The sequence below is a fragment of the Pseudomonas fluorescens genome, assembly GCF_902497745.1.
GTDB classification, from domain to species: domain Bacteria; phylum Pseudomonadota; class Gammaproteobacteria; order Pseudomonadales; family Pseudomonadaceae; genus Aquipseudomonas; species Aquipseudomonas fluorescens_BM.
Genome location: NZ_CABVHJ010000003.1, coordinates 334,662 through 420,421, shown reverse-complemented (window position 1 = coordinate 420,421; position 85,760 = coordinate 334,662). Strand labels below are relative to the sequence as shown.

The window sequence follows — 85,760 nt, the reverse complement described above, 5'->3', positions numbered from 1 at the left end:
GCCCCGTACTGATTCTTCGCCTCTGCACAGGGAATGGCATACGGTAGATCATTCATGGTTTGTTCATTGGGCAACATGGGTGGATACATGTACCCATAGTCGACCTCTGCTTGCGCGTTTATCGATAGGGCGAGCACCGCGCAGCCTGCCGTGTTGAGTAGGGCTGATTTTAAGTTCATGGTTTCAACTCGGTAATGGTCTGAGATACAACGATTGATTGTGTCGTCTGCTATTTCTTGTAAATGACTTTCAGTTTTTTATTGACGTAGTCTTTGATGATTTCGTAATCGGGGTTGTAAGTCGCCAACGTATGGCCCGCACTGACCACGGTTGCAGCGGCGGCTAAGACGACACTTGCCGGTAACGACGCCGCACCCATAAGGGCACCCAACACACCGCCCTGTGCGAGCGCTCCTTTTGCATCGACTTTTACTCGGCATGTCAGTCCGAGGTGTTCAATGTACGTTTCTATATACTTTATGCCGGCATTAAAACCTCCTCTTAGTCCTATAACGTCGAACGAGGACTTGCTTAATAAAAGCTTGGTTATTTCGGTTTTATTGAGCCCCGTTATGACTGGCAGTGTCATATTTTTCTCCTTGTCTTGTTCAGATTTACCATTTCAATGTTCATCCCATACGGACTCTAAAAAGCCAATTCCTACTTTCTAAGCGGACTGACGTCGGCTCAGAGGATTCGTGCACCAAGCGACAATTTCGATCTGGTCTTGCTGTGTCTGTTGATTTCATACCAACCCTCGGGTGGAAGCGGTTGACACCAAAAAACTAATACTACCAAAACGGTAGTATTTAGCTAGCAATTGCCATGCACGATTATTTTTTTTGGTCGGGCCATGTTGATGTCAGTACTTGCAAAACGAATCAAGCAAGCGCGTATTCGTGCTGGTATGTCGCAGGAACGCTTGGGTTTAGATGCTGGGCTTGATGAGATGTCTGCGAGTACTCGCATGAACCGCTACGAGCTGGGAAAGCGGGTTCCAGCTCCTGACTTTGTCGAGCGTTTGAGCAAGGTGCTCAACGTACCGGCAGCATTTTTTTATGCTGTTGAGGATGATGAGGCGGAGTTGTTGGTCAAGTTTCATAAGCTTGATACGCGGGAACGCATGGAGCTCATGAGTCGGTTGGATGAAATGCTCGTCGTTGAGCCCTCAGGTTGACTTTGCTGGCGTCTCGATCCCGTGCTTCCTGGCGATGACTTCAAATATCAGGCATGAGAGCACTACAGCGATCAGCAATGGCCAAAAGCGCGCCAGGATGAACACAAGCAAAACGACCAAGACACAGCTGGCCAGTATTCCGAAAAACAGAAAAAGTAGACCAATAAAGCGTATTACATTCATCGCGATTTCCTTCAGGCATTAAGCTGCTTGAGCGGAGAGTGCTCAAGCAGTAGTGGTGGGGAACAGCGTTAGGCTACTAATCGAAGAGCAGAGTCGAGTGCACGTTGTTTGAGGACCGCGCCTTGACCAAACCAAGCCGCGTCCATGCGGTACTCATTGCTACGCGCCCGTCGCTCGTGGTCCACGTACTCGGTGACGGCGTTGAGCAGCCCCCACGCGGTGCCTTGTGCTGCTTCCAGTTCAGCCCCTCGGCCATGCCCTTCATACAGGCTCAGGACTTTGGTCAAGGCGCGTTCATTGGAAACACCGCTGTGCTCCGGCTTGCCGGTCGGCACCTCACACAACACGCTGCGCAGGTAGTCTTTGGCTTCACGCCCTTTAACAGGACGTGCGGCGAGTGTGCGCATGCGGTACATGAAGTCATCCCACTGCGACACCGTGATGCCCAGCTGCTGTTTGACAGCGCGTGGATCGAAGCGGGTGCTGTGCGGCACCTTGATCGCCTGGCTGGCGCCGTTGATGGCAATCGTCAGGGTGTTGTTGCAGACCACACGAATGGTGGTGGGCGTTGCGGTGGTGGCCAGTGTGCCGTCGCAGGAGGTGGCCAGCAGTAAGTAGCCATTCACCACGTCATTGCCTTTGAGCGCGGTCGATTGCCCGGTGCGCGCCAGCGCCCAGAACTTGCGTCCGCCTTTCAGCACACCAGCGGTTTCTAGCTCATAGCCGGAGCGTTCGGTGAGGTCCCGGTAAAATTCCAGCACGGCACGCGGTTGGACTACCTGATAACGTTGCGAGACCACCGACAGTGGCGCTTTGCTGTCGGAGCGGTACAGCACCTTCTGCTCCGGGAACGAGTGGATGCTGCCCAGATGACCGATAGCGTCGGCTTTAAAGTGCACTGGGCTTTCTTGGATCTGCCAGTCCATGCCCGCTTCACGCTGCCATATTTCCAGCGGTTGTTTGGGGGAAAGTTGACTGCCCAGGCCGTGCCACGGAGTAGCGCCGACGTAAGCCATTTGTTCGAGTTGATGAGCCATGTTGAGGTTTCCTTTGAGCACAGGGCGGCATAAGTGCTGCGCAACGCGCAGCACTGACCGGAGAAGGGATGGGAAGGTGTTAAGTCAGGCGGGTAAGTTGAAGCGATGACCGCAGATCAGGCAGAGGTTGTTCGCCAAGACATGGCGATCCAGTTTGTCGCCGAGTTGAGCACCTAAGGCACAACCACCCACGCCCCCAACCAAGCCGCCGAGGATGGCACCGGAAACGGCGCCGAGCGTGACGCCAATGGGGCCGCCCAGAGCGCCGACAGTGGCACCGGCTTGACCGCCTGCTAGGGCCGCACTGACGCCGCGGGCGACACCGCCCGCTGTACCGAGAGCGGCTGCGACTTTCATGGCTTGGTGGAGCGAGGCGATTTTGGGTGAGTGACAGCGAGGGCACTGCAATGACATGGTGTAAAGCTCCAGGGTGGGGATGTCATAGCAGTGATGTAGGACTGAATGTTTTTGCAATTGAATGGAATGGACGAGGTGCCTTTCATGGCGCTCCAAAGAGCCAGAGGTTACTCAGACATGGCGGCCTTATTCACTTTGAGGGTTACAAAGTCGGCCCAGTCAGCCATCAGCGTACGGCGCTTTTCGAGTAAGTCACTGCGCCAGTAGGCGGCTTCCGCCCCGTTGGCTACCACGTGAGCCAATGACATCTCGCAAACCTCGCGCGCGTAGTGTGTGCATTCAGCCGCCCAATCCCGAAACGTACTGCGAAAGCCATGTGCGGTAATGACTTTGTCATTGCTATCACGCCAGCCTTTACCTTGATCGTCTAGATCCTTTTGATCCATGCGGCGCAACGTCATCAGCATGGCCATATTGCTAATCGGTCGACCTTTACGTGCTCCTGGAAACAGCATGGAGCTGCCTTTGATCCGTGGGAGCCCTTCCAGTAAAGCTATCAGCGCATCGGAGAGTGGCACGGTGTGGACTTTGCCCGCTTTCATTCGCGCAGCAGGAATCGTCCAAAGTTTGGATTTCAAATCAACCTCACTCCAGTCGGCCCCAAGAACCTCACTGGTTCGGCAGGCCGTAAGGATGGTCATTTTGAGTGCGCAGGCAGAGAGTCCTTCGACACTATTAAGTGCCTGCATAAAGCGAGACAGCTCCGAGTAGGGCAATGCCGGGTGGTTTTGGGTGCGTTTAGCCTTGGAGCTGGGCGGTAACAGTTTGTCCAGGTGTCCACGCCAGCGGGCTGGATTTTCACCGTCTCGTAATCCACGTGCTTTAGCGGCATCGAGGACCAGTTCGATCCTGTTACGCACCCGGCTCGCCGTCTCGGCTTTGCTGGCCCAAATAGGTTTGAGGATTTCGAGAAGGTGTTCGGTGGTGATCTGGCTCGTCGCGAGGTCGCCAATGACGGGGGCAGCGTAAGTCGCCAGCGTGTTCGTCCACTGCTGGGCATGCTTGACGTTTTTCCAACCGGCACGATGGGCCTCTATGTAATCGTTGGACACGTCTTGGAACGTTACGGATTTCCTTATGCGTTGGTGCTCAGCAACCTGCTGTGCGGTGCGCTCATCATCACGCGCCTGCAATGGGTCAATACCGTCCCGCAGCAGACGTCGCTGATCACTGCTTTTTTGTCTAGCCTCCTTAAGGCCGATGGCGGGATAGGTGCCTAACCCCATTTCCCTGCGCTTTCCAGCAAGCTGAAAACGCAGTACCCAATATTTCTTCCCGTTAGGTTTAATAAATAGGCGCAGGCCATCCCCGTCTTCATACGTGCCGGGGGCCGCCAGGTTCTCGATTTGTTTCGCCGTCAACTTACCCAAGTTATGCCCTTACGTACCGTTAAGTTCCCCCATCTGTCCCCCCACTAACAGGCGGAATGTGATGGGTTCTAGTGGATATCATGAGACGATGATAGGCTTGCAGCGCCTTTAAAATAAAGGGCTAGAGAATTATATCGGTCGTTGACGGATATTAAGTTGGCGGACTATCTCTCCGCCATTACATAGAAAAAGCCCCGTAGATGAAAATCTGCGGGGCTTTTTTGTTTTCGCGAAAGCCAGAAGATGCGCAACCCAGTGTCATCCTCGGGAATCAACCCCGTCTCACCCTGCATAGAAAAAGCCCCGCTGAATCAAACCAGTGGGGCTTTCTCATTTCTGCAGATGCAAATTACCCCTGCATTGGACATATGCGACGGCAAATGTCCAACCAGACTATTGCGGTCAAATCTCCTTAACCGGCGTCTCCCCCTGCACAGCCTTGATCAATCCGATCACATGCAAACAATCCGCTTTATTCACGTACGACTCGCCACTGGCGATGGTCTCGTGGTTGCCCGCCCTCAGTCTCCAGCGCCACTGCCCTTTGCCGGTGCTCGGGGTGCCTCTGGATTGCCTGTAAATCTCGAAATACATTCAGTTCGCTCCATGCGATTGATTTTGTGCCACAGCCTGTGTGGCGCATGCTCGCAAGCCTAGCGCAGACGGTTTTTTTGGCTATCGGACATTTGTTTCCAATCGTTCGCGGATGTTTCTGAAGGGCGCGGGCTAGAGCGGGTGGATAGGCCTCTGGATTGGCCAATATGACGCCGTCTGCTCCTTGCAACGTTGTCGACGCTGCTGCTTAATACGGGACGGCTCATGGCGTCGAATCTCGTTCGGCGACCGACAAACACTATAAAAAGAGCATTCCTTTGACTGAGCACGGAACGCAACAGGCCGGGCAGGTGACGTTATCGCTGGTGGTCCCCGTATTTAACGAAGAGGACAGCCTCGACACCTTTCTGCGGCGCATCAATGAAGTCTTTCAGATGCAGGCGTCAATCGATCTTGAGCTGGTGTTCGTCAACGACGGCAGCACCGATAGCACGCTCGAACGCCTGCTAGAACATCAGCGTCAGGATGTGCGCCTGCGAATCGTCGACCTGAGCCGCAACTTCGGCAAAGAGGCGGCGCTATCCGCCGGTCTGCAGATCGCGACCGGGCAGATCGTAGTGCCGATCGATGCTGACTTGCAGGATCCTCCGGAAGTCATTCTGCAAATGATCGAGCGCTGGCGTGAAGGCTTTGAAGTTGTGCTCGGGCACCGCATCAGCCGTCGCAGCGACACCTGGGCCAAGCAGACCTCGGCTCACTGGTTCTACCGCCTGCACAATAAAATTGCCGAACAGCCTTTACCCGAAAACGTCGGTGATTTTCGCCTGATGGACCGCTGCGTGGTCGATGCCTTGCTGACGTTGCCCGAATCCCGGCGTTTCATGAAAGGTCTGTTCGCCTGGGTCGGCTTTCGTACTACCCACGTCGATTACGAGCGCCCGGAGCGCGCAGCGGGGCAGAGCAAGTTCAATGGCTGGCGGCTGTGGAATTTCGCGCTGGAGGGCATCACCAGTTTCAGTACCGAGCCGCTGCGAGTCTGGACATACGTAGGCGCTCTGGTGTCGCTGGTGTCTTTTGCCTTCGCCATTTTCATTGTCGTGCGCACTTTGATTCATGGTGTCGACTTGCCCGGTTATGCCTCGCTGATGGTGGCCGTGACCTTTCTCGGCGGACTGCAATTGATCGGCATCGGGGTGCTCGGCGAGTACCTGGGCCGCACCTATATCGAATCCAAACGCCGGCCGGTTTTTCTGGTGCGTCGCGTCTACGACCCCAAGGACTGACACATGGATCTCAAGGAAACCGACATCCTCGGCGACAGCATCGGCGAGCATTGGTATTACTGCTCGAAAGCCGCAGCCACCAGGCGATTGCTGGGCGATGCCCGCATCAGTCGAATACTCGATGTCGGCGCTGGCTCGGGATTTTTCTCCCATCATTTGCTGACGCATACCGATGCCCGCGAAGCGTGGTGCGTGGATATCAGTTATCCCGCCGACTCCAGCGCGACCACCGCCGGCAAACCGGTGCATTACCGTCGCGCAATTGAAACCATCGATGCCGATCTGGTGCTGTTGATGGACGTGCTGGAGCATGTCGATGACGACCTCGGCTTGCTCAAGATGTACGTCGATAAAGTGCCATCGGGCAGTCGCTTCCTGATGACGGTGCCGGCCTTCCAGTTCCTGTGGAGCGGCCACGATGACTTTCTTGAACACAAACGGCGCTACACCCTGGCGCAGTTCGAAACACTGGCGTGCGATGCCGGTTTGACGGTGCAGCGCGGTGCCTATTATTTCGGTGCGGTGTTCCCGATTGCGGCGGCGTTGCGTTTGCTGCCGCAAAGCGCCCAAACCCGGCCGGCGCGTTCGCAACTCAAACGCCATCATCCGTTGGTGAACGGCATGCTCAAGACCTTGTGCAGCCTTGAATTGCCGTTAATGGGCATGAACCGCCTCGCCGGTTTGAGTGTTTTTGTGTTGGCGCAAAAGCCGTGACTTCAGGCGAAAAATCAGCGCTGATTCAGCGCGGTTTGCGCTTCGCCGTGACCGGTCTGTTCGTCACCGCACTGCATGCGTTAGTGGCGGTGCTGTTCATCAACTTCATCGCCGCGCAACCGCCACTTGCCAACGGTGTGGCGTTTGCGGTGGCGACGGTGGTGTCCTACGTAATCAACACCACCTGGAGTTTTTCTGCCCGTCTGCACGGGCGAACGCTGCGGCGCTTTCTGCTGGTTTCCACGGGTGGTTTTTTCCTCGCGATGTTCGTTGCCTGGGCGGCGCAGATTGCCGGGTTGCCCTACTTGCTGGGCATCGTCGCGGTAGCGCTGACGATTCCGGCATTCACCTTTGTCTTGCACAATTTCTGGACGTATCGATGAAGGATTCAGCAAAGCATTCGGCGTTGGGCGTTTTGCCGTTGTTGCTCGGCGTGTTGGCGTTCTTCTGCGTGATCGGGCCACAAGCGCTGGATCCGCAAAATATTGCCTGGCTGGAGCAGGGCGACCCGGCGACGCATTATCTGGGGTGGGCGTATTTCCGGCATTCCCCGTGGACCTTTCCGCTCGGGCTCAACCCGTTCTATGGTCTGGAGTTGGGCAGCTCGATCATTTTTTCCGACTCCAATCCGCTGCTGGCGCTACTGTTCAAACCGTTCAATGCCTGGTTGCCGGCGACCTTCCAGTACTTCGGTTTATGGCTGTTGGCGTGTTTCGTTCTGCAAGCCTGGTTTGCCTGGAAACTGCTGGGGCTGATGACAACGAATCCGCTGGTACGGCTGTTAGGAACAGGATTACTGGTGTTTTCGCCGCCAATGTTTCTGCGCATGGGCGGCCACCTTTCACTGGCCGGACATTTTCTGATTCTTGCCGCGTTGTACCTGGCGTTGTTGCCGAAGCTGCATCGACGGCGCCTGGCCTGGGGCACGTTGTTGGCTGTGACGGCGATGGTGCATGCGTACCTGCTCGCAATGGTTGCGTTGATCTGGGTCGCTGATCTGCTCGGCAAGACCTTCAGCCAACAATTGACTCGGCGTCAGAGCCTGCTCGAAGGCATGTTGCTGTTCGCTGTGGTGAGCCTGTGTTGCTGGCAGGCGGGTTACTTCGCCATCGCCGACGGCGTGAAGTCCGGCGGTTTCGGTTTATACCGGATGAATCTTCTGTCGCCATTCGATCCGGCAGGCTGGTCGTTGATTTTGCCGAATCTGCCAAAGGCCAGTGGCGATTACGAGGGCTTCAACTATCTGGGGCTGGGGGTGTTGTTGCTGGTGCCTGTAGCGATTATCGCCTGGCTGAGAAACCGCCAGCCGTTGCAGATCCAGTGGCGCGCGCGGCCATGGTTGCTGGCGGCGTTGATCGCGCTGTGGGTGTTCGCGTTATCGAATCAGATCGGCGTCGGTGCACAGACTTTCAGCTATCCATTGCCGAAAATTGTGATCGGCCTGGCCAATATTTTTCGCGCCTCGGGCCGGATGTTCTGGCCGGTGTTGTATGTGCTTACCCTGCTGGTGATTTTTCTGCTGGTACGCGGTTTCCGTCCGCGTACGGTCATTGCTCTGCTGGCGTTGGCGCTGGCGGTTCAGATCGTCGACACACGTAATGGCTGGATGGGGCTGCGCCAAAGCAAAATGCTCGCACCGTCCGCCGAATGGGCAACGCCGATGCGTGATCCGTTCTGGGCAAATGCAGCGGCGCATTACCCGAAAGTTCGCAGCCTGATGCCGCAGAATCAGTCGGAACGCTGGCAGGATATCGCCGCTTTTGCCGCAAATCATGGCATGAAAACCGACGCTGTTTATATGGGGCGGATGAGTTCGAAAGCGCTGGAGCAGGCTCGGCAAAAAACACAGCGCATGCTTGAGTCGGGGCAATACGACACTGACTCGCTGTACATCCTTGACGATTCCGTATTGGTCGACGCCGCGAAAAACGTCGACAGTGAAACCGATCTGCTGACCAGAGTGGATGGCCTGGTGGTGCTGGCGCCGGGCTGGAAGCGCTGTTCGCAATGCTTGAGCATGCCGGATGAAGGCCGGCGAATGTCATGGCTGGCGCTGTCGCGCCCCGGTCAGGTCATGACGTTCAACCACACCACCCGGCAGCTCACCAGCGGCTGGTCGACTCCGGAAAGCTGGGGGACATGGTCGGCGGGGCAGCGGGCGCAGATTGACTTGCGGCTGACACCCGAGGCGCGCTCGATCGTCCTCGATGCCTTGGCTTTCGTTTACCCGCAACACCCGGCGCAGCGAGTGATCGTCAGTTTGAACGGTGAGCAGGTGCTGACCACGCGGCTGACGCAACTTCAGGATAATCATCTGGAAATCCCGATCCCTGCGACGATCCGCCAGCAGTTGGCGGACAACGATCGCCTGACGATCGAGCTGCAATTACCCGACGCCATCAGCCCGGAACAAATGGGATTGAACGACGATTCACGGGTCATGGGCCTGGGCTTGAAGCACTTGACGGTGAACTGACGCACTGTGGCGATGGACGCCGGGGCCTGCGCCTTTCTACACTGCCGGTATTCCGGGGGGCAGGGGGCAATGGATGAACCGCAATGAACTACGCAAAGCCGACATCAATCTGATGGTGGTGTTCGAGACCTTGATGCTCGAACGCAATGTGACCCGGGCCGCCGAGAAACTGTTTCTCGGCCAGCCGACCATCAGTTCGGCGCTTAACCGCTTGCGCACGATGCTTAACGATCCGCTGTTCATCCGCGTCGGTCACCGCATGGAGCCGACCGCCCGCGCCGAAGATATTTTCCGCCATCTAAAGCCTGCGCTGGATTCGCTGTCGGTGGCGCTGAGCCTGACCCGCGATTTTGATCCGGCCGTTAGCACCATGACTTTCCGCATCGGCCTGTCCGATGACGTCGAATTCGGTCTGCTGCCGCCACTGTTGCGTGCGCTGCGTCAGGAAGCGCCGAACGTGGTGTTTGTCGTGCAACACGTCGACTACTGGCGCATTCCCGATCTGCTGGCGGCGGGCGACATCACGGTCGGCATCAGCCAGACCCGTGGCCTGCCGGCCAATGCCAAGCGCAAACTGCTAAGGCATATCCAGCCGAGCATCCTGCGCGCGGACGCCAGCGATACACCGCTGACGCTGGATGAATATTGCGCGCGTCCGCACGTGCTGGTTTCGCACACGGCCAACGTCAGTGGTTTCGCTGATGAGTGGCTGGCGGAGCTGGGGCGCACGCGCCAAGTGGTTCTGTCGGTGCCGCAATACAGCGCTTTACCAGCGCTGCTGGCCGGTACTGATCTGATCGCCAGTCTTCCGGATTACACCGCAGCGGCCATGGCCACTTCGGGGCTGCTGTTCAAGGAACCGTTTCCGTTCAAGACGCCGACGCTGGATCTGTCGATGGTCTGGCTCAGCCATGTGGACAGCGACCCGGCCGAGCGCTGGTTGCGCTCAAGGCTGGAGCAATTCATGAGCGAACGGCCATTGACCCCATCCTGAGCCATAACACCGTGTAGGAGCTGCGGCACGCTGCGATCTTTTGATCTTCAAATCTCAAGATCAAAAGATCGCAGCCTCGTTTCACTCGACAGCTCCTACAGGGATTAGTGATGAGCTGCATGTGCTATATGTACGACCTTTCTGCCAACTCACCGGGGATCTGCAATGCCACATCTGCACATGGAATACACCGCCAACCTGCCGCAGTTGAACGCCGACGTTGCATTGATCCGGCTCAACAACACCCTGGTGGGGTCCGGTCAGTTCGCGGCGGAGTTCGATATCAAAAGTCGTGCGATTAAAGTCGAGACGTTCAAGGTCGGCACCGCCATGGCCGAGCGCGCCTTCGTCTATGTGAAGCTGGCGCTGCTCAGCGGGCGTTCGCCGCAGATCAAGAAGCAGTTGTCAGAAAGCCTGTTGGCGGTCTTGCAGGACCTGTGCGAATGGCCGGCCGGCGTCGAAGTGCAGCTGTGTGTCGAGCTGGTCGACATCGATCGCGAGTCCTACAGCAAAACCGCGATTGGCGTGTAGGATTCAGGCCGCTTCGAGCTCGTTGCACACATTGACCACCTGCTCGCGCAACCACAGATTGGCGCTGTCCTGATCAACGCTCTGGCACCACTGCATGTCGAGGGTAAAGCCAGGCAAGCCGTTCGGCGCTTCACAGTGATTGAACACCGCTTCGTTGGTCAGCAAACGCTGAATACGGCGGGGCAGGGTGAGGATGAAGTCTGTCCCGGTGATCATTTTCAGCGCGGCGCTGTAGCTGTTCGAGCGCGCGACGATCTGGCGCTTCTGCGCCTGTCGCGCCAGCCAGCCATCGACCATGTTGGTGGTTGACGTCCACGGCGTCGGGAACACATGCCGGCGTTCGGTGAAGGCTTGCAGGCTCAGGCGCGGTTCCAGTGGCGTGGCGCGCTTGTCGAAGACGCAGACCAGATCATCCTCCAGCAACATCCGTGATTTCAGGTCAGTGTGATGACGGTGGAAGTTGGGGCCGAAACTGATCACCAGATCGAGGCTGCCGTCGCGCAGTTCATCCGCCGGGACGTCGGTCTCGAATTTGTGCATGTTGACCATCACCGGTAAATCATCGAAATCGAAACGTTTCAACAGGCGCGGCAGAATCAGTTGCTCGAAGTATTCCGGGGCGCAGATGTTGAAGGTGACGGCTTGCTGGGTCGGGTCGAACGTTGGGGCGCCGGCGTGGCACAGGTTGATGCTTTCGAGGATCTTCTGCACATGGCCGTACATGCTGCTGGCCTTGTAGGTCGGACGCATACCGGTGCGGGTGTTGATGAACAGTTCGTCTTCGAAACTGATGCGCAGTTTTTTCAGACAGTAACTGACGGTGGACTGGCTGACGAACAGGGTTTCCGACACATCGGTGACGCTGCTTTGCTCATAAACAGCGATAAACACCATGAGATCCTGCATGTCGAGCTTTCGAAGCAAGTTACTGTTCAGCATCCGTTCTGTCTCGCTGTGCTCCTTGCGCTGAATCCGCGCAAACGTGTGCGAATGATCCTAACGGAACGATGGTGCCAGGACAAAGCCCTGTAGGACGTTTCACGGTCAGTTGTGGGACAGAAAGTTTTAGTAACACGACGTCGCCGATCAAAGCGCGGAAAGATGGCCAGAGGCCTTTAGCTTTATCCCCGAAAGTGCCGCAAGTAATGCCGAGGATCGAAGCGCCACACCATCAGCAACATCAAACCCATCACTGCCGTCAGCGACCACCAGGCCCATTCGAAGCTGCCGAGTCGATCGCGGATCATTCCGGCCAACAGCGGCGAAAGGCCGGCGATCAGGTAACCGATGCCCTGCACGAAAGCGGTCAGCGCTCCGGCACGTTGCGGGTTGTCGAGGTGATCAAGCGAGACGATAAGGCTCATCGGAAACAGACCGCCAATGCCCAGCCCCAACAGGCAGGGCCACAGCAGGCTGAACTGTTGCGGGCTGAGGATCAGGCCGCAAAATCCGACGATGATCAGCGCCAGCAGCGCCATCAGAACTGCGCGCCGATCACGGCTGCGATTGGCAATAGCGGGAACTACAAGACCGGAAATCACCTCCATGGCCGTCAGAAAACCTAACAGCAGCCCGGCGTTTTGTTCGCTCCAGCCTTTTTCCACGTAGTAAGGGGCAAGCCAGGCGAGCACACAGGTGTAGGACGCCGTCCCCAAACCAAAGAAGATCGCCAGTAACCAGGCGCGGGAATTGGCGAAGAACGAATCTTTCCTGGTTGCCGCCATCACCGTGGATGACAGTTGACTGCGTTGCGACCACCAGAACAGCAGTGCGAGCAATGCCAGAATCGCCCAGATGGCCAAACCGCTGCGCCAGCTTCCGGTTTGCACCATCACCAGCGGTGCGAATGAGGCCGCGATGGCGGCGCCGCCCATGATCGACGTGACATACAAGCCCATGCACAGAGCGACATTGTCGGCGAAGCGCGATTTGATCAGCGCCGGCATCAATGCCTGAATCAGCGCAATGCCGATGCCGGCGAGCACGGCGCTGGCGATCAGTTCGGCTGCCGATTCGATAAACAGCCGCGACAGCGTCGCCAGGCCAATGATCAGCAGTGACAGGAAAACCGTCCGTTGCTCGCCCAGCCGCTGACTGATGCCAATGCCGAAAAACATCGCCAGCCCCATGGCCATCACTGGCAGCATGGTCAGCAGTGAAGCGACCGTGAAGCTCAGCGGGATGTCACCGCGAATGGCCGACAGTAACGGACCGACTGCCGCCATCGACGGACGCAGATTGAGGGCTACGAGAATAATGGCGAGCATCAACCAGGCGGCGGGGCGAGCGGTGGCGCGAACGTTTTCCATCATCAGACCTTTGGGCGGGGTGGATGATTAAGCGCGGAGCCGTCTAGTCCGGGCAAACCAGAAAATCCTGAGCAGTATTTAAAAACTCGATACCCCGCCACCCTCGGTGGGAGCGAGCCTGCTCGCGAAAGCGGATTGTCTGTCACCCACAGTGTTCAATGTGCCGGCCTCTTCGCGAGCAGGCTAGCTCCCACAATGGGCTGCTGTGTTGTTTTTACTGAATAAAAGCTGAACCATTCTCAAATACTTCGCAAGTTTCATCACATCACCAAAAGCCAACTATTCGTTGGCGTCTTTTTCACAAAAAATTGATGGTTGCCTGCTTAAAGTTTGTTATGCCTTGGTTAATGAAATTTTCACAATCGAATTTTCTTTCAAGAACCGAGGCTCTTCTTTTCAGGAATCGCCCTTTCTATGTTGAAGTTAAAAGCCGTGCGCCCGGAATGGGTGACGTTGATTGCCAGTGCCTTTCTTTTAATCGGCTGCAATGTTGTTCTCTGGCAACACCTGTTCGAGATCACCACCGCCGATGGCAAGGGCATCGCCATGCGCGTGGCGTTCGGGGTGATGATCCTCGCGGCATTCAACCTTGTGCTGACGGTTCTGGCATTCCGTCCAGTGCTCAAACCACTGTTGACCGTGATATTTCTGATCAGCGCCGGTGTGGCTTATTTCATGAGTCAATATGGCGTCATGATCGATGCCGGTATGTTTCGCAACTTTGCCGAAACCAATGCGACAGAAGTGCGTGATCTGCTCTCATTGAAGTTGTTTGCTTATATTATTTTGCTCGGTGTCTTGCCGTCCTGGCTGTTGTGGAAGTTGCCGGTTAATTATCGTCGCTGGCATCGTGAGTTGTTCAGCAAAGTTGTTGTCAGTGTCGCCTCGGTGGCGGTAATCGGTGGTGTTGCCCTGGCCAACTATCAGGGCTTGTCATCGCTGTTTCGCAATCACCACGAAATTCGCCTGATGCTGGTGCCCAGTAATTACATCGGTGCTTCGGCGGGTTATCTACGTGAGCAAGTGGTCTCGGCGCGGCAGCCATTCATCAAGATCGGCGAGGACGCCGAGCGCAATCCGGATGTGCAGCTTCAACCGCGTAAATCCCTGACGGTGCTGGTGGTGGGGGAAAGTGCCCGGGCGGAGAACTTCGGCATCCTCGGTTACCACCGTGACACCACGCCGACACTCGACAAGGAAGCCGGACTGATCGCCTTCACTGATGTGCATTCCTGCGGGACAGAAACGGCCGTATCGGTGCCGTGCATGTTCTCCAACATGGGCCGCAAGGATTACGACGCGAGCAAAGCCAAGAATGAAGAAGGCCTGCTCGATGTGCTCAAGCGTGCCGGTATCGACGTGATCTGGCGCGACAACCAGTCCGGCTGCAAAGGTACCTGCGATCGGGTCACTTTGCAGGATGTCAGCAACCTGAAAGACCCGGTGCTGTGCGCCAACAGCGAGTGCCGCGACGAAATCCTCCTGCAAGGCCTGCAAGGTTTTATCGACCATTTGGACAAGGACACCGTTTTAGTCCTGCACCAGATGGGCAGCCATGGCCCGGAGTACTTCAAGCGTTATCCGAAGGAATACGAGCACTTCACTCCAGTGTGTGAAAGTAACGCGCTGAACAATTGCAGTCGCGAAAGTATCGTCAACGGTTACGACAACACGCTGGTGTACACCGACCATGTGCTGTCGAGCCTGATCGATGTATTGCGCAGCAATCAGGACAAAGTCGACACCGCCATGTTGTACCTGTCGGACCACGGCGAGTCGCTGGGCGAATACAACCTGTTCCTGCATGGCACGCCTTACATGTTGGCGCCAGAGCAACAAAAACATGTCGCCATGCTCGCGTGGTTCTCCGACAACTATCAGAAGGCTTATTCGGTCGACACCCATTGCCTGCAGATGAGCCGCGACAAACCGCTGAGTCAGGACAACCTGTTCCACTCGATGCTCGGTCTGCTCGAGGTCAAGAGCAAGGTCTATCAGCCGGATCTGGACATGTTCGCCGGTTGCCGTGGCGCGGTGATCGACGGCGTGTTGGCCAAGGACTGAGCCGATTCGGGCCTGTCATCCTGACCTGACGGGCCTGTCTGTTTTCTCTGTCAGACTATTCTTGCTCTTTGGCAGGACATTTCGTTACAGCTCTTGCCCTTCACAGGCGCGTAAATCGCCGGTGGCGATATATACTGCGCGCCATTCTTCAAGGGAGAGCCGTGTGGCCATCGATATTCACTGGATTCGCGACAACGAAAGCCTCGCGCAGTTTTGCGCCGAGTGGCAGCAGCTGCCGTTCGTTGCCCTCGACACCGAATTCATGCGGGTCGACACCTTCTACCCGATTGCCGGCCTGCTGCAGGTGGGCGACGGCAAACGCGCCTACCTGATCGACCCGCTGACCATCAACGCCTGGCAACCGCTGGCCGCTCTGCTGGAAAACCCGGCAGTGCTCAAAGTCCTGCACGCCTGCAGCGAAGACCTCGAAGTGCTGTTGCGCCTGACCGGTAGCCTGCCGGCGCCGATGTTCGATACGCAACTGGCCGCCGCTTACCTGAACCTCGGTTTCTCGATGGGCTATTCGCGGCTGGTACAGGAAGTGCTCGGCATCGAGCTACCGAAGGGCGAAACCCGTTCGGACTGGTTGCAGCGTCCGTTGTCCGACACGCAAATCAGCTACGCCGCCGAAGATGCCGTGCATCTGGCCGAGGTTTTCGTACAGCTACGGCCGAAACTGTCCGACGACAAATTCGCCTGGGTGCTGGAGGACGGCGCCGAACTGGTTGCCAACCTGCGCCGCGAAACCGATCCGTACGAGGTCTACCGCGAGGCCAAATTGGCGTGGAAGCTTTCGCGCGCACAACTGGCGGTACTGCGTGAGCTGTGCGCCTGGCGCGAAAAAGAAGCCCGTGCCCGCGATCTGCCGCGCAACCGCATCGTCCGCGAGCATTCGCTGTGGCCGCTGGCCCGCACGCAACCGGACAACCTCGCAGCGCTGGGCAAGATCGAAGACATGCACCCGCGTACCGTGCGTCAGGACGGCCAGTTTCTGCTTGATCTGATCAAGCGCTCTGGCAGTGTGGGGCCTGATCAATGGCCGCCCGCCGTAGCGGAGCCATTGCCGATCGAAGCGGCTGCGTTGATCAAACAACTGCGCGCATTGGGCCAGGCTGAGGCCGAGCGTCTGGGCATTGCCCCGGAACTGATGCTGCGCAAGAAAACCCTCGAAGCCCTGGTCAAAAGTGGCTACCCCGAGGGTCCTTACCAATTGCCTGAGTCGCTGCGTGGCTGGCGCCGCGAACTCATGGGTCAGAAGCTGCTCGACAGCCTGGCCACCGCCGGAGAACAGCCTTGAAACGTATTTGTTCCATCTACCAAAGCTCCAAGCGCAGCGGCATGTACCTTTATGTGCTCAAAAGTGACGCGCTCGAGCGTGTACCGGAAGCGCTGATGCTGGCCTTCGGCAAGCCGAAGCATTCCTTCGATCTGGTGCTGTCGCCCGAGCGCAAACTCGCCAGCGAGGACATCGTCGTGGTCCTGGAAAACCTCGACAAGCAGGGTTACCACCTGCAAATGCCGCCGGCCGAGGACGAGTACATCGAGCACCTGCCCGAAGAGTTGCTGCGACGCAACGATCCGGTCTGATCTGCGAGGCTCTGTTCTGAGTCTCGGTTTACCCTGGAACTGTTTTTACCGCGATGGCCGGCCGAATCCGGCGGCCGTCTGCACGGTTTGCGAAAGGTTTGAAGATGCGCGTTCTGATTGCTGAACACGACCACGCGATTTACGCCCGGCTGCTGCGTCAGGCAGCGCCGGAGCTTGAAGTACTGACCAGTGGCGACTCCGCCGAGCTGGCCCGTCAGGCCGCCGATTGCCCGGTGTGGCTGGGCCAGCCGGACCTGCTGGCGACACTGCTGCGCCAAGGCCATCAACCACAGTGGCTGCAATCGACCTGGGCCGGCATCACGCCGCTGCTTGCCGATGGCTTGCGTCGCGATTATCGCTTGACCCGCGCGGTGGGAATTTTTGGTCAGGTGATGGCTGAATACGTGCTGACTTACATTCTTGGCCATGAGCGCGAAGTGTTGGCGCGACTGGTCAGCCAGGTCGAGCGCAAGTGGGACAACCGCAGCGGCCAGAGTCTGGTTGGACGCAAGGTGCTGATTGTAGGCACCGGTGACATTGGCCAGAGCGTGGCGCAGTTCCTGCTGCCGTTCGGCATCGAGTTGTACGGCATCGCCAGCAGCGCCCGTGAGCAGGCGCCGTTTGTCGAAGTCGGTTCGATGGCCGATCTGCCACGCCTGGTGGGCGAGGTCGATTACGTGGTCAATCTGCTGCCGAACACCGAGCACACCCACGATATCTACGATGCGGCGCTGTTCAAGCAATTCAAGCCGACCGGGTTGTTTATCAATGCCGGGCGCGGGGTCGCGGTAGTTGATGCGGACTTGGTGGAAGCATTGAAGGAAGGGCATCTGGCGGGAGCGGTGATCGACGTTTGCCGTCAGGAGCCGCTGCCGCAACGGCATCCGTTCTGGACCGCCTGGGGCTTGCTGCTGACCGGGCACAGCTCGGCGCCGACGTCGCCGGCGCTGATGGTGCAGCTGTTTGTCGAGAACCTGAAGGCGTATCAGGCGAGTGAGGCGTTGCGCGGGGAAGTGGATTTCAACCGCGGATATTGAGTGTTCGCCGAATAAAATGTGGGAGCGAGCCTGCTCGCGAAGGGGGAGTGTCAGCCAACATCATCGTTGTCTGACACACCACTTTCGCGAGCAGGCTCGCTCCCACATTTGTTTTTGTGCTGGCTTAGAGGGTGAAGTCGCCTTCCGCCGCCAGTTCGTTCAGCGGACGACGTGGGCTCGGCTCTTCGCGGGCTTGCAGGTATTCAGCCAGCGTTGCCTTGTCACCGAGTTTGCCGACCGCCACCGCCGCGTGCAGCGCATAACCTTCAGGAATATTCAGCACTTTGCGCGTCAGCTCCTGATCGAAACCCGCCATGCCGTGGGTGTGCCAGCCGCTGATGCTTGCTTGCAGCGCCAGATGGCCCCACGCCGAACCCGTGTCGAAGGTGTGCCACAACGCCGGGGTTTCTTCGCTGGCGCCCGGTGCGGTGAAAGTAGTTTTCGAAGTCACGATCACCAAGGCCGATGCATGCTGCGCCCAGCTGCGGTTGAACTCGTTGAGCAGACCCAGATAACGCTCCCAGTTCGGCGTATCGCGACGCGCATAGAGGAAGCGCCAAGGCTGCGAGTTGTACGCCGAGGGGGCCCAGCGTGCGGCTTCGAAGAAGCTCAGCAGGGTTTCTTCCGGGATCGCTTCGCCGGTGAAGGCGCGCGGCGACCAGCGGTCGGTGAATTGCGGGTGAATGGCGTAATCGGCAACGCGAGGGTTGGCACTCATCGAGAGATTCCTTGCTACGTTTGAGTCAGGGATTTGAATGAAAACCCGGCGGGATCAGTTGCGCTGAACGATGGGGTTTTCCGAGCCTGAGGGTTCGCCGCAATGCAACGCGGTCGAGCGTTAATGGCTTGCGGGCAAGGCTCCTTGCGACTGGCAAAGCTACGCGTCGCCACAAAAACTGACAAGTGCCGCACAACCGGCAGTCGCCAGCGCTTGGCCCGCCGGGCCTTGGGCACTAGACTGGCGGCCTTTTCACCACCTGATGTTGATGCTTGAGCCATGGCCGCCAAAGTCGAACCGTTCTGGATACGCAAAACCCTCGATCAACTGGATCACGAGGAATGGGAATCGCTGTGCGACGGCTGTGGTCTGTGCTGCCTGCAGAAACTCGAGGATGAAGAGGACAACAGCGTTTATTACACACGCATCGCCTGCAAACTGCTGGACCTGAAGACCTGCCAGTGCAGCGATTACCCGAACCGCCTCAAGTTTGTCCCGGATTGCATCCAGCTCACCCCGGGCCAGGCCGAAGAATTCAAATGGCTGCCGCCGACCTGCGGGTATCGACTGGTCAGCGAGGGCAAGGATTTGCCGTTGTGGCACCACCTGGTGTGTGGTGATCGCGACGCGGTGCACCACGAGCGGATTTCCCAGTCCGGGCGCATGCTTGCCGAAGGCAGCGTGCCGGAGGATGACTGGGAAGATCACCTGATTTTCCGCGCAGGTTAAATACCTGCTGTTCCAAGCGTTACCAAGGAGTGCGTATGGCTGTCGGATTGCCGCAGGCGTTGATGGTTGCGCTGCTGGCGTTGAGCGCGCCGGTCTGGGCGGCGAAGAAAGTCGATCTGGATTATCACGTGCGCCTGTTGCCACAGAGCGATCAGGCCGAAGTACGTCTGACCCTGGCCAAAGGCGAGGCGGTGCGCAGCCTGGATTTCGACCTTGGCGATGGCAGCCATTACTCTGATTTCAAGGCCGACGGCCAATGGCTGCTGACCCCGGGCAAAAACGCACGGGGCGTCTGGCGCCCGACCAGTGACAAGGCCAGCCTGACTTACCGCGTGCGCATCAGCCACGGGCGCAAGAACGGCAGCTTCGACACGCGCATGACCCCGACTTGGGCGTTGATGCGTGGCGATGAACTGGTGCCGCCGGCCAAACTCGATCAGCAGGACGGCACTGAACTGGTCGCGCGCCTGCAATTCGAGTTGCCCGACGGCTGGAAAAGTATCGAGACCGCTTGGCCACGCATCGGCAAAAACAAATTCCGCATCGACAACCCATCACGCCTGTTCGACCGCCCGACGGGTTGGATGCTCGCTGGACACCTCGGTAGCCGCCGCACGCGTTTGGGCGAAACCGAAGTCACCGTCGCCTCGCCGCAGGGGCAAGGCATGCGCCGAATGGATGTGCTGACCTTGCTGACGTTTGTCTGGCCGCAGGTGCAGGCCGTTTATCCACGCCATCCGGCCAAACTGTTGATCGTCGGCGCCAACGACCCGATGTGGCGCGGCAGCCTCGGTGCGCATGAGTCCATCTACGTGAACACGCGATTGCCGCTGGTCAGCGAAAGTGGCAGCAGCGCGCTGGTGCGTGAGCTGGCGCAGGTGTTCGGGCGGATCAACGACGAGCAGCGCAGTGACTGGATCAGCGAGGGGTTTGCCGAGTATTACGCCATTGAACTGGTGCGCCGTGCCGGTGGCATGAGTGATGAGCGGTATCAAGCACTACAGGCGAAACTGGCCAGGGACAGCCAGAAAGTCACGACCTTGCGCGGCGAGCAGATCAGCCCGGCGCAGGTGGCGAAAGCGGTGGTGTTATTGCAGGAACTGGATCGCGAGATTCGTCTTAAAACGCGTAACAAGCGCTCGCTGGACGACGTGTTGCGGGGGGCGATGCATTTGGGGACGGTGAGTACTAAAGAGTTTGTGCGACTGGCTGAGAGTGTGCTCGGCGAGTCTTCCAAAGTCCTTGATACCGCGTTGCTACAGTAAAGATCAAAAGATCGCAGCCTGCGGCAGCTCCTACCTGTGGAATGCGTTTTCCCTGTAGGAGCTGCCGCAGGCTGCGATCTTTTGCTTTTAAGCTATCAAACCCCGGCTTTCGGCGATTTCACCGAATCGTTGCCGGTCACGGTAGCGGTGCTGGTCGCCGCTTCGGCATTGGCCTTGAGCTTGCTCAACTCTTCCCCGGCACGCTCGATCTTTGCTCGCACGTTGTTCATGTCCTGACGACTCTTCTCGAACAGGCTCTTGACCGAACTGTGCCCGGTGATCCCGCGCGCCATGGCCACGCCGCCAATGGCCACCTGAATCAAACCGAATACGCCGCCACGGCGCAGGCCTTTACCAACCATGATCACGCCGCCCGCGAGTGAGCCGATGCGCTCCCAGCCTTCGACGTTCTGCTCGGAATGGCTCTGGAACGGGGTGGATTCGATGCGTTCGACACGTTTGAGCTCGGTCATGATCTTTCTCCAGGCAATGAGTAATCGATAAACAAGCTGACTGCCTGAGCGGTCAGCTCGTTCCATCGAATGTGCGGCGTTTCAGCGGAATTTCGGCCCGGAGCGGGTGTTCAGACCCTTGGCCATGCGGTCGTAGAGCACGACGTTGACTGTCGCGGCGAGGTTCATGCAGCCAGTGGTCGGGATGTACACGACGTCTTCGCACCAGTCGCGGATCTCTTTATCCAGCGAGCCGTCTTCCGGGCCGAAGATGTACAGGGCGCGATCCGGGTGTGTGTATTCCGGCAACGGGCGGGCGCCTTCGACCAGTTCCACGGCGACCGGCACGCAGTTGAGCGGAAGGATTTTTTTCAGATCGTCGATGCCGATCAGCGGGATGTCGTAGTGCACGCGCTTGGTGTCGGTGACGAAGTCGGCGGCACGTTCATAACGCTTGCCGGTGTAGAACACCGACGCCACGCCATAGCAGCCTGCGGCGCGCATCACCGAACCGACATTCTCCGGTGATTTGGGGTTATACAAACCAATGCAGCTGTACCGTTTGTCTGCCACGAGCGGGTGCCTTCGGGAAAAAGAGGGCGATTATACGGGGATTGGGGGAGGGCGGGCAGATTCGAGATCTGTGGTGTCTGGCCGGCCGCCTTCGCGAGCAGGCTCGCTCCCACATTGATTTTGTGTACACCACCGATCAAATGTGGGAGCGAGCCTGCTCGCGAAGGGGCCAGTCAGGCCGATGAAGAACTTTAATCTTCTTTTTTCATGAGACCGGCCAATGCGGCAAACGGGTTATGCGTTGCCTTGGCGATCTTCGGCGTGCTCAGCGAGCCTTCGCTGAAATACTGCTGATCGGTATAGCGCGAGTGTTCGTTGTCATGGCAATACAGGCACAACAATTCCCAGTTCGAGCCGTCCTGCGGGTTGTTGTCGTGATTGTGGTCGCGGTGGTGCACGGTCAGTTCGCTCAGGCGCTTGCCGGAAAACTCACGGGTGCAGCGGCCACAGACGTGCGGGTACATCTTCAGGGCCTTGTCGCGGTAGCCCATTTCCTTGTCGCGCTGGTTGTCGGCGAGGATGCGATCCAGCTTCGACGTGTTGGTTGGGGTGGACGAACTCATGGGTTCACCTTTGTAAAAGACTAATGACGGTTATGAGCAGAGTTTAGCTCAGCCCTTGAGCTTCTCGGCAATCCAGATCGTATGGCGCGTGCCCTTGTTGCCGTGAGCGAAGACCTGGACTTCTTCGGCCTTGAAACCGGCCTTCTTCAATTTGTCGGAAAACAGCCGGTCGGCGCTGGCTGACCACACGGCGAGCACGCCTTTGGGGCGCAGGGCCTTGGCGCAGGCATTCAGACCGGCGGCGGAGTACAGCCAGCTGTTGGCCTTCTGCGTCAGGCCTTCGGGGCCGTTGTCGACGTCGAGCATGATCGCGTCGAAGCCGTTCGGCTCGCTTTGCAGCACCTTGGCCACGTCTTCCTGACGGATCACCGTGCGCGGATCGAGCAGCGGCCGGCCGGACTTCTCGCCGAGCGGGCCACGGTTCCACTCGACCACCCCCGGCACCAACTCAGCGACCACCACTTCGGCAGTCTTGCCCAGATGCTTGAGCGCCGAGGCGAGGGTGAAACCCATGCCCAAACCGCCGATCAGCACCCGCGAATCCGGCCGGCCAGCGACCTTGCGGCAAGGAATCTCGGCCAGAGCATCTTCGGAACCGTGCATGCGCGTGTTCATCAATTGCCCGCCGTCGCCGCCCTGGATCTTGATGACGAAATCCTCGCCATATTCGAACAGGCACAGGGCACCGCCGCTTTCAGGGATCGGGGTGGTGTCGAGCAGAACGAAACGTTTCATGGAAATCTCTACAAGGGGGAAGGCAAGCAGGCCCGTTGGGAGTAGCCTGAGCGCAGACTAGAGGCCAAACGGAGCCATTGATGAAGCGCACCATTCTAACGGTCATTGCCCTGGCCGCGCTCTCGATTACTGCAGTGCAGGCGCAGCAGACCATTCCGCTCACCCCGGCGCCGCAGCCCGGCTCGCCCGGCACCGCGACGCCGACGCCGTATCCGCAGATCACGCCGATCAACATTCCCAAGTCGGGTGCCGGCAGTGGCAGCCCGCCGCTGGTGCCGATTGAAATGCCCAGCCCGCCGAGCAAGGATCAACCGGTGCCGGGCATTGAGCCGAGTGGTACCAAGGCGAAATCCCCCGGCGGTTAAACCTGTTGCGCGGCCAGTTGGCCGTCGGCCATGCGCAGGCGTTTCGACAGCGAGACGGCGAGGGCGCGGATGATCTTCGCGGCGATCTTCGGCGCGTCGTTGAGCATTTTTTCCAGTGAGTCCTTACCGAGGTTCAGCAGTTGGCAGTTCGTCGCTGCCACGCAGGTGGCCGAGCGACGTTCACCATCGAGCACCGCCATTTCGCCGAACGCCCGACCGCTGCGCAAGGTGGCCATGGTGATGACCTGACCGTCGGGCCCGGTTTTCTGCACGGCGACCTGGCCGGTGTGGAGGATGCACATGAAACTGCCGGCATCGCCCTCGCGGAAAATCGCCTCGCCTTCCGCCACAGTGCTGATGCTGAAGTAGCCGGAAGCGGCCGCAAAGTCGGCCAGTTGCAATTGATCGAACAGGCCGCAGTCCATCAGCCAGTCGCGGATTTCGTTGTTCAGGAAGGTCGGTTCTGACATGTCGTCACGGTCTTTTTGTTTTCACTGTTTCAGGCTTCACACGGTCTCCGTGTAGGAGCTGCCGAAGGCTGCGATCTTTTGATCTTGCCTTTGAAAAAATCAAAATCAAAAGATCGCAGCCTTCGGCAGCTCCTACAGGGGATCTGTGGCGTATCGGCCTCTCGGGTCTGGAATTAAGACCCAAGTGACCGACGGAGTTCCTCAGGCCAGGCCCAAAACCTTGAAAACAAATGCGTATTCGAGTGCTACGTCACGTAATCCCTGATAACGCCCGCTCATCCCGCCATGCCCGGCGCCCAATTCAGTCTTGAGCAACAGCACGTTGTCGTCGGTCTTGGTGGCGCGCAATTTCGCCACCCACTTGGCCGCTTCCCAATATTGCACGCGGCTGTCGTTGTAGCCGGCAATCACCAACGTCGCAGGATAATCCTGCGCACTGACGTTTTCGTACGGCGCGTAAGCCTTGATCCGCTCGTAAACCTGCGGCTCTTCGGGATTGCCCCACTCGTCGTATTCGGTGACGGTCAGCGGCAGATCCGGATCGAGCATGGTGTTCAACACGTCGACAAACGGCACTTCGGCAATCGCCACGCCGAACAGATCCGGACGCTGGTTAAGTACTGCACCGATCAACAAACCACCGGCGCTGCCACCGCTGATCGCCAGTTTATCGGCGCTGGTAATGCCATTGAGGATGAGAAACTCGGCGCAGGCAATGAAGTCGCTGAAGGTGTTGTGCTTGTGTTCCTGCTTGCCGGCGCGATACCAGGCCTCACCCAACTCACCACCGCCGCGCACATGAGCAATGGCGAAGGCCATGCCACGATCCAAAAGGCTCAGGCGGGCGTGGGAGAACCACGGATCAAGGCTCGAACCGTAAGCGCCGTAACCGTAGAGATACAGCGGCACCGCTTTGCCGACCATTTCGCGCTTCATCACCAGACTGATCGGCACTTGCGTGCCATCCGGCGCCGTCGCCCATAGGCGCTGGCTGACGTAAGCGTCGGCGTCGAACGGGCCGAGTACCGGGGTTTCTTTCAACACTGTTTGCTCGCCGCTGGCGAGGATCAGTTGGCGCACCTGCGCCGGGCGGTTCAACGCCTCGTAGCGCAGACGAATGCGGTCGCTTTCAAATTCCAGGCTGTTTTGCACATACAGGCTGTAGGCCGCGTCCGGCAATTGCACGCGATAAGGCGTCAGACCGTGTGGGTGCACTTCGATGATCGGCAGGCCACCCTCGCGCAGGCTCAGGGTCATGGCCTCGGTGTTGAGGCTGACGCCATCGAGCATCACTGTGTCGCTGTGGGGGATCAGGTTCTGCCAGTCGGCTTCGGTCGGCGCGATGCCGGTGTCCGGGGCCTGATACAGGGCGTAGTTGATGCCGTCACGATTGGTACGGATGAACCAAGTCCACACGCCATCGAGCAGGCCGTGATCGACATCGTATTCATGATCCTCGACCCGCGGCGCCAGGCAGGTGAAGGGCAGGTGCGGCTGATTGGCGTCGAGCGCCCAGACTTCGCTGGTGGTCTTGCTACCCAGCGACAGCAGCAATTGCTGCTCGGAACTGGAACGGTAGCAGTGCAGGAAGAAACGCCCGTCCGGCTCGTGGAACACCTCTTCGGCAGCCGTGCCGTCGAGGCGATAACGGAACAGTTTGTGTGGGCGATGGGTATCGTCGAGTACGCCGAAAAACAGCGTCAGGCTGTCATTGGCCCAGGTCATGCTGCCGTCGCAGTCTTCGAATTCCAGTTCGCTGACCTTGTCGTTGGACAGTTCCTTGACGAACAGCGTGTAAATCTCATCGCCCGAGGCGTCGACGCTGTAGGCCAGACGTTGATGGTCCGGGCTGATGCTGAACGCACCCAGCGAGAAGAACCCGCCGTTGGCCAGCACATTCGGGTCGAGCAGCAATTGTTCGCGGCTTTCGTCGAGGGTCAGGCTGTCGTCTGCCGGCCGTGGGCAGCGGTAATGCCGGGCGTACTCGTCGCCCGCCGTGGTGCGGGTGTAATACAGGTACGGGCCCCACGGCGAAGGCAGGGACAGGTCGGTTTCGAGGATTCGGCCCTTGATCTCTTCGAACAGGGTTTCACGCAATTCGGCCTGATCGGCGGTTTGCGCTTCCTGCCAGGCGTTTTCGGCCTTGAGGTAATCGAGCACCGCGTCGGTGTCGCGCTCCTGCAGCCAGGCATACGGGTCGGCACCGGCAGCCTTGTGGGCGATCGGGGCACTGATGACGTTGGCGGATTGGGGCATGGAAGGTTCTCGGACAATGTACGGAATAAGGGTTTTCGCGGGTCGTGAAACCGCCGCAGCCCCCTGTGGGAGCGAGCTTGCTCGCGAAGGCGTCCGGTCAGATGACATTTGTTTCACTGACCCACCGCTTTCGCGAGCAAGCTCGCTCCCACAGGGTTTGCTGCTGGCCGTCTGGTATTGGGACAAGCCGCACGGGCGAAAAGTCGTTACTATAAGCGCCTCTTTGCCTGCCTTGCCATGGACACCATGACCGAGAACGACTATCTGATCGCCTGGGGCCTCTACGCCTTTGCCGCTGTGGGCTGCCTGTTGGTATGGATGCGCCTGACTACCTGGATGTGGCGCTGGTTGCGCGAGCCGCTGCGTGTATTGATGGCCGTGTTGCTGTTCAGCCCGACCATCATTGACCCGGTCAAGGAAAAGGTCGCGCCGGCTATCGCCATCACCGCCCTGGATCTGGCCTTCAAGGTTGGTAACAACGCCTGGCGTGCGGTCTCCGATCTGTTCATGTACGGCATGATCGCGTTCGGCATTTACCTGATTTTCGTGTTGATCCGCTTCCCGCTCGAACGGGCTTCGCGCGCGCGCCGTGAGCAGGCTGAAGCCGCCAAGGCCGCCGCTCGCGCCGATGACCGCGATGACGATCAGCCGTTTGGCGGCGCCGGTGATGACCGTTACGGTCGCCCGCCAGTACCGAACAATCCGCAGCGCATGCGGGTCGAGCCGCGCCTGTAACCCGAGAGTCTGCACATGTGTGAATTACTGGGCATGAGTGCCAACGTGCCGACCGATATCGTGTTCAGCTTCACCGGCCTGATGCAGCGCGGCGGCCGCACCGGCCCGCACCGTGACGGCTGGGGCATTGCCTTCTATGAAGGTCGTGGCTTGCGCCTGTTTCAGGACCCGGCGGCGAGTTGCGAGTCGGAAGTCGCCAATCTGGTGCAGCGCTATCCGATCAAGAGCGAAGTAGTCATCGGCCACATCCGCCAGGCCAACGTCGGCAAGGTCTGCCTGTCCAACACCCATCCGTTCGTCCGCGAACTGTGGGGGCGCAACTGGTGTTTCGCGCACAACGGCCAGCTCGCCGATTTCACCCCGATCAAAAGTTTCTACCGCCCGGTCGGCGATACCGACAGCGAGGCGGCGTTCTGCGATTTGCTCAACCGCGTGCGTGCAGCTTTTCCGGAGCCGGTCGATATAGAAGAACTGTTGCCGGATCTGGTCGCCGCGTGCGCCGAATACCGCAGCAAAGGCGTGTTCAACTGCCTGCTCAGCGATGGCGACTGGCTGTTCTGCTATTGCTCGACCAAACTGGCGCAGATCACCCGACGTGCGCCGTTCGGCCCGGCGCGGTTGAAGGATGTCGATGTCATCGTCGATTTCCAGGCGGAGACCACGCCCAACGACGTGGTCACGGTGATCGCCACCGAACCTTTGACCGAAAATGAAACCTGGACCCGCTACGAACCGGGCCAATGGAGCCTGTGGCGACGCGGCGAATGCGTAAGCCAGGGCAAGACCGAATAAGGATCTACCCCGATGTTGCTCAGTTATGTACGGCTGGTGTTGTTTGCGGCGGGCCTGTTGATCGGTGTCCAGGTGCCGGGATTCATCAATGATTACGCGAAGCGGGTCGAGGCGCATCTGATCGAAGCGCAGACCGGTTTGCGCGGTTTTCAAGGGACTGCCGAGCAGTTCTTCAAGGGCGATATGCAGGCACTGGTCGCGCATTACCGCGCCAGTGAAGATCCGATCTTCCGCAGCGACGCCGACAGTCTGAACACCTTGCTCACGCGTCAGGTGGCGTTGGACAAGCAGTTCCAGGCGATGCAAGGCCCGTGGTACATCCGCTTCCTGCAAGTGGTGCTGGCCGCCGATCCGGATATCCGCAAGGAAACCTGGAACGGTTACAGCTATCAGATCCTGCTGACGCCGGAAGCGATGATCTGGGGCATGAGCGGTGCGTTGCTGCTGTCGTTCGGCATTGAATGCCTGTTCCGCTTGATCGATTGGGTTGTTCTCGGCGGTCGACGCCTGCGCCAGAGCCGGCCGATCGAAGACCGCGACGTGCGCGGCCTCTGAGATCAGCGCAGTAAGGATCGTTCCCACGCTCTGCGTGGGAATGCCTCATCGGACGCTCCGCGTTCGGCTTTCGAGGGACGCGGAGCGTCTCGGGCTGCATTCCCACGCGGAGCGTAGGAACGATCAACTTAACGCGATGTAGTCCTTGCCCACCTTGTGCGCATACCCTTCAAGCACCTGCTGACACAACGTCACAATCTCCTCGACCCACTCAACGCCCACCCGCCACGACACCACCACTTGCAGGTTCGGCGGTCGCTGATCGATATCGAGCAAGGTCAATTCGCCCCGCGCCAACTCCTCGGCGACCAATACCGGTGGCAGCACACCGATACCAAATCCATCACGCAGCAACCGCGTGATCGCCGACACCGAATTCACACAGTTGAGTCGTGGCGCCAGCACACCGTTGGCCTGCATCAACGCCAAGAGATCCTGATGCGGTCGGGAGTTTTTCGAGTAAGTGATGATCCGCTCCTGCGCCAGTTCGGCGAGGTCAGCGTAGTCGCGGTTGTAGATCGAATTGCTCGCGACAATCCAGCCCAGCGGATGACTGGCCAGCTCCAGACTGCGTACGCTTTCATGGCGCACCAGGTCAGTTTGCAGAACGATGTCGAGGAAACCTTTTTGCAGCTGATCGCAGAGGTTCAGCGAAGTATCCGCCACCAGCTCGATTTCCACCCGTGGATACAGATCGGTCATCTGCGCCACCAATGGGCTGAGCCAGGTGTGGATTACCGTGTCCATCACGCCGATGCGCACGCGGCCGACCTTGCTCGAGCGGGTCTCGATCGACTGCTTCAGTGCCGACATCGTGTCGAGCATCTGCTCGGCATACTCCAGCACTTTCAGACCTTCAGGCGTCAGGCTGACACCACGCGAATCGCGCAAAAACAGCTTCACCCCCAGCTCGCCTTCCAGTACCGCAATGCGGCTGGAAATCGACGCCTGGGTGGTGAACAGCTTGTCGGCGGTCAGGCGAAAACTCTTCAGTCGGGCGACCCAGACAAAGGTCTCGAGAAACTTCAGGTTCATGGGCAAGGCTCGGGTGACAAATTTTTCTTATGGCTAAGGCGGGGTTTTATTCGTTGGACGCAGCGGGGCCGCGCGACGAAAAATCGACGCATCCGGTCCCCACGATAGGCGTCGTCGGGACTACGAACAAGACCAATAAAAAAACTGCGGAGATAAGCCATGCGTGCTCCCGACACCCTAGAAGCATCCACGGCAACGGCGCGTCCCGGGCCGTTCGACTGGTATCGCAACATCAATCAGCAGGAGCGCCGTACGTTCTGGAGCTGCAAGATCGGCTACGGTCTGGACGGCATGGACACGCAGATGCTCAGCTTCGTCGTGCCGACGCTGATTGCGATGTGGGGCATCACCACCGGCGAAGCGGGGCTGATTCACACCAGCACGCTGATTGCTTCAGCGATTGGCGGCTGGGTCGCCGGGATCCTTTCTGACCGCATTGGTCGCGTGCGCACCCTGCAACTGACGGTGCTGTGGTTTGCCTTCTTCACCTTTCTCTGCGGTTTCGCGCAAAGCTACGAACAACTGCTGATCGCCCGCACCTTGATGGGCTTCGGTTTCGGCGGTGAATGGACGGCTGGCGCGGTGCTGATCGGCGAGGTGATCCGTGCCAAGGACCGTGGCAAAGCGGTGGGCATGGTGCAATCCGGCTGGGCGTTGGGTTGGGGGCTGACGGCGATTCTGTATGCGCTGCTGTTCTCGGTGTTACCGCCGGAAGACGCCTGGCGTGCGCTGTTCATCCTCGGCATCGTGCCGGCGATTTTCGTGATTTTCGTCCGTCGACTGGTGAAAGATCCGGAGATCTACCGCGAGGCCAAGGCGCAGCAAACGCCGGAGACTCAATCGAAATTCTACGAGATCTTCGCACCCGGCATGCTCTTCACCACGTTCCGCGCTTCGCTGCTGACCACGGGGGCGCTGGGCGGTTATTACGCGATCACTTCCTGGCTGCCGACCTTCCTGAAAAACGAGCGCGGTTTGAGCGTACTCGGCACGGGCGGTTATCTGGCGATGGTGATTGTCGGGTCTTACGTCGGTTATGTGATCAGCGCTTATCTGACCGACCTGCTGGGACGGAAAAAGAACTTCATCCTCTTCGCGGTCGGCTCGTTCACCATCGTTCTGCTCTATACGCAGTTGCCGGTGAGCAACGGCGTGATGCTGTGGCTGGGCTTCCCGCTGGGCTTCTTCGCCTCGGGGATTTTCAGCGGCATGGGCGCGTTTCTCACTGAGCTGTTTCCTACACGAATTCGCGGTTCGGGGCAGGGCTTTTGCTACAACATCGGTCGGGCGCTGGCGGCCTTGTTTCCGCTGCTGATCGGTCTGCTCAGCCAGAAAGTACCTTTGAGCGTAGGCATTGGTGCCTTTGCTGCGGTGTCTTATGGCGTGGTGATTATTGCGGCATTGAGCCTGCCGGAAACCCGTGGCAAGCAACTGGACGCGCAGTAACTGATAACCTGCCAAGCACAGTCCTACAAATAAAAAGACAAGCCCCTACAGGAGTGTTCACCGTGAGCCGCCTGCTATTGAATTGCGACATTGGCGAGAGCTTCGGCAGCTGGACCATGGGTCTGGATGCCGAGGTCATGCCCTTCATCGATTGCGCCAACGTGGCCTGTGGTTTCCACGCCGGCGACCCGAGCATCATGCGCAAAACCGTCAGCCTGGCGTTGAGCCACGGCGTGCAGATCGGTGCGCATCCGGCGTATCAGGATCTGGTCGGTTTTGGCCGCCGCTCCATGGCGTATTCGGCGCAAGAACTGCAAGACATCCTGCATTATCAGATCGGCGCCCTCGACGGCATCTGCAAAGCCCAGGGCGGGCGCGTCAGTTACGTCAAACCCCACGGCGCGATGTACAACGACATGATGGCCAACCCGGCGCAATTGCGTGCAGTGATCCAAGCGGTGGCCGCTTACGACCGCAGCCTGCCCTTGATGCTGATGGCCACCCGCGACAACTCCGCCGCGCAGCAGATCGGCGATGAGTATGGTGTGACCCTGTGGTTTGAAGCCTTCGCCGACCGCGCTTACGACAGTGCCGGCAAACTGGTTTCACGACAATTGCCGGGCGCGGTGCATCACGATGCCGAAACCATTATCGAACAAGCGCTGACCATCGCCCGCGCAAACAACCTCACCGCCAGCGACGGCAGCGCCTTGCGTTTGCACGCCAACACCCTCTGCGTACACGGTGACAACGCCAGTTCGGTGGCCGCCGTGCAGCGCATTCGCGAGGCCTTGAATCAGCAGAGCGCGCCATGAACCCAATGATTGAAGTGGTGGCACTGGATTGCCTGATGCTGCGTCTGTTCGATGACATCGCCGAAGCCAACATGCCGTGGATGCTCGCCGCCAGTGAGCGTTTGCGTGCGGTATTCGGCGAGCAATTGATCGATCTGGTGCCGTCCTACACGACACTGATGGTGCATTACGATCTGACGGTTTTGAGCCCGAATCAGGCGCGGCAGTTGATCGCTGAGGCGCTGATCGACCTATCGCCAAATGCGCGCCGTTCCGGCCAGTGCCATGTGCTGCCGGTCTGGTATGACGTGAGCGTCGGGCCGGAACTGCGCTTGCTCGCCGAGCGTAGTGGCTTGGCGCTGGAGGAGGTGATTCGTCGTCACAGCGGCCGTGAGTATCAGGTATTCGCCCTCGGTTTCGCGCCGGGTTTCGCCTTTATGGGGCTGGTCGAAGAGATTCTCGCTGCACCGCGCTTGAACACTCCACGCAAAAAAGTCGCTGCCGGCAGCGTCGGGATTGCCGAACGGCAAACGGCGGCCTACCCGGTGGTGTCCCCCGGTGGCTGGAACCTGATCGGTCGCACGCCAGCGAAATTGTTCGACCGCAACCGTGATGGCTACAGCCTGATGCAACCCGGCGACACAGTGCGATTCGAAGCGGTCAGTCACGCTGAATTCATCAATCTGGGCGGCGATGACACGCCATTGGAGGCGCAGGCATGAGCCGACTGACGATTGAGGCCAGTACCCCGTTGTGCCTGTTGCAGGACGCGGGACGGTTTGGCGTGCGGCACCTGGGCGTCACCCAGGGCGGTGCGGCGGATTGGTGTTCGATGAGCTGGGCCAACTGGTTGCTCGGCAATAACCTCGATGCAACGGTGATCGAAATCACCCTCGGCGGCTTTGCCGTGGTGGCCGAAGAGGAATGTTGGTTGGCCTTGGCCGGTGCGGATCTTGGCGCACGGATCGACGGGCAGCCGCTGGCGCCGTGGCGCAGTTTCAAATTGGGCAAGGGGCAGACGTTGCAACTCACTCAGCCGTTGCTCGGGGCCCGGTCTTATCTGGCCGCGCCCGGCGGTTTTGATGCGCCGAAGGTGTTGGGCAGTAGCGCCACGGTTGTCCGCGAAGAACTCGGTGGTCTGGATGGCACGGGCTTGCCGTTGGCCAAAGGGGCGACGCTGAGTTATCGCGGAGAATCACTTTTGCTGCGTGAAGTGCCTTCGGCGTTACGGCCTGATTTGAAAGCGAATGCACCGCTGGATCTGGTGCTCGGCGCGCAGATCGGCCAGTTCAGCGGGCAGAGTCTGTTCGACGTGTTCAACACGGCTTGGACGCTGGACAGTCGCGCTGATCGCATGGGCATTCGCTTGTTGGGCAGCGTCTTGCACTATCAGGGGCAACCGATGATTTCCGAAGGCATTCCACTCGGGGCGGTGCAGGTGCCGCCGGACGGGCAACCGATCGTGCTGCTCAATGATCGCCAGACCATTGGTGGTTATCCACGCTTGGGGGCGCTGACACCCTTGGCGCTGGCGAGGCTGGCGCAATGTCTCCCGGGTGACAGGGTGCGGTTCACGCCAGTCATGCAAGAACGTGCATGGCATGACCATATCAACTACCTGAAGTCCTACTTGTAATTGTCCGTACTTCGGACGGAAGACCGAGATTTTTCCGGGCGCTTTGGTAAGTCGCCCTACATCACTTGTCGAGAGGGTGTGGAACTATCTGTCTTCATCTTTTACAAGGAAGTTACAGATGCGTTTTATCAAAGTAATGGCTCAGTCACGGGGCGAGTGCGCAAACAGTGTAGATGGGCACATTGTCGGATTCTATGACGGCGTGGGCAGCGTGCCGTTTTACCAGGCAAGCGTCGATCGTTTCTACAATGTGCAACGACTGAGCGCCGAGCATGCCGATAATCAGGACATCGTTGCGCGTATCGAGACATTTATGTCCACCGCAACCGTCGACATGATGCGTATGTTTCACTGGAATCACCGCACGGAGGCGAGTGGTAACGCCATGGAGCTGATGACCGTGGAGACCAACGCGGGTGCAGAGGTGAAAAGCGTAAGGTTTCGCTTTCTGGCGCCAGAGGGCGAAATGAAGAGCGAAGTGACCCTGAGTCCTGAAACGGACATTGAAAAAAATCGCAGGGTAGCGCTGGAAAATGCTGGGGCGAAAGTTGTCGCCAGAGGGAAGAAAAAACGCCGCAGGCAAAAAACGACTGCTGTCGGCCCCGCGATTCTGGACACCTCTTTCATGGACCGGCTCTGCAAGTCTTATCTCGCGACAGGTTGGTAAATCCGCGAGCCTGAAAGGCAGCCGCTTTCATACGGTCTGCCTTTCAGTATTTACCTTCGCAATCTTACTTGGACAGAAACCGCATCCCTTCCTCAAGCCCGCGCAACGTCAACGGATACATCTGATCCTCGATCAGATCCCGCACGATATTGGTCGACGAGGTATAGCCCCAAGTGTCTTTCGGGTACGGGTTGATCCAGATGAGCTTCTTGTACTTCTCCATGAAACGCTGCATCCACACGTAGCCCGGCTCTTCGTTCCAGTGCTCGACGCTGCCGCCGGCCTGAGTGATTTCATAAGGCGCCATGGCAGCATCACCAATGAAGATCACCTTATAGTCGGCACCGTACTTGTGCAGCAGATCCTGAGTCGAAGTGCGCTCGGAGGTGCGGCGCATGTTGTTCTTCCACACCGATTCATAAACGAAGTTGTGGAAGTAGAAGTACTCCAGATGCTTGAACTCGGTCTTGCAGGCCGAGAACAGCTCCTCGCAGATCTTCACGTGGGCGTCCATCGAGCCGCCGATGTCGAACAGCAGCAACAACTTCACCGTGTTGCGGCGCTCAGGGCGCATCTGGATGTTCAGCAGACCGGCGTCCTTGGCGGTGTGGTCGATGGTGCCGTCGATGTCCAGCTCTTCTGCCGCGCCTTGGCGGGCGAATTTGCGCAGGCGGCGCAGGGCCACTTTAATGTTGCGCGTGCCCAGTTCCACCGAATCATCGAGGTTCTTGTACTCGCGCTGATCCCAGACTTTCACCGCTTTGCCTTGGCGTTTGCCGGCATCGCCGACCCGAATGCCTTCAGGGTTGAAGCCGCCGGAACCGAAAGGGCTGGTGCCGCCAGTGCCGATCCATTTGTTGCCGCCGGCATGGCGTTCCTTCTGTTCTTCAAGACGTTTCTTGAACTCTTCGATCAACTTGTCCAGACCGCCGAGGGACTGGATCTGCGCGCGTTCCTCATCGCTCAGCGAGCGCTCGAACTCCTTGCGCAGCCAGTCTTCGGGAATCAGCGCCTGCAAGTGATCATCGAGCTTTTCGAGGCCATTGAAGTAGGCGCCGAACGCACGGTCGAACTTGTCGAAATGGCGTTCGTCCTTCACCAGAATCGCCCGCGACAAGTAATAAAATTCGTCCATGTCGGCGAAGGTCACGCGCTGTTTCAGCGCGTTGATCAGGTCGAGCAACTCGCGCACCGACACCGGCACCTTGGCTGCACGCATTTCATTGAACAGGTTGAGCAGCATGGCATCAGCCTCTTAGCGGGTGCCGCGACGGCTCATGAACGCCAGGCGCTCAAGCAGTTGCACGTCCTGTTCGTTCTTCACCAAGGCACCGGCCAGTGGCGGGATCGCTTTGGTCGGATCGCGTTCGCGCAATACCGCTTCGCCGATGTTGTCGGCCATCAGCAGCTTCAGCCAGTCGACCAGTTCCGAGGTCGACGGCTTCTTCTTCAGACCCGGCACCTTGCGCACGTCAAAGAACACGTCCAGCGCTTCGCTGACCAGATCCTTCTTGATGTCGGGGTAGTGCACGTCGACGATTTTTTGCAGGGTGGTGCGGTCGGGGAAGGCGATGTAGTGGAAGAAGCAGCGGCGCAGGAAGGCGTCCGGCAGCTCTTTTTCGTTATTGGAGGTAATGATGATGATCGGGCGCTTTTTCGCCTTGATGGTCTCGTCGATCTCGTAAACATAGAACTCCATCTTGTCGAGTTCTTGCAGCAGGTCGTTCGGGAACTCGATATCGGCCTTGTCGATCTCGTCGATCAGCAGAATGACCCGCTCTTCAGACTCGAAAGCCTCCCAGAGCTTGCCTTTCTTCAAGTAGTTGCGCACGTCGTGGACTTTTTCATTGCCCAGTTGCGAGTCGCGCAGACGGCTGACCGCATCGTACTCGTACAAACCCTGATGGGCCTTGGTGGTGGATTTGATGTGCCAGGTGATCAACTTGGCGCCGAACGATTCGGCCAGTTGCTCGGCGAGCATGGTCTTGCCGGTGCCCGGCTCGCCCTTGACCAGCAGCGGCCGCTCCAGGGTGATGGCGGCGTTGACCGCCAGCTTCAGGTCATCGGTGGCGACGTAGGCCTGGGTGCCTTCGAACTTCATCTGCTAATCCTCGAACGGTAACGCCGACCTGAACGGGCAGGGCGGGGGCGAAATAATCGAATGCCCGACTATAACGCGCAGCCCGGTCGACTGTGAACGCAGACGGCTTATTCAGTCTCTGAATGGGTCGTCACATGTTGACTCAGTCTCGGCCGATGGCCAGTATTCAGGCCTCGTTGATTTGGCGATAGCTTTCAGGTTGTCCACTGAATCTGTGGCGAGGGAGCTTGCTCCCGCTGAGCTGCGAAGCAGTCCCCATGTGCCCGGAGGCGCTGAATTGATGCTATCCATGAAACGACCACGCTTGGCGGCAGTTACTGCGCTCTCTGATAGCCGGCTTGCACTCTGCTTTGTTGATGGTCGAGCGCTGACACTCGATTTGAGTAGAGATATTCAAACGTATAAACAGTTGCAACCCTTGCTTGATCCCCAAGTCTTTGCGACTGCCATCTTGGGCGATAAAGGTTGGACTGTTGAATGGCCGGCCCCGGATATTCAGATTGGCGCCGATACTCTCTATCTGGACGCTTTTCCAGAAATGAACCCTAACCCGCATCCGGCTTAGGCCGTTCATAGCGGGCATTGAATGCCTGTACGAAACCATTGCGCAAAATCTGCAAAAATGCTTCGAACGCGCTGATATTTTGCTGATGCACGTTGCCGCTGAGTTCGACCTTGGTGGCGAACTGGTTTTTGGCCTGATTCTTCAGCACGGTTTCCGTGCCGCCCACCAGTGCCTCCCAGACCGAGCGGAAGATGCTCTTGTTGTTGTTTTCCACGTCCTGCTGCCAGTTGAACACTTCGACGTCGCGCAGCAGTGGTTTGATGTAGCCGTTGACCTTGGCTTTTTTGGCTTGGGCTTCGATCACCACATCACCGTGGCCGGCGTTGAAGTCGAACTTGCCGTAGGCCGAGGCAAAGTCGTTCATGCTTTTGAGTTCGATGTCCTTGGCGCGCAGGCGGAATTCGAAGTCTTCGAAGTTGCTCAGGGGGTCGAACGTTGCGGTGGTTTCCAGCGGTGCATGCCCCAGCAGCAGGGCTTTGCCTTCAAAGCGGGCGTCGCGTTTGCCCTGTTTGTCGACCACGTTGGTCAGGTTGTAGATGCTCGCGTCGACATTGGTCGCGTTCATGTTGACCGGCGGTTTTGAGTTGAAATTGCGGAAGCTGATCTTGCCGTCGTGAATTTGCACTTCATCGAGGGTTATCGGCAGCAACTTGCCCAGTTGCGCACGCCAGTCAGTGCCCTGACCGGTCTGGGAGTTCTGCTTGTTGGCTCCGCCATCGACGAAATTGATCTCGGGATTGACGAATTTCACCTGCGCCACCACAGCATGGTCGTACCACAGAGAATGCCAACTGACTGCCAGATCGATCAGCGGTGCATTGACGAAAGGCACCGGTACCTTGCCGTCGACCTTGACGATCTTCAGCCCATTGATCTTGTAGGCGCCGCGCCATAGGGCCAGATCGACATCAGTGATCTGGCCCCGATAGTCACCCATGTCCGCCAGTTTGCCGTTCAGGTAGTCGCGCACCATGTAAGGCAGGGCGATGTGCAGCGCGATCAGCAACACAACGACGACGGCAAAAATCCCTAATGGCCAACTGTAGCGACGCTTCATGACGGCAATTCCCTGACAATATAAGCGATTGACTATTGCCTGGCGCAGTCGTTCGACCCGACTGGACTGCGATGGGCAACAGGCTTACCTTGGAACGCTGAATTCAATGCTGCATAAGGACCCAGCCATGAGCCGTATTTTTGCTGACAACGCCCATTCCATCGGTAATACGCCGCTGGTGCAGATCAACCGCATCGCGCCGCGTGGTGTGACCATTCTGGCCAAGATCGAGGGGCGCAACCCCGGTTATTCGGTCAAGTGCCGGATCGGCGCCAACATGATCTGGGACGCCGAAAGCAGCGGCAAACTCAAACCGGGCATGACCATTGTCGAGCCTACGTCGGGCAACACGGGCATTGGCCTGGCATTTGTTGCCGCTGCCCGTGGTTACAAATTGATGCTGACCATGCCGGCCTCGATGAGTATCGAACGCCGTAAGGTCCTCAAAGCATTGGGTGCCGAACTGGTGCTCACCGAGCCGGCCAAGGGCATGAAAGGCGCCATCGAGAAAGCTGCCGAGATCGTCGCCAGCGATGCTGACAAATACTTCATGCCGGCGCAGTTCGATAACCCGGCCAACCCGGCGATTCATGAAAAGACCACCGGCCCGGAAATCTGGAACGATACTGACGGCGCTGTCGATGTACTGGTCGCCGGCGTCGGCACCGGCGGAACCATCACCGGCGTTTCGCGGTATATCAAGAATACCCAAGGTAAACCGATCCTGTCGGTAGCAGTGGAGCCGATGTCCTCGCCCGTGATTACTCAGGCGCTGGCCGGTGAAGAGATTAAACCGAGCCCGCACAAGATTCAGGGGATCGGTGCCGGTTTTGTGCCGAAGAACCTGGATCTGTCGATGGTCGACCGGGTCGAGCAGGTCACCGACGACGAATCCAAGGCCATGGCGCTGCGCTTGATGCAGGAAGAAGGGATTTTGTGCGGTATCTCCTGTGGTGCAGCGATGGCGGTAGCAGTGCGTCTGGCGGAGACGCCAGAGATGCAAGGCAAGACCATCGTGGTGATTTTGCCGGATTCGGGCGAACGTTATCTGTCGAGCATGTTGTTCAGCGATCTGTTCACTGAACAGGAGACTCAGCAGTAATCCAGTTGATTCAGGTCAGCCAGGGTTCAGGATCGTTATGCTAATAAATGCTTTGTTGCGCAATTCTTAACACTGAATCTTGTGTAAGGCGGGTTTTGCCCGGCGCCGGTAGTGTTTATCATGGCCGGCTGCCATGCCGGGTAAAAGGCATTGCGCAGCGTTGTCTTTATTCAAGGAGTTGTTGATGACCTTTTCGTTTGCCGCCAAGGCGTTTGTGCTGCTGCTCTTTTTGGGCAGCACGCTCTATGTGCATTTGCGCGGCAAGGCGCGTTTGCCGGTTCTGCGCCAGTTCGTCAACCACTCGGCGCTGTTCGCTCCGTACAACGCCTTGATGTACCTGTTCTCCGGCGTGCCGTCGAAACCGTATCTGGATCGCAGCAAATTCCCGGAGCTGGACGTGCTGCGCGATAACTGGGAGACCATTCGCGACGAAGCCATGCATTTGTTCGATGAAGGCTACATTCGCGCAGCGGAAAAGAACAACGACGCCGGTTTCGGTTCGTTCTTCAAGAAGGGCTGGAAGCGTTTCTACCTCAAGTGGTACGACAAACCGCTGCCGTCGGCTGAAACCCTGTGCCCGAAAACCGTGGCGCTGGTCAGTGCGATTCCCAACGTCAAAGGCGCGATGTTCGCGCTGTTGCCGGGTGGCAGCCACTTGAACCCGCATCGCGATCCGTTCGCCGGCTCGCTGCGTTATCACCTCGGCTTGTCGACGCCGAACTCCGACGATTGCCGGATTTTCGTCGATGGTCAGGTGTACGCCTGGCGTGACGGCGAAGACGTGATGTTCGACGAAACCTACGTGCACTGGGTCAAGAATGAAACCGACCAAACCCGCGTGATCCTGTTCTGCGACGTCGAGCGTCCGCTGAGCAATCGCCTCATGACCCGCATCAACCGATCGATCAGCGCCTGGCTCGGCCGTGCCACCGCACCGCAGAACCTCGATGATGAACGCGTTGGCGGGATCAATCAGGCTTACGCCTGGAGCAAGAGCTTCAGTGACAAGTTCAGTGGCGTGGTCAAACAGTGGAAGCGCCGTCATCCGAAGGCTTACCGCGTGATGCGGCCGGTGCTGGCGGTGGTGGTGTTGACGTTGTTGGGGTATTGGCTGTTTGGTTGAGGCTGATTCGCAGGCAATAAAAAACCGCTCCTTGTGAGCGGTTTTTTATTGCCTGCGAATCAGCGCCGTCCAGCGAGAACGTTGGGTTCGTCTTCGATGCCTGTAATCAATAGCTGAAGAAAGCGCTGCTGATTGGCTGATAGCTCGGAGGAGATAAGCTTTTCGTCAGTTTTGATTGATCTTTTCTTAGTGGGGGATTTTTTCACAGATTTACGCATGCTCCCGCCCTCGTTGATCATTACTTGAACAGTTTTCACGATACTTTACTCTCCACTGCGAGGACAGGGCGGCCTTCAAAATCAAATTTGAAGCCGAGTTTTGTATAAACAGGAATTGCTCCTGGTATCGGTTCCTGGACTTCAATGCACTTACTGCCGATTATTTGCGCAAACTCATCGATGGCCACCATCGACAAAAGCGCAATACGCTTTTAAGCGGGTGAGGCACTCCGGGCCGCCCCTCCAATCGTACGATTCGAATTCGCTGGCGGCTTTTGTTCGGGTTGACAAAACACAGCCCGCACAGCTGTTCTTCAAACCAAATCGCGATATCCAGGGACAAAGGTTCTCGTGACTTCCATTCGGCAATCTCTCGCCAGCAAAAATGCGGATCATCCCAAAGCTCAAACGCACCTAGTGCTTTGGCATCGATAGGTTCAAAGCGTACTTTCGACAAGTCCTGTCCCGCTGGTAGCTGCAACAGAGCAGTGGCGATGCTTGCCTGCTTCCTGGCCAGCGACCGATACAACTGATGCCGCAGATAACTCCGTTCCCTTGGCATATGATTTCGAGCATTCCATGTCTTCCCATCGATAGATGTTGCGGTTGCTCAACAGCCTATTCAGCTCTCATCGATCCGTCGCTACTGGCCCTTTGTCCAAATCATTGCAATCCATGTCGCCCGCTGGTTATAGTCGGCGCTCGTGAGTCGTATGCCTCACCTTCCACACTCTCAAAAAGATCTGCGCCAATGCCTGCATCCCTCATCAACGCGGTAGTCGATTCAGCGGTCAACGCTGGCGTCGTGCCGTGCGGGAATCAGCAGCCCAAGCAGATCAGTCATTACCCTCCACCTGTCAGTAGCACGCCGGTGTGCACCGTCGTATCACCGCCGGGCGTTGGCGTTTCGGGCTGATCGGCAGTTTTTGCTGACCCCTGCGCCCGCCAGAAAAACCTACTGAATTTCAGCTTCGGCTGAGTTGGCTTCTTGCCTGACTACAGGTGGTATTCATGTTTGTCCTGTCGAAAAAATCCGCGCTCGCGGCGGCGTCCACGAGCCTGTTCGTTCTGCTGTGGAGCAGCGGCGCGATCTTCTCCAAATGGGGCCTGGCCCACGCGTCGCCCTTTGCCTTTCTACTGATTCGCTTCGCGATTGCCTTGTGCGGTCTCGTGCTGCTGGCGCCATTGCTCAAGCTGAAGCTGCCCAAGGGCGGCAAACCAATGATGTTTGCGATCTTCACCGGCGTGGTGCTGTTGGGGGCTTATCAGATTTTCTATCTTCTGGCGCTCAACACTAAAATCACCCCGGGGGTGATGGCGACCATCATGGGCGTGCAGCCGATCCTCACCGTGGTGTTGATGGAGCGGCAGCGCTCGGCGAGCCGGATGTTCGGTCTGGCCCTGGGGCTGACGGGGCTGATCATGGTGGTTTACCAGGGCATCGGTCTGGCCGGGATGTCCTGGGTGGGGATGCTGTTTGGTCTGCTGGCGCTGGCGAGCATGACGCTGGGCTCGATCATGCAGAAACGCATCACCGACAATCCCCTCGGCACACTGCCGGTGCAGTACCTGGCCGGGCTGTTGTTATGCGGGATTTTCGTGCCGTTTCAGCCATTCCACTTTGAACTCAGCACAGGTTTTATCGTGCCGGTGTTGTGGATGGGGCTGGTGGTGTCGGTGCTGGCGACGCTGTTGCTGTATCGGCTGATCGCACGGGGCAATCTGGTGAATGTCACCAGTCTGTTTTACCTGGTGCCTGCGGTGACGGCAGTGATGGACTATCTGATTTTCGGCAATCGCCTGGCGGCATTGAGCGTGCTGGGGATGCTGTTGATTGTGGTCGGCCTGGCATTTGTATTTCGTGAAAGGGGGTAACAGATCGTCAGGTGGCGGCTTTTAGGCCGCCGATCGCGAGCAGGTTCACTCCTACAATTGGAATGCGTTCCCCTGTAGGAGTGAGCCTGCTCGCGATTGCCATTTCAGCAGCGCCAGAAGTCTAGCGGGCTGTCACCTGCGAAGGTTTCACCACCGCCGGCTTCAAAACCAGCCACAGCGCCAGCGCAATCAACACCCCGCCATAAATGTGCGCCATCGACAGTGGCTCATCCAGTAGCAACGCCCCCCACAACACGCCGAACGGCGGAATCATGAAGGTCACGGTCATCGATTTCACCGGGCCAATCGAACTGAGCAGGCGGAAATAAATGATGTAGGCAAACGCCGTGCAGCCCAGACCCAGACCGAGCAGCGACAACCAGACATTCCAGCCGCCCCAACTGACGGGCGGTGCAGTGATCACGCTGTAGCCGAACAACGGCAACAGGAACAACGTCGCACCGAGCATGCTGCCCAGCGCCGACAATCGGCTGTCCAGTCCGCCAGCCTGATCCAGCCAGCGCCGCGCGAGGAAACCGGCAAAACCATAACAAGTGGTCGCCAGCAAGCAGGCGAGGGCACCCATCAACAGTTGCATGTCAAATGCCACGGGACCGGCGCGGGTCAGCACGCCAACACCGAACAGGCCGAGGAACACCCCGCCCAGTTTGGCCGCGGTGAGTTTTTCACTGAAGAACAGCCCGCCAATCAGCACGCCCATCAGCGGCGTGGTGGCATTGAAAATCGCCGAATAGCCGGCTGGCAATACCTGGGCTGCGACCGAGTACAGCGTCGCCGGAATCCCCGAGTTGATCACGCCCAGCAGCATCACGGTTTTCAGCTTGCCTTTGAAGTCCCAACGCACACGCATCAGCCCGAGGATCACCAACAGGCCGGCGGCAGCGATGGACACGCGAAAAAATCCGGTCGGAATCGTGCCGATCACTGGCGCAATAATGCGCATGAACAGAAAACTCGCGCCCCAGATGGCCGCCAGCGACAACATACGGAAAATATCGACAGGGCTCACGGCGGGTCTCCTTCCTTGATCGGGACGAGAGTGTTGCCGAGCGCCCTGCCAATGGCAACCGCCAATCGGGCAATTAATTTTTCCCGACCACTGCCCGGCGAAAAAACGCACTGACGTACCCCTGTGCTTCTGTTTTGGCAGAAATTGCACTTCTCCTCAGGTCTGTTCCGTGGCTAAGCTCAAGCCTTCCGAATGCACGCCGAGGTCTTATCTATGCCGCAGCAATGGCCAGCCACCGACATCGCCCGCATGATCCTCGATGGCTTTGACGATTACCGCGAGCATTTCCGGCGCATCACCGACTGCGCCCGGGAGCGTTTCGAGCAGGCGCGCTGGCAGGAGACGCAAACGGCGTCGGCGGCGCGGATCAATCTCTACGAAGAAAAGGTCGGCGAAACCATCGCCCGCCTGCGCGAGTATTTCGACGACGACACGCTGATGAATGTCAGCTGCTGGCCGCTGGTAAAAAGCGCTTACATCAGCGTCATCGACCTGCGCTTCGACGATGAGCTGTCGGAGACCTGGTACAACTCGATTTTCTGCGGGCTGTTCAGCCACGACCTGATCAGCGACGGCTGCATGTTCATCCACACCACACGCCCGAGTCTGCGCCGTGCCCGTGCCGCGCAAACCCGTACCTACAAACCGCAAGGGCAGTTGTCGGGGATGCTCGCGAGCATTTTTGCCGACTACCGTTTCAGCGAGGATTACGCTGATCTGCCCGGCGACTTGCTTCGCCTCGAAGCACAGCTGCGCGAGAACCTGCCGGACTGGGTGTGCAAGGATCCTGAGCTCAGCGTCGAGCTGTTTTCCTCGGTGCTGTACCGCAACAAGGGCGCGTACCTGGTCGGACGCATTTACACCCGCGACGAGCAATGGCCACTGGTGATTCCGCTGCTGCACCGCGAAGGGCGCGGGATCCAGATCGATGCGCTGATCACCGACGAAGCCGACGTGTCGATCATTTTCTCCTTCACCCGTTCCTATTTCATGGTCGACGTGCCGGTGCCGGCGGAATTCATCGGTTTCCTGCGGCGCATTTTGCCGGGCAAGCACATCGCCGAGCTGTACACCTCGATCGGTTTCTACAAGCACGGCAAATCCGAGTTCTACCGCGCACTGATCAATCATCTGGCCAACACCGATGACCAGTTCATCATGGCCCCGGGCGTGCGCGGCATGGTCATGAGCGTGTTTACCCTGCCGGGTTTCAACACCGTGTTCAAAATCATCAAGGACCGTTTTTCGCCGTCGAAAAACGTCGACCGCGCTACGGTGATCGAGAAGTACCGACTGGTGAAAAGCGTCGACCGGGTCGGGCGCATGGCCGATACACAGGAATTTGCCGACTTCCGTTTTCCGCTGAGCAAATTTGATCCGGCGTGTCTGGAGGAGTTGCTGGAAGTGGCGCCGTCGACGGTGTCGGTCGAGGGCGACACGGTGCTGATCCGCCACTGCTGGACCGAACGGCGGATGACCCCGCTCAATCTGTATCTGGAAAACGCCAATGACGCGCAGGTACGTGAGGCGCTGGAGGATTACGGTCTGGCGATCAAACAACTGGCGGCGGCGAATATCTTTCCCGGCGACATGCTGCTGAAAAACTTCGGCGTCACCCGGCACGGGCGGGTGGTGTTTTATGACTACGACGAAATCTGCTTCCTGACCGAAGCCAACTTCCGCCACATTCCGGCGCCGCGCACGCCGGAGGACGAAATGGCGTCCGAGCCGTGGTACTCGATCGGGCCGCTGGATGTGTTTCCCGAGGAGTTTCCGCCGTTTCTGTTTGCCGATTCCGGGCAGCGCAAGTTGTTCGATCAGTTGCATGGCGAGTTGTATAACGCTGATTACTGGAAGAGCCTGCAAGAGGCGATTCGGGCGGGGAAGGTTATTGATGTCTTTCCGTATCGGCGTAAAGGGTTGGATAACGAATAGCCCTCTAAAAAACACCCTCACCCCAGCCCTCTCCCTCCGGGAGAGGGCTAGGGTGAGGGCCGCAATCCCCCAGACACGCCACAAATCCCCCAAATCTGCGACAATCCGCCCCCTGCATAAATAGACGACCGAATTGCCTACCCGATGACCGACGAATCGCCCTCCATCGACAAACTGCTGAAAAACCTCGATCACGCCATGCTCGCCGACCGTCACCGGCTGCGGCGGCAGTTGCTTGAGCTGCGCAAGAAACCCGACGAGGCCAAGCTGGCTCAGTGGGTGACGCGCATGCAGGCGTCCTGCGATCAGGTGCTGACGCGCAAGGCGAGCCTGCCGGTGATTCGTTACGACGACAGTCTGCCGATTGCGGCCAAGCGTGACGAGATCAAAAAGGCGCTGGAAAAGCATCAAGTACTGATCATCGCCGGCGAAACCGGCTCGGGCAAAACCACGCAGTTGCCGAAAATCTGCCTGGAAATCGGTCGCGGCCAGCACGGTCTGATCGGCCACACCCAGCCGCGCCGAATCGCCGCACGCAGCGTCGCCAGCCGCGTCGCCGAAGAGCTCGGCACGCCGCTCGGTTCGCTGGTCGGCTATCAGGTGCGTTTCGAGGATCAGAGCGATTCCAACACCCTGATCAAACTGATGACTGACGGCATTCTGTTGGCGGAAACCCAGAACGATCGCTACCTCGAACGCTACGACACGATCATCGTCGACGAAGCCCACGAACGCAGTCTCAACATCGATTTCCTGCTCGGTTACCTGAAAACCCTGCTGCCGCGTCGCCCGGATCTGAAAGTCATCATCACCTCGGCGACCATCGATCTGGAGCGCTTCTCCAAGCATTTCGATGATGCGCCGATCGTTGAAGTCTCCGGTCGTACCTTCCCGGTAGAAACCTGGTATCGCCCGCTGACGCTGGAGCAGGACGAAGAGGGCAACCGCGTCGAAGATGACCTGACGGTGGATCAGGCGATTCTCGCGACCCTCGACGAAATCGCCGCTTACGAGCGCAGCGAGCGTCGCAGTCCCGGTGATGTGCTGGTGTTCTTGCCGGGCGAGCGCGAGATTCGTGACGCCGCCGACATGCTGCGCAAGGCGCAAATCAAACACACCGAAATCCTGCCGCTGTACGCGCGCCTGTCGCCAGCCGAACAGCAGCGGATTTTCCAGTCGCACCCGGGGCGTCGCGTGGTGCTGGCGACCAACGTTGCCGAGACTTCGCTGACCGTGCCGGGCATCCGTTACGTGATCGACAGCGGCACCGCGCGAATCAGCCGTTACAGCTATCGCGCCAAGGTCCAGCGTCTGCCGATCGAGGCGATTTCCCAAGCCAGCGCCAATCAGCGTAAAGGCCGTTGCGGTCGGGTCGAGCCGGGCATTTGCATTCGGTTGTACAGCGAAGAAGATTTTAATGGGCGCCCGGAGTTCACCGATCCGGAAATTCTGCGCACCAACCTCGCGGCGGTTATTTTGCAGATGCTGCATCTGCGCCTCGGCGAAATCACCGCGTTCCCGTTTATCGAGCCGCCGGACGGCAAGGCGATCAGTGACGGTTTCAACCTGCTGCAAGAGCTTTCGGCAGTGGATCGCAACAGCCAGTTGACCCCGCTCGGTCGTCAACTTGCGCGCCTGCCGGTCGATCCGCGCATGGGCCGCATGCTGCTCGAAGCGGCCAAACTGGGCAGCCTGCAGGAAGTGCTGATCGTCGCCAGCGCCATGTCGATTCAAGACCCACGCGAGCGGCCGCCGGAGCGTCAGCAAGCGGCCGATCAGGCTCACGCACAGTGGAAGGATGTCGATTCGGATTTCGCCGGTCTGGTGAATCTGTGGCGTGGTTTTGAAGAGCAACGCCAGGCGCTGACTGCGAGTCCGCTGCGCAACTGGTGCCGCAAGAACTTCCTCAACTATCTGCGTCTGCGCGAGTGGCGCGATTCCCATCGGCAGTTGAGCCTGATCTGCCGCGACATGCAGTTGAGTCTGAATAAAGAGCCGGCGGACTATCCGAAACTGCACAAAGCGGTACTGGTCGGTTTGCTCAGCCAGATCGGTCAGAAAACCGAGGACGGCGATTACCTCGGCGCACGTCAGCGGCGTTTCTGGATTCATCCGTCTTCGGGCATCGGCAAGAAGCGCCCGCAATGGCTGATGACCGCCGAGCTGGTGGAAACCACCAAGCTTTACGCGCGCATGGTCGCCAAGATCGATGCCGACTGGATCGAGCCGCTGGCCGGGCACCTGATCAAGAAAAACCACTTTGAACCGCACTGGGAAAAGAAGCGCGGCCAGGTCGTGGCGTTCGAACAGATCACCTTGTTCGGGCTGATCGTGGTCGGCCGTCGGCCGGTGCATTACGGGCCGGTGGATCCGGTGGTTTCGCGGGAGCTTTTTATCCGTGAAGGCCTGGTGCGTGGCGAGATTCAGTCGAAAGCCAAGTGCCTGACCGCCAACAAACAACTGCTGGAACAGCTCGACGAACTGGAAGCCAAGGCCCGTCGTCGCGATATTCTCGCCGATGAAGAAACCTTGTACGCGTTCTACGATGCGCGGTTGCCGGCGGAGATTCACCAGACCGCGACCTTCGACAGTTGGTATCGCATCAACAGCCAGAAGAACCCGCAACTACTGATCATGCGCGAAGAGGACGTACTGGCCCGCGAGGCCAGTGAAGTCACTGCGCGCGATTACCCGGACACGCTGCACATCGGCGATCTGGAGCTGGCGCTGACCTATCACTTCGAACCCAATCACCCGCGCGACGGCGTGACCCTGCGCGTACCGGCACCGTTGTTGCCGATGTTGCCGCCGGAACGCCTGGAGTGGCTGGTGCCGGGGATGATCGAGGCCAAGTGCATCGCTCTCGTGCGCAACTTGCCGAAAGCGCTACGCAAGAATTTTGTGCCGGTGCCGGACTTCATCAAAGCCGCGTTGCAACGCATGATCTTTGCCGAGGGTTCGTTGCCGCAGGCGCTGGGCCGCGAATTGTTGCGCATGACCGGCGCGCGGGTCAGCGATGAAGCGTGGGCCGAAGCTGAGCAAGGCGTCGAGGGGCATCTGCGGATGAACCTGGAAATCGTCGACGGCCAAGGCAGGTTCCTCGGCGAAGGCCGAGATCTGGCCGAGCTGACTGCGCGGTTTGCCGAAGCCAGTCAGGCCGCGCTGGCGGTGCCGCAGAGTGCGAAAAGTCAGCAACCGGTGGAGGCCAAGGTTTTCGCGCCGGTCGCGGAAAAGACTCAGCAGAAGATCGCCGGGCTGTCGATGACGGTGTATCCGGCGCTGGTCGAGGAGGGCGGCACGGTCAAGGAAGGGCGCTTCTCGACCCCGGCCGAAGCCGAATTCCAGCATCGTCGCGCTTTGCAGCGTTTGTTGATGCAGCAACTGGCTGAGCCGGCCAAATTCCTGCGCGGCAAGTTGCCGGGGCAGACTGAATTGGGCCTGCTCTATCGCGAGTTGGGTCGGGTTGATGCGTTGGTCGAAGACATTCTGCTGGCCAGCGTCGACAGCTGCATTCTGGAAGGCGAAGACCCGTTGCCCCGCGACGGCGCCGGGTTGGCGGCATTGGCCGAGCGCAAACGTGGCAGCTGGACAGAACATGCCGAACGCGTGGCGCGCTTGGCCCTGGAGATTCTCAAGCTGTGGCACGGTTTGCAAAAGCGCTTCAAGGGCAAGATCGATCTGGCCCAGGCCGTGGCCCTGAACGATATCAAGCAGCAGATCAACAATCTGGTGTATCCGGGATTTGTCCGCGAGACGCCGATGCAGTGGCTCAAGGAGTTACCGCGTTACCTGAAAGCGGTCGAGCAGCGTTTCGAAAAACTCGGCGCGCAGGTGCAGAAGGATCGCGTCTGGAGCGGCGAACTTGCCGGCCTCTGGGCGCAATACCAGACCCGCGCAGCGAAACATGCACAGGAAGGCAAACGCGATCCGCAGCTGGAGTTGTACCGCTGGTGGCTGGAGGAATACCGGGTGTCGCTGTTCGCTCAACAGTTGGGCACCAAGGTCCCGATCTCCGACAAACGCCTGAACAAGCAGTGGAGCCAGGTCGAACCCTGACCTTGAGCCATGCGCAATCCCCTGTGGGAGCGAGCCTGCTCGCGAAAGCAGAGTGTCAGTCAACTCAATAGCGACTGATACGACGCAATCGCGAGCAGGCTCGCTCCCACATTGGGATGTGGGTTGTGCTTGAGAAAGGGGCCAAAAGCCTGCGTTTATGGCAAACTTCGCGACCATAAACGCCGGTTTCGCGACCCAGAGCCTTCGGCCGTGGTGCGAGACGGAATAAAGCGATGCCAGGTTTGCGTTCCCCGGACGGGAATAGACCCTTTGTGTGTTGGTACGACGGTTCCAGCACTTTCTGCCTGAACAGATTAGAGAAACGACCATGCATAACGTCGTCATCAGCGGCACCGGCCTGTACACCCCGGCCAACAGCATCTCCAATGAAGAGCTGGTGCAGTCTTTCAATACCTACGTCGCCCAGTTCAACGCCGACAACGCCGACGCGATCGCCAGCGGCGAAGTCCAGGCCCTGACCGAATCCAGCGCTGCGTTTATCGAAAAGGCTTCCGGCATCAAGAGCCGCTTTGTCATGGACAAGGACGGCATCCTTGATCCACAACGCATGGCACCACGTCTGCCGGAGCGTTCCAACGACGAATGGTCGGTGCTTTGTCAGATGGCCATCGGCGCGGCCGAACAGGCCCTGCAACGCGCCGGCAAAACCGCCGCCGACATCGACGGCGTGATCGTCGCCTGCTCCAACCTGCAACGTGCCTATCCGGCCATCGCCATCGAAGTCCAGGAAGCCTTGGGCATTCAGGGTTTTGGTTTCGACATGAACGTGGCCTGCTCCTCGGCAACCTTCGGCATTCAGGCCGCCGCCAACAGCGTGCAACTCGGTCAGGCCCGGGCGATCCTGATGGTCAATCCGGAAGTCTGCACCGGTCACCTGAACTTCCGTGACCGTGACAGCCACTTCATCTTCGGCGACGCCGCGACTGCGGTGATCATCGAGCGCGCTGACACCGCGACGTCCAAACACCAATTCGATGTGGTCAGCACCAAGCTGCTGACCAAGTTCTCCAACAATATCCGCAACAACTTCGGTTTCCTCAACCGCGCGGCTGAAGAGGGCGTTGGTGCCCGCGACAAGCTGTTCGTGCAGGAAGGCCGCAAAGTGTTCAAGGATGTCTGCCCGATGGTTGCCGAACTGATCGGCGAGCATCTGCAAGAGAATCAGCTCAACGTCGGCGACGTGAAGCGCTTCTGGCTGCATCAGGCCAACCTGAGCATGAACCACCTGATCGTGCGCAAACTGCTCGGCCGCGAAGCCACCGAAGAAGAAGCGCCGGTGATCCTCGACACTTATGCCAACACCAGCTCCGCAGGTTCGGTGATTGCTTTCCACAAGTATCAGGATGATCTGGCGAGCGGCTCGCTGGCGGTGCTGAGTTCGTTCGGCGCCGGCTATTCGATCGGCAGTGTGATTCTGCGCAAGCGTTGAAAATAAGTTTAATTTCTTCTTAATCGCGCTGACCTTTCCTACATCCGAATCGGCTCAAACGCTGTAATTTTTCGGAAATGGCGGCAGGTGAAGACCTGCTGCCGTCATTTTCGGAATCGGGACAAGGGGATTGATGGATGGCGGCTGACGACACTCAACTGCTTGCGCGCTTGCTGGCCGGTGAGCAACAGGCTTTCAAGGAACTGGTGACGACGTATCAGAGCGCCATGCGCGCGGTGGCGTATGCGATTGTCGGCCAGCGCCATGTCGAAGAAGTGGTGCAGGACGCCTGGCTATCGGTGGTGCGCCATATTGCCAGCTTCGAAGGTCGTTCCAGTCTCAAGACCTGGCTGTTGACCATCACGGCCAACTCGGCCAAAAGTCGTTATAAACAGAATCGCCGCGAAGTGTTGATGGATGATTTGCCATCGCCTCACGGCACCATTGATGACGACCGCTTTTCTCCCGGTGACGGCCATTGGCTGGTCGCCCCGTTCGCCTGGCACCAGGACACACCGGAAGCGCTGTTGACCGAGAGCGAATTGCGCGAATGTCTGGAGCACACCCTGCTGAACCTGTCGGAACTGCAAAGCAGCGTTTTGCTGTTGCGCGAACGGCAGGGTCTGGAGCTGGAGGAGATCTGTAATCTTCTGGAGATCTCGCTCTCCAATGTCCGTGTGCTGCTGCATCGTGCGCGGCTGAAAGTCTTCGCGACCGTGGAGCATTTTGAGGAGACCGGAGAATGCTGACCTGTAAGGAACAAGTGGCGCGCTCCAGCGATTATCTCGATGACCAATTGAGCTTTGGTGAAAAGTGGATGGTGCGTCATCACCTGATGTTTTGCCCGAACTGCCGGCGTTTCATTCGCCAGATGCGTTTGATGCAGGCGACCTTGAAGGCGATGCCGGAGAAACCGGAAGAAGGCGTCGAAGAACTGGCCGAACGTCTGGCCGAGCAACGCCGAAAAGATAATCCCCTGTAGGAGCTGTCGAGTGAAACGAGGCTGCGATCTTTTGATCTTGTTTTCAGGATCAAGATCAAAAGATCGTCCGATCGCGGCCCGAGCCTTCGGCAGCTCCTACAGGGGATTTTTGCATCCTGCAGAAATAGCCCGGCGCGAGCGAAACGAACGGATGATGGGGATCGTCCCGCCCGCACCGGGCTATTGGTGAAGCGTTTTAGAACTTGGCTTCGGCGTCCAGCTGCAAGGTGTTGGCGTCAGCGTCACGCTGGGTACGGCTGGCGAAGTCGGCCTTGGTCAGGAAGTACGTAGCGCCAATGGCGAAGTTCTTGTCGATGTCGTAACCGACCTTGAACTTGTGACCACGGGAACCGGTGGTGCCGTTGGCGAAGTCGGAGTCGGTGAAGGCGCCGACCACGGCGTTGCGCTGCACGTCACGATAGTTGTAATCGAGGTTCAGGCCGAAGACTTTCGACTTGGCACCCAACAGCCACGCGGTGTCCTGATCGGTCACGGCGTCGTTGTTCTTCACGTACTGACCGTAGAACGACAGCGGCATCGGCAGACCGCCGATATCAACCTGGCTGAACCCTTCATACAGACGGAATTCGTTGTTGGCCGAGTTGCCGTTGACTGCCAGCGCACACGGTGTGGAAGTGCCGGTGCAGCGGCTGTCTTCGTCGTTCTGATAGGCGTAGACACTGCCGCCCAAGGTGACTTTCAGGTTGTCGGTGATGTTGAAGCGGCTACCCAACTGGCCAGCGGTCAGACGCAGGTCGTGACGGAATTGCACGCCATCGCCGTCGACGTTGTCCTTGAGGTTGTAGTTACCCAGGCTGCCGAACAGTTCGGCGCTGCTGCCCAACGGGTATTTGTAGGTAACGGCCAGACCTTCCGGGTTGATGTCGCTATCCCAGATCACGTCGCCCATGCTGACCCACGGTTGGAGCATTTTGCCGCCGATGATGTGCAGGTTCTTGATCTGATCCGGGTGGTAGTCGATGTAACCCAGGTCGAGCCAGATCTGCTTCTTGTCGAAGTAGTTGTCCTGATCCTGGTTGGTCGAACGCGCGTCATCGCCGCCGCCGGTGGCGATACGGATGCCGGTGTCGACCTGCGGGTTGATCTCGGTGTAGGCACCCAGACGGGCACGAATACGCTGACGATCCTTGTCGCGGCCGCCATTGTTTGGCTCGCCGTCGATCTTGATGGTTTCCTGGCGGATACGCACATCGCCCTTGAACTGGGTCTTGGCCGCCCAGGCCAGTTTCTGGTCGAAGACGCTTTGTTCGTTGGTTTTCTTCGCAACAGCAGCGACTTGTTCGTTGGTTTCTTGCTGCGCCTGCTGCGCGATTTGCTGAGCCTTCTGATCCTTGGCCAGTTCAGTTTGCAGTTCGATGTACTGCGCCTGGGAAATGGAACCGTTAGCCTTGAGCATGTCGAGCAGTTTGGCGTCGACTGCAGCACTGGCCGGAACACTCATGGCCAGCACCAAGCCACCGCACAGGGCCGCCGCAGTTTTCGTGGAAGCAAGACGCATAGCAATCTCCGAAGATGAGAGGGGATGGCACAGCCATCCGGGGCACAACCGACGATTCGAGCGTCGGAAAACAGTGTCCGGGTAGAACCCGGCGCTCTAAAAACAGGCGCCAGTATCGCGATGGTTTATGACAGAGCAGTGGCACAGTGATGGCAGGTTGATGACGATATCGATTCGCCCTGAACTATTGATCCAGAGCGCTGTCGGCCGATTGCGGGTGTGCAATGCCGCGCAATCGGCGATACTCGCCGGGCGCTGAAGTCCTGTTGTGGAGAGCTTGTTGATGCCGTTGCAACGCCTGCAAAACCTGTCGCAAATCGCCTCGGCAAGCTGGGATGCGCTGGTGCCTGAAAGCCAGCCGTTTCTGCGCCACGCCTTTCTCGGTTCGCTGGAAGACAGCGGCAGCGTTGGCCCCCACACCGGCTGGCAGCCGGAGCATTTGCTGCACATCGAAGATGATCGACTGATCGCCGCGTTACCCAGTTATCGCAAGTGGCATTCCTACGGCGAGTACGTGTTCGATCACGGCTGGGCTGACGCCTGCGCCCGCGCCGGTATCGATTATTACCCCAAGCTTTTGACGGCTGTGCCATTCAGTCCGGTCAGTGGTCCGCGCTTGCTGGCGGCCAATGTCGAAGACGGTTTCGAACTGCTCAAGAGCCTGCCGGGTTATCTGGAGATCGAAGGGCTTTCCAGCGCGCACATCAACTTCACCGACTTGTTCACCGATGCGGCGATGGCCGAACAGCCGGGCTGGCTGCAACGCATTGGCTGTCAGTACCACTGGCAAAATCGCGGGTATCGTGACTTTCAGGATTTCCTCGACGTGCTCAGTTCGCGCAAGCGCAAACAGATGCGCAAGGAGCGCGAGCTGGTGGCGGGGCAGGGCTTTGAGTTTGAATGGCTGGAGGGGCGCGAGCTGGACGAGGCGCAGTGGGATTTTGTCTACGCCTGTTACGCCAACACCTACGCGGTGCGGCGCCAGACGCCCTATCTGACGCGGGAGTTTTTCAGTCTGTTGGCCGAGCGCATGCCCGAAGCGATCCGCGTGGTGCTGGCCAAACAGGGCTCACGGCCGGTGGCGATGGCGTTCAGTCTGGTCGGTGGCGACAGTTTCTACGGCCGCTATTGGGGGTGTCTGGCGGAGTTTGACCGGCTGCACTTTGAGACGTGTTTTTATCAGGGGATGGATTACGCGATTGCCCAAGGTTTCCAACGCTTTGATGCTGGCGCCCAGGGCGAGCACAAGCTGATTCGCGGGTTTGAACCGGTGATCACCCACTCTTGGCATTACCTGCGGCATCCGGGTCTGAAAGCGGCGGTGAAAGATTTCCTGCAACAGGAACGCGCCGGCATCCTTGCGTATGCCGAAGAAGCGAAAACAGCGTTGCCCTATCGCCAAACCTAGATCCCCTGTAGGAGCTGCCGAAGGCTGCGATCTTTTGATTTTGCTGTTTGCAAGCAAGATCAAAAGATCGTCCGATCGCGGCCCGAGCCTTCGGCAGCTCCTACAAGGGGATCTCAGGCACCCCTCAGGTTTCTTCTTTGCCCAGCCAGCGATAAATCCCGCCACCGACCACCGCGCCAATCAGCGGCGCGACCCAGAACATCCACAACTGCGCGATCGCCCAGCCGCCGACCATCAACGCCGGCCCGGTACTGCGCGCCGGATTTACTGAAGTATTGGTGACGGGAATCGAGATCAGATGTATCAACGTCAGGCCCAGGCCGATGGCGATCGGTGCCAGTCCCGGGGGGGCGCGTCTATCGGTGGCGCCGAGGATGATGATCACAAACATTGCGGTCATCACCAACTCAGTGACAAACCCCGCCGCCATCGAGTACTTGCCCGGCGAATGCTCGCCATAACCGTTGGAAGCAAGGCCTGCGGCGATGTCGAAGCCTTCCTTGCCACTGGCGATGTGGGCGATCAGCGCCGCCGCGAGAATCGCGCCGAGCACTTGGGCAATGATGTAGGCGGGTAACTCCTTGGCCGGAAACCGGCCGCCGACGAACAGACCGACCGACACGGCTGGGTTGAGGTGACAGCCGCTGATGTGGCCGATGGCAAACGCCATGGTCAGCACCGTCAGACCAAACGCCAGGGCCACCCCCAGCACCCCGATTCCCAACGGTGAAGACGCGGCGATCACCGCACTGCCGCAACCACCCAATACCAACCAGAACGTACCCAACAACTCAGTGACTGAACGTTTGAACAGAGACATGAGAGGCGTCCTTGATAGCCCTGCTATCGAGACTGCATCGAGTTGTGCATCCTTGCAGACTTACGACAGGCTCCATTCCGGAACCTTGGCTGAGTACAGCAGGCTTTTTGCCGATTTCCAGCGGCCATAAAAAAACCGCCAGCGCCCGTGGTTGGCGGGCTGTGGCGGTTTTATCCAGTCGGGACTGCGCAAATCCCCTGTGGGAGCGAGCCTGCTCGCGAAAGCGGTGTATCCGTCAACATCAATGGGACTGACAGACTGCTTTCGCGAGCAGGCTCGCTCCCACAGGATTTGCGTCGGGCATAACTGTCAGTCGATGCCGACAAACCCCCCGGTCTGATGCGCCCATAGCCGCGCATACAACCCGCGATGGGCGAGCAGTTCAGCATGGGTGCCGCTCTCGGCAATCTTGCCGTTCTCCAGCACCACCAGCCGATCCATCCGCGCAATGGTCGAAAGACGGTGCGCAATCGCGATCACGGTTTTGCCCTGCATCAACGTTTCCAGGCTTTCCTGAATCGCTGCCTCGACCTCCGAGTCCAGCGCCGAGGTCGCTTCGTCCATGATCAGGATCGGCGCGTCCTTGAGCAGCACTCGCGCAATCGCAATGCGCTGACGCTGACCACCGGACAATTTCACCCCACGCTCACCGACATGCGCATCGAACCCCGTGCGACCTTCAGCATCCGACAGCAGCGGAATGAACTCATCGGCGCGCGCCTTGTGCACGGCATCCCACAACTCGGCATCGGTCGCATCCGGTTTGCCGTACAGCAAGTTGTCGCGGATCGAACGGTGCAGCAGCGAGGTGTCCTGGGTGATCATGCCGATCCGCGCGCGCAGGCTTTCCTGACCGACTTCGGCGATGTTCTGGCCATCGATCAGAATGCGTCCGCCTTCGACGTCGTACAGGCGCAGGAGCAAGTTGACCAGCGTTGATTTGCCGGCACCGGACGGCCCGATCAAACCGATTTTCTCGCCCGGTTTGATGTTCAGGTTGAGGTCGCCAATGATCCCGCGCTTCTTGCCGTAGTGAAAATCCACGTGCTCGAAACGTACTTCGCCACGGGCGACTTCCAGCGGTTTGGCCTGCTCGTGGTCGGTGACGCTGACCGGTTGCGAGATGGTGCGCAAACCGTCCTGAACCATGCCGATGTTTTCGAAAATGCCGGTGACCACCCACATGATCCAACCGGACATGTTGACGATGCGGATCACCAGTCCCGTGGCCAAGGCAATTGCGCCGACGGTAATCAACGACTGCGTCCACAACCACAGCGCCAATGCGGTCGTGCCGACAATCAGCAGGCCGTTCATGGCAGTGATCGCCACGTCCATGCTGGTGACGACGCGGCCGGCCATTTGCGCTTTGACAGTCTGCTCTTCGATGGCTTCCTTGGCGTAGTGCTGTTCGAAGTTGGTGTGGGCGAACAGCTTCAGCGTGGCGATATTGGTGTAGCCGTCGACGATGCGGCCCATCAGTTTCGAGCGCGCGTCAGAAGCCTCCACCGAGCGATCTTTCACGCGCGGAACGAAGTAATACAGCGCGCCGATGTAGGCGACGATCCACGTCAGCAGCGGGATCATCAGGCGCCAGTCGGCCTCGGCGAACAACACCAGCGAACTGATTGCGTAGATCACCACGTGCCACAGCGCATCCACCGCTTGCACCGCCGAGTCACGCAACGAGTTGCCGGTCTGCATGATGCGCTGGGCGATGCGCCCGGCGAAGTCGTTCTGGAAGAAATTCAGGCTCTGCTTGAGTACGTAGCTGTGGTTTTGCCAGCGGATCATGCTGGTCATGCCGGGGCTTAACGTCTGGTGCACCAGCAGGTCGTGCAGGCCGAAGAAGATCGGCCGCAGCACCAGGGCAACCACCAGCATCCACGTCAGTTCGAGGGCGTGGTCGCTGAAGAAATTCGGGTTCGGTGTGCCTTGGGCCAGGTCGATGATGCGGCTCAGGTAACTGAACAGCGCCACTTCGATCAACGCGGCTAACAGGCCAACGACGAGCAGGGCGGCGAAACTTGGCCAGACTTGCTTGAGGTAGTAGGTATAGAAGGGCCAGACGCGATCGGGAGGTGACGCCGTCGGGGCTTCACGGAATATGTCGATCAGTTGTTCGAAACGGCGATAGAGCATCAGATAACCGCCCGGAGTACGGGCTCTCCTTTCATCGGTGTGAGCGGCGTGGTGTTAATCCAGCGCCGCTCGATACGCCCTGTACAGCTTAGTCGATGACTTTGGCCGACTTGATGAATACAGGGTCGGCAGGTACGTCTTTCATGCCGCTTTTGGTGGTGGTCGGCGAGTTGACAATGATGTCGACCACGTCCATGCCTTTGACCACTTTGCCGAATACTGCATAGCCGTCGCCCTGGTCGAGGAAGTCGTTGTCCTTGACGTTGATGAAGAACTGGCTGGTCGCCGAATCAGGTACGGAAGTGCGAGCCATGGACAAGGTGCCACGAACGTTAGCCAGACCGTTTTTGTGTTCGTTCTTGATTGGAGCCTTGGTTTCTTTTTGCTGCATCTGCTGGGTGAAACCGCCGCCCTGGACCATAAAGCCCGGGATCACACGGTGGAAAATCGTGTTGTTGTAGAAACCGCTGTTGACGTAATCCAGAAAGTTCTTGGTACTGATCGGCGCCTTGACCGGGTCCAGTTCGATTTCGATCTGGCCGTTGGTGGTGTCCAGCAGCACGTGCGGTGCTTTGGCCGGCGTGGCAGCCATCAGGTTGGCGGCAAACAGCACAGTACCAGCGGCGAGGGCGAGTTTTTTCAGCATGGGTCAGTGATCCTGAGATTGAATATCGACTGCGGCGAGAAACTCCAGCAGCGTTTGATTGAAGCGTTCGGGTTGATCGAGCGGGGTGGCGTGGCGCGAATCGGCGATCACCACCAGCCGCGCATTGGGCAGCAGTTTTACATAGGTTTCTTTCAGTGCCACCGGTGTGTAGTCACGGTCGGCGCTGATGACGAGCGTTGGACAGGTCACTCGGGAAAGTCGTTCCTGAACGCCCCAGCCAACAATTGCATCGAAGCTGGCGAGATAAGCACGTTTGTCGTTTCTTGCCCAGCGTTCGGCCATTTTCTGCCGCAGATCGGCTTGTTCGGGTTTCGGAAAAAGTTTGCCGCCCAGCGCTTTGCCAATGGCCGCGAGACTCAGCAGTCGCATCAGGCTCCAGCGTTTGAACCACTGCCAATAATCGTCGCGGCTGCGGATTTTGACTTCGGGAGCGCTGTTGACGATGGTCAGGCTCTTGAGCATTTGCGGATGATCGACGCCGAACTGGAAGCCGATCATGCCGCCCATCGATAGCCCGACGTAATGCACCGGGCCGAGGTTCAAGTGCTCGATCAGCGCCAGCAGGTCGGCGCTGAAACCGGCAATGCTGTAGTGCTCGCGCGGTTTGTCCGAGCGCCCGTGGCCACGGACATCCGGGACGATCACCCGGTAGTGCGCGGCCAGTGCCGGGATCTGCATTTCCCAGTCCAGCGTGCTCGAACCGAGCCCGTGAACCAGCAGCAACGGCGTGCCGTGGCCATATTCCTCGTAGTGCAGGTTGCAACCTTCGTGCTCGAAATATGCCATCGGTGAACTCCGTGTCAGGCTTGTTCTGGGGCGGCGAACGGCGCGTCCAGCGGCAAGGTGTCAAAGGTGCGCAGCAGTTCGATGAGGATTTGCGTGGCCGGGCCCAAGGGTTTGTCTTTGTTCGAATACAGATAGAAGCTCGAGTTGCGGTTGCCGCCCCTGTCCAACGGTAGCAGCTTGAGCGAGCCATCTTTCAGTTCTCGTTCGATCATGTGCCGTGGCAGCCAGGCAAAACCGAGGCCGCTGCTGACGAACGTGGCCGCCGTGGCGAGGCTGCCGACGGTCCAGCGCTGCTCGGCGCCGAGCCAGCCGACGTCCCGTGGTTGCTGACGGCCGGAGTCGCGGATGACCACTTGCATCTGGGTTTCCAGGTCCTGAAAGCTCAGCTCGCGATTGAGCCGGTGCAGCGGGTGATCGGGATGGGCGACGGCGACGAACTCGACGTCGCTCAACTCCGCGCCGAGATAACCGGGAATGCTCAGGCCGGTAATCGCCAGATCCGCTACGCCTTCGAGCAGCACTTCCTCGACACCCGACAACACTTCCTCTCGCAGACGCACGCGGCAACCGCGACTCTGCGGCATGAACGCGGTCAATGCGCGGACGATGCGTGCGCTTGGATAGGCGGCGTCAACCACCAGCCGCACTTCGGCTTCCCAACCTTGCTCCATGTGATGGGCGAGGTCTTCCAGTTGGCTGGCCTGTTTCACCAGTTGTCGCGAACGACGCAGCAACACGCCACCGGCTTCGGTGAGCACGGCTTTACGCCCGTCGATGCGCAGCAACGGCACGCCGAGCTGATCCTGCATGCGGGCGACGGTGTAACTCACCGACGATTGCGAACGGTGCAAGGCCTCGGCGGCCTGGGCGAATCCGCCGTGGTCGACCACGGCCTGCAATGTTCGCCATTGATCAAGGGTCACGCGGGGCGCTTTCATCAATAGCTCCTCTTGTCCTAAGCTGGCCGTCCCTCATGGAGACTGCCGAATGAAAAAATTCTGTTGTGTGCTGCTGGCGTTGCTACCGCTGAGTGCTTTTGCGTACCCGATCGATGTGCAGAAAGATCTCAACGGCATGAAGATCGACTACGAGACCTTCGACACCGATAACGACATCGGCTCGATTCGGGTGGCCAACTACGGTGATGTCGATGCGACATGCAAAGCTGTGTTCAGCAATGGCCCGGAAGCACCGCGCACCCGCACGATCGAGGTACCGGCCGGCAAACATAAAAACGCCACGGCCAAGTTCACCCGCGAGATCATCAAACTGCGCATCAATCTGACCTGCACCCCGAAATAACACCGCGAACCCTTGTGGGAGCGAGCTTGCTCGCGAAAGCGGTGTGTCATTCAACAATGATGTCGACTGATACGGCCAATTCGCGAGCAAGCTCGCTCCCACAGGGTATGTGTCAGCATCTAAACGAATTTTTCGATACTTTGCAGCAATTATTTGCGCTTTTTCATCGATTCGACTCTGTTTAACCTTCACTCCATCGACCTACAACATTCTCGGATGGAGGCTACACACCATGTCCCGCGTTCTGATCATCGAAAGCAGTGCCCGCCAGCAAGATTCGGTTTCCCGTCAACTGACCCAGACCTTCATCAGTCAGTGGAAAGCGGCACATCCGACCGATCAGATCACCGTACGCGACCTCGCCGTGAACCCGGTGCCACACCTGGACATCAATCTGTTGGGCGGCTGGATGAAACCAGCCGAGCAACGCAACGCCAACGAGCAAGCCTCGCTGGACCGCTCCAACGAATTGACCGATGAGTTGCTTGCCGCCGACGTGCTGGTCATGGCCGCGCCGATGTACAACTTCGCCATCCCGAGCACCCTCAAGGCCTGGCTCGACCACGTGCTGCGTGCCGGCGTGACCTTCAAGTACACCGAAACCGGCCCGCAAGGCTTGCTCAATGGCAAACGTGCCTATGTGCTCACTGCTCGCGGCGGTATCTACGCCGGTGGCCCGGCTGACCATCAGGAACCGTACCTGCGCCAGGTCATGGGTTTCATCGGCATCAACGACGTGACGTTCATTCACGCCGAGGGCATGAACCTCGGTGGCGATTTCCAGGAGAAGGGTCTGAATCAGGCCAACGCCAAGCTGTCCCAGGTGGCTTGATATGTTAATCGCCAGATAATCGCCGATTGTTTAAGTGACCTGGCGCAACCCCTTCAAGGCTCTACGCGCATCGAACCTCCCTTTGCACTTGTTGCTCCTGAGTGCTGTAGCCCGATTGAACGCATTAGCGAGATCGGGCTTTTTTTTGCCTGCGATTCGTTGAATGTCATCAGATCCCTGTGGGAGCGAGCTTGCTCGCGAAAGCGATATTTCATTCAGAAACGATGTTTACTGACATGGCCTCTTCGCGAGCAAGCTCGCTCCCACAGGAATCGGTGTTGTCCTTGGGTTCGCGGTCTTGCGCAAAAACCGCTATCGTCGCCGCCATTCAAATTAGGGGCGAGCATGGGCTATCTACTTTTTGTCACGCTGATCCAGGCGTTTTCCTTCAGTCTGATCGGCGAATACCTGGCCGGTCATGTCGACAGTTATTTCGCGGTGCTGGTGCGCGTCGTGCTGGCGGGGCTGGTGTTCATTCCGTTGACCCGCTGGCGTTCGGTGGAACCTTCGTTCATGCGCGGCATGTTGGTGATTGGGGCGTTGCAGTTCGGTGTGACCTATGTCTGTCTGTACCTGAGTTTCCGTGTGCTGACGGTACCGGAAGTGTTGCTGTTCACCATCCTCACGCCGTTGCACGTGACGCTGATCGAAGATGCGCTGAACCGACGCTTCAACCCATGGGCGCTGATCGCCGCGCTGGTGGCAGTCGGCGGGGCGGCGGTGATTCGCTTCGACAGCATCAGTCCGGACTTCTTCATGGGCTTCCTGTTGCTGCAACTGGCCAACTTCACCTACGCCGCAGGTCAGGTGATGTACAAGCATCTGGTGGCCAAGCACCCGAGTGATCTGCCGCACTATCGGCGTTTCGGCTTCTTCTACCTCGGCGCGCTGGCGGTGGTGCTGCCGGCATTCCTGATGTTCGGCAAAGCCAACTTCCTCCCGGAAGCGCCGCTGCAGTGGGGCGTGTTGCTGTTCCTCGGTCTGGTCTCGACCGCATTGGGCTTGTACTGGTGGAACAAGGGCGCGTGCATGGTCAACGGCGGCACACTGGCGGTGATGAACAACCTGCATGTGCCGGTGGGGTTGCTGCTGAATTTGCTGATCTGGAATCAGCATGAGGAACTTGGAAGATTGTTCCTCGGTGGCAGCGTCATCCTTGCCGCCGTATGGATCAGCCGACTGGGCATCCGCCGCACTGCATGACCCCATGTAGGAGCTGCCGCAGGCTGCGATCTTTTGATCTTTAAGGTCAAAAGATCGCAGCCTGCGGCAGCTCCTACACGGGAATCGTGGGTTACATGAGGTGTTTCTGCGGTTCAGGAATGCTGGCCGCGCCAAGTACCGCCGGCAGCAGGCCAGAACGCAAATCCCCGCCACTCGGCTGCTGATACAGGCTCAAACCAAACTCCGGCAACACCGCCAGCAGATAATCAAAAATATCCCCCTGAATCCGCTCGTAATCAGCCCACGCCGTGGTGCTGGTGAAACAGTAGATTTCCAGCGGAATCCCCTGCGCGGTGGTTTGCATCTGCCGGACCATACAGGTCATGTTTGGCTGAATCTCCGGATGACTTTTCAGATAGGCCAACGCATAGGCGCGGAACGTACCGATATTGGTCATGCGCCGGCGGTTGGCCGACATCGCCGCGACATTGCCCTGTGCCTCGTTCCACGCTTTGAGTTCGGCTTTCTTGCGGCTCATGTAATCGGTGAGCAAGTGCACCTGCGAGAGCTTTTCCTCTTCGTCGTCGCGGATGAAACGCACGCCGCTGGCATCGATGAACAGGCTGCGCTTGATCCGCCGCCCGCCGGATTGCTGCATGCCGCGCCAGTTTCTGAACGACTCGGACATCAGCCGCCAGGTCGGGATCGAGACGATGGTCTTGTCGAAGTTCTGCACCTTGACCGTGTGCAGGGTGATATCGACCACATCGCCATCGGCGCCAACCTGCGGCATCTCGATCCAGTCGCCGACTCGCAGCATGTCGTTGCTGGTCAGTTGCACGCTGGCGACGAACGACAGCAGCGTGTCCTTGTAGACCAACAGAATCACCGCCGACATCGCACCCAGACCGGACAGCAGCAACAGCGGCGAACGGTCGATCAGCGTTGCGACGATGATGATCGCGCCGAACACGTACAAGACCATTTTCGCCAGTTGCACGTAACCCTTGATCGAGCGCGTGCGTGCATGTTCGGTGCGTGCATAGATGTCGAGCAGAGCATTGAGCAGGGCGCTGACCGAGAGCAGCAGGAACAGAATGGTGAACGACAGCGCCACATTGCCGAGGAAGGTCATCGCGGTTTTGCTCAGTTCCGGCACCAGGTGCAGGCCGAACTGAATGACCAGCGACGGCGTCATCTGCGCCAGGCGCTGAAACACCTTGTTATGGCGAAAATCATTGATCCAGTGCAGCGCCGGCTGTCGGCCGAGCATGCGGCTGGCGTGCAGGATCAGATAGCGCGCCACTCGTCCGAGCAGCAGCGCGATTACCAGTAACACCGTCAGCGCGAGCCCTGCCTGCAAGAGCGGATGCTGTTCGAGGGTGCCCCAGAGGTCCTGGGCGTTGAGCCAGAGCTGTTTGAAATCCATATGAGCAACGATTCTTCTGTAAGACGCGATGGGCGATTAGAGCATTTAAGACGCCGTGTATTACCGTTGGAGACAAATCGAGCAACAAAAAAGCCACTGATTGCGTCCGTTTGTATAAAGAAACTCGGCCTGAGCGCTCGAAACCGGTAACCTATGCAGCTGTTTTTTTGCATATCTTCGAGGTAGCACCCGTGTTTTCCCAATTCGCCCTGCACGAACGCCTGCTTAAAGCTGTGGCCGAGCTGAAATTTGTCGAGCCAACGCCTGTGCAAGCCGCGGCCATTCCGCTGGCGCTCCAAGGGCGTGATCTGCGGGTGACGGCGCAAACCGGTAGCGGCAAAACCGCCGCTTTCGTACTGCCAATCCTCAATCGCCTGATCGGCCCGGCCAAGGTCCGCGTCAGCATCAAGACGCTGATCCTGCTGCCGACCCGCGAGTTGGCCCAGCAGACGCTGAAGGAAGTTGAGCGCTTCTCGCAGTTCACCTTCATCAAGTCCGGCCTGATCACCGGTGGCGAAGACTTCAAGGTTCAGGCTGCGATGCTGCGCAAAGTGCCGGACATCCTCATCGGCACCCCGGGCCGGATGATCGAGCAACTCAACGCCGGCAACCTCGACCTCAAAGAAGTCGAAGTGCTGGTGCTCGACGAAGCCGACCGCATGCTCGACATGGGCTTCGCCGAAGATGTGCAGCGTCTGGTCGACGAATGCCCGAACCGTCAGCAGACCATGCTGTTCTCCGCGACCACCGGCGGTTCCGGCCTGCGCGACATGATCGGCAAGGTGCTGAACAACCCAGAACACTTGCAGCTCAACGCGGTCAGCCAGCTGAACTCGACCACTCGCCAGCAGATCATCACCGCCGATCACAATCAGCACAAAGAGCAGATTGTTAACTGGCTGCTGGCCAACGAGACCTATCAGAAGGCCATCGTCTTCACCAACACCCGCGCCATGGCCGACCGCATCTACGGCCGCCTGGTGGCTCAGGAATACAAAGCGTTCGTGCTGCACGGCGAGAAAGACCAGAAGGATCGCAAACTGGCGATCGACCGTCTGAAGCAGGGCGGCGTGAAGATCCTCGTGGCCACCGACGTTGCGGCCCGTGGTCTGGACGTTGATGGTCTGGATCTGGTGATCAACTTCGACATGCCACGCAGCGGCGACGAGTACGTGCACCGCATCGGTCGTACTGGCCGCGCCGGTAACGACGGCCTGGCGATTTCGCTGATCTGCCACGGCGACTGGAACCTGATGTCGAGCATCGAGCGCTACCTCAAGCAGAGCTTCGAGCGCCGCACCATCAAGGAAGTCAAAGGCACCTACGGCGGACCGAAAAAGGTCAAGGCTTCGGGCAAAGCCGTTGGCGTGAAGAAGAAAAAGACCGACGCCAAGGGCGACAAGAAGAAAACGGCCGCCAAGACGCCGACCAAGCGCAAGAGCGCCAACCGTCCGAAGCCGGATTCGTTGGTGAGCAGCGACGGCATGGCCCCGCTCAAGCGCCGCAAGCCGGCAGAGCCAGCGGCTGAGTAAGTCTTTTCAGGCGCATAGAAAAAACCCGGACAGTGTCCGGTTTTTTTTTCGTCCATCAGTTGCCGAGCTGGCCACTGGTGTCGGCGTCAAAGCGCCGCTTGGCTTGATCCGCTGCCGGTCTCAATGCGGCGAGCAGTGTTGCTTCGCTGTACAACCGCGTGGTCGCCAGCTCTTTCGGTGTCGGCTCGATCGGGATCAGCACGTCTTCACCGTCGGCATGCAGCCAGATCGCGACAACGTGCAGGGCCGAGACAAACAGCACGCGCAACTCAACGGTTTTGCCCTGAAGTTGCGGCGCTTGCTCTGCCAGTTTCAACGCTCCCACTGTCGCGGCGGCGTGATCGCCGTGGTTCAGCGAGGCGAACTCGACGTGACCGCGCACTTCAGCCAATTGCGCATCGGCAATCGTCACGCCGTCGGCAAACACCAGGTAATGCCAATCGCCGAGGCGGGCGTCTTTCAGGCCTTTGCCGTGGCTCAGGTCCTCCAGGTTCAACGAGTAGCCGCGATAGGCTTCGCTGAGGCTGATTTTTGCAGGTGCCGTGTTGGCGAGCTGGCGATTGGCGCCAAAGCCTTGGGTTTGCAGCGCGGCTTGCAGCGCCGGGCGCAAAGTCTGAACGCCGTTGGAAGGCGCCTTTGGATAAGTCAGTTGCATGATCTCGCCCTCCTAGTTTTTTACTGTGAAGTAAGTGTGGGTCCAGTTGCCGCCGCCGTTGTAGGCGCGGGGGAATGCGTTCAGTGCGCGGGTCGAGTAGCCGTAGATCGAGTCTGCGACCAACACGTAATCGCCATTGGTGCCATAGATCGTCAGGAAGTGCGCACCGCCACCGTACCAGGCGCAGCGCAAACCGACCGGGCGGCCCATGCTGATCTGGTTCTGAATGGCCGACATCTGCAGCGAACCCTGATTCATGCCGTTGTAGCTGCGGGTGGTTTGCAGGGCCGAGTCCAGATAGCCGTAGACATTGCACGGTCCCGGCTGATTGCAGCAGTTGCGATCGAGCTGGGTGCTGGCCACGCCGCACTGCGTCCAGTTGCCGGTGCCGTAATAATTGCCGACCGAGGCGGACACGGCGGCCCAGCACCAGTTGGTCTGGGTCTGTTTCTGCATGTTGAAGTTAAGGCTGCCGGCGGCGAGGGCGCTGATTTGTTCAGCAGCCTCGACTTCGGCCAGTTGCGGGTCGAGCAGATGGCCAGTCAGGCACCTTGGCAAAGATTCGCCAGTGAATTGCGTTGCTTCTGTGGTTAACATTTTTCAATCCTCCATGAGTGAAAACAAGCGTCCAGCTTGTGTAGGTGTTGCGGTGTTGCCGAGCGATCGGTGTGCAAGGATTGCCATGTCAGATGGCGGGCTCCGATCTCGTTGCTCGATGTAACCGTAGATGTGGATATGCGTTAATGCAAATAAATAAATGCATAAATGCATTTTCAAAATCAAAAGATTGCAGCCTTCGGCCGTTCCTACAGGGATCGGTGTAGGAGCTGCCGCAGGCTGCGATCTTTTGATCTGGCTTTTAGCTTTCGGCTTTCTTCTCCGCCGTGCCCAACTCTTTCAACCGCTGATCAATCAACTGACATTTATCCGGCAGATCCGCACTGGCCGTGCCCAGATCCATCTTCTGCAACTCGGCATTGATCTCCTTGGCCTTGGCCGGATTCTGTTCGGTGAGCTTGGCGACTTCCTTGGCCAGTTGTTCGCGTTTGGCGGTGGCTTCTTCCGGTGTACAGGCCCAAACGGGCAGGGCGCAGGCGAGGGTGGCGGCGAGGGTGAGCTTGATCAGGGTTTTCATCGGGGCAGGCCTCAGTTCCGGTTAAGGCGGGTTAACCGGTTGAGGGTTTGAAGCAGTCAAAAGTTCAGTATCAAGTGCCCGAAGTGACATCACTTTATGCGATCAACAGGTAGCTTTTTTCGGCGAAACGTCAGCATTGAGATGCAAAAGTCCACTTTAGAGCGGTTGTGGAAAAAGCTGCGGTATGACTTATTGACGCTAGAATGATGGCAATCTACCATCGCGCATATCACATCGATATTGAGGGATCGAACAGACTTCTCGCAGGCTGCCCTGTGGGCGTTTTCGCATCGTTTGGACGTTCTGGCCGAAGCGCGCATTTATCCCCTCTGAAACAAAATCATAATTCTGAGGTTATGTATGGGGATGTACATAGCGATCGCGGATGGTTTCGGGTTGGCGTTAACCAGAGGGTTGTTTGACTGCATAGTCGAGAGTACCCGGGCTTGTTGTTCAGCGAAGGATAGCGATTGCCTGCTGAAAATTTATGAAACGCTGGATGAACAGGGTCAGAGCTTTATCTCACTACAAGACGTTGATGCGCTGTGTTTTAACGTTTTCTATGTTGCTTGTAAAAAAGCGATGAATGTCTTTGCTGAAAGCGAAGTGGGTCGGAGTGTTCCTTTTGACCATTTAGAGGGGATTCTCTGGAATTGGCGCGAAGTGTTAGCTTTGATGCGTACAGATGTCAGGTTCAGAGGACAAGGATGACCGGCCCATGTCTGATAGCGATGTTGTCACCTGCTTCATCGGAAATGGAGGGAAGCACGAGAGCGCCCCTTGGCTGCTCGGGGCGAACAGGATGAGCGAAGACGAGATTTATCGCCGTATTGGCCAGGTACTGATTGACACTGCACCTGATTCAGCGGTCGCAGTTATCGTTGAGGCTGAACTTTCTGCCGAGGACGATCATTGTAAATTGCTGTTTGATTATATTGATGGGACGGGAGAGAAGGACTGGTTTAGTCCGGGAAGTCCTGAAGTGGATGTCGGTATCCATAAAAGTCTGATTGCGCTCAGAAAACTGTATAAAGAGCAAAAAATGACAGCTGCGCTACCGGTCTGGAATGCGTGCGAGGTTGCGTTGGATGTTGTGCTAGGCAAGTTGAAAATTGACTTGAAATATATTGAGCCTCAAGACGATTGAAGTTTTTGATAGTGCTAAAGGTATTTACTCAAGGTAAATCCCTTGTGATGCACGCCAGTGGAAAATCAGCATCTGACTGACAGTCTTATTGATCATGGCAGCAGGCAGATTTTGCGGTACCTTCATACCGATCATGATGCCGCACCCATTCCATGATCTCGTCTTCATTCCTGCCCTTGGGCGTGAGGTCGAGGTAGTTGTAGGCGCCGACCAGCATGTCCAGACCGCGAGCGTAGGTCGAGTAGGTATGGAAAATCTCCCCGGCCTCATCACGATAAAACACACTCAACCCCGGCATTTCCTCCTCAGCGCTGTCAGTCTTTTCGTAGTTGTACGTAGCCTTTCCGGCCGCGACATCCTCAGCCCGTGCGCAAACACCGAAGTCATAGTTGAAGTCGCAACCCTCTGACGACACCCAGTCAAACTTCCAGCCCATCCGCCGCTTAAAATCCTGGAACTCATTAAACGGTGCATGAGACACAGCAACCACGGCGATATCGTGATGCGCCAAATGCAGGTTGGCGCCATCGATGTGGTCACTGAGAAACGAGCAGCCCTGGCAACCTTCTTCCCAGTCCTTGGCAAACATGAAGTGGTAAACCACCAGTTGGCTGTGTTTGCCGAACAGGTCGGCCAGCTTCATTTCGCCGTTGGGCCCCTGAAAGTGGTAGTCCTTGTCGACCTTTACCCACGGCAGCGCGCGACGTTCAGCGCTGAGGCGGTCGCGTTCCTTGGTGAAGGCTTTTTCGTGAGCAAGGTGTTTTTTACGCGCGGCGAGCCATTCTTCGCGCGATACCACCGGATGATTCTCAACGTTCATGATGATTTCTCCTGCGGGGTTGAAACCGTCTGTTTCAGACTAGTCGTTTAACCCTGCGGGAAATCGACAGACCGCCGGTCGGTCGGCTCGGCAAATGCGGCTGAACGGCTGGGAACCGCTCAGGTCACAACCTATGAACGCGCCGTAAATCACGCGCACCGGAGGTTGTATCAGGATGAAGGCTTATAACTGGGATTTGATTGAACGCTTGCTGCACGAAGTGCAGAACAGTGCAGGCCACAGTTTCGCCCCTCGGGCCTATGCCGAAGACTATGCGGCGGAGAAAGCCAGTGCGGGCGAACCGATCGAGAACCTTGATCACCTGAAAACGCTGGCTTGCGACTATGAAAGACTGTTGCTCCTGCGCGGCTATATCGCACCGCGTCCGGACGAAAAGGGCAGCACCGGAAACAATTTTGTCCTGACCCCGCGCGGTTCCAGCCTGCTGAGCCTGATCGACAGCAGCATTCCCGGCAACGATCACCCGCGTCAGGTGCTGGATGAGCAGGAGGATGCGCTGGCCGAGGCCACGTTCGACGAAGTGGCTTCAAAAGCCCAGATCGCCTGAGTTCACGCGGATCCCCCTGTAGGAGTGAGCCTGCTCGCGATTGCGGTCTTCCAATCAACATTGATGTCACTGGAAGTCCGCTATCGCGAGCAGGCTCACTCCTACATTGGATTCGGGTATGTTCAGGTTTTTTGCGCAGCTTTGAGGCACTTGAGGTCGTTGAAGTCTTTGCGCACGCCTTCGATCTTCTTCAACAAGCGCTGACGCTGTTGCGGCGTACTCTCGGCCATCAAGTCCACCGCCAGCGAGCGCCCCTGCGCTTCAGTATCGGCGAAGGCCTTGCGGTAATCCGCTGTCCATAAACTCTCTCGATTGACCAGAAGCGTCTCGATTCTCTGTGGGAATTCGGGGCTTTTGCGTTGTGCGACGGCGGCACTGAATTGCTTCTGCCAATGGGCGCGATTGGCGATCCATTGGGTGTACTGATCGCCCAACGCGGTCGACCAGGCCATGACCCGCTGTTCCTGGGTGGCGCTCAAGGGGCCGAGCCAGTCATTCAAGCGTTTAACCATCCGCGCGCCACGCTCGGCAATTTGTTGATCAAGCGGTGGTTTGAGGTATTCCTGCTGACGCTTGCGCAGATCCTTGGCAAACGCGTCATTCATCTCGGCCACTTGCTTGTCATCCAGACCTTGCAACAACTCAATGGCCGAAGGGGTGATCTCTCGAGCGGTTTCGGCAATGGCCTGCTTGGCTTCCGTCGTGCGCGCCTGTAACGCGGTATCGGTGACCTGATTGGTTTCGACCATGGTCTGCAGGCGATCAAGCCAGTCCAGATAACCCGGCAATTGCGTGGTGCAATGCCAGCTCAGGTGATCCTTGAGGCGTTCGTTGAACCAGTCTTTCTGCTCGCCGTTCATGTCCAGGTAATCGCCGAGCGTCCACGGAATGATCACGTCGAGATTGCGATAGGCCAGGCCGACACGGCTGCAGGCGCCGAGGGCGAGGGTAAAGATCAGTAGCGCGGCGATGTGTTTGAACCAGCGAGACATGGGCGAATCCTTGCGTGAGCCTGGCTTCGAGGGACTGATTCCTATGTGAACGCAGAATGAACCCGGCAGTTCAGCCGATCAATAGAACGCGCGCGCAGCCTTGAGGGTGACGAGGCCGTCGCACTCGCTGTTGTGCCCGGAGTAGGCCGAACAATCGCTGCCGCTGAGGCTGGAATTGCTGTAGATCAGGTCGAGGTCGACGCCCATGAACGGCCGGGACAATTTCACCGACCAGTCGGTAAAACTGCTGACATAACCACCGTCCACGGCGACGGGCGTGTTCATCTGGTGGGTGGTGTATTTCATGCTGACGCCGATGCCGAACGGCTGGTTGCCGCCAAGATCGGCAAACAAGGTGTTGTTCTGTTTATCCGGGTCATTGCTGAAGGCCACGCCGAAACGGCTGCCGAGCAGGGTCAGACCACCGAACAGCTCCTGGCTGTCGAGGGTGTCTACCTTGGGATAGCTGTAGTGGATCATCCCGACTTCATAGCCCAGGGTTTGATCGAAAGGTTGTTTAAAGCCGACGTAGGAATCGATTTCGAGATTCTTGCCCGGCGTGATGCCCATGCTCGGTGCGTACTGGCCGACGTAGAGGCCACTATCGTGGCTGAGGTCGAGACCGCCATGGAACGAACCGACGGCTGCCGGTTTGACCAGGCCTTGGGCCATGCTGCGGGTGGGGGTGGTGCCGAGTTTAAGATCGAAATCGCCCAGTTCACGCTGGAAAATCTGCGCGTGCGCAGTCGCGCAAGCCAGCAGGCCTACAAGTGATAAACAGGAAGATTTGTGCATGCGTCACTCCATGAACAGCGAGGGCAGGGCGGCGGGCCTGCTGAAACGCTTGATCTAGACGCGTGCAAGAATACCGGCGAATGATCGGCATTGAAGGCCGTTCGTCGATTTACTAGGATTTTTGTTTAAAACGGAGGGGATGTTGCGCGGTGCCAGTCCAGGCGCTTCGAAGCTCAAAGCGCCTCTGGACGGGTGTAAAACCGGGTGTTACTTCTTGCCCAGGCTGATCTGCTTGGACGGGCCGAATGTCTGGCCACTGACGCCTTTGGCAATTTGCTGAATCTCGCCGCCGGACTTGAGGAACGCCGCAATCTGATCATTGATCGATTCGCTGGTTTCAACGGCTGGAGCTGGCTTTGCTTTGCTGGTGGATGCTTTTACACGCATGGCGGCCATTAACCTGTAGAAAAGTAACTTGGCCAGGCATCGTACAGGAATAACTTGACAATTGCTTGGTAAATATCCCCCGGAATAACCAAGCGCTGTGCTGCATTATTCTCGATTAAATATTCGAAATATCTGGCTAACCTGCTGTTTTAAATAAGAACATTGAGGCTTTGAGGCACTGAAATATTCAACCGCGAGCGGTGACACCTGCCTGACGAGCGGCACCTCAGCCCCGCCGCACACAAGGAAAATCAGGGCGTTGCGCAAATTTCCGGAGCGTGCGGATCTGCCGCCCGACGCCCTCGACAAAAACGGGTAGAATGCCGCCCACGCAATGAGGGTTCTGGAAATGGCTTTAGTCGGGCGTTACAACAGTTTGCAAGTGGTTAAACACACTAACTTCGGTTTATATCTGGACGGCGGTGCCGACGGCGAAATTCTTTTGCCCAACCGTTATATCCCGAAAGATATTCCCAGCGAAGATGAAGACTGGCTCAACGTATTTGTTTATCTGGACAGCGAAGACAAACTTCTCGCGACGACGGAAAAACCAAAAGTTCAGGTGGGTGAATTTGCCAGTCTGAAAGTCGTTGAAGTCAACAGCATCGGTGTGTTCCTCGATTGGGGGCTGCCGAAGGACCTGTTGCTGCCGTACTCCGAAGAAAAGCGCCAGATGACCGCCGGCGAATATTGTGTGGTGCACGTCTACCTCGACAAGCACACCCGCCGCATCACCGCGACCGCGCGTCTGGATCGCTACCTCGACAAGACCCCGGCCAACTACAGCCAGGGCCAGGAAGTTGATCTGCTGGTTGCCGAAGCCACCGACATGGGTTTCAAGGCGATCATCAACAACAAGCACTGGGGTTTGATTCACAAGAACGAAATCTTCAAGTTCATGCGCGCCGGCATGAGCGAGAAGGGCTACATCAAGGAAATCCGTGCCGACGGCAAGATCGCCCTGAGCCTGCAACCGGTTGGCCAGGAAGCGGCGAGCAGCCTGAACTCGAAGATCCTAGCCAAATTGCGCGACAACAGCGGCACGCTGCCGGTCAGCGACAAGAGCGATCCGGCGTTGATCAGCAGCCTGTTCGGCGTCAGCAAAGGCAACTTCAAGAAAGCTATCGGTGCACTGTACAAGGAAGGCAAGATCGTCATTCATGCTGATCGCATTGAACTAACCTGAGCCTTGGGTGGCCCATCTTGCATGGGACACACATGAGGTCGGGTCGATGAAAAAAGTGCTGATTGCCTATGTTGCAACGCTGCTGACGTTTCTGCTGCTTGACGGCATCTGGCTCGGCCTGTTGATGGCGCCGACCTATCGCGAACTGCTCGGTCCGCTGATGCTCGAAAAACCGCTGCTGGTTCCGGCAGCGGTTTTTTATTGCCTGTATGTTTTTGGTTGCGTGATGTTTGTGGTGCTGCCGGCCGTGACGTGGCAATGGGCGGCGAAGCGGGGCGCGTTGTTAGGTCTGGTAGCTTACGGCACGTATGACCTGACTAATTGGGCGACGTTGCGCGGGTGGTCGGTGCAGGTGACGTTGTTGGACTGGGCGTGGGGGACGTTTGCCACGGCGGTGGCTTGTACTGTTGGTTTTTTGTTGGCGAGGCGGTTTGCCACGTTCTGATCCGAAATGCGGGTTGGCGGTGCGGACCTCTTCGCGAGCAAGCTCGCTCCCACAGGGAAATGCGTTCAATTGTGGGAGCGAGCTTGCTCGCGAATGGCGGCGCAGCCGACAGCCATTCACCCCTGCCGCCACTGAAGAAACAAATGTCTTTTCCAGACGGCTTTTTCCGCCCGACTGATTGATAATCCCCAGCATTGTTTTTGACCATTGGATGGCCTGCCATGTTGTGCGTGTTCGAGGTGTTGCGGTGAGTGTTGAGCGGCGTAATGCCGACAGTTTTGCCCTGCAAGTGATGATCGGCCTCTGCCTGATCTGGGGCGTACAGCAGGTGATGATCAAGTGGGCGGCGCCGGACATTGCCCCGGTGATGCAAGCAGCCGCGCGCTCGGGGATTTCCGCGCTGCTGGTCGGCTTGCTGATCTGCTGGAAGGGCGGCTGGGATCAGGTCGGCAACACCTGGCGCGGCGGCTTGCTGGCCGGTGCGCTGTTTGGTCTGGAGTTCTTCTTCATCGCCGAAGGCTTGCAACTGACCACCGCAGCACACATGTCGGTGTTCCTCTACACCGCGCCGATTTTCACTGCGCTGGGCGTGCATTTCCTGTTGGCCAGTGAGCGACTGCGACCGCTGCAATGGCTGGGCATTCTGCTCGCGTTTATCGGCATCGCGATTGCCTTCGCTGGCGGTGTGTCGTGGGACAATCTCGACCGGCGCATGCTGCTCGGTGATGCCTTTGGCGTGTTGGCCGGCGCCTGTTGGGGCGCGACCACCGTGGTGGTGCGCGCCTCACGTCTGTCGGAAGCACCGGTGACGTTGACTCTGTTCTATCAGTTGATCGTCGGCTTCCTCGGCCTGCTGCTGATTGCGCTGTTCAGCGGCCAGATCACCCACGTCAGCCTGACTCCCGTAGCGGTGGCCAGCGTGTTGTTCCAGGGGTTGGTGGTGTCGTTCTTCAGTTACCTGATCTGGTTCTGGTTGCTGCGCCGTTATCTGGCGGCCAACCTCGCGGTGTTTTCGTTCATGACGCCACTGTTTGGCGTGACCTTCGGTGTGATTTTGCTCGGCGAACAGTTGAGTCTGAACTTCGTTATCGGCGCGGTGCTGGTGTTGCTCGGCATCACCTTTGTCAGCGCCGAGCAGTGGCTGCGTCGGCGTTTGCGCAAAGCGCTGGGCCAGCGTTAGTCGATTGCATCGCCAGACCGCCGGCAATCAGCAAGCCGCTGCCGGCGATCACCAAGGCAGGGTGCAAACTGCCGCTGAAATGGCTGCTCAACGCCGCCAGCAACGGGCCACTGAGTTGGCCGAGCGCAAAGCACGCGGTGAGCATGCCGGCATTGCGCTGGGTGGCATGAGGCGCCAGTTCCCGCGAGCGTTGCATGACCAGTTGCATACACGCCAGGAACGGTGTGCCGCAGAGGATCACGCCCAGCGTGAGGCCGAGGCCGCTGCCGAGCAGGCAGGCAAACACACCGGCCGCTTGCAGCCACAACGTTGCCATCAGCCAGTGGCGGGTGGTTTCGGGATCGTGACGGCGCAGACTCACCAGCAACACGCCAAGTGCCGCGGCCAGACCGAAACACGGCCAGAACAGATCGGCCTGCCATTGTCCGTGGAACTGCGCGTTGGCCATTTGCGATAGAAAAGTCGCCGGGATGATGTAGCCGACGCCGTACAGCGCATAAATCACCGCCAGCCGCCCAATGCCCCGATTCGGCGGACTGACCGGCGCAGCAACCGCTGTTGTCGTTGCGACGGGCATTGGTAGCAATCGCCAGACGCTCAGCAACATCAGCAACGCGGCCGCCGCATATATCAGCCATAACGTCGCGGATGTCTGATTCAGCAGATGTGAGACCAGCGCCAGTAACCCTGTCAGAAAAATCCCCAACCCCGGTCCGGCAAAGACCAGTGCGCCCAAACGCGGACGACCCGCAGCGGCAGCCAGCGGCTGACTCAGCGAAGTGATCATCACCAGCACCCACGCACTTGCCACCCCTGTGCCAAAGCGCAGCACCAGGTGCGACCAGAAACCGTCAGCCCAAAACGACGCCAAGGTCAGCAGTACACACAGCCACAAGCCGCCGTGCAGACGTCTGAGAACCTGCTGCGGGCGATGGGCGAACATCGCGTCGACCGCACCGAGCAAGTAGCCGAGGTAGTTGGCCGCAGCGATCAGACCGGCGGCCGTCAGGTCGATCTGCCCTTCGCTGAGCAGGTGTGGCATTTGTGGCGTGAGGGCGAAACGCCCGATGCCCATGGCCATCATCAGGGCAACGAAGCAGGCGGATAAGCGAATCAGGGGCGACATGGTCGGGATTCCTTCGAAGGATCAATGACCGTCAGGCTAGGACTGATTGACTTTCTTTAAAATTGAATAATAGTGAGTAACTTGTTCTGTTCTGGAGAAAGGTTGTGGAATTCAGCCAACTGCGGATCTTCCAGGCCGTGGCCGAGGAGGGCTCGATCACCCGCGCCGCCGAACGCCTGCACCGGGTGCCGTCGAACCTGTCGACGCGGCTCAAACAGCTCGAAGAGCAACTCGGTGTAGAGCTTTTCGTCCGTGAGCGTCAGCGTTTGCAGCTCTCGCCTGCGGGAAAAGTCCTGCTGGATTACACCGGCAAGTTGTTTGCGTTACGCGATCAAGCCAGCGCTGCAGTCATGGGCGGGCAACCGGCGGGGGATTTTGTCCTCGGCACCATGTACAGCACGGCGGCAATTCATCTGCCGGCCTTGCTGGCGCGCTATCACAAGCAATACCCGGCGGTGAATCTGCAAGTACAGTCGGCGCCGAGTGCCGAGCTGCTGGAGGGTTTGCTCACCGGACGACTCGATGCGGCGTTGGTGGATGGTCCGCTGGAACTGGCCGGACTTGATGGTGTGCCGTTGTGCGAAGAGCGATTGGTTATGATCACCGAACCCGATCATCCGCCAGTGCACAGCGCCCGGGACGTTGAAGGGCGGTCGGTGTTCACCTTTCGTCGCGGGTGTTCGTATCGCATGCGCCTGGAGGCGTGGTTTGCGCACTACCACGCGACCATGGGCCGGGCGATGGAGATCGAGTCGTATCAGGGCATGCTCGCCTGCGTGATTGCCGGCAGCGGCGTGGCGTTGATGTCGGAGTCTATGCTGGCCAGTCTGCCGGGGCGCGAGAGTGTCGCAGTGCACCCTTTGGCCGAATCATTCGCGGGTGCGACAACATGGCTCATGTGGCGCAAAGGCATGGTCGGCGCCAACCTCAATGCCTGGATCGAGGTGCAGCAGGCCGTCTATCCTGCGGCTCAGATCGAAACCCGGGAAACAGCTTGAACCACTGCCCGCGAATTCTGTTCAATTCAGTAACAGATCATTGCGGATTTGGCCGAGCATTGCGTAGGACTTCGGACTATTATCAGTGCGAAGCGGCCTCAGAATTCCGGCCGCTCAGCACCACCCTGAAGGGGGCATGACGATGAAAGAGAAAATTCAAAACTGGCTGCACGACTTGGGTGTTGCCCTCGGTCTGATCGAACCGCCTCTGCAACCTGTACCGATCCGCACCGATGACGAGCGGCGCCGCCGTCAACAACGGCGCCGGTAACGCCCCCGATCCGAGATCAAAGGATTCAGATCAAGAGATCGCAGCCTTCGGCAGCTCCTGCACGGATAAATGTAGGAGCTGCCGAAGGCTGCGATCTTTTGCTTTTAATGACGGCCGATCTCCAGCAAAAACCGGCTCAAGTCATTCGCCGTCTTCGCGGTCTTGAGCATGCGGTCTTCCTCGGCGGTGAACGCCGTCAGTCCGAATTCATCTTCCAGATGAAAGATCAAATCCTCGATGTCGGCTTTCTCCAGGCCCAGTTGCACCAGGCTGGTGTTGTCGTTGAATTCGCGGGTTTCCAGCAGACGCCGGATATATCGATGCACGGCGGCACGCACGGCAGCTCTTCTCATGGCAGATTTTTCTGATTGTTGTTGTGCTTGAGTGAAGCAGGCCTCAGGCGTGGCTGCGCAACCACTGGTCAATCATCGAGCGCAAATGCTCCCCGGAAAAACTGCCGAAGTGCCCGCCATGCACCGTGCGGATCGGCAGCGCCTGTAAACGTCTCAGGCTGGTGGCGTAATCCTCAAGATTGGAGTGGTAGGCGTCTTCGATCAGCGGCCCGTCGTAGATGATGTCGCCGCTGAACAGGGTTTGCGTCGCCGCCTCATACAGGCTGATCCCGCCCGGCGAATGCCCCGGCGTGTGCAGCACTTGCAGCGTACGATTGCCCAGATCGAGCACATCGCCGTCCTCGACAAATCCGGTGGCCGGCGCGGCTTTGACCCGGTATTCGGCGTAGCACAACGGGCAATCCGGGTGCGCCTCGAACATGTCATCGCCGAAGTAGGCGCGGCTCAAATCATTCTCGCCATCGGGTGCGGCCAGAATGTCAGCCTCGGCGGGATGCACCAGCCGTTCAGCAAATTCATGATGGCCGGCGATGTGGTCAAAATGGCAATGACTGGCAACCGCCACCAGCGGGCGCTCGGTAATCCACGGCAACTGTTCACGCAAGCTCACCAGACCTGAACCGCTGTCCAGCAGCAAATCTTTGTCGCGCCCCTGCACATGCCACAAGTTGCAGCGGTAAAACGGCCGAATATACGGTTCATGAATCAGCTTAATGCCGTCACTCAAACTCTGTACTTCGAACCACTGATCGCGAGAAACGATCTTCATAAATCATTTTCTCCAGACGTAAAAAAACGGGTGTGGCAACCGACGCCACACCCGTCGAAGAAAGCATCAAGTCGTTACATCAGAGCTTAGATCGCACTCGCCACCGTCGCCGGGCGAGGGGAGAGCAGGCTCACCACCACAAAACTCACCAGACCCACAGCCAGGCTGTAGTAGATCGGCGTGTTCGCATCCAGACCATCCTTAAACATGAACAGCAGCGCGGTGGCGAAACCCAGGCCCATGCTGGCGATGGCGCCGGCGGTGGTCGCGCGTTTCCAGAAAATCGCACCGATCAGCGGGACCAGCATGCCGCCCACCAACAGGTTGTAAGCGAGCGTCAGCGCACTGATCACGTCATTCACCACCAGCGCGATACCCAGCACGACAACACCGGTCAGCAGTGTGAACAGGCGGTTGATGCCCAGGCTCGACTGTTTGCCGCCACGCAGTTTCGGCAGCAGGTCTTCCGTCAGCGTGGTGGCGGCGGCGAGCAGGCCGGCGCTGGCCGTGGACATCATCGCCGCCAGTGCCGCAGCGATCACCAGACCACGGATGCCGTCCGGCAGCGACAGTTTGACGATGGCGGCGAAGGCGTTGTTGACGTTGTCCAGATCCGGGATCAGCACGTGTGCAGCCATGCCGATCAGCGCGCAGGCCAGGCCGTAGAGGATGCAGTAGATACCCGCGATGCTGCCGGCGTATTGCGCGACTTTGGCGGTCTTGACGGTGAACACCCGTTGCCAGATGTCCTGACCGATCAGGATGCCGAAGAAGTAGATCATGAAGTAGGTGATGATCGTGTCCCAGCCGATGGTGGTGAAGCTGAAGGCGGTCGCCGGCAGTTTCAGCACCAGTTCGTCCCAGCCGCCGACGCGGTACAGGCAGATCGGCAACAGAATGAACATCAGGCCCACGGTCTTGATGATGAACTGGACGATGTCGGTCAGGGTCAGCGACCACATGCCGCCGATCGCCGAGTAGATCACCACCACGCCACCGCCGACGAGTACCGAAACCCAGAATGGCAGGTCAAACAGCACTTGCAGGACGGTGCCGATGGCGAGGATCGAGGTCACACCGATCATCAGCGCGTAGGCCAGCATGATTGCTGCGCTGGCCGAGCGGGCCATCGGGTTGTAGCGTTTTTCCAGGACCTGGGTAACGGTGTAGATCTTCAGTTTCAGCAGCGGTTTGGCGAGGAACAGGTTCAGCGCAACGATGCCGCAACCCAATGCCGCGCACAGCCAGAAACCGGAGATGCCGTGCACGTAGCCCAGGCGTACGGTGCCGACGGTGGACGCACCACCGAGTACGGTGGCGGCCATGGTGCCCATGTACAGGCTTGGGCCGAGATTACGGCCGGCAACGAGGAAGTCCTCGTTGGTCTTGGCCTTGCGCATGCCGAAGTAGCCGAGCAAGAGCATGCCGGCGGCGTAGATGAGGACGACGAATAAATCCAAAGCCATGATGGCGTGTCTCCGATTGTCTTTTTTATGTTGAAACAAATTTGGTTCGGTGTAGCTGCCCTTTGTGGGAGCGAGCCTGCTCGCGAAGGCGTCAGCACATTCAACAAAGATGTGTCTGACGAATTGCTTTCGCGAGCAGGCTCGCTCCCACGGGGGATCTGCGTCAGGCGGCCTGACGCAGTTCAGTTTTTTCTACGACTTGGCTGCGGGCATCCTTCGGGCCGAACACTTCGCGCGGTTCCGGGAACAGGCTCAGCAGCGTCAGGTACACCACCGAAGCCAGCCCCAGGGTCACCGGCAAGCTGATGTCGATACCACCGGCCATTTCACCCAGCGGGCCAACGAACTGCCCCGGCAAATTGACGAAGCACAAGCCCACCGCTGCGCTCGGGATCCATGCGCCCAGACCGCGCCAGTTCCAGCCGTGGCTGAACCAGTAGCGTCCGCCCTGTTCGCCGCGAGTGAACACTTGCAGGTCATCCGGGCAGTAGAAGCCGCGACGCACCAGCAGGCCGATGATCATGATCACCATCCACGGCGTGGTGCAGGTGATGATCAGCACGGCGAAGGTCGACACGCTCTGTACCAGGTTGGCCGCAAAACGGCCGATGAAGATGAAGGCAATCGACAGCACGCCGATCAGCAGCGTCGCTTTAACCCGCGACAGCACCCGTGGAAATACGCTGGACATGTCCAGCCCGGTGCCATACAGCGAAGTGGTGCCGGTGGACATGCCGCCGATCACCGCAATCAGGCACACCGGCAGGAAGAACCAGCTCGGCGACACTGCCAGCAAACCACCGACATAGTTGTTCGCCGCGATGTAGTCCGGCGCCTTGATCGCGACGATGGTCGCGGTGCTCAGGCCGAACAGGAACGGGATGAACGTGGCGATCTGCGACAGCACCACCGCCGCCATGATCCGTTGCTTGGAGGTTTCTCGCGGGATGTAGCGCGACCAGTCACCGAGGAATGCGCCGAAGGAAATCGGGTTGCTCATGGCGACCAGTGCCGCACCGATGAACGCCGCCCAGAAGCCCGGCTGCCCGAGGCTGACGGTGCCCGCGTAATGCGCGTCGAAAGGACCGGCGAAGGCGAAGATGCCCAGCAGGAACAACAGGCTGGCGCTCCACACCGCGATCTTGTTCACCCACAGCAAAAAGCGGAAGCCGTAGATGCACACGGTCAGCACCAGAATCGCGAACAGACCGTAGGCCAGGCCCAGAGTCAGGTCGGTTTCCGGCAGACCGATCAGGCGTTTTGCGCCGCCGATCAGCGCGTCCCCCGAACTCCACACCGAGAGCGAGAAAAACGCGATGGCGGTCAACAGCGACAGGAACGAACCGACGATCCGCCCGTGTACGCCGAAGTGCGCACCGGACGACACGGCATTGTTGGTGCCGTTGAGCGGGCCGAACAAGCCCATCGGTGCGAGGATCAGCGAACCGAGCAGCACGCCCGACACAATCGCCCAGACGCCGGCCTGAAAAGACAGACCGAACAGCACCGGGAAACTGCCGAGCACGGCGGTGGCAAAGGTATTCGAACCACCGAAGATCATCCGGAACAAGTCCGTCGGGCCTGCGCTGCGTTCGTGGTCCGGGATCTGCTCGACCCCGTGGGTTTCAATCTGCGTAAGGCTTTGGTCGTTGTTGTTGTTATTCATGATCTGCTCCGATCATAAAGGCGCGCCTCATCGTGCGTGAGGCGTCACCTGTTTGGCTAAGGGGATGGCAGCCCTTCCGGCATTGCGGACAAATGTTCGTGACAGGCCAGCCAAAGGCCTTGTTGTTCTAGGCTCGACGTTTGTTTCTTGAAAACAATCGTCTCGCGCTCCTGGCTGAAGTGTTGCTCCCCTTGCATGCGCAGCTCGGTGGCCACGTCATGGATGAAAATCGCCACGTCACCTTGCAGGCTGACGAAGGCGTTGCTCGAGGTGCACGCAAGCACCTCGAAGCCATCCTCGGCGCGCCAGCTGTCCCACAAGGCCTGATAGGCATCGCGCGACAGCAGCGGCTGTTCGAGGGTGTAGAAGACGAAACTCGCATCGGCGCTGAACGCGCCGAAGTAAGCTTCGCGATCGTTACGGGCAAAGGCGTCCACCAGCGCGGCGGCTGCTTGCAGAACCTGATCACGTTCGTTCATGACCCGACCCTCAGCGATGGACCACGCCAGGCAGTACGCAGAGCATTTCGTACAGCAGGTTGGCGGCCAGCAGCGAGGTGTTGCCGGTGGTGTCATAAGCGGGCGAGACTTCTACCAGATCGCAACCGATCAGGTCGAGGCCTTGGCAGCCGCGAACGATTTCAATCGCCTGAATGGTCGTCAGACCACCGATTTCCGGGGTGCCGGTGCCAGGCGCCCAGGCCGGGTCGATGCCGTCGATGTCGAAGCTCAGATACACCGGACCGCCGCCGACTTTCTCGCGCACTTCGGCCATCAGCGGTGCCAGCGACTTGTGCCAGCACTCTTCGGCCTGAACCACGCGGAAGCCCTGATCGCGGCTCCAGTTGAAGTCGTCAGCGGTGTAACCCTGCGCGCGCAAACCAATTTGCACCACGCGGTCGCAGTCCAGCAGACCTTCTTCGACAGCGCGACGGAAGGTCGTACCGTGAGCGATTTTCTCGCCGAACATGTGATCGTTGACGTCAGCGTGGGCATCGATGTGCACCAGACCGACCTTGCCGTGCTTCTTGTGAATCGCCCGCAGGATCGGCAGGGTGATGGTGTGGTCGCCACCCAGGGTCATCGGGATCACGTTGTGCTCGAGAATGTTGTCGTAGGCTTCTTCGATGATGCGCACGGCGTCGAGCAGGTTGAAGGTGTTGATCGCCACGTCACCGATGTCGGCCACCGACAGCGAGTCGAACGGCGCAGCGCCGGTGGCCATGTTGTACGGGCGGATCATCACCGATTCGGTGCGGATGTCGCGAGGCCCGAAGCGGGTGCCGGGGCGCAGCGAAGTACCGATATCCAGTGGCACGCCAACAAAGGCAGCGTCCAGGCCGGCAGCGGTCGGTACATGGGGGAGTCGGAGCATGGTGGCGATGCCGCCGAAGCGCGGCATTTCGTTGCCGCCCAGTGGTTGGTGAAGAATCTTGTCCACGGGTAAGGCCTCATCGTCTTTGTTTTATTTATGTCGGCGCACCGTTGAGCAAGGGGTCGGGCGCCGCTGTGGGGCCGATGATGCGAAATGTAGTGAGCGGAAAGAATCGCTACGGGCAAAAACTTAGTTCAGATTTTTCTAAACTAATGGTGGTGGGCGGATTAGACTTTGCGCTCTTGGGATTCTTGCCTGGCTGAACATTGCCGCCCCTCACCCCAGCCCTCTCCCGGAGGGAGAGGGGGCCGACCGAGTTGTTGGCGGAATCTGCATCGACTTGAAAAATCGAGTCGAACTCAGGATTTGAAAGCCATGGAGATCAGCTCCCTCTCCCTCACTCCCAGAGCGAGAGGGGGCCGACCGAGTTGTTGGCGGAATCTGCATCGACCTGAAAAATCGAGTCGAGCTCAGGATTTGAAAGCCATGGAGATCAGCTCCCTCTCCCTCGGGGAGAGGGCTGGGGTGAGGGGCTTTTCCCACAGACACACAGTTGCAAAGCCCGGAGTAGACATGGCCAACGCTTTACCCGACCTGAAACTGTTGCGCATCTTCGTCAGCGTCGTCCGTCATCAGGGTTTCGCCAACGCCCAGCAGGAGTTGAATCTGTCGACGTCGGCGATCAGCACCTACATGAGCCAGCTCGAAGCCGCACTTGGCCTGGTGCTCTGCCATCGCGGGCGTGGCGGGTTCAGTCTGACCAGCAAGGGCGCGTTGTTCCATCAGGAAACCCTGCGCCTGCTCGCCGAACTCGAAGGTTTCGAGCAATACGCCGCCGCGCTCAAGGGCGAACTGCGCGGCACGCTCAACCTCGGTGTGATCGACTCCACCGTCAGCGACAAGGCCTTGCCCTTCGCCGAAGCCATCGGCGCCTACAGCCAGGAGCACCCGGCGGTGCATTTGCATCTGTCGGTAATGAGCCCGTACGAATTGCAGCTCGGCGTGCAGGACAATCGTCTCGACCTGGCCATCGGTGCGTTTTCTACGCGTATGAGCGGTCTGGTCTACATGCCGCTGTATCGCGAACAACACTGGTTGTATTGCAGCAGCCGGCATCCGTTGTTCAACGAGCGGCGGATTCCCGAGCAAGTCATCACCCAGCAACGCATGGTCGGACGCGGTTACTGGAGTCAGGCGGAACTGGCCCGGCACGGTTTCAAACACAGTGCCGCGACGGTTGAAAGTATGGAGGCGCAGCTGATTCTGGTGCTGTCCGGCGCCTATATTGGTTACCTGCCGGAGCACTACGCTCAGGCCTGGGCCGACAAGGGCGATCTGCGTGTATTACTGCCGGCGACATTCGGTTATCAGGCGCCGTTCTCGATGATCATGCGCCGGGGTCGCAGCCGTGAGCCGTTGATTCAGACTTTCCGCGATTTGCTCAAAGCTCAGCTCAATCAGGCTTAAAGAAGATGTCCAGACCTCAATGCCCGCGCTGCCTGCGCCCACAAACCCATTGCCTGTGCCCGCTGATCCCGAGCCTCGACAGCCGCACGCGGGTGCTCCTGTTGCAGCATCCGAGCGAGGTCAATCATGCGTTGAATACTGCTCGATTGGCGGCACTCGGTTTGACCAATGCCGAGCTGATTGTCGGTGAGGTATTCGAGGATTTGCCGGCGCTGTTGAACCGTCCGGGGTATCAGGCGCGGTTGTTGTTTCCGGCCGATGATGCGCAGCCGATGCAGGCTTACGGCGAGTCCGATGAACCACTGTTGCTGGTCGTTCCGGATGGCACTTGGCGCAAGGCGCGCAAGATGCTGCACCTCAATCCTCTGTTGGCGGCGTTGCCACGGGTGACGTTGGCCGAAGGTGGCGTGTCGCGCTATCGCTTGCGCAAGGCCCCGGGGCCGGGGGCGTTGTCGACGATTGAGGCTATTGTTCAGGCGTTGCAGACGCTGGAGCCGTCGGCATCATTCGAGCGGTTGCTCAAGCCGTTCGAGGCGTTGATCGAGGGGCAGATTGCGGCGATGGGGGCGGAGACTTTCCAGCGTAACCATGGCGATAGATAGTCATCGTTTGTGCCGGCCTCTTCGCGAGCAGGCTCGCTCCCACATTTGATCGGAGGTGCACACAAACTCTGTGTTCACCACAAATCCCCTTGTGGGAGCGAGCCTGCTCGCGAAGGCGCCAGATCAATCACCGCAAATCTCAACACTGACTAGCGTTCGCGCATCGCCTCGGTCCGGGCTTTAAGCACCGGTTTCAGCAAGTAATCCAGCACACTTTTCTCCCCGGTAATAATGTCCACCGTCGCCACCATCCCCGGAATAATCAGCAGCGGCTTCACATCCCCGCCCAAATGGTTTTTATCGGTGCGCACCTGAATCAGATAAAAGCTGTTGCCCTTGTCATCGGTAATCGTGTCGGCGCCGATCAGCTCAAGCTTCGCGCTCAACCCGCCGTAGATCGTGTAGTCGTAGGCACTGAACTTGACCATGGCTTTCTGGCCCGGATGCAGAAACGCGACATCCTGCGGCCGCACCTTGGCCTCGATCAGCAAGTTGTCTTCCAACGGTACGATTTCAACCATGTCGCTGCCCGGTTGAACCACGCCGCCAATGGTGTTGACCTTCAATTGCTTGATCACCCCATGCACCGGTGAGGTCACGGTGGTGCGGGTGACGCGGTCGTCGATGGCGATGCTGGTGGCAGTGATTTTCGACAGGTCGGTGCGTTTCTCGTTCAGCTCTTTGGCCGCTTCCGAGCGGAAGGTTTGCTCCGACTCGTCGATCTTGCTGCGGATCTCGGCAATCGCCGATTCAGCGCGGGGAATGGCCAGCGTCGTCGCGTTCAATGAACCTCGGATCTCTACCGCGCTGCGCTTGAGGCGGAGGATTTCCACCGGTGACACCGCACCGGCTTTAACCAGCGGTTCGGACATGTTCATTTCTTGCTGCAGCAACGCCAGACTCGAGCTGAACTGACCTTGCTTGGAGCGAAATTCGGCCAGTTCCTGAGTCTTCTGCCGCAGCTGTTCACTCAACGTGCGCTGCTCACTGGCCAGTCGGCGCTGGCGTTGTTCGTAAAGTGAACGCTCGTCTTCGGCGACTTGCGGCGCCTTGGCGATCACCTCAGCGGAGAGCTTGAACGGCCGGCCCTCGGCCTCCGCCGACAGCCGTTCGACCTGCGCAGTCAGTGCATAGCGATCAGCCTCGCTTTCCCCTTTGTTTGAACGAAAGCGTGTGTCATCCAGGCGCAGCAAGGTATCGCCTTTGTTCACCATCTGCCCTTCGCGGACGAAAATTTCGGTGACGATCCCGCCTTCAAGGTTCTGGATCACCTGGACCTTGCTCGAAGGAATCGCTTTGCCTTCGCCCATGGTCACTTCTTCGAGCACGGCGAACTTGGCCCAGACCACCGCACTGATCAGCAGCGCAGCGGCCAGCCACACGGTGATCCGCGACCAGCGCGGCGAATCCTGCAAGGAAGCGCCGGCGGTTTCCGGCATGAACTCGGCTTCGGCGCTTTTGCCGAAACTGTCGAAGTAGCCGCGCTCTTTGCTATCGGAAGAAGCAGACATGGGGCAACTCCTAGACCGCCGCCGAGCCGACACGGCCCTTGCGCAGTGCATCGATGACCGCTTCTTTCGGACCGTCGGCGACGACCCGGCCGTTGTCCAGCACCAGCAATCGGTCCACCAGGCTCAGCATCGAGGTACGGTGGGTGACCAGCAGCAGCGTCTTACCTTGTACCCAGCCGTGCAGCTTCTGCCGCAGCAAGTCTTCGCTGCTGTTGTCCATGGCACTGGTGGG

At 58.6% G+C, this 85,760-nt stretch carries 89 protein-coding genes and 1 pseudogene (1 of these 90 only partly in view); 47 read left to right on the top strand and 43 right to left on the bottom strand.

The genetic code is table 11. The features are described from left to right. Positions 1-229 precede the first annotated feature (229 nt). On the bottom strand, positions 230-589 hold the full coding sequence (locus F8N44_RS07090; RefSeq protein WP_318182728.1) for a hypothetical protein: 360 nt from the start codon (positions 587-589) through the stop codon (positions 230-232). Between the two features lie 264 nt (positions 590-853). Between F8N44_RS07090 and F8N44_RS07085 the strand changes: the two genes are divergently transcribed. Then, positions 854-1,177, top strand: a complete 324-nt coding sequence (locus F8N44_RS07085; protein ID WP_224794741.1) for a helix-turn-helix domain-containing protein — start codon at positions 854-856, stop codon at positions 1,175-1,177. Between the two features lie 251 nt (positions 1,178-1,428). Here F8N44_RS07085 and F8N44_RS07075 read toward each other — a convergent pair whose 3' ends face one another. The 4 genes from F8N44_RS07075 to F8N44_RS07060 all read right to left on the bottom strand — a co-directional run bounded on the left by F8N44_RS07075 (position 1,429) and on the right by F8N44_RS07060 (position 4,778). Further along, positions 1,429-2,397 carry a DUF932 domain-containing protein gene (locus tag F8N44_RS07075; RefSeq protein ID WP_150649811.1) on the bottom strand — a complete coding sequence of 323 codons (969 nt, stop codon included), beginning with the start codon at positions 2,395-2,397 and terminating at the stop codon, positions 1,429-1,431. 84 nt (positions 2,398-2,481) lie between these two features. Then, entirely contained in the window at positions 2,482-2,811 is a 330-nt protein-coding gene (locus tag F8N44_RS31625; RefSeq protein ID WP_150649810.1) for a hypothetical protein, read from the bottom strand. A 110-nt stretch (positions 2,812-2,921) separates the two neighbouring features. Beyond that, positions 2,922-4,184 carry a tyrosine-type recombinase/integrase gene (locus F8N44_RS07065; protein WP_150649809.1) on the bottom strand — a complete coding sequence of 421 codons (1,263 nt, stop codon included), beginning with the start codon at positions 4,182-4,184 and terminating at the stop codon, positions 2,922-2,924. Positions 4,185-4,586: 402 nt separating this feature from the next. Next, positions 4,587-4,778, bottom strand: coding sequence for a YegP family protein (locus tag F8N44_RS07060; protein WP_016984684.1), 192 nt, complete (start codon positions 4,776-4,778; stop codon positions 4,587-4,589). A gap of 278 nt (positions 4,779-5,056) precedes the next feature. Between F8N44_RS07060 and F8N44_RS07055 the strand changes: the two genes are divergently transcribed. From F8N44_RS07055 to F8N44_RS07030, 6 genes are all read left to right on the top strand, one after another. Then, on the top strand, positions 5,057-6,022 hold the full coding sequence (locus F8N44_RS07055; RefSeq protein ID WP_150649808.1) for a glycosyltransferase family 2 protein: 966 nt from the start codon (positions 5,057-5,059) through the stop codon (positions 6,020-6,022). A 3-nt stretch (positions 6,023-6,025) separates the two neighbouring features. Continuing rightward, complete coding sequence (locus tag F8N44_RS07050) at positions 6,026-6,736, top strand: class I SAM-dependent methyltransferase (RefSeq protein WP_150649807.1); 711 nt, start codon at positions 6,026-6,028, stop codon at positions 6,734-6,736. Beyond that, a complete protein-coding gene (locus F8N44_RS07045; RefSeq protein WP_127926203.1) occupies positions 6,733-7,119 on the top strand; it encodes a GtrA family protein in 387 nt (128 codons plus the stop codon). Before F8N44_RS07050 ends, F8N44_RS07045 begins: the two co-directional genes overlap by 4 nt. Then, entirely contained in the window at positions 7,116-9,212 is a 2,097-nt protein-coding gene (locus tag F8N44_RS07040; RefSeq protein WP_150649806.1) for a DUF6311 domain-containing protein, read from the top strand. Before F8N44_RS07045 ends, F8N44_RS07040 begins: the two co-directional genes overlap by 4 nt. 73 nt (positions 9,213-9,285) lie before the next feature. Beyond that, on the top strand, positions 9,286-10,206 hold the full coding sequence (locus tag F8N44_RS07035; protein ID WP_007911372.1) for a LysR substrate-binding domain-containing protein: 921 nt from the start codon (positions 9,286-9,288) through the stop codon (positions 10,204-10,206). A 165-nt stretch (positions 10,207-10,371) separates the two neighbouring features. Continuing rightward, entirely contained in the window at positions 10,372-10,737 is a 366-nt protein-coding gene (locus tag F8N44_RS07030; protein WP_150649805.1) for a 5-carboxymethyl-2-hydroxymuconate Delta-isomerase, read from the top strand. A gap of 3 nt (positions 10,738-10,740) precedes the next feature. Here the strand turns inward: F8N44_RS07030 and F8N44_RS07025 are convergent, their stop codons facing one another. Both F8N44_RS07025 and F8N44_RS07020 read right to left on the bottom strand, forming a co-directional pair. Continuing rightward, positions 10,741-11,676, bottom strand: a complete 936-nt coding sequence (locus F8N44_RS07025; RefSeq protein WP_150649804.1) for a LysR family transcriptional regulator — start codon at positions 11,674-11,676, stop codon at positions 10,741-10,743. Positions 11,677-11,858: 182 nt separating this feature from the next. Next, entirely contained in the window at positions 11,859-13,046 is a 1,188-nt protein-coding gene (locus tag F8N44_RS07020) for a cyanate transporter (protein ID WP_150649803.1), read from the bottom strand. A 414-nt stretch (positions 13,047-13,460) separates the two neighbouring features. Between F8N44_RS07020 and F8N44_RS07015 the strand changes: the two genes are divergently transcribed. The 4 genes from F8N44_RS07015 to F8N44_RS07000 all read left to right on the top strand — a co-directional run bounded on the left by F8N44_RS07015 (position 13,461) and on the right by F8N44_RS07000 (position 17,734). Next, positions 13,461-15,110 (top strand): phosphoethanolamine transferase, encoded by a 1,650-nt coding sequence (locus F8N44_RS07015; RefSeq protein ID WP_150649802.1) that lies wholly within the window; start codon positions 13,461-13,463, stop codon positions 15,108-15,110. A gap of 163 nt (positions 15,111-15,273) precedes the next feature. Beyond that, positions 15,274-16,407, top strand: coding sequence for a ribonuclease D (rnd, locus tag F8N44_RS07010; protein ID WP_077571546.1), 1,134 nt, complete (start codon positions 15,274-15,276; stop codon positions 16,405-16,407). Then, a complete protein-coding gene (locus F8N44_RS07005; protein WP_007911350.1) occupies positions 16,404-16,697 on the top strand; it encodes a YcgL domain-containing protein in 294 nt (97 codons plus the stop codon). The genes rnd and F8N44_RS07005 overlap by 4 nt, the downstream gene beginning before the upstream one ends. A gap of 104 nt (positions 16,698-16,801) precedes the next feature. Then, positions 16,802-17,734 carry a D-2-hydroxyacid dehydrogenase gene (locus F8N44_RS07000; RefSeq protein ID WP_127926209.1) on the top strand — a complete coding sequence of 311 codons (933 nt, stop codon included), beginning with the start codon at positions 16,802-16,804 and terminating at the stop codon, positions 17,732-17,734. A gap of 124 nt (positions 17,735-17,858) precedes the next feature. On the opposite strand, the gene F8N44_RS06995 is transcribed toward F8N44_RS07000, so the two are convergent. Next, the gene (locus tag F8N44_RS06995; RefSeq protein WP_150649801.1) at positions 17,859-18,452 is read right to left on the bottom strand and encodes a nitroreductase family protein; all 594 of its coding nucleotides are present in this window, start codon (positions 18,450-18,452) and stop codon (positions 17,859-17,861) included. Positions 18,453-18,731: 279 nt separating this feature from the next. Here F8N44_RS06995 and F8N44_RS06990 point away from each other — a divergent pair, with 279 nt between their 5' ends. Together F8N44_RS06990 and F8N44_RS06985 are read left to right on the top strand one after the other, a co-directional pair. Further along, the gene (locus tag F8N44_RS06990; RefSeq protein WP_122608869.1) at positions 18,732-19,181 is read left to right on the top strand and encodes a YcgN family cysteine cluster protein; all 450 of its coding nucleotides are present in this window, start codon (positions 18,732-18,734) and stop codon (positions 19,179-19,181) included. Positions 19,182-19,216: 35 nt separating this feature from the next. Then, entirely contained in the window at positions 19,217-20,446 is a 1,230-nt protein-coding gene (locus F8N44_RS06985; protein ID WP_150649800.1) for a hypothetical protein, read from the top strand. A gap of 95 nt (positions 20,447-20,541) precedes the next feature. Here F8N44_RS06985 and F8N44_RS06980 read toward each other — a convergent pair whose 3' ends face one another. The 4 genes from F8N44_RS06980 to F8N44_RS06965 all read right to left on the bottom strand — a co-directional run bounded on the left by F8N44_RS06980 (position 20,542) and on the right by F8N44_RS06965 (position 22,769). Beyond that, a complete protein-coding gene (locus tag F8N44_RS06980; protein WP_127926211.1) occupies positions 20,542-20,919 on the bottom strand; it encodes a DUF2892 domain-containing protein in 378 nt (125 codons plus the stop codon). Positions 20,920-21,000: 81 nt separating this feature from the next. Further along, positions 21,001-21,471: an RNA methyltransferase gene (locus F8N44_RS06975; RefSeq protein WP_007911337.1), complete on the bottom strand. Its 471-nt coding sequence runs from the start codon at positions 21,469-21,471 to the stop codon at positions 21,001-21,003. A gap of 191 nt (positions 21,472-21,662) precedes the next feature. Further along, entirely contained in the window at positions 21,663-22,034 is a 372-nt protein-coding gene (locus tag F8N44_RS06970) for a YajD family HNH nuclease (protein ID WP_007911336.1), read from the bottom strand. A gap of 48 nt (positions 22,035-22,082) precedes the next feature. After that, positions 22,083-22,769, bottom strand: coding sequence for a spermidine synthase (locus F8N44_RS06965; protein WP_007911335.1), 687 nt, complete (start codon positions 22,767-22,769; stop codon positions 22,083-22,085). Between the two features lie 80 nt (positions 22,770-22,849). Between F8N44_RS06965 and F8N44_RS06960 the strand changes: the two genes are divergently transcribed. Next, positions 22,850-23,134 (top strand): hypothetical protein, encoded by a 285-nt coding sequence (locus tag F8N44_RS06960; RefSeq protein WP_150649799.1) that lies wholly within the window; start codon positions 22,850-22,852, stop codon positions 23,132-23,134. On the opposite strand, the gene F8N44_RS06955 is transcribed toward F8N44_RS06960, so the two are convergent. Together F8N44_RS06955 and F8N44_RS06950 are read right to left on the bottom strand one after the other, a co-directional pair. Beyond that, positions 23,131-23,604, bottom strand: coding sequence for a cyclic nucleotide-binding domain-containing protein (locus F8N44_RS06955; protein WP_034153174.1), 474 nt, complete (start codon positions 23,602-23,604; stop codon positions 23,131-23,133). The genes F8N44_RS06960 and F8N44_RS06955 overlap by 4 nt on opposite strands. Positions 23,605-23,805: 201 nt before the next feature. Then, entirely contained in the window at positions 23,806-25,860 is a 2,055-nt protein-coding gene (locus F8N44_RS06950) for a S9 family peptidase (RefSeq protein WP_150649798.1), read from the bottom strand. 237 nt (positions 25,861-26,097) lie between these two features. Between F8N44_RS06950 and F8N44_RS06945 the strand changes: the two genes are divergently transcribed. From F8N44_RS06945 to F8N44_RS06935, 3 genes are read left to right on the top strand one after another with little or no spacing between them, the layout of a single operon-like run. Continuing rightward, on the top strand, positions 26,098-26,595 hold the full coding sequence (locus tag F8N44_RS06945; protein ID WP_102900279.1) for an MFS transporter: 498 nt from the start codon (positions 26,098-26,100) through the stop codon (positions 26,593-26,595). A gap of 15 nt (positions 26,596-26,610) precedes the next feature. Then, entirely contained in the window at positions 26,611-27,387 is a 777-nt protein-coding gene (locus tag F8N44_RS06940) for a class II glutamine amidotransferase (RefSeq protein ID WP_007911322.1), read from the top strand. Between the two features lie 12 nt (positions 27,388-27,399). Continuing rightward, positions 27,400-27,942, top strand: coding sequence for a DUF2937 family protein (locus tag F8N44_RS06935; RefSeq protein ID WP_034153178.1), 543 nt, complete (start codon positions 27,400-27,402; stop codon positions 27,940-27,942). Positions 27,943-28,065: 123 nt separating this feature from the next. On the opposite strand, the gene F8N44_RS06930 is transcribed toward F8N44_RS06935, so the two are convergent. Continuing rightward, complete coding sequence (locus tag F8N44_RS06930) at positions 28,066-28,977, bottom strand: LysR family transcriptional regulator (RefSeq protein ID WP_095119086.1); 912 nt, start codon at positions 28,975-28,977, stop codon at positions 28,066-28,068. Between the two features lie 159 nt (positions 28,978-29,136). Between F8N44_RS06930 and F8N44_RS06925 the strand changes: the two genes are divergently transcribed. The 5 genes from F8N44_RS06925 to F8N44_RS06905 all read left to right on the top strand — a co-directional run bounded on the left by F8N44_RS06925 (position 29,137) and on the right by F8N44_RS06905 (position 33,520). Further along, on the top strand, positions 29,137-30,423 hold the full coding sequence (locus F8N44_RS06925) for an MFS transporter (RefSeq protein WP_150649797.1): 1,287 nt from the start codon (positions 29,137-29,139) through the stop codon (positions 30,421-30,423). A gap of 62 nt (positions 30,424-30,485) precedes the next feature. Beyond that, a complete protein-coding gene (locus F8N44_RS06920; protein ID WP_150649796.1) occupies positions 30,486-31,238 on the top strand; it encodes a 5-oxoprolinase subunit PxpA in 753 nt (250 codons plus the stop codon). Beyond that, positions 31,235-31,939 carry a 5-oxoprolinase subunit PxpB gene (pxpB, locus tag F8N44_RS06915; protein ID WP_150649795.1) on the top strand — a complete coding sequence of 235 codons (705 nt, stop codon included), beginning with the start codon at positions 31,235-31,237 and terminating at the stop codon, positions 31,937-31,939. The genes F8N44_RS06920 and pxpB overlap by 4 nt, the downstream gene beginning before the upstream one ends. After that, the gene (locus F8N44_RS06910) at positions 31,936-32,853 is read left to right on the top strand and encodes a biotin-dependent carboxyltransferase family protein (protein WP_150649794.1); all 918 of its coding nucleotides are present in this window, start codon (positions 31,936-31,938) and stop codon (positions 32,851-32,853) included. The genes pxpB and F8N44_RS06910 overlap by 4 nt, the downstream gene beginning before the upstream one ends. Before the next feature lie 118 nt (positions 32,854-32,971). Next, positions 32,972-33,520 (top strand): hypothetical protein, encoded by a 549-nt coding sequence (locus F8N44_RS06905; RefSeq protein WP_150649793.1) that lies wholly within the window; start codon positions 32,972-32,974, stop codon positions 33,518-33,520. A 64-nt stretch (positions 33,521-33,584) separates the two neighbouring features. Here F8N44_RS06905 and F8N44_RS06900 read toward each other — a convergent pair whose 3' ends face one another. Continuing rightward, positions 33,585-34,763 carry a vWA domain-containing protein gene (locus F8N44_RS06900; protein WP_007911295.1) on the bottom strand — a complete coding sequence of 393 codons (1,179 nt, stop codon included), beginning with the start codon at positions 34,761-34,763 and terminating at the stop codon, positions 33,585-33,587. 12 nt (positions 34,764-34,775) lie between these two features. After that, positions 34,776-35,621 carry an AAA family ATPase gene (locus F8N44_RS06895; protein ID WP_007911294.1) on the bottom strand — a complete coding sequence of 282 codons (846 nt, stop codon included), beginning with the start codon at positions 35,619-35,621 and terminating at the stop codon, positions 34,776-34,778. Positions 35,622-35,901: 280 nt separating this feature from the next. Here F8N44_RS06895 and F8N44_RS06890 point away from each other — a divergent pair. Beyond that, positions 35,902-36,159, top strand: a pseudogene (locus F8N44_RS06890) (DUF2442 domain-containing protein); the annotation flags it as partial. Positions 36,160-36,166: 7 nt separating this feature from the next. Here F8N44_RS06890 and F8N44_RS06885 read toward each other — a convergent pair. Then, positions 36,167-37,243 carry a DUF748 domain-containing protein gene (locus F8N44_RS06885; RefSeq protein WP_150649792.1) on the bottom strand — a complete coding sequence of 359 codons (1,077 nt, stop codon included), beginning with the start codon at positions 37,241-37,243 and terminating at the stop codon, positions 36,167-36,169. 127 nt (positions 37,244-37,370) lie between these two features. On the opposite strand from F8N44_RS06885, the gene cysK reads away from it, so the two are divergent. Both cysK and F8N44_RS06875 read left to right on the top strand, forming a co-directional pair. Then, positions 37,371-38,345, top strand: coding sequence for a cysteine synthase A (gene cysK / locus F8N44_RS06880; protein WP_127926224.1), 975 nt, complete (start codon positions 37,371-37,373; stop codon positions 38,343-38,345). Positions 38,346-38,529: 184 nt separating this feature from the next. Continuing rightward, a complete protein-coding gene (locus F8N44_RS06875) occupies positions 38,530-39,468 on the top strand; it encodes an aspartyl/asparaginyl beta-hydroxylase domain-containing protein (RefSeq protein WP_038358439.1) in 939 nt (312 codons plus the stop codon). Between the two features lie 59 nt (positions 39,469-39,527). Here the strand turns inward: F8N44_RS06875 and F8N44_RS06870 are convergent, their stop codons facing one another. Beyond that, positions 39,528-39,725, bottom strand: a complete 198-nt coding sequence (locus F8N44_RS06870) for a hypothetical protein (protein ID WP_147303366.1) — start codon at positions 39,723-39,725, stop codon at positions 39,528-39,530. A 712-nt stretch (positions 39,726-40,437) separates the two neighbouring features. Here F8N44_RS06870 and F8N44_RS31285 point away from each other — a divergent pair. After that, the gene (locus tag F8N44_RS31285) at positions 40,438-40,602 is read left to right on the top strand and encodes a hypothetical protein (protein ID WP_191630864.1); all 165 of its coding nucleotides are present in this window, start codon (positions 40,438-40,440) and stop codon (positions 40,600-40,602) included. Between the two features lie 95 nt (positions 40,603-40,697). After that, complete coding sequence (locus F8N44_RS06865) at positions 40,698-41,561, top strand: DMT family transporter (RefSeq protein ID WP_150649791.1); 864 nt, start codon at positions 40,698-40,700, stop codon at positions 41,559-41,561. A 121-nt stretch (positions 41,562-41,682) separates the two neighbouring features. On the opposite strand, the gene F8N44_RS06860 is transcribed toward F8N44_RS06865, so the two are convergent. Beyond that, positions 41,683-42,591 (bottom strand): DMT family transporter, encoded by a 909-nt coding sequence (locus tag F8N44_RS06860; RefSeq protein ID WP_150649790.1) that lies wholly within the window; start codon positions 42,589-42,591, stop codon positions 41,683-41,685. Positions 42,592-42,804: 213 nt separating this feature from the next. Between F8N44_RS06860 and aceK the strand changes: the two genes are divergently transcribed. From aceK to F8N44_RS06835, 5 genes are all read left to right on the top strand, one after another. After that, positions 42,805-44,526, top strand: coding sequence for a bifunctional isocitrate dehydrogenase kinase/phosphatase (aceK, locus tag F8N44_RS06855; protein WP_150649789.1), 1,722 nt, complete (start codon positions 42,805-42,807; stop codon positions 44,524-44,526). Between the two features lie 144 nt (positions 44,527-44,670). Further along, positions 44,671-48,582, top strand: a complete 3,912-nt coding sequence (gene hrpA, locus F8N44_RS06850; RefSeq protein WP_150649788.1) for an ATP-dependent RNA helicase HrpA — start codon at positions 44,671-44,673, stop codon at positions 48,580-48,582. 328 nt (positions 48,583-48,910) lie between these two features. Further along, on the top strand, positions 48,911-50,032 hold the full coding sequence (locus tag F8N44_RS06845; RefSeq protein WP_150649787.1) for a beta-ketoacyl-ACP synthase III: 1,122 nt from the start codon (positions 48,911-48,913) through the stop codon (positions 50,030-50,032). 137 nt (positions 50,033-50,169) lie between these two features. Beyond that, positions 50,170-50,781 carry an RNA polymerase sigma factor gene (locus F8N44_RS06840; protein ID WP_127926234.1) on the top strand — a complete coding sequence of 204 codons (612 nt, stop codon included), beginning with the start codon at positions 50,170-50,172 and terminating at the stop codon, positions 50,779-50,781. Beyond that, on the top strand, positions 50,775-51,014 hold the full coding sequence (locus F8N44_RS06835; RefSeq protein WP_150649786.1) for an anti-sigma factor family protein: 240 nt from the start codon (positions 50,775-50,777) through the stop codon (positions 51,012-51,014). Before F8N44_RS06840 ends, F8N44_RS06835 begins: the two co-directional genes overlap by 7 nt. 196 nt (positions 51,015-51,210) lie before the next feature. Here the strand turns inward: F8N44_RS06835 and F8N44_RS06830 are convergent, their stop codons facing one another. Next, on the bottom strand, positions 51,211-52,533 hold the full coding sequence (locus tag F8N44_RS06830) for a putative porin (protein ID WP_150649785.1): 1,323 nt from the start codon (positions 52,531-52,533) through the stop codon (positions 51,211-51,213). A gap of 283 nt (positions 52,534-52,816) precedes the next feature. Between F8N44_RS06830 and F8N44_RS06825 the strand changes: the two genes are divergently transcribed. Then, entirely contained in the window at positions 52,817-53,941 is a 1,125-nt protein-coding gene (locus F8N44_RS06825; RefSeq protein ID WP_150649784.1) for a GNAT family N-acetyltransferase, read from the top strand. Between the two features lie 124 nt (positions 53,942-54,065). On the opposite strand, the gene aqpZ is transcribed toward F8N44_RS06825, so the two are convergent. From aqpZ to F8N44_RS06800, 5 genes are all read right to left on the bottom strand, one after another. After that, a complete protein-coding gene (gene aqpZ, locus F8N44_RS06820; protein WP_064586473.1) occupies positions 54,066-54,761 on the bottom strand; it encodes an aquaporin Z in 696 nt (231 codons plus the stop codon). A gap of 309 nt (positions 54,762-55,070) precedes the next feature. Further along, the gene (locus F8N44_RS06815) at positions 55,071-56,903 is read right to left on the bottom strand and encodes an ABC transporter ATP-binding protein (protein WP_150649783.1); all 1,833 of its coding nucleotides are present in this window, start codon (positions 56,901-56,903) and stop codon (positions 55,071-55,073) included. Between the two features lie 88 nt (positions 56,904-56,991). After that, positions 56,992-57,549, bottom strand: coding sequence for a peptidylprolyl isomerase (locus F8N44_RS06810; protein WP_095049280.1), 558 nt, complete (start codon positions 57,547-57,549; stop codon positions 56,992-56,994). A 3-nt stretch (positions 57,550-57,552) separates the two neighbouring features. Continuing rightward, positions 57,553-58,356: an alpha/beta fold hydrolase gene (locus F8N44_RS06805; protein ID WP_150649782.1), complete on the bottom strand. Its 804-nt coding sequence runs from the start codon at positions 58,354-58,356 to the stop codon at positions 57,553-57,555. 14 nt (positions 58,357-58,370) lie between these two features. Continuing rightward, positions 58,371-59,294 (bottom strand): LysR family transcriptional regulator, encoded by a 924-nt coding sequence (locus F8N44_RS06800; RefSeq protein ID WP_007914443.1) that lies wholly within the window; start codon positions 59,292-59,294, stop codon positions 58,371-58,373. A gap of 49 nt (positions 59,295-59,343) precedes the next feature. Here F8N44_RS06800 and F8N44_RS06795 point away from each other — a divergent pair, with 49 nt between their 5' ends. The 3 genes from F8N44_RS06795 (at position 59,344) to F8N44_RS06780 (ending at position 61,693) form a co-directional block, all read left to right on the top strand. Then, entirely contained in the window at positions 59,344-59,658 is a 315-nt protein-coding gene (locus tag F8N44_RS06795) for a 3-phosphoglycerate kinase (protein ID WP_150649781.1), read from the top strand. Between the two features lie 232 nt (positions 59,659-59,890). Continuing rightward, complete coding sequence (locus tag F8N44_RS06785; protein ID WP_150649780.1) at positions 59,891-60,490, top strand: FMN-dependent NADH-azoreductase; 600 nt, start codon at positions 59,891-59,893, stop codon at positions 60,488-60,490. A 345-nt stretch (positions 60,491-60,835) separates the two neighbouring features. After that, on the top strand, positions 60,836-61,693 hold the full coding sequence (locus F8N44_RS06780; protein WP_150649779.1) for a carboxylate/amino acid/amine transporter: 858 nt from the start codon (positions 60,836-60,838) through the stop codon (positions 61,691-61,693). A gap of 91 nt (positions 61,694-61,784) precedes the next feature. Here the strand turns inward: F8N44_RS06780 and F8N44_RS06775 are convergent, their stop codons facing one another. Beyond that, positions 61,785-63,083, bottom strand: a complete 1,299-nt coding sequence (locus tag F8N44_RS06775) for a mechanosensitive ion channel family protein (RefSeq protein ID WP_150649778.1) — start codon at positions 63,081-63,083, stop codon at positions 61,785-61,787. Between the two features lie 191 nt (positions 63,084-63,274). On the opposite strand from F8N44_RS06775, the gene F8N44_RS06770 reads away from it, so the two are divergent. Continuing rightward, positions 63,275-64,615 (top strand): DEAD/DEAH box helicase, encoded by a 1,341-nt coding sequence (locus F8N44_RS06770; protein ID WP_007914470.1) that lies wholly within the window; start codon positions 63,275-63,277, stop codon positions 64,613-64,615. 55 nt (positions 64,616-64,670) lie between these two features. Here F8N44_RS06770 and F8N44_RS06765 read toward each other — a convergent pair whose 3' ends face one another. From F8N44_RS06765 to F8N44_RS06755, 3 genes are all read right to left on the bottom strand, one after another. After that, a complete protein-coding gene (locus F8N44_RS06765; RefSeq protein WP_150649777.1) occupies positions 64,671-65,270 on the bottom strand; it encodes a hypothetical protein in 600 nt (199 codons plus the stop codon). A 12-nt stretch (positions 65,271-65,282) separates the two neighbouring features. After that, complete coding sequence (locus F8N44_RS06760; protein WP_150649776.1) at positions 65,283-65,867, bottom strand: papain-like cysteine protease family protein; 585 nt, start codon at positions 65,865-65,867, stop codon at positions 65,283-65,285. 262 nt (positions 65,868-66,129) lie between these two features. Further along, positions 66,130-66,405 carry a hypothetical protein gene (locus F8N44_RS06755; RefSeq protein ID WP_064388340.1) on the bottom strand — a complete coding sequence of 92 codons (276 nt, stop codon included), beginning with the start codon at positions 66,403-66,405 and terminating at the stop codon, positions 66,130-66,132. Positions 66,406-66,771: 366 nt separating this feature from the next. Between F8N44_RS06755 and F8N44_RS06750 the strand changes: the two genes are divergently transcribed. Together F8N44_RS06750 and F8N44_RS06745 are read left to right on the top strand one after the other, a co-directional pair. Further along, entirely contained in the window at positions 66,772-67,116 is a 345-nt protein-coding gene (locus F8N44_RS06750; protein ID WP_224794739.1) for a hypothetical protein, read from the top strand. A 7-nt stretch (positions 67,117-67,123) separates the two neighbouring features. Further along, the gene (locus tag F8N44_RS06745) at positions 67,124-67,552 is read left to right on the top strand and encodes a hypothetical protein (protein WP_224794738.1); all 429 of its coding nucleotides are present in this window, start codon (positions 67,124-67,126) and stop codon (positions 67,550-67,552) included. 85 nt (positions 67,553-67,637) lie between these two features. Here F8N44_RS06745 and F8N44_RS06740 read toward each other — a convergent pair whose 3' ends face one another. Then, positions 67,638-68,372: a DUF899 domain-containing protein gene (locus F8N44_RS06740; protein WP_150649774.1), complete on the bottom strand. Its 735-nt coding sequence runs from the start codon at positions 68,370-68,372 to the stop codon at positions 67,638-67,640. 175 nt (positions 68,373-68,547) lie between these two features. Between F8N44_RS06740 and F8N44_RS06735 the strand changes: the two genes are divergently transcribed. Beyond that, the gene (locus tag F8N44_RS06735; protein ID WP_150649773.1) at positions 68,548-68,940 is read left to right on the top strand and encodes a transcriptional regulator; all 393 of its coding nucleotides are present in this window, start codon (positions 68,548-68,550) and stop codon (positions 68,938-68,940) included. Between the two features lie 122 nt (positions 68,941-69,062). Here F8N44_RS06735 and F8N44_RS06725 read toward each other — a convergent pair whose 3' ends face one another. The 3 genes from F8N44_RS06725 to F8N44_RS06715 all read right to left on the bottom strand — a co-directional run bounded on the left by F8N44_RS06725 (position 69,063) and on the right by F8N44_RS06715 (position 71,123). After that, a complete protein-coding gene (locus F8N44_RS06725; protein ID WP_150649772.1) occupies positions 69,063-69,932 on the bottom strand; it encodes a DUF6279 family lipoprotein in 870 nt (289 codons plus the stop codon). Between the two features lie 78 nt (positions 69,933-70,010). Further along, positions 70,011-70,727, bottom strand: a complete 717-nt coding sequence (locus tag F8N44_RS06720; RefSeq protein WP_150649771.1) for a TorF family putative porin — start codon at positions 70,725-70,727, stop codon at positions 70,011-70,013. A gap of 207 nt (positions 70,728-70,934) precedes the next feature. Then, complete coding sequence (locus tag F8N44_RS06715; RefSeq protein WP_016985943.1) at positions 70,935-71,123, bottom strand: hypothetical protein; 189 nt, start codon at positions 71,121-71,123, stop codon at positions 70,935-70,937. A 340-nt stretch (positions 71,124-71,463) separates the two neighbouring features. Between F8N44_RS06715 and F8N44_RS06710 the strand changes: the two genes are divergently transcribed. From F8N44_RS06710 to F8N44_RS06695, 3 genes are all read left to right on the top strand, one after another. Continuing rightward, the gene (locus F8N44_RS06710; protein WP_150649770.1) at positions 71,464-72,300 is read left to right on the top strand and encodes a S1 RNA-binding domain-containing protein; all 837 of its coding nucleotides are present in this window, start codon (positions 71,464-71,466) and stop codon (positions 72,298-72,300) included. A 46-nt stretch (positions 72,301-72,346) separates the two neighbouring features. After that, positions 72,347-72,745 (top strand): DUF2177 family protein, encoded by a 399-nt coding sequence (locus F8N44_RS06705; RefSeq protein WP_150649769.1) that lies wholly within the window; start codon positions 72,347-72,349, stop codon positions 72,743-72,745. Between the two features lie 247 nt (positions 72,746-72,992). Beyond that, on the top strand, positions 72,993-73,925 hold the full coding sequence (locus F8N44_RS06695; protein WP_150649835.1) for a DMT family transporter: 933 nt from the start codon (positions 72,993-72,995) through the stop codon (positions 73,923-73,925). Here F8N44_RS06695 and F8N44_RS06690 read toward each other — a convergent pair. Continuing rightward, on the bottom strand, positions 73,870-75,051 hold the full coding sequence (locus F8N44_RS06690; protein ID WP_150649767.1) for an MFS transporter: 1,182 nt from the start codon (positions 75,049-75,051) through the stop codon (positions 73,870-73,872). The genes F8N44_RS06695 and F8N44_RS06690 overlap by 56 nt on opposite strands. Before the next feature lie 104 nt (positions 75,052-75,155). On the opposite strand from F8N44_RS06690, the gene ptrR reads away from it, so the two are divergent. Beyond that, entirely contained in the window at positions 75,156-76,049 is an 894-nt protein-coding gene (ptrR, locus tag F8N44_RS06685) for a putrescine utilization regulator PtrR (protein WP_150649766.1), read from the top strand. Between the two features lie 142 nt (positions 76,050-76,191). Further along, entirely contained in the window at positions 76,192-76,320 is a 129-nt protein-coding gene (locus F8N44_RS32030) for a PA1414 family protein (protein WP_263597100.1), read from the top strand. A gap of 104 nt (positions 76,321-76,424) precedes the next feature. Here F8N44_RS32030 and F8N44_RS06680 read toward each other — a convergent pair whose 3' ends face one another. The 6 genes from F8N44_RS06680 to speB all read right to left on the bottom strand — a co-directional run bounded on the left by F8N44_RS06680 (position 76,425) and on the right by speB (position 82,014). Next, a complete protein-coding gene (locus tag F8N44_RS06680) occupies positions 76,425-76,673 on the bottom strand; it encodes a phosphopantetheine-containing protein (protein ID WP_034153223.1) in 249 nt (82 codons plus the stop codon). A 43-nt stretch (positions 76,674-76,716) separates the two neighbouring features. Beyond that, positions 76,717-77,442, bottom strand: a complete 726-nt coding sequence (locus tag F8N44_RS06675) for an MBL fold metallo-hydrolase (RefSeq protein ID WP_150649765.1) — start codon at positions 77,440-77,442, stop codon at positions 76,717-76,719. A gap of 86 nt (positions 77,443-77,528) precedes the next feature. After that, entirely contained in the window at positions 77,529-78,908 is a 1,380-nt protein-coding gene (locus F8N44_RS06670) for a sodium:solute symporter (RefSeq protein WP_150649764.1), read from the bottom strand. A 163-nt stretch (positions 78,909-79,071) separates the two neighbouring features. Next, positions 79,072-80,574: a purine-cytosine permease family protein gene (locus F8N44_RS06665; protein WP_150649763.1), complete on the bottom strand. Its 1,503-nt coding sequence runs from the start codon at positions 80,572-80,574 to the stop codon at positions 79,072-79,074. Positions 80,575-80,630: 56 nt separating this feature from the next. Next, a complete protein-coding gene (locus F8N44_RS06660; protein WP_150649762.1) occupies positions 80,631-81,053 on the bottom strand; it encodes a YybH family protein in 423 nt (140 codons plus the stop codon). A 10-nt stretch (positions 81,054-81,063) separates the two neighbouring features. Further along, positions 81,064-82,014: an agmatinase gene (gene speB, locus F8N44_RS06655; RefSeq protein WP_003222717.1), complete on the bottom strand. Its 951-nt coding sequence runs from the start codon at positions 82,012-82,014 to the stop codon at positions 81,064-81,066. 507 nt (positions 82,015-82,521) lie between these two features. Between speB and F8N44_RS06650 the strand changes: the two genes are divergently transcribed. Together F8N44_RS06650 and F8N44_RS06645 are read left to right on the top strand one after the other, a co-directional pair. Continuing rightward, positions 82,522-83,415, top strand: a complete 894-nt coding sequence (locus tag F8N44_RS06650; protein ID WP_150649761.1) for a LysR family transcriptional regulator — start codon at positions 82,522-82,524, stop codon at positions 83,413-83,415. 5 nt (positions 83,416-83,420) lie between these two features. Continuing rightward, the gene (locus F8N44_RS06645; RefSeq protein WP_150649760.1) at positions 83,421-84,017 is read left to right on the top strand and encodes a tRNA-uridine aminocarboxypropyltransferase; all 597 of its coding nucleotides are present in this window, start codon (positions 83,421-83,423) and stop codon (positions 84,015-84,017) included. A gap of 149 nt (positions 84,018-84,166) precedes the next feature. Here the strand turns inward: F8N44_RS06645 and F8N44_RS06640 are convergent, their stop codons facing one another. After that, positions 84,167-85,528 (bottom strand): HlyD family type I secretion periplasmic adaptor subunit, encoded by a 1,362-nt coding sequence (locus F8N44_RS06640; RefSeq protein WP_150649759.1) that lies wholly within the window; start codon positions 85,526-85,528, stop codon positions 84,167-84,169. 10 nt (positions 85,529-85,538) lie between these two features. Then, on the bottom strand, positions 85,539-85,760 hold the final stretch of the coding sequence (locus F8N44_RS06635) for a type I secretion system permease/ATPase (RefSeq protein ID WP_150649758.1). It continues 1,938 nt past the right edge of the window; 222 of the gene's 2,160 nt are visible here — the last part of the coding sequence; its start codon lies off the right edge, out of view; it ends in the stop codon at positions 85,539-85,541.

Coding starts and splice junctions, on each gene's coding strand:
- hrpA (WP_150649788.1), top strand. CDS start 44,671: ATGACCGACGAATCGCCCTCCATCGACAAACTGCTGAAAAACCTCGAT.
- F8N44_RS07035 (WP_007911372.1), top strand. CDS start 9,286: ATGAACCGCAATGAACTACGCAAAGCCGACATCAATCTGATGGTGGTG.
- F8N44_RS06930 (WP_095119086.1), bottom strand. CDS start 28,977: ATGAACCTGAAGTTTCTCGAGACCTTTGTCTGGGTCGCCCGACTGAAG.
- F8N44_RS31625 (WP_150649810.1), bottom strand. CDS start 2,811: ATGTCATTGCAGTGCCCTCGCTGTCACTCACCCAAAATCGCCTCGCTC.
- F8N44_RS06670 (WP_150649764.1), bottom strand. CDS start 78,908: ATGGCTTTGGATTTATTCGTCGTCCTCATCTACGCCGCCGGCATGCTC.
- F8N44_RS06905 (WP_150649793.1), top strand. CDS start 32,972: ATGCGTTTTATCAAAGTAATGGCTCAGTCACGGGGCGAGTGCGCAAAC.
- pxpB (WP_150649795.1), top strand. CDS start 31,235: ATGAACCCAATGATTGAAGTGGTGGCACTGGATTGCCTGATGCTGCGT.
- F8N44_RS06785 (WP_150649780.1), top strand. CDS start 59,891: ATGTCCCGCGTTCTGATCATCGAAAGCAGTGCCCGCCAGCAAGATTCG.
- F8N44_RS06715 (WP_016985943.1), bottom strand. CDS start 71,123: ATGGCCGCCATGCGTGTAAAAGCATCCACCAGCAAAGCAAAGCCAGCT.
- F8N44_RS06745 (WP_224794738.1), top strand. CDS start 67,124: ATGTCTGATAGCGATGTTGTCACCTGCTTCATCGGAAATGGAGGGAAG.
- F8N44_RS07015 (WP_150649802.1), top strand. CDS start 13,461: ATGTTGAAGTTAAAAGCCGTGCGCCCGGAATGGGTGACGTTGATTGCC.
- F8N44_RS07020 (WP_150649803.1), bottom strand. CDS start 13,046: ATGGAAAACGTTCGCGCCACCGCTCGCCCCGCCGCCTGGTTGATGCTC.
- F8N44_RS06650 (WP_150649761.1), top strand. CDS start 82,522: ATGGCCAACGCTTTACCCGACCTGAAACTGTTGCGCATCTTCGTCAGC.
- F8N44_RS06965 (WP_007911335.1), bottom strand. CDS start 22,769: ATGAAACGTTTCGTTCTGCTCGACACCACCCCGATCCCTGAAAGCGGC.
- F8N44_RS06970 (WP_007911336.1), bottom strand. CDS start 22,034: ATGAGTTCGTCCACCCCAACCAACACGTCGAAGCTGGATCGCATCCTC.
- F8N44_RS06990 (WP_122608869.1), top strand. CDS start 18,732: ATGGCCGCCAAAGTCGAACCGTTCTGGATACGCAAAACCCTCGATCAA.
- F8N44_RS06925 (WP_150649797.1), top strand. CDS start 29,137: ATGCGTGCTCCCGACACCCTAGAAGCATCCACGGCAACGGCGCGTCCC.
- F8N44_RS06800 (WP_007914443.1), bottom strand. CDS start 59,294: ATGAAAGCGCCCCGCGTGACCCTTGATCAATGGCGAACATTGCAGGCC.
- F8N44_RS06660 (WP_150649762.1), bottom strand. CDS start 81,053: ATGAACGAACGTGATCAGGTTCTGCAAGCAGCCGCCGCGCTGGTGGAC.
- F8N44_RS06760 (WP_150649776.1), bottom strand. CDS start 65,867: ATGTTAACCACAGAAGCAACGCAATTCACTGGCGAATCTTTGCCAAGG.
- F8N44_RS06830 (WP_150649785.1), bottom strand. CDS start 52,533: ATGCGTCTTGCTTCCACGAAAACTGCGGCGGCCCTGTGCGGTGGCTTG.
- F8N44_RS06955 (WP_034153174.1), bottom strand. CDS start 23,604: ATGTCAGAACCGACCTTCCTGAACAACGAAATCCGCGACTGGCTGATG.
- F8N44_RS06845 (WP_150649787.1), top strand. CDS start 48,911: ATGCATAACGTCGTCATCAGCGGCACCGGCCTGTACACCCCGGCCAAC.
- F8N44_RS06815 (WP_150649783.1), bottom strand. CDS start 56,903: ATGCTCTATCGCCGTTTCGAACAACTGATCGACATATTCCGTGAAGCC.
- F8N44_RS06835 (WP_150649786.1), top strand. CDS start 50,775: ATGCTGACCTGTAAGGAACAAGTGGCGCGCTCCAGCGATTATCTCGAT.
- aceK (WP_150649789.1), top strand. CDS start 42,805: ATGCCGCAGCAATGGCCAGCCACCGACATCGCCCGCATGATCCTCGAT.
- F8N44_RS07030 (WP_150649805.1), top strand. CDS start 10,372: ATGCCACATCTGCACATGGAATACACCGCCAACCTGCCGCAGTTGAAC.
- F8N44_RS06705 (WP_150649769.1), top strand. CDS start 72,347: ATGAAAAAAGTGCTGATTGCCTATGTTGCAACGCTGCTGACGTTTCTG.
- F8N44_RS06865 (WP_150649791.1), top strand. CDS start 40,698: ATGTTTGTCCTGTCGAAAAAATCCGCGCTCGCGGCGGCGTCCACGAGC.
- F8N44_RS06725 (WP_150649772.1), bottom strand. CDS start 69,932: ATGTCTCGCTGGTTCAAACACATCGCCGCGCTACTGATCTTTACCCTC.
- F8N44_RS06900 (WP_007911295.1), bottom strand. CDS start 34,763: ATGCTGCTCAACCTGTTCAATGAAATGCGTGCAGCCAAGGTGCCGGTG.
- F8N44_RS06885 (WP_150649792.1), bottom strand. CDS start 37,243: ATGAAGCGTCGCTACAGTTGGCCATTAGGGATTTTTGCCGTCGTCGTT.
- F8N44_RS31285 (WP_191630864.1), top strand. CDS start 40,438: ATGCCTGCATCCCTCATCAACGCGGTAGTCGATTCAGCGGTCAACGCT.
- F8N44_RS06780 (WP_150649779.1), top strand. CDS start 60,836: ATGGGCTATCTACTTTTTGTCACGCTGATCCAGGCGTTTTCCTTCAGT.
- F8N44_RS06950 (WP_150649798.1), bottom strand. CDS start 25,860: ATGCCCCAATCCGCCAACGTCATCAGTGCCCCGATCGCCCACAAGGCT.
- F8N44_RS06645 (WP_150649760.1), top strand. CDS start 83,421: ATGTCCAGACCTCAATGCCCGCGCTGCCTGCGCCCACAAACCCATTGC.
- F8N44_RS06985 (WP_150649800.1), top strand. CDS start 19,217: ATGGCTGTCGGATTGCCGCAGGCGTTGATGGTTGCGCTGCTGGCGTTG.
- F8N44_RS06825 (WP_150649784.1), top strand. CDS start 52,817: ATGCCGTTGCAACGCCTGCAAAACCTGTCGCAAATCGCCTCGGCAAGC.
- F8N44_RS06875 (WP_038358439.1), top strand. CDS start 38,530: ATGACCTTTTCGTTTGCCGCCAAGGCGTTTGTGCTGCTGCTCTTTTTG.
- F8N44_RS06740 (WP_150649774.1), bottom strand. CDS start 68,372: ATGAACGTTGAGAATCATCCGGTGGTATCGCGCGAAGAATGGCTCGCC.
- F8N44_RS07085 (WP_224794741.1), top strand. CDS start 854: ATGTTGATGTCAGTACTTGCAAAACGAATCAAGCAAGCGCGTATTCGT.
- F8N44_RS06895 (WP_007911294.1), bottom strand. CDS start 35,621: ATGAAGTTCGAAGGCACCCAGGCCTACGTCGCCACCGATGACCTGAAG.
- cysK (WP_127926224.1), top strand. CDS start 37,371: ATGAGCCGTATTTTTGCTGACAACGCCCATTCCATCGGTAATACGCCG.
- F8N44_RS06640 (WP_150649759.1), bottom strand. CDS start 85,528: ATGTCTGCTTCTTCCGATAGCAAAGAGCGCGGCTACTTCGACAGTTTC.
- F8N44_RS07050 (WP_150649807.1), top strand. CDS start 6,026: ATGGATCTCAAGGAAACCGACATCCTCGGCGACAGCATCGGCGAGCAT.
- F8N44_RS07060 (WP_016984684.1), bottom strand. CDS start 4,778: ATGTATTTCGAGATTTACAGGCAATCCAGAGGCACCCCGAGCACCGGC.
- F8N44_RS06795 (WP_150649781.1), top strand. CDS start 59,344: ATGAAAAAATTCTGTTGTGTGCTGCTGGCGTTGCTACCGCTGAGTGCT.
- F8N44_RS32030 (WP_263597100.1), top strand. CDS start 76,192: ATGAAAGAGAAAATTCAAAACTGGCTGCACGACTTGGGTGTTGCCCTC.
- F8N44_RS07025 (WP_150649804.1), bottom strand. CDS start 11,676: ATGCTGAACAGTAACTTGCTTCGAAAGCTCGACATGCAGGATCTCATG.
- F8N44_RS06980 (WP_127926211.1), bottom strand. CDS start 20,919: ATGACCGAGCTCAAACGTGTCGAACGCATCGAATCCACCCCGTTCCAG.
- F8N44_RS06675 (WP_150649765.1), bottom strand. CDS start 77,442: ATGAAGATCGTTTCTCGCGATCAGTGGTTCGAAGTACAGAGTTTGAGT.
- F8N44_RS06960 (WP_150649799.1), top strand. CDS start 22,850: ATGAAGCGCACCATTCTAACGGTCATTGCCCTGGCCGCGCTCTCGATT.
- F8N44_RS07075 (WP_150649811.1), bottom strand. CDS start 2,397: ATGGCTCATCAACTCGAACAAATGGCTTACGTCGGCGCTACTCCGTGG.
- aqpZ (WP_064586473.1), bottom strand. CDS start 54,761: ATGTCTCTGTTCAAACGTTCAGTCACTGAGTTGTTGGGTACGTTCTGG.
- F8N44_RS07000 (WP_127926209.1), top strand. CDS start 16,802: ATGCGCGTTCTGATTGCTGAACACGACCACGCGATTTACGCCCGGCTG.
- F8N44_RS06710 (WP_150649770.1), top strand. CDS start 71,464: ATGGCTTTAGTCGGGCGTTACAACAGTTTGCAAGTGGTTAAACACACT.
- F8N44_RS06735 (WP_150649773.1), top strand. CDS start 68,548: ATGAAGGCTTATAACTGGGATTTGATTGAACGCTTGCTGCACGAAGTG.
- F8N44_RS06910 (WP_150649794.1), top strand. CDS start 31,936: ATGAGCCGACTGACGATTGAGGCCAGTACCCCGTTGTGCCTGTTGCAG.
- F8N44_RS06755 (WP_064388340.1), bottom strand. CDS start 66,405: ATGAAAACCCTGATCAAGCTCACCCTCGCCGCCACCCTCGCCTGCGCC.
- F8N44_RS06935 (WP_034153178.1), top strand. CDS start 27,400: ATGTTGCTCAGTTATGTACGGCTGGTGTTGTTTGCGGCGGGCCTGTTG.
- F8N44_RS06945 (WP_102900279.1), top strand. CDS start 26,098: ATGGACACCATGACCGAGAACGACTATCTGATCGCCTGGGGCCTCTAC.
- F8N44_RS07040 (WP_150649806.1), top strand. CDS start 7,116: ATGAAGGATTCAGCAAAGCATTCGGCGTTGGGCGTTTTGCCGTTGTTG.
- F8N44_RS06665 (WP_150649763.1), bottom strand. CDS start 80,574: ATGAATAACAACAACAACGACCAAAGCCTTACGCAGATTGAAACCCAC.
- F8N44_RS06810 (WP_095049280.1), bottom strand. CDS start 57,549: ATGCTGAAAAAACTCGCCCTCGCCGCTGGTACTGTGCTGTTTGCCGCC.
- F8N44_RS06750 (WP_224794739.1), top strand. CDS start 66,772: ATGTACATAGCGATCGCGGATGGTTTCGGGTTGGCGTTAACCAGAGGG.
- F8N44_RS06840 (WP_127926234.1), top strand. CDS start 50,170: ATGGCGGCTGACGACACTCAACTGCTTGCGCGCTTGCTGGCCGGTGAG.
- F8N44_RS06680 (WP_034153223.1), bottom strand. CDS start 76,673: ATGAGAAGAGCTGCCGTGCGTGCCGCCGTGCATCGATATATCCGGCGT.
- F8N44_RS06775 (WP_150649778.1), bottom strand. CDS start 63,083: ATGGATTTCAAACAGCTCTGGCTCAACGCCCAGGACCTCTGGGGCACC.
- F8N44_RS06690 (WP_150649767.1), bottom strand. CDS start 75,051: ATGTCGCCCCTGATTCGCTTATCCGCCTGCTTCGTTGCCCTGATGATG.
- F8N44_RS06805 (WP_150649782.1), bottom strand. CDS start 58,356: ATGGCATATTTCGAGCACGAAGGTTGCAACCTGCACTACGAGGAATAT.
- F8N44_RS07090 (WP_318182728.1), bottom strand. CDS start 589: ATGACACTGCCAGTCATAACGGGGCTCAATAAAACCGAAATAACCAAG.
- F8N44_RS06940 (WP_007911322.1), top strand. CDS start 26,611: ATGTGTGAATTACTGGGCATGAGTGCCAACGTGCCGACCGATATCGTG.
- F8N44_RS06995 (WP_150649801.1), bottom strand. CDS start 18,452: ATGAGTGCCAACCCTCGCGTTGCCGATTACGCCATTCACCCGCAATTC.
- F8N44_RS06720 (WP_150649771.1), bottom strand. CDS start 70,727: ATGCACAAATCTTCCTGTTTATCACTTGTAGGCCTGCTGGCTTGCGCG.
- F8N44_RS06765 (WP_150649777.1), bottom strand. CDS start 65,270: ATGCAACTGACTTATCCAAAGGCGCCTTCCAACGGCGTTCAGACTTTG.